This is a genomic window from Prevotella sp. MGM1, assembly GCF_002933775.1.
Classification (GTDB): domain Bacteria; phylum Bacteroidota; class Bacteroidia; order Bacteroidales; family Bacteroidaceae; genus Prevotella.
The window spans coordinates 1-115,343 of the sequence record NZ_BEWV01000206.1; the positions used below are offsets into that span (position 1 = coordinate 1).

Annotated in this window: 79 protein-coding genes and 5 tRNA genes (1 of these 84 running past the window's edge); 33 read left to right on the plus strand and 51 right to left on the minus strand. The window is 38.6% G+C overall.

The features are described 5' to 3' along the window. The first annotated feature begins 463 nt into the window (after positions 1-463). Complete coding sequence (locus MoGM_RS09525) at positions 464-952, plus strand: hypothetical protein (RefSeq protein WP_104369850.1); 489 nt, start codon at positions 464-466, stop codon at positions 950-952. Between the two features lie 83 nt (positions 953-1,035). After that, entirely contained in the window at positions 1,036-1,179 is a 144-nt protein-coding gene (locus MoGM_RS13085; protein ID WP_158249596.1) for a hypothetical protein, read from the plus strand. Between the two features lie 120 nt (positions 1,180-1,299). On the opposite strand, the gene MoGM_RS09530 is transcribed toward MoGM_RS13085, so the two are convergent. Continuing rightward, entirely contained in the window at positions 1,300-2,547 is a 1,248-nt protein-coding gene (locus MoGM_RS09530) for an FtsX-like permease family protein (protein ID WP_104369851.1), read from the minus strand. Beyond that, a complete protein-coding gene (locus MoGM_RS09535) occupies positions 2,544-3,749 on the minus strand; it encodes a pyridoxal phosphate-dependent aminotransferase (protein ID WP_104369852.1) in 1,206 nt (401 codons plus the stop codon). The genes MoGM_RS09530 and MoGM_RS09535 overlap by 4 nt, the downstream gene beginning before the upstream one ends. Before the next feature lie 174 nt (positions 3,750-3,923). Between MoGM_RS09535 and MoGM_RS09540 the strand changes: the two genes are divergently transcribed. The 3 genes from MoGM_RS09540 to MoGM_RS09550 are packed head-to-tail and all read left to right on the plus strand — an operon-like array spanning position 3,924 to position 6,343. Continuing rightward, positions 3,924-5,162: a hypothetical protein gene (locus MoGM_RS09540; RefSeq protein ID WP_104369853.1), complete on the plus strand. Its 1,239-nt coding sequence runs from the start codon at positions 3,924-3,926 to the stop codon at positions 5,160-5,162. 19 nt (positions 5,163-5,181) lie between these two features. Next, positions 5,182-5,661 (plus strand): DUF4494 domain-containing protein, encoded by a 480-nt coding sequence (locus MoGM_RS09545; protein ID WP_104369854.1) that lies wholly within the window; start codon positions 5,182-5,184, stop codon positions 5,659-5,661. A 7-nt stretch (positions 5,662-5,668) separates the two neighbouring features. Continuing rightward, positions 5,669-6,343, plus strand: a complete 675-nt coding sequence (locus tag MoGM_RS09550) for a YggS family pyridoxal phosphate-dependent enzyme (RefSeq protein ID WP_104369945.1) — start codon at positions 5,669-5,671, stop codon at positions 6,341-6,343. Positions 6,344-6,425: 82 nt separating this feature from the next. Here the strand turns inward: MoGM_RS09550 and MoGM_RS09555 are convergent, their stop codons facing one another. The 10 genes from MoGM_RS09555 to MoGM_RS09600 form a co-directional block, all read right to left on the minus strand. Next, positions 6,426-8,411: a M6 family metalloprotease domain-containing protein gene (locus MoGM_RS09555; protein WP_104369855.1), complete on the minus strand. Its 1,986-nt coding sequence runs from the start codon at positions 8,409-8,411 to the stop codon at positions 6,426-6,428. Then, positions 8,318-9,091, minus strand: a complete 774-nt coding sequence (locus MoGM_RS09560) for an EFR1 family ferrodoxin (protein WP_104369856.1) — start codon at positions 9,089-9,091, stop codon at positions 8,318-8,320. Before MoGM_RS09560 ends, MoGM_RS09555 begins: the two co-directional genes overlap by 94 nt. A 76-nt stretch (positions 9,092-9,167) precedes the next feature. Further along, a tRNA-Gly gene (locus MoGM_RS09565) sits at positions 9,168-9,240 on the minus strand. Positions 9,241-9,287: 47 nt separating this feature from the next. Further along, a tRNA-Thr gene (locus MoGM_RS09570) sits at positions 9,288-9,360 on the minus strand. A 66-nt stretch (positions 9,361-9,426) separates the two neighbouring features. Continuing rightward, complete coding sequence (gene uvrA, locus MoGM_RS09575) at positions 9,427-12,246, minus strand: excinuclease ABC subunit UvrA (RefSeq protein ID WP_104369857.1); 2,820 nt, start codon at positions 12,244-12,246, stop codon at positions 9,427-9,429. A gap of 75 nt (positions 12,247-12,321) precedes the next feature. Then, positions 12,322-13,056 carry a TIGR02757 family protein gene (locus MoGM_RS09580; RefSeq protein WP_104369858.1) on the minus strand — a complete coding sequence of 245 codons (735 nt, stop codon included), beginning with the start codon at positions 13,054-13,056 and terminating at the stop codon, positions 12,322-12,324. Between the two features lie 118 nt (positions 13,057-13,174). Then, positions 13,175-14,614 (minus strand): tagaturonate reductase, encoded by a 1,440-nt coding sequence (locus tag MoGM_RS09585; protein ID WP_104369859.1) that lies wholly within the window; start codon positions 14,612-14,614, stop codon positions 13,175-13,177. Positions 14,615-15,324: 710 nt separating this feature from the next. Continuing rightward, positions 15,325-16,137, minus strand: coding sequence for an SDR family oxidoreductase (locus MoGM_RS09590; RefSeq protein ID WP_104369860.1), 813 nt, complete (start codon positions 16,135-16,137; stop codon positions 15,325-15,327). Continuing rightward, positions 16,134-17,333 carry a mannonate dehydratase gene (gene uxuA, locus MoGM_RS09595; protein WP_104369861.1) on the minus strand — a complete coding sequence of 400 codons (1,200 nt, stop codon included), beginning with the start codon at positions 17,331-17,333 and terminating at the stop codon, positions 16,134-16,136. Before uxuA ends, MoGM_RS09590 begins: the two co-directional genes overlap by 4 nt. Positions 17,334-17,446: 113 nt before the next feature. Then, on the minus strand, positions 17,447-18,199 hold the full coding sequence (locus MoGM_RS09600) for an RNA methyltransferase (protein WP_104369862.1): 753 nt from the start codon (positions 18,197-18,199) through the stop codon (positions 17,447-17,449). Positions 18,200-18,285: 86 nt separating this feature from the next. Here MoGM_RS09600 and MoGM_RS09605 point away from each other — a divergent pair, with 86 nt between their 5' ends. After that, a complete protein-coding gene (locus MoGM_RS09605; RefSeq protein ID WP_104369863.1) occupies positions 18,286-20,502 on the plus strand; it encodes a BamA/TamA family outer membrane protein in 2,217 nt (738 codons plus the stop codon). Here the strand turns inward: MoGM_RS09605 and MoGM_RS09610 are convergent. Next, the gene (locus MoGM_RS09610) at positions 20,456-20,875 is read right to left on the minus strand and encodes a hypothetical protein (protein WP_146078716.1); all 420 of its coding nucleotides are present in this window, start codon (positions 20,873-20,875) and stop codon (positions 20,456-20,458) included. The genes MoGM_RS09605 and MoGM_RS09610 overlap by 47 nt on opposite strands. 135 nt (positions 20,876-21,010) lie before the next feature. Between MoGM_RS09610 and MoGM_RS09615 the strand changes: the two genes are divergently transcribed. The 7 genes from MoGM_RS09615 to MoGM_RS09645 all read left to right on the plus strand — a co-directional run bounded on the left by MoGM_RS09615 (position 21,011) and on the right by MoGM_RS09645 (position 27,386). Further along, the gene (locus MoGM_RS09615) at positions 21,011-21,844 is read left to right on the plus strand and encodes an MBL fold metallo-hydrolase (RefSeq protein ID WP_104369865.1); all 834 of its coding nucleotides are present in this window, start codon (positions 21,011-21,013) and stop codon (positions 21,842-21,844) included. Between the two features lie 21 nt (positions 21,845-21,865). After that, positions 21,866-23,185 carry a DEAD/DEAH box helicase gene (locus MoGM_RS09620; protein ID WP_104369866.1) on the plus strand — a complete coding sequence of 440 codons (1,320 nt, stop codon included), beginning with the start codon at positions 21,866-21,868 and terminating at the stop codon, positions 23,183-23,185. 129 nt (positions 23,186-23,314) lie between these two features. Next, the gene (gene serC, locus MoGM_RS09625) at positions 23,315-24,382 is read left to right on the plus strand and encodes a 3-phosphoserine/phosphohydroxythreonine transaminase (protein WP_104369867.1); all 1,068 of its coding nucleotides are present in this window, start codon (positions 23,315-23,317) and stop codon (positions 24,380-24,382) included. A 74-nt stretch (positions 24,383-24,456) separates the two neighbouring features. Continuing rightward, the gene (locus MoGM_RS09630) at positions 24,457-25,374 is read left to right on the plus strand and encodes a 3-phosphoglycerate dehydrogenase (protein ID WP_104369868.1); all 918 of its coding nucleotides are present in this window, start codon (positions 24,457-24,459) and stop codon (positions 25,372-25,374) included. Positions 25,375-25,381: 7 nt separating this feature from the next. Then, positions 25,382-26,632, plus strand: a complete 1,251-nt coding sequence (locus MoGM_RS09635) for a DUF1015 domain-containing protein (RefSeq protein WP_104369869.1) — start codon at positions 25,382-25,384, stop codon at positions 26,630-26,632. Between the two features lie 36 nt (positions 26,633-26,668). Continuing rightward, complete coding sequence (locus MoGM_RS09640) at positions 26,669-27,256, plus strand: YigZ family protein (RefSeq protein ID WP_104369870.1); 588 nt, start codon at positions 26,669-26,671, stop codon at positions 27,254-27,256. Between the two features lie 42 nt (positions 27,257-27,298). Next, a tRNA-Ser gene (locus MoGM_RS09645) sits at positions 27,299-27,386 on the plus strand. Positions 27,387-27,468: 82 nt separating this feature from the next. On the opposite strand, the gene htpG is transcribed toward MoGM_RS09645, so the two are convergent. The 4 genes from htpG to MoGM_RS09665 form a co-directional block, all read right to left on the minus strand. After that, positions 27,469-29,523 (minus strand): molecular chaperone HtpG, encoded by a 2,055-nt coding sequence (gene htpG / locus MoGM_RS09650; protein WP_104369871.1) that lies wholly within the window; start codon positions 29,521-29,523, stop codon positions 27,469-27,471. Between the two features lie 567 nt (positions 29,524-30,090). Continuing rightward, on the minus strand, positions 30,091-30,561 hold the full coding sequence (rlmH, locus tag MoGM_RS09655; protein ID WP_104369872.1) for a 23S rRNA (pseudouridine(1915)-N(3))-methyltransferase RlmH: 471 nt from the start codon (positions 30,559-30,561) through the stop codon (positions 30,091-30,093). Between the two features lie 4 nt (positions 30,562-30,565). After that, a complete protein-coding gene (locus MoGM_RS09660; protein WP_233210245.1) occupies positions 30,566-31,183 on the minus strand; it encodes a LolA-like putative outer membrane lipoprotein chaperone in 618 nt (205 codons plus the stop codon). Further along, positions 31,180-33,621, minus strand: coding sequence for a DNA translocase FtsK (locus tag MoGM_RS09665; protein ID WP_104369873.1), 2,442 nt, complete (start codon positions 33,619-33,621; stop codon positions 31,180-31,182). Before MoGM_RS09665 ends, MoGM_RS09660 begins: the two co-directional genes overlap by 4 nt. A 108-nt stretch (positions 33,622-33,729) precedes the next feature. Between MoGM_RS09665 and MoGM_RS09670 the strand changes: the two genes are divergently transcribed. The 3 genes from MoGM_RS09670 to tilS are packed head-to-tail and all read left to right on the plus strand — an operon-like array spanning position 33,730 to position 36,886. Beyond that, positions 33,730-34,371: a 3'-5' exonuclease gene (locus tag MoGM_RS09670; protein ID WP_104369874.1), complete on the plus strand. Its 642-nt coding sequence runs from the start codon at positions 33,730-33,732 to the stop codon at positions 34,369-34,371. Beyond that, a complete protein-coding gene (locus tag MoGM_RS09675; RefSeq protein ID WP_104369875.1) occupies positions 34,346-35,530 on the plus strand; it encodes a class I SAM-dependent rRNA methyltransferase in 1,185 nt (394 codons plus the stop codon). Before MoGM_RS09670 ends, MoGM_RS09675 begins: the two co-directional genes overlap by 26 nt. Before the next feature lie 3 nt (positions 35,531-35,533). Next, positions 35,534-36,886, plus strand: a complete 1,353-nt coding sequence (gene tilS, locus MoGM_RS09680) for a tRNA lysidine(34) synthetase TilS (RefSeq protein ID WP_104369876.1) — start codon at positions 35,534-35,536, stop codon at positions 36,884-36,886. Between the two features lie 154 nt (positions 36,887-37,040). Here tilS and MoGM_RS09685 read toward each other — a convergent pair whose 3' ends face one another. Further along, positions 37,041-39,584, minus strand: a complete 2,544-nt coding sequence (locus tag MoGM_RS09685; protein ID WP_104369877.1) for an ATP-dependent Clp protease ATP-binding subunit — start codon at positions 39,582-39,584, stop codon at positions 37,041-37,043. 1,202 nt (positions 39,585-40,786) lie between these two features. Between MoGM_RS09685 and gyrA the strand changes: the two genes are divergently transcribed. The 4 genes from gyrA (at position 40,787) to MoGM_RS09705 (ending at position 47,724) form a co-directional block, all read left to right on the plus strand. Next, positions 40,787-43,387 carry a DNA gyrase subunit A gene (gene gyrA / locus MoGM_RS09690; RefSeq protein WP_104369878.1) on the plus strand — a complete coding sequence of 867 codons (2,601 nt, stop codon included), beginning with the start codon at positions 40,787-40,789 and terminating at the stop codon, positions 43,385-43,387. Between the two features lie 38 nt (positions 43,388-43,425). After that, positions 43,426-44,667: a tetratricopeptide repeat protein gene (locus MoGM_RS09695; protein WP_104369879.1), complete on the plus strand. Its 1,242-nt coding sequence runs from the start codon at positions 43,426-43,428 to the stop codon at positions 44,665-44,667. 22 nt (positions 44,668-44,689) lie between these two features. Beyond that, positions 44,690-45,889 (plus strand): hypothetical protein, encoded by a 1,200-nt coding sequence (locus tag MoGM_RS09700; protein WP_104369880.1) that lies wholly within the window; start codon positions 44,690-44,692, stop codon positions 45,887-45,889. A gap of 86 nt (positions 45,890-45,975) precedes the next feature. Further along, a complete protein-coding gene (locus MoGM_RS09705) occupies positions 45,976-47,724 on the plus strand; it encodes a phospho-sugar mutase (RefSeq protein ID WP_104369881.1) in 1,749 nt (582 codons plus the stop codon). 185 nt (positions 47,725-47,909) lie between these two features. On the opposite strand, the gene MoGM_RS09710 is transcribed toward MoGM_RS09705, so the two are convergent. From MoGM_RS09710 to MoGM_RS09730, 4 genes are all read right to left on the minus strand, one after another. Beyond that, a complete protein-coding gene (locus MoGM_RS09710) occupies positions 47,910-48,626 on the minus strand; it encodes a ThiF family adenylyltransferase (RefSeq protein ID WP_104369882.1) in 717 nt (238 codons plus the stop codon). A gap of 61 nt (positions 48,627-48,687) precedes the next feature. Further along, positions 48,688-48,759 (minus strand) — tRNA-Glu (locus tag MoGM_RS09715). A 24-nt stretch (positions 48,760-48,783) separates the two neighbouring features. Then, a tRNA-Ser gene (locus MoGM_RS09720) sits at positions 48,784-48,871 on the minus strand. 547 nt (positions 48,872-49,418) lie between these two features. Continuing rightward, the gene (locus MoGM_RS09730; protein WP_104369884.1) at positions 49,419-50,876 is read right to left on the minus strand and encodes an aminoacyl-histidine dipeptidase; all 1,458 of its coding nucleotides are present in this window, start codon (positions 50,874-50,876) and stop codon (positions 49,419-49,421) included. A 78-nt stretch (positions 50,877-50,954) separates the two neighbouring features. Here MoGM_RS09730 and MoGM_RS13385 point away from each other — a divergent pair, with 78 nt between their 5' ends. Both MoGM_RS13385 and MoGM_RS09740 read left to right on the plus strand, forming a co-directional pair. After that, the gene (locus MoGM_RS13385) at positions 50,955-51,185 is read left to right on the plus strand and encodes a hypothetical protein (protein WP_104369885.1); all 231 of its coding nucleotides are present in this window, start codon (positions 50,955-50,957) and stop codon (positions 51,183-51,185) included. Positions 51,186-51,191: 6 nt separating this feature from the next. Beyond that, positions 51,192-51,800, plus strand: a complete 609-nt coding sequence (locus MoGM_RS09740; RefSeq protein WP_104369886.1) for an OmpH family outer membrane protein — start codon at positions 51,192-51,194, stop codon at positions 51,798-51,800. A gap of 167 nt (positions 51,801-51,967) precedes the next feature. Here MoGM_RS09740 and carB read toward each other — a convergent pair whose 3' ends face one another. From carB to MoGM_RS09810, 14 genes are all read right to left on the minus strand, one after another. Beyond that, positions 51,968-55,189 (minus strand): carbamoyl-phosphate synthase (glutamine-hydrolyzing) large subunit, encoded by a 3,222-nt coding sequence (gene carB / locus MoGM_RS09745; protein ID WP_104369887.1) that lies wholly within the window; start codon positions 55,187-55,189, stop codon positions 51,968-51,970. 1,057 nt (positions 55,190-56,246) lie between these two features. After that, complete coding sequence (locus MoGM_RS09750; protein ID WP_371410526.1) at positions 56,247-58,232, minus strand: fructose-1,6-bisphosphatase; 1,986 nt, start codon at positions 58,230-58,232, stop codon at positions 56,247-56,249. Continuing rightward, complete coding sequence (locus tag MoGM_RS09755; protein ID WP_104369888.1) at positions 58,229-59,323, minus strand: glycosyltransferase; 1,095 nt, start codon at positions 59,321-59,323, stop codon at positions 58,229-58,231. Before MoGM_RS09755 ends, MoGM_RS09750 begins: the two co-directional genes overlap by 4 nt. Before the next feature lie 3 nt (positions 59,324-59,326). Beyond that, positions 59,327-60,469, minus strand: coding sequence for a glycosyltransferase (locus MoGM_RS09760; protein ID WP_104369889.1), 1,143 nt, complete (start codon positions 60,467-60,469; stop codon positions 59,327-59,329). Positions 60,470-60,486: 17 nt separating this feature from the next. Then, positions 60,487-61,647 (minus strand): diaminopimelate decarboxylase, encoded by a 1,161-nt coding sequence (gene lysA, locus MoGM_RS09765; RefSeq protein WP_199181783.1) that lies wholly within the window; start codon positions 61,645-61,647, stop codon positions 60,487-60,489. Positions 61,648-61,669: 22 nt separating this feature from the next. Next, complete coding sequence (locus MoGM_RS09770; RefSeq protein WP_104369949.1) at positions 61,670-62,989, minus strand: aspartate kinase; 1,320 nt, start codon at positions 62,987-62,989, stop codon at positions 61,670-61,672. Positions 62,990-63,018: 29 nt separating this feature from the next. Beyond that, entirely contained in the window at positions 63,019-63,783 is a 765-nt protein-coding gene (locus tag MoGM_RS09775; RefSeq protein WP_104369890.1) for a cell division ATP-binding protein FtsE, read from the minus strand. Between the two features lie 20 nt (positions 63,784-63,803). Continuing rightward, entirely contained in the window at positions 63,804-64,418 is a 615-nt protein-coding gene (hisIE, locus tag MoGM_RS09780; protein ID WP_104369891.1) for a bifunctional phosphoribosyl-AMP cyclohydrolase/phosphoribosyl-ATP diphosphatase HisIE, read from the minus strand. Positions 64,419-64,425: 7 nt separating this feature from the next. Beyond that, complete coding sequence (gene hisF / locus MoGM_RS09785) at positions 64,426-65,184, minus strand: imidazole glycerol phosphate synthase subunit HisF (protein WP_104369892.1); 759 nt, start codon at positions 65,182-65,184, stop codon at positions 64,426-64,428. After that, the gene (gene hisA / locus MoGM_RS09790; protein ID WP_104369893.1) at positions 65,163-65,888 is read right to left on the minus strand and encodes a 1-(5-phosphoribosyl)-5-[(5-phosphoribosylamino)methylideneamino]imidazole-4-carboxamide isomerase; all 726 of its coding nucleotides are present in this window, start codon (positions 65,886-65,888) and stop codon (positions 65,163-65,165) included. Before hisA ends, hisF begins: the two co-directional genes overlap by 22 nt. Next, a complete protein-coding gene (gene hisH, locus MoGM_RS09795; protein WP_104369894.1) occupies positions 65,885-66,475 on the minus strand; it encodes an imidazole glycerol phosphate synthase subunit HisH in 591 nt (196 codons plus the stop codon). Before hisH ends, hisA begins: the two co-directional genes overlap by 4 nt. Next, the gene (purU, locus tag MoGM_RS09800; RefSeq protein ID WP_104369895.1) at positions 66,475-67,338 is read right to left on the minus strand and encodes a formyltetrahydrofolate deformylase; all 864 of its coding nucleotides are present in this window, start codon (positions 67,336-67,338) and stop codon (positions 66,475-66,477) included. Before purU ends, hisH begins: the two co-directional genes overlap by 1 nt. A 175-nt stretch (positions 67,339-67,513) precedes the next feature. Then, entirely contained in the window at positions 67,514-71,071 is a 3,558-nt protein-coding gene (nifJ, locus tag MoGM_RS09805) for a pyruvate:ferredoxin (flavodoxin) oxidoreductase (RefSeq protein WP_104369896.1), read from the minus strand. A 56-nt stretch (positions 71,072-71,127) separates the two neighbouring features. Further along, complete coding sequence (locus MoGM_RS09810) at positions 71,128-72,315, minus strand: ATP-binding protein (RefSeq protein WP_104369897.1); 1,188 nt, start codon at positions 72,313-72,315, stop codon at positions 71,128-71,130. A 130-nt stretch (positions 72,316-72,445) separates the two neighbouring features. Between MoGM_RS09810 and MoGM_RS09815 the strand changes: the two genes are divergently transcribed. Further along, on the plus strand, positions 72,446-73,525 hold the full coding sequence (locus tag MoGM_RS09815; protein WP_104369898.1) for a hypothetical protein: 1,080 nt from the start codon (positions 72,446-72,448) through the stop codon (positions 73,523-73,525). Then, on the plus strand, positions 73,522-75,174 hold the full coding sequence (locus tag MoGM_RS09820) for a glycoside hydrolase 43 family protein (RefSeq protein WP_104369899.1): 1,653 nt from the start codon (positions 73,522-73,524) through the stop codon (positions 75,172-75,174). Before MoGM_RS09815 ends, MoGM_RS09820 begins: the two co-directional genes overlap by 4 nt. A 685-nt stretch (positions 75,175-75,859) precedes the next feature. On the opposite strand, the gene MoGM_RS09825 is transcribed toward MoGM_RS09820, so the two are convergent. The 3 genes from MoGM_RS09825 to MoGM_RS09835 form a co-directional block, all read right to left on the minus strand. Then, positions 75,860-78,478 carry a glycosyl hydrolase gene (locus tag MoGM_RS09825; RefSeq protein WP_104369900.1) on the minus strand — a complete coding sequence of 873 codons (2,619 nt, stop codon included), beginning with the start codon at positions 78,476-78,478 and terminating at the stop codon, positions 75,860-75,862. A gap of 18 nt (positions 78,479-78,496) precedes the next feature. After that, a complete protein-coding gene (locus MoGM_RS09830; protein ID WP_104369901.1) occupies positions 78,497-79,735 on the minus strand; it encodes a rhamnogalacturonan acetylesterase in 1,239 nt (412 codons plus the stop codon). A gap of 94 nt (positions 79,736-79,829) precedes the next feature. Then, the gene (locus MoGM_RS09835; RefSeq protein WP_104369902.1) at positions 79,830-80,462 is read right to left on the minus strand and encodes a hypothetical protein; all 633 of its coding nucleotides are present in this window, start codon (positions 80,460-80,462) and stop codon (positions 79,830-79,832) included. A 246-nt stretch (positions 80,463-80,708) separates the two neighbouring features. Here MoGM_RS09835 and MoGM_RS09840 point away from each other — a divergent pair, with 246 nt between their 5' ends. From MoGM_RS09840 to MoGM_RS09855, 4 genes are read left to right on the plus strand one after another with little or no spacing between them, the layout of a single operon-like run. Beyond that, positions 80,709-81,581, plus strand: coding sequence for an RNA polymerase sigma factor RpoD/SigA (locus tag MoGM_RS09840; protein WP_104369903.1), 873 nt, complete (start codon positions 80,709-80,711; stop codon positions 81,579-81,581). A 50-nt stretch (positions 81,582-81,631) separates the two neighbouring features. Continuing rightward, positions 81,632-83,665: a DUF5686 family protein gene (locus tag MoGM_RS09845; protein WP_104369904.1), complete on the plus strand. Its 2,034-nt coding sequence runs from the start codon at positions 81,632-81,634 to the stop codon at positions 83,663-83,665. After that, positions 83,665-86,868, plus strand: coding sequence for an exodeoxyribonuclease V subunit beta (locus tag MoGM_RS09850; RefSeq protein WP_104369905.1), 3,204 nt, complete (start codon positions 83,665-83,667; stop codon positions 86,866-86,868). The genes MoGM_RS09845 and MoGM_RS09850 overlap by 1 nt, the downstream gene beginning before the upstream one ends. Beyond that, a complete protein-coding gene (locus tag MoGM_RS09855; protein WP_104369906.1) occupies positions 86,865-89,786 on the plus strand; it encodes a PD-(D/E)XK nuclease family protein in 2,922 nt (973 codons plus the stop codon). Before MoGM_RS09850 ends, MoGM_RS09855 begins: the two co-directional genes overlap by 4 nt. A 105-nt stretch (positions 89,787-89,891) precedes the next feature. Here MoGM_RS09855 and glgP read toward each other — a convergent pair whose 3' ends face one another. Both glgP and MoGM_RS09865 read right to left on the minus strand, forming a co-directional pair. After that, on the minus strand, positions 89,892-92,462 hold the full coding sequence (glgP, locus tag MoGM_RS09860) for an alpha-glucan family phosphorylase (RefSeq protein WP_104369907.1): 2,571 nt from the start codon (positions 92,460-92,462) through the stop codon (positions 89,892-89,894). 13 nt (positions 92,463-92,475) lie between these two features. Then, complete coding sequence (locus tag MoGM_RS09865) at positions 92,476-94,143, minus strand: glycogen/starch synthase (protein WP_104369908.1); 1,668 nt, start codon at positions 94,141-94,143, stop codon at positions 92,476-92,478. A gap of 137 nt (positions 94,144-94,280) precedes the next feature. Here MoGM_RS09865 and MoGM_RS09870 point away from each other — a divergent pair, with 137 nt between their 5' ends. Next, positions 94,281-94,706, plus strand: coding sequence for a hypothetical protein (locus tag MoGM_RS09870; RefSeq protein WP_146078717.1), 426 nt, complete (start codon positions 94,281-94,283; stop codon positions 94,704-94,706). Positions 94,707-94,730: 24 nt separating this feature from the next. On the opposite strand, the gene MoGM_RS09875 is transcribed toward MoGM_RS09870, so the two are convergent. Then, positions 94,731-97,049, minus strand: coding sequence for a penicillin-binding protein 1A (locus MoGM_RS09875; RefSeq protein ID WP_104369910.1), 2,319 nt, complete (start codon positions 97,047-97,049; stop codon positions 94,731-94,733). Between the two features lie 165 nt (positions 97,050-97,214). Between MoGM_RS09875 and pyrB the strand changes: the two genes are divergently transcribed. The 3 genes from pyrB to glyA all read left to right on the plus strand — a co-directional run bounded on the left by pyrB (position 97,215) and on the right by glyA (position 99,999). Next, on the plus strand, positions 97,215-98,162 hold the full coding sequence (gene pyrB, locus MoGM_RS09880; RefSeq protein ID WP_104369911.1) for an aspartate carbamoyltransferase: 948 nt from the start codon (positions 97,215-97,217) through the stop codon (positions 98,160-98,162). Positions 98,163-98,165: 3 nt separating this feature from the next. Continuing rightward, a complete protein-coding gene (locus MoGM_RS09885; protein WP_104369912.1) occupies positions 98,166-98,621 on the plus strand; it encodes an aspartate carbamoyltransferase regulatory subunit in 456 nt (151 codons plus the stop codon). Positions 98,622-98,718: 97 nt separating this feature from the next. Continuing rightward, complete coding sequence (glyA, locus tag MoGM_RS09890; protein ID WP_104369913.1) at positions 98,719-99,999, plus strand: serine hydroxymethyltransferase; 1,281 nt, start codon at positions 98,719-98,721, stop codon at positions 99,997-99,999. Positions 100,000-100,621: 622 nt separating this feature from the next. Here glyA and MoGM_RS09895 read toward each other — a convergent pair. Continuing rightward, a complete protein-coding gene (locus MoGM_RS09895) occupies positions 100,622-103,204 on the minus strand; it encodes an alpha-L-arabinofuranosidase C-terminal domain-containing protein (protein ID WP_233210247.1) in 2,583 nt (860 codons plus the stop codon). Between the two features lie 331 nt (positions 103,205-103,535). On the opposite strand from MoGM_RS09895, the gene MoGM_RS09900 reads away from it, so the two are divergent. Further along, on the plus strand, positions 103,536-104,018 hold the full coding sequence (locus MoGM_RS09900) for a YdeI family protein (RefSeq protein WP_233210248.1): 483 nt from the start codon (positions 103,536-103,538) through the stop codon (positions 104,016-104,018). Between the two features lie 53 nt (positions 104,019-104,071). Here the strand turns inward: MoGM_RS09900 and MoGM_RS09905 are convergent, their stop codons facing one another. The 8 genes in view from MoGM_RS09905 to MoGM_RS09940 are tightly spaced (at most 47 nt apart) and all read right to left on the minus strand, a layout consistent with a single transcriptional unit that may run on beyond the window. Next, positions 104,072-106,012, minus strand: coding sequence for an NAD(+) synthase (locus MoGM_RS09905; protein WP_104369914.1), 1,941 nt, complete (start codon positions 106,010-106,012; stop codon positions 104,072-104,074). Positions 106,013-106,021: 9 nt separating this feature from the next. Further along, the gene (locus MoGM_RS09910) at positions 106,022-107,104 is read right to left on the minus strand and encodes a DUF2027 domain-containing protein (protein ID WP_104369915.1); all 1,083 of its coding nucleotides are present in this window, start codon (positions 107,102-107,104) and stop codon (positions 106,022-106,024) included. Positions 107,105-107,117: 13 nt separating this feature from the next. Then, positions 107,118-108,329, minus strand: a complete 1,212-nt coding sequence (locus tag MoGM_RS09915) for an S-adenosylmethionine:tRNA ribosyltransferase-isomerase (RefSeq protein ID WP_104369952.1) — start codon at positions 108,327-108,329, stop codon at positions 107,118-107,120. A 16-nt stretch (positions 108,330-108,345) separates the two neighbouring features. Next, positions 108,346-109,038, minus strand: coding sequence for a phosphatase PAP2 family protein (locus tag MoGM_RS09920; RefSeq protein WP_104369916.1), 693 nt, complete (start codon positions 109,036-109,038; stop codon positions 108,346-108,348). Between the two features lies 1 nt (position 109,039). After that, on the minus strand, positions 109,040-111,595 hold the full coding sequence (locus MoGM_RS09925; protein ID WP_104369917.1) for a BatD family protein: 2,556 nt from the start codon (positions 111,593-111,595) through the stop codon (positions 109,040-109,042). A 1-nt stretch (position 111,596) separates the two neighbouring features. Then, a complete protein-coding gene (locus MoGM_RS09930; RefSeq protein WP_104369918.1) occupies positions 111,597-113,288 on the minus strand; it encodes a VWA domain-containing protein in 1,692 nt (563 codons plus the stop codon). Positions 113,289-113,292: 4 nt separating this feature from the next. Further along, entirely contained in the window at positions 113,293-114,291 is a 999-nt protein-coding gene (locus tag MoGM_RS09935) for a VWA domain-containing protein (RefSeq protein ID WP_104369953.1), read from the minus strand. Positions 114,292-114,338: 47 nt separating this feature from the next. Beyond that, positions 114,339-115,343: the 3' portion of a BatD family protein gene (locus tag MoGM_RS09940; protein ID WP_104369919.1), read on the minus strand. Its footprint extends 69 nt past the window's final position; only the last 1,005 of its 1,074 coding nucleotides appear in the window; its start codon lies off the right edge, out of view; the stop codon is at positions 114,339-114,341.

The following is a 115,343-nucleotide window of genomic DNA, read 5'->3' on the forward strand; positions in this document are numbered from 1 at the left end:
CACTATACTCTTGATACTCTCTCCCGCCCACCGGAAAAATCCGCTGACCCCTAATAACGTTGTGACGTGTCCGACGGTTTAAGGGAATTTAATAAACGTGTTTTATGTATGAACAAAAAAACAGGATGTTTACGGCATCCTGTTTGAAGTCCTGAATATTTCAGGCAAAGGCGAACGGCCTTAACCGTTCATAAAAACCGTTTAAGCAAATGGCATTGAAATTTGTTTTGCGTTTTTGGAGATTTAGAATATTAACCATTACGGTTAAATTCTTCTAATTTCTGAAAATGCAAGGGGCGTGAATTATAGTAGCGCCCTTAAACGGTTTTTGCAAATATAGTTATTTATTCTTTACGGTGCAATGCCCGTTAACAATATTTAGCAAAAAAGGTGTGGAACGGTTTGGCCGTGGTCTTCGATGACATCCACGCCACTACTATTAACGAACAAAAAAGATACAATTATGAAAACGAAAGAATTAAGCCACGCAGCGCAAAATTTGGTGATCTATGTAAGAAACGAGTGTGAAATATACGACCGTTACACGCTGGAAGCGGTTGCCATGGTTGTAAAGGCGAAATGCACGAACGACATAAACGGCGCCCGTCTGGACGATGTAACGGCATGGGATAACCTTTCTTTTTGGATTGGTTGGCAGACCGTAACGAAAAAGGCGATACAAGCCGCCGCAAAGCTGGTGCGCAAATACGACCATATTACACCGACCGCCGCCGATATTGAAGCAGCAACAAAAGTATATGCCGCCAATATTATAGACAAAGCAAAATATCAAATAAGGAGAGATAAACAAGAGAAATTAGGCCGTTTGAAACACGAGCTACAAAACTATATAGATAATGCGAGCTTTGGATTACCGGAAACACGTCGCCGGAACATGATACTATTACATTGGGATATTCGCAAATTTGAAAGAGAGCTGCAAAACGCATAAACTCTCAGCCCGTGCCGTGTGGCATTCCCGGAGCCCCCTCGGACTGGCACAAAATAAATCAATAGCTATAAAACCCAAAAGACATGAAAAAGTTAGAAAGAGTAAACCAGGTAGAAAAAGCGGCGATTCGTCTTTATATGGCAAATCGTGATTTTACGGCGTTTACTCTTTCTAACTTTTTCATGATTTTGCAAAGTGTTAAAAATGCTCGGGATTGTTACACGTAATGAAATATACGAAGTTATAAAAAAGCAGTATTCGGATAAATGTTTTACGAAAAATGAATTTAAGATATTTTGTTTTGGAACAAAGAGTGTTTTTATAATAAAAATCCTCCAAATACCTTACTACTCATATTTCATAGAACGAGCAGGATGTATATGAGATATAAGATAACTGGGAGCAATCAGTACAAATACGCAAATAAGAAGTGTTGCAGCATTTATAATTATTATCAATGGTATATTTATCTCCATCGGTGCCATGTTGACATAGTATGTCGAAGGATCGAGTTTGACAAATCCTGTATGTATTTGTATAAGTACAAGCCCAATACCTATAATGTTGCCAAATATCAGACCGCGTCCAATAATGAAGACTGCAAACCAAAGGAATGTACGCCTTATAGTTGGGTTGGACGCTCCAAGAGCTTTAAGCGTTCCTATCATTTGAGTGCGTTCGAGTATTATTATGAGCAATCCGGATATCATAGTAAAGCCAGCCACACATACCATTAAAGCCAAAATAATCCAAACGTTGACATCAAGAAGTTCGAGCCATGAGAAAATTTGCGGATATGCCTCATATATTGTTTGTGATGTAAGGATGTTGCCGTTACAGTCTGGCTTTTTGTTTATTTGTGAAACAATACCATCCGCCGTCTCTTCAATTTTTGTAAAGTCATCGATTATTAGTTCTGCTCCAGTGCAAAAATCATTTTGCCATCCGTTAAGTTTGTTTATTGTGTATATATCAGCGAAACATATATTACCGTCAAACTGTGTCATATTTGTCTTATATATTCCGCTTATAGTAAAACGTCTTGCTCTTACTTCGTCTTCTGAAACAAAATATGCGAAAACCTTATCACCAACTTTTAATCTCAGTTTATCGGCTATCATCTGAGATATAAGAATCCTGTTACTGCTTTTTAAATCACTGAATACCGGGCATTGGCCACTTGTGAGGTTATTTGCCAGAAAGGATGTTGAGTATTCAGGGCCTATTCCTTTGAATGTAATACCAAGGAAATCGGTATCTGTTTTCAATATTCCTTGTGTCAAAGAATAGCGGCCTACCCGTGCTACCCCCTCTGAATCACCCAATACTTTCATGAGGCTGTCATCTATACAAATCGGATAAGGGTCCGTACTCTGCATAGTCATGAAGTTTGTTACCTGTATATGGCTTCCGAAACCAATGACTTTATCACGTATTGTATGTTTGAAGCCTATGACCACAGATACTGTGATAATCATCACAGCCAAACCGATTGCGACACCAATGGTTGCAATGCGTATAGCAGGACGACTCACTTTCTGCTTGTCGCTCTTGTCACTATATATTTTCTTTGATAAAAAGAGTGGCAGATTCATTCCTCGTATTTTCTTCCAGGATATGCTTCAAGTGCTTTTTTCAAAACAATCAAAGCTCTGTTAAGATCATCTTTATTGAGTACGTAAGCTATACGCACTTGATTGTTTCCCACTCCTGGGGTGGTATAGAAACCTGCCGCAGGAGCCATCATCAGTGTCTCACCCTCATAGTTGAATTCGGCAAGACACCATCTGCAAAATTCTTCCGCATTGTCTACAGGCAGTTTGGCTACGGTGTAGAATGCGCCCATCGGAATCGGCGAATATACTCCCGGAATTCTGTTCAGTCCGTCTATCAGGCATTTACGCCGTTCTACATATTCGTCATATACATCACGATAGTAATCTTCCGGAGCATCAAGCGACGCCTCAGCCACAATCTGACCGATTAGAGGGGGAGATAACCGTGCCTGGCAGAATTTCATTACGGCGTTTCTTACCTGCTCATTCTTTGTAATCAGTGCTCCGATACGTATACCACATTCTGAATATCTTTTTGATACAGAGTCTATCAGAATGACATTCTGTTCTATGTCTTCAAGGTGGCATGCACTTATATATGGCGATCCGGTGTATATGTATTCGCGATATACCTCATCGGAAAATAGATAAAGATCATACTTTTTCACCAAATCACGAATTTGATTCATTTCGCGTCGGGTATAAAGATAGCCTGTCGGGTTATTGGGATTACATATCATGATTGCCCGTGTGCGCTCGTTTATCAGTTCCTCGAACTTCTCTACTTTCGGAAGTGAGAAACCTTCTTCTATCGTTGTGGCTATTGTCCTTATTTTAGCTCCTGCTGATATGGCAAATGCCATATAGTTGGCGTATGCCGGTTCAGGAACGATAATCTCATCACCGGGATTTAGGCACGACATAAAGGCAAATAGGACGGCTTCACTTCCGCCGGCCGTAATTATGATATCATCGGCAGTGACGTTAATATTGAATTTCTTATAATAATGCGTCAGCTTCTCTCGGTAGCTCAGATACCCTTGCGATGGAGAATATTCAAGAATAGCACGGTCTATGTGCTTCAATGCATCAAGACCCACTTGTGGTGTCGGCAAGTCTGGCTGACCAATATTCAGGTGATAGACTTTTATCCCATTTTTCTTTGCTTCTGCTGCCAATGGGGCAAGCTTTCTTATGGGAGATTCTGGCATCTCGTGTCCGCGAATCGATATATCTGGCATTTTATATATTTTTTCATTATTAAGTTCTCTGCAAACTTACATAAAAATATCGGAAAAGGCTTAACGACTGTTAGTGTATAGCGTGGTTCTTAACATAATTTTTAATTCTCTATTCTCAAATTACGATTAAATAGACTAATTTTGCCTGACTAATAAGAATAAAAGGCATTTGCAATGAACTACGAGGAGTTGGTCAGTACCAACGATAATATACAGCATAGGATAGTCAGAATTCCGATAGGCTTGTTCAAAAGAAAGGCGATAGAAGGAAAATACGTGAATATAGTGGATTTGCGTAAAGAACTTACAGATAATATTATTTTTTGCGAATGCCTGAAAAAGGAATGTGATGCAAACATCCGGTTGGTCAATAAGAGACAGCTGCATTTCACGCCATTGGCAGAAAAAGATGTTTTATCCTCACTTGAAGTGGAGCAGGGACATTTCATTTCTTTTGAACACCTTTTGCGTGATAATCCGGCAGTGGTAAGCAGGCCAGGATTTGTCTATGAAACTGTTGTTGCACTGTTGGAAGTCACCTCTTATCTTAATAGTCAAAAAGTATATCACGTATGTTTCTCACCATCAAATGTATTTGTACGTAAGACAGATTATAGCATAGTGTTGCTGTCGCATGGCTCATTTTATATTAACAGGGTGTCTCCTGAATTATTATATGATGGCAGTAGAGATTATATTGCTCCGGAAGTATTAAATGGAGGTTCTGTAGATGAGCGTTGCGATGTATATTCTGTTGGTAAATTTTTTGAATATCTCTTTTCTGTGGCCGAAATGCCTTATGAGTATAAAAAGGTTATACTCAAGGCAACTTCTAAAATGGCAGAGGACAGATATGGTTCGATAGATGAGATGAAAAGAATAATCCGCCAGCGCTCCAATATGTGGAGAACAACCAAGATGCTATTGACTGCGTCGTGCATAGCTCTTGTTTTTGTAGGATTTTTCTTTGGACTAATGCCTGAACCGGTGAATGTGGAATATATAAAACCTTTACCTAAAGAACCGGAGGAAATATTGCTTGACAGTGGTTTCGATCCCAATACGGAATTAGGATTTATTATGCCGGACACAACTGGCAATATGACACCGGAGCAGATAGAGGAGATGAAAGTGTATGAGGCTAAAAGTGAAGAGATTTTCCGTAAAATATATACAAAAGAAGCTGATCGTATTTTATCTAAAATATATAATAAGACTTATATGGGAGCGAATGAAAAGAGTTTCATTACCGGTAGCCAGACAACCACAGATGAGCTATTAAAGGCTCAAATTGAAATAGCTGCAAAGGCTGGAATCAGTGAAGCGAAAAGTCAGAAAATAGCATTTACGATAATAGAAAGAATCACAGAAGAAAAGAAAAAGGGTTTGACAAAATACGGAATACAGAAATAATTATAAATAAAAAGATAATATGAGAAGTAGAACAGCAGAATGGTTTGAGTGCAAAATCCGTTATGAGAAAACAATGGAAGACGGTATGCAGAAGAAAGTAACCGAGGCGTATACGGTAGATGCATTGAGCTTCACCGAAGCAGAACAACGAATAATAGAGGAAATGTCTTCATACATAAGTGGAGAATTTGAGGTCGCAGACATTAAAAAGGCACCTTATAAAGAGATTTTTTTCAGTGAAGAAGATATGGCAGATCGTTGGTATAAGGCTAAGTTGCAATTTATCACCATAGACGAGAAAACAGACAAGGAGAAAAAGTCAAACGTAAACTATCTTGTAAACGCATCCACCCTGAACGGAGCTGTGAAAAACATTGATGAGGTCATGAACGGAACAATGATAGACTATGTCATCGCATCTGTTGTTGAGACACAGCTCATGGATGTTTTTGAGTATAAGAAAAAGGAAAAAGACGACAAACCGGAATATGAGCAATAATGTGCTTATGGATTATGACGTAAGGAAAAATTTGTCAGAAGTATTGTCTGGTATTCCGGATAATGTCAAACTTGTTGCTATAAGTAAGTATCATCCGGATGAATATATAGAGGCGGCTTATTCTGATGGGCAGCGAATATTCGGGGAGAGCCACGAGCAGGAATTAACAAAGAAACATGATTCGCTTCCATCGGATATTCAATGGCATTTTATCGGGCATTTGCAGACCAATAAGGTAAAGTATATAGCACCTTATATTTCAATGATAGAGTCTGTCGATTCATTACGTCTTTTACGTGAGATTAACAGGCAGGCAGGCAAGCATGATAGGGTAATTGATATATTGCTTGAATTACATGTGGCGGAAGAAGCCACCAAATATGGTTTCTCTTTGAATGATTGCAGAAATCTGCTGGAAGATGGTGAATGGCGTGAGATGAGAAATATTCGAATTTGCGGACTCATGACTATGGCCTCATTTGTAGAAGACAAAGAGCAGATCAGGAACGAGTTCACAATGGCAGCTGATTTCTTTGATGAGGTGAAAGCACGTTATTTTGCCAATGATGATGCCTTTTGTGAGCGTTCATGGGGTATGAGTGATGATTATCCAATAGCTATAGAATGCCGCAGTACAATGGTAAGAGTAGGGACTAAAATATTTGGTCCGAGAGTCTACTAATGCCGGTTTAAAGTAATATCTGTTATTTTATGTATAAAATATAATAAGAAGATTTTATACTGAAATTGGAATAATAAAAAGGTCATCGCTTGATGACCTTTTTATTATTAATAATATATATTCCTCTGTTTAATATAGTTATATCGGTACCAAGATATTGCCCGCAGACAGAATATATCATGTTTGATTGTATTTTGTCGTTTATGTTCTCTATGCCATTTGGTTTTCCGCCCATGAATTTAAAACTTACAGTTCCCATATCAGTGTCTTCTGATATATCCGTTATCGGTTTACTCATAAATCCACCTGAATAAACAGAGGCAGACGGTGATGTATCATCGGTGAGTGATGTTACATTATTTATTCCTGGAAAAGGGTCACCTTGCAACTCCTCTTTATATATATCCGTCGTAATATAAGTATAGGAATACTTATTAATGAGAGCCTGGTTGTATATCTTTTCCATATTATTCATGTAATCTTTATTTACAACCGAATAAACGAAATATTCCGGCATGAATATTCCATCGGCCGCAATGACAGACATACGTGGGTGACCGGCCATATTGTTTACTTTACATCCGCCAAGACTGAAATAATAATCATCGTAGTCCACATGGTATATAAGCATGCCATGACCTTGCAAATACCTGTTCCAACCTTTTTTCTGTACATTCTCTACAATGTAGTATTCATTGCCTGTCACATCCTTGTCATTTAGAATACGATATGCTTTACCTCCATCCGATAATGTTTTTAATGTTGCATCACATGGAGATTTGAGTGTGTCTATCGTCATCCAGCCTAACCGTTCACGTTCCCAACTCGTATATTCGGTTGGTCGGTAACCGTTTTGAGTATATTCTCCGGCATCCATCAAGTCCCAATAGTCAAGATTTTGGTTTATACATCGTTCGGCGATGCTTCCAGGAGCTGGATACATATCGGGAAGTCCGAGGCAATGTGAAAACTCATGGCAAAAGAGTCCGATACCGTTTATTAGCAATCCGTTTTTAATTTGGTCGGCCGGAGTGGCGTTAAGTTCATTGTTTACCCCATATCTGCACAATCTTTTTCCGTCTAAATACATATTGTTAGTCAGTATACCTGATTTTGGATGTATGCAATCTGTTGAATTGCCGGCCCAACTTTGTGAATATCCGGCATAAATAATATACACCAAATCAATATTGCCGTCATTATTGGCATCATATCCGGAGAAGTCAACCGTATCGTCAATAGCCGTACATGCGTCTTTGAAAATATCGTTCATGTTTTCTGAAGAAGAATAGCCACCGCCGTAATACTTCAAGGGCTTATCCAATGTTACAGGGCCGTACACATCAAATTCAGGAATAAATTTCCCAAAGCTCATATCCGTAAAGTATCTTTTTACGCTTCCGTAATTCTTTCCCATTTCCGGATCGTTGGTCTGGTTGAATAGCTCTTCTGCATTTAAATATTTATCAAATGTCTTTGCCGGATTATTTACTTTAAATGTACTGTCGCTAAACTCAACCAAAATTACAGGAACTCTTGGGCTTCCAAAGGATTGTAATAGGGTGGTGTTGTTTTCTATTGGCTCTCTGAGTAGTTGTGCTTTATTGGAGTTTGCTGATATTTTATCATAAAAAATGGTTTTGTTTTGCTTCTCAATGATTAGTTTTTCCTCATGGCTCCTCTCTTCTTTATCATGTGCAATATAATTTGTCGGATATAATATACCGTCGTCTTTAATATCGGCAATGTAGAATGCAAATCCTGATTTGTAAAGCAGTACGCCGTCAATTGTGGTATAATACGAGAAATCATGATTTCCCAAAGCCCTAACCGTTATTGTTGTTCCATCAGGCTGCTTTACTTTAACGATACCAGGGTGCATCTTAACGCCATGGCTGTTCAATGAAAGGATAATGCAAAATAGAAGTAGGATATATTTCATTGATTTTAATATGAGTATGTAATTATGAGAAACTATTCTTTGAAAAAGTATTGTCCGCGTTTCTTTGTTATATTGCCATAGTTTATGGCATGTACAGGACAATGGTGGTAGCAAGCCAGACAACATGTACAACTGTCTTCATGTTTCCATTCAGGCAGCAATCCGTGACCGCCTATTATATTGTCAGTTGGACATATTTGGGTACATTTACCGCATTTTATACATGTTTTCTCATCAACCTTGAAAGGTTTGTCTGTTATCATATATTTATTGAAAAAGTTTCCTATCATATATGAATATATTTGAGGGGTTGGACCTTTTTTCAATAAATCGACTCCGTTTTCACGATTTCTGATTACATCTACAATAATATTTAACTTTTCTTTGGCGGCTTCGATCTTTTCTCTTTCACGCTTCTTTGTGTCAGTATACATGAATGGCAGGCACACATAGCTCTCCGGCATGACAAGAGAAAAGAAACTCTTGGCTTCCAATCCTTTTTTCGATAAGTCTTTGTTTAGTATCGTTATTGCGTCTCCAACGGTATCACCGCAAGTACACAGGGCATAGCAATAATGTGATTGGGAATGGGGGAGGCTCAGTTTCTTTATGAAATCTCTCACTATTCGTGGCGGTTGCCAACCATGTATGGGGAAGCAAATACCAATACGTTCATCATCGGACAGTGTGTATTTGCATTCGGTTTTTATTTCATCTGAAATTGAAAGAATACGCTCACCTGTATGTCTGGCAATGAATTCCGCCGCCCACCGTGTGTTTCCTGTTCCGGAAAAATAGAATATCATGTTACAAAGGTAAAGAAAATATCTGATAAAACATGAGGTAAATATGGATTTTGTTTAGAACTGATTATCAGTTGAGAGCGGTAAACGGGACTCGAACCCGCGACCCTCGGCTTGGGAAGCCGATGCTCTACCAACTGAGCTATTACCGCATTACAATAAAATCTTTATGAAATTAAATCCGTATAAAAAGAAAAAGAGCCGATACCCGGACTCGAACCGGGGACCTATTCATTACGAATGAATTGCTCTACCAACTGAGCCATATCGGCTTTTCAATGAACTCTTTTTCTATTGCGGATGCAAAGATAATATATTTTTTCTTTGCCACAAAATTTTTATAAAGAAAGTTTTTCCTTTAAGTATTTTCCTGTTATACTTTTGCGGTTCTTGCATATATCTTCAGGTGTTCCGCAAGCAACAAGCATTCCACCGCAATCTCCTCCGTCCGGTCCCATGTCTATCACATGGTCTGCGCATTTTATGACATCAAGGTTGTGTTCGATAACCACTACGGTATGCCCTCGCTCTATAAGTGCATCAAATGTTTTCAGTAACCTCTTAATGTCATGAAAGTGCAGGCCGGTGGTCGGTTCGTCAAATATAAATAAAGTAGGTTCCTGATTTTCATGCCCGATAAAATACGCAAGTTTTACACGCTGGTTTTCTCCTCCTGACAGTGTAGATGAATTCTGCCCAAGTTTGATATATCCTAAGCCGACATCTTCAAGAGGTTTCAGTCGCTTTACGATCGCCTTTTGATTGTTGTCTGAGAAAAATTGTATGGCTTCACTTATTGTCATGTTGAGCACATCATCGATGTTCTTTCCGTTATAGGTTACATCAAGGATGTCTTTTTTGAAACGGTGCCCGTGGCAACTCTCGCATGGCAATATAAGATCTGCCATGAATTGCATTTCAACTGTTATCACACCTACACCTTTGCACTCGTCGCATCGTCCGCCATCAGTATTGAACGAAAAGTATTGTGATGTAAATCCCATTTGCTGCGATAACGGTTGCTGAGCGAACAAATCTCTTATCGCATCATACGCTTTCACATATGTAGCCGGATTGGAACGCGTGCTTTTTCCAATCGGGTTTTGATCCACAAACTCAATGTGCTTGATAGCTTTTATGTCGCCATCAATACTCGAATGCTCACCGGGAGCATCGCAAACATCTCCCATCAACCGTTTTACGGCAGGGTAGAGTATACCTTTTATAAGGCTTGACTTGCCGGAACCACTTACGCCGGTAACCGTAGTGAATACATTTAACGGGATGCTGACATCAACACCTCGCAGATTGTTCATTCTGGCACCTTTTATGTTAATGCTTCTGTTCCATTTTCTTCTTCCGGCAGGAAGTTCTATTGTCTCCTTGCCGATGAGGTATCTGACAGTATGACTGTCCGGATATTTCTCATATACCTTTACGTCATTCATTAGTGCCGCATTCCCCTCGAACACGATTTTTCCTCCGAGACGCCCTGCGTCAGGTCCGACATCTATCAGATAATCAGCCGCACGCATTATTTCCTCATCATGCTCCACAATGACAACGGTGTTTCCGAGTCCTTGCAATTCCTTTAAAGTATTGATAAGTCTCTCCGTGTCACGGCTGTGTAACCCTATGCTTGGCTCGTCAAGAATGTACAACGAACCGACAAGACTGCTTCCAAGCGATGTTGTCAGATTTATCCTCTGGCTTTCTCCACCGCTGAGAGTGTTTGACATGCGGCTCAGCGTGAGATAGCCCAATCCAACATTAAGTAGAAATTGCAGCCTGTTTTTTATTTCGGTTAGAAGTCTTCTGCCAATATGTTCTTCATGTTCGGTAAGTTGCAGGTTATCAAACCATTCCTTTAGTCTGGTTATAGGCATTTCTACAAGATTGGAAATGCTTTTCCCGCATATCTTTACATACTCGGCCTCTTTTTTTAATCTGGTTCCATGGCATGAAGGACACACAGTTTTTCCTCTATAACGATTCATCATCACAAGATATTGTATCTTGTATTGATTCTCTTTTACCATCATAAAGAAAGCGTCTATACATACCCTGTCTTTGATATTGCTTTTCTTTTCGCTCGGCAAACCGTGCCACAACCAGTCTTTTTGTTTTTGTGTCAGATTATAGTAAGGTTCGAATATAGGAAAATCGTCCTTTGCGGCTTTGCGGCAAAATTCGTTTTTCCATGCACTCATTTTATCTCCGTTCCAGCATACCACACATCCGTCGTACACACTGAGAGACGTGTTTGGAACGACTAGTTTTTCATCTATTCCGACTATGTTTCCAAACCCTTGACACTCCGGGCATGCTCCTGCCGGTGAGTTGAATGAGAACATGTTGTCACTCGGTTCTTCAAACGTAATCCCGTCTGCCTCGAATTTTGTGGAAAAATCATAGCATATCATTGAAGGGAGAAACATGATGCGGCAGGCACCATCGCCTTCATAAAAAGCCGTTTCAGAAGAGTCAACCAATCTTGATATAGAATCTTTGCCGTTGTCCACGGACATTCGGTCAATTACAAGATATATGTCTTCCGCTTTCAAATTATCAACGTCTTCTTTTTCGACAACATCTTCTATCCTCTTGAAGTCTCCGCCATGAAATAAACGTGAGTAACCTTGTTTTATATACATGTGTAACTGCTCTGCGACAGTACGTTCTTCGTTTATATGCAGCGGCGACATTATCGTGAATTTTGTGCCGTCCGAATAGCTTTGCACACAATTTATAATATCCTCTGTGGAATGCTTTTTCACTTCTTGCCCGCTTATTGGAGAATAAGTACGACCGATACGCGTGAAAAGCAGTCTTAGATATTCATATATTTCTGTTGTCGTACCCACTGTTGAGCGTGGATTCCTGCTTATTACCTTTTGCTCTATTGCTATTGCAGGCGGTATACCTTTTATAAAGTCGCATTCCGGTTTGTTCTTTCTACCCAAAAATTGTCTTGCGTAAGAAGATAGACTCTCCACGTAACGTCGTTGTCCTTCGGCATATAAAGTATCGAACGCAAGCGACGATTTGCCTGAGCCACTCACTCCTGCCATTACGATAAACTTATTTCGTGGGATTTTTATGTCTATGTCTTTGAGATTGTTGACCCTCGCTCCCTTTATTTCTATGTATCCGTCCATAATAATCGCTAAACCTTTTGAATTCGCAAAGATAATGCAAATAGGTAAAAAAACAAAGCCGATAAAGATTTATTTTCAGTGATTTACACCGTATCCGAACAGTGCGAAATCTCCGAGTAGCGGATCATCGGGAAATATTTCGCCCATCTTTGCCGTCAGTTTGACAGCTGCTGACATAGATGCGGTGCGGCTGGTTGACAGCCCAAGCCTGCAAGCTTCTTGGATTACATGCGTATCCATAGGCATTATCAGTGTGCGCTTGTCTATTAAATTACTCCACAGTCCGAGATCTACCGGTGAGTTGTCTCTAACCATCCATCTTAGAAACATACAGATACGCTTACATGCCGACTTTGTATCTTTTGGAATAATCCCGTCTATTCCGTAACTTGAAAAATATCCGCATATAGCCGCAACAGCCGAACTTCCGTCACTGGCGTTTTGTCTTACATAGTTTCCAATGGATCCATGTTCTACAATCATATCTTTCAATGCATGCAGAAAAACATTCATTGTGCGCTTGGAGTACAGTCGGTAATAACAGGTGTCTTCGCAAGGAATGTCTTTATCAAACTCTCCGTTTTTAACCCATTTATAGGTGTTGCCGTTCGAGCAGTCAAGAATATACTGTATTTTAGGGAAAAACTGTTTCCTGCTGCCGTAGCTCAGGCATGAAGCGATGAAAGCAAGAGTCTCTTGATTAAGTTGGCCTTCTACCTGATGCATGAACCAACTCGGATCTTCCGGCAGAAAGTCCGCTGTTTCATATATTGAGGCATATCCGATTAATAGCGTTTTTATGTCTTCCATATTTGATAATAAGTTTTACCCGCATATCGTGCAGAACCAAACTTTAATGACAACCACACTGTGTTGTTATTGTTTGTCTGCCCGAAATGCGGGTAGAAACATTAAAAAGAATATTAAATTAGAGTATTGTTTTCACTGCTTCCAACATACCTTTATCCTGAATAAGATCAAGATATTGCTTAACAAGATTATTCAGACCTGCAACGGCATTGAGGTCTTCGCCCCATATTGATGTTGAGCCGAGAACACCGTCTGTAACTTTCTGTGTGTCGCCTGTAGCCCAGAGTTCTTTCAACAGATCCATGATTTCCTGTGAGTCGTTCGGTACTATTTCCGCTCCGTCCTCACGATTGCCGCCTTTATAGTATGTTATTATAGCGGCAAGACCGAATACGAGACCTTTCGGCAGTTCGCCCTTACGTTCAAGATATGTCTTGACACCTGGCAGGTCACGTGCACAGAATTTCGGGAAAGAGTTGAGCATAATGCTGGTCACCTGATGGTCTACATACGGATTATCGAAGCGTTCGAGCACATCTGCCGCAAATTTCTCCAACTCTTCCATTGGCAAGTCAAGTGTCTGCATGAGCTCCTCAAATTGTACCTTATGTATATATTTCCCGATAACCTCGTGGTTACAAGCATCACGTACAATATTTACGCCACTGAGATAGGCCACCGGAGAAAGAACTGTATGCGGGCCGTTGAGAAGAGTAACCTTGCGTTTGTGATACGGTTCTTCAGACGGAACGAATAGCACATGCAGACCGGCTTTGTCTGCCGGGAACTCGTTGGCTATCTCTTTCGGAGCCTCGATGACCCAGAGGTGGAATGTTTCTGCCTGAACCACCAGATTGTCGCGGTAGCTTATTTTTTCCTGTATTTCGGCAATTTCCTTGCGTGGGAAACCGGGAACGATACGGTCTACAAGAGTAGCGTATACACCGCAACTTTCGTCAAACCACTGTTTGAACTCTTTCGGAAGTTTCCACAGCTCGATATATTTGTTTATGCAATCTTTAAGCACATGACCGTTAAGGAATATAAGCTCACATGGGAATATAATAAGACCCTTTGACGGATCACCGTTGAATGTCTGCCAACGGCGATAGAGCAGTTGGACGAGCTTGCCCGGATATGACGAGGCAGGAGCATCTTCCAGTTTGCACTCCGGGTCGAAAGCGATTCCGGCCTCTGTCGTGTTTGAAATAACGAAACGTATCTCCGGCTGATCGGCCAAAGCCATGAAAGCCTGGTTTTGTGTATATGGGTTCAGCGCACGGCTGATGACATCAATACGCTGCAAAGTATTCACAGGCTGACCGTTTTCGCGACCTTGAAGGTTAACATGGTACAAACAGTCCTGGGCGTTGAGCCATTCGACCATTCCTCGTTCAATTGGCTGAACAACGACAACAGAACCGTTGAAATCGGTTTTCTGGTTCATGTTCCAAATAATCCAATCTACAAAGGCACGAAGAAAGTTTCCTTCACCAAACTGGATTACCTTTTCAGGCATTACGCTCTTAGGCGCAAAATTTTTGTTTAATGGTTTCATAATATAATATTGTTTTTTTAGATTTGTTTTTAATTTTATAACCGCAAAGTTACGTCTTTTTTTTCAAAAGACAACAAAAGTTCTGAAAATAAATTAACATCGGTTTCATGAATTTTGATAGTCTCCCGTTTGAATTCACGCCTATGCAAGTGTATTTTGTAAATAATGTATCATAATATACCAATTCGTTATACCGGTGAATTTACGTGTCAATATAGATCGAAATGGTAAAATGAGCTTCGATTTTTGATATAAAGATGATTTGTATACCATGTGTGTCCGGTCTTGGAGAGGTTGTGTCGCATTGGGATATCCGTTACTTTGCATTTAGATACCGAACGGAATCCATTCAGACGCTCGTTACAATGTGATAAGTATCCCGTTGCAACACGATAAAATACTTGTTACTGGCCAAATTTTAATATTTATAGTATGAGAAAGCGAGGTCTTGCACGATTGTGAGACCTCGCTTTTCATAATTGCGGATATATACCGGGCCTATATTTATAGGTAGGATTCTGGCGCTGATGTCAAATTTTACGGTGTGGTAAAATCAACTTAATGTAATCCGGCTTGTTGTTATGTAAATTAAATATCATATTCGTATATATTTCCTGTGTTGTTTCTATCGCAAATTTACAAATAAATATGCCATATTGCAAATCCGGACTCTATACAAATAACGATATAAGGTTTGTTAAAAACAAATATTACATGGCAAAAGCATTGAAGCCGCCATCCACTACTGCGACTGTGCCTGTGACAAACTTAGCCGCATCACTCATCAGATAATGGATGGTACCGCAAAGTTCTTCAGGATCCCCCATACGGCCAAAAGGCGTCTGGCGTATTACGTCTTGTCCGCGCTGGGTATATGTGCCGTCAGGATTTGTAAGCAAGGAGCGGTTTTGCTCGGTAATGAAAAATCCTGGAGCGATGGCGTTCACGCGTATGCCCTCACCGAATTTTTTGGCGCATTCCGTGGCCATGAATGCGGTGAAATTACTTATTCCGGCTTTTGCCGCGGCATAACCGCAAACACGTGTCATAGGTCTGAAAGATGCCATGGACGAGAAGTTGATGATGCTGCCCTTGCCCTGAGACGTCATCGGTTCGAGAAATACCTGTGTGGGTATTACCGTACCGGTAAGATTGAGAGACAATACTCTTTGGAACTGCTCCGGATCAAGGTCAAAAAAGTTTTGGTCAGGACCGATTGTCGCTCCTGCCATGTTGCCTCCGGCTGCATTGAGCAGGGTGTCTATTCTGCCGTATTTGGCCATAATATCGTCACGGTTTTTCCTTACTGTATCGATATTCATCACATCGGTCTTCATGAACTCGCACGAACCGCCGTAAGCGACAATGTCTGCCGCAGCCGATTGTCCCACCTCCTCGTTGCGGCCGAGTATTATTACTTTTGCACCGTTAAGTGCCAAATATTTTGCTATTGCACGACCAAGCACTCCCGTTCCGCCTGTGATTACTACCACGTAATCATTGATGTTGAATAAATTTTTCATTGAAAAAATCCCGGTTGTTTATAATTTATACCTAATTCTTTGTCTACTGTAGCCAGTATTCCCTGCACTTGTCCCATTGCGAACATGCGTCCGAGGAACGAATAGCCGGCGTTATATCCTCTGTTTTCGTCGCCAAGCATTGTCATACCATGGTCTACGCGCATGGGCAGGCTCGGATTAATGCTCTCGAAAATTCTTGCGAGTTCAATGATATCGGCTCGTCCGCCAAGATGAGAGGCTTCTGTGAAATCGCCATTGGGGAATATATGGCATGAGCGGAGGTGTACAAACCATGTACGTGCCGCATATTTCTTTGCTAAGGCCACAACATCGTTGTGCATGCCGGCCGAAAGGGAACCGGCACAGAATGTTAATCCGTTATGGGGATTATCAACGGCATCGAGGAACCACTGTATATCTTCATCGCATGTGACTATGCGCGGAAGTCCGAGAATAGGGAATGGGGGATCGTCGGGGTGCACACACATATACATATCGTACTCTTCGCATGTAGGCATGATGGCATTGAGGAAATAGCGCATGTTCTCACGCAGTTTGGCCTTATCTATATCTTTGTATAAAGCGAGCAGTTGCCGGAACAGCTCTACTGGATGTTCGTCATCTTCCTTTATATTCCCGCTGACAAATCCTTGAGTTTTTACGATAATGTTTTCCACAAGCCGATGTTCATCTTGTGGAGTCATTTTCTTTCTCAACTCCTCTACCTCTTCCAATACTTCTTTTGTCCAGTCGCTCTTCGCTCCGTCGCGTTTCAAGATGTAAATATCGAAATAAGCAAACTGAGCATGTGAGAAATAAAGATTTGTCGTGCCATTAGGATTGGGATGGGAAAGATCTGTGCGTGCCCAGTCTAATACGGGCATAAAATTGTAGCAAATGGTATGAATGCCCTCAAGGGACAGGTTTTTCAGACTTTCCTTGTAATTCTCAATTAACAGATCACGGTCTTCACCTCCATACTTAATGCTTTCGCAAACAGGCAGACTCTCGACAACAGACCAGCGCATGCCGTAGCTTTCGATGTATTCACGCAATTCACGTATCTTCTCACGAGTCCAAATCTCGCCGTTCGGTACATCGTGTAAGGCCGTGACAATACCTTCCACACCGATTTCACGTAGCATGGCAAGGGTTATTTTGTCATTCCTGCCAAACCATCTCCATGTTCTTTCCATAAGATATATTTCTTCTGTTTAAAAATTAACATATAACAATCTGGTTACAAATATAATAAATAAGAAGCAAATGCCTTATATGCCAATGTTTTTTTCTATGCAAACGATTGCAATCAGCGTCTTCTGAACTCAGAGCAGGTTATGGCGGTTGCAATAGCCACATTGAGGCTTTCGGCTGTGTTGCCGCTGTTAAAACAAGGTATCAATATCTCATGATCAATCAATCTGCGTATAGTAGGTGAAATGCCTTTGCCTTCGTTGCCGAAAACTATAACTCCGTTTGAGGACAATTCTTCTTTATATATATCCTTTCCTTCCAGCAAAGTACCGTATATAGACATTTTACAGCTGAGCCGGCTTAAAGTATCCGCAAGATCTGTATAAAGCAAATGCACTCCGGCAATGCTTCCCATTGTTGCCTGGACAACTTTCGGATTGTAAGCATCCGCTGTGTCATGACTGCAAAGTATGGTGTCTATGCCAAACCAATCGGCTATCCGTATTATTGTGCCAAGATTGCCGGGATCTTGCACTCCGTCAAGGGCGATATAAAGTTTGTCAGCAGGCATTTCAGACACAGGTGCAGGTAAGTTTTTATCCGGAATGGGAAATAATGCCAAAACTTGTTGGGGGTGCCGTAAAAAACTGACCTTCCGCAGTTCTTCTTCATTCACTTCGATGATATTTCCACAATTCGGATTATTACCGTTTATCCATTCGGCAGTGGCTATGATTGTAACAGGGATGTTGCGACGCATCAGATCTCCTACTACTTTCGGTCCCTCGGCCACGAACAGTCCTTCGGTCTTACGATTTTTTTTTTGCTCCAATGAATGAACGTACTTTATGATATTCTTACTAATCATAATCCAATTTTGATTTTGCAAAAAGTCTTTAAATATTCAGCAAAATTACGAATAAAGTTTTAACTTTGCAACTTTAAAAGATATTAATGCGATACTATCTATATATTTGTACGTTTTTGTGTGTCATTGGTTTGGCTTCCTGTTCAAGCACAAAATATGTGCCTGATGGTAGTTTTTTACTTAATGATATTAATATAAAGAATGGGGAGGCGGGAAACAAGACAAATGTAAATCATTTGAAGAATTATGTCCGCCAAAAGAGCAATTCAAGTTGGTTCTCAACTTTAAAGATACCGTTGGCTACATATTCCGTTTCAGGACGTGATAGTAGCAAGTGGATAAACAGGATATTGAAATCAATGGGTGAAGCCCCCATTCTTTATGATTCTTTAAAAGCGATTCAATCTTGCAACGACTTGCGGGCAAAAATGCGCAATGACGGATATCTTGATGCCGATATTGCCGTTTCGACAAGGAAGAAAGGGAAAAAGATCGATATCACTTATCTGGTTTTTCCTGGTGAACCATACGTGATAAAAGATATAAAATATGATATAAGAGATACTGTAATTGCCGGTTTGCTGAAAGCTGACAAAAATTTTGTTCGCGGACTACGACCGGGAACGGTGTTCAATGTGAATAGCCTTGACCAGGAACGTAAAAGAATAGTAGACAAATTGATAAATAACGGATATTATAGGTTTAATAAAGATTTTATAACTTATAATGCCGATACTGTGAGTGGTTCGAAAGATATCAATCTCACGCTTTTGCTGCATAAATACCAAGACCAAAATCAGAAAGATGATACATTACACAGACGTTATACCATACGAAATGTTGTATTCCAAAGCGGTGACCCTGAAGACAGCGTAATACATCTTCGTAAAAAAGTGCTTATAAACAATACTTTTATTGAGTCGGGGCAACCTTATTCCGCTAAGGAATTGCAAAAGACATACAATCATTTCGGGCGCTTGCAGGCTGTCAAATATACAAATATCGGTTTTAGAGAAATTCCCGACAGTTCGCTTTTGGATTGTAGAATTCAGATAAGCACCAATAAGCCGAGTACAATAAGCTTTCAGCCGGAAGGAACAAATACGGCAGGAGATTTGGGAGCGGCTTTAAGTCTTACGTATCAAACAAAAAACCTGTTTCGCGGTTCGGAGTTGCTCAGTCTGGAATTTCGCGGGGCATACGAGGCGATAAAGGGTTTGGAAGGATATGCCAATGAGAATTTTGAAGAATATGGAGCGGAAGCCCGTTTGCTTTTTCCCCGTTTTATAGCTCCTTTTCTTTCAAGAAAATTCAGGCGTAGGGTAACTGCCACATCAGAAGTTTCAATATCATATAATCTGCAAAACCGTCCGGAATATCACAGGCGAGTCTTGTCTGCCGCATGGAGATATAAATGGAATGATGCAAACCATCATGATAAATATCAAATTGATCTGCTTGATTTGAATTATGTATCCATGCCATGGATATCCGAAAGATTCAGAACAGACTATTTAGAGAATGCTACAAGTCGCAATGCTATATTGAGATATAATTATGAAAACTTGTTCATAATGAAATTCGGACTTGGATATTCTTATAATAATGGTAGATATGCAATAAAGGCTTACGCTGAGACTGCCGGAAATTTACTAAATCTCAGCTCACATGTTTTAGGGGCGTCCCGAAATGATTTGGGGGTATATCAACTTTTCAATATCGCTTTTGCACAATACGCGAAGGCTGATTTTGAATATACTAAAAACTGGAAGATCGATTATAACAACACTCTTGTTTTTCATTTTGGTATTGGAGTGGCTTATCCCTATGGAAATAGCACAATACTTCCTTTTGAGAAACGTTATTTCTCAGGAGGCGCAAACAGTGTAAGAGGTTGGAACGTCAGAGGGCTGGGCCCAGGAAGGTATGTCGAACGTGATGGAAATATAAATTTCATCAACCAGACAGGTGACATGAAAATAGATTTGAATATAGAGTATAGGACTCACTTGTTCTGGAAGTTTAATGGGGCGTTGTTTGTGGACGCAGGCAATATTTGGACATTAAGAGAGTACCCAGAGCAACAAGGAGGAATGTTTAGATTTGATCATTTTGTCAAAGATATGGCGGTTAGCTATGGTATGGGATTGCGTTTTAACTTTGATTATTTCATATTGCGATTTGATTTCGGCATGAAAGCGGTAAATCCTGTCTACACAACAAAAAAAGAACATTATCCGATAATAAATCCAAAACTCAGTCGGGATTTGACTTTTCATTTTGCGGTAGGTCTTCCTTTCTGAAATCAACCAGCCATTTTCCATTCCGCTTGACGAGTTTTAAAGTAAGAGTTCTTCTGTTAATAAATTTTCCGGGGTTGTCGATTGAATAAATAGAAAGCCAATTATCAATCTCTATTGTGGTAATACAAGAAGTGTCTCCACTACTCATTTGTATGTTTTTTATCTCTATTTGAGCTTCTTCAGGATTGGATTTCAAAATACTCAAATCATCTTCTGTTATGATAGAAGACAAGTATGCTATATGCTTTTTGCTTTCCGGAGTACATAATCCTAACGTTTCTTTCATATTATAGTTGAAAAACGCTTTTCCAAAGGACATTATACAATCCTTTATTTTCGTTTCTTCCGATTCTTGACAGCCTATTATACTCATTATGCATAGAGTGGATATAAACAGTTTTAATTTCATAATATGAACATTGACTTTATAAATTAAGCCTCGCAAAGTTACCAAAATCATTTGGTTATCATTCAGTTTTTTGTTACTTTTGCACAAAATAATAACAAAATGCTGAATTTTATATCCTTTGGCAGTGGTAGCAGTGGTAATTGTTATTACTTGTATACTGCGACGGATGGATTACTGATAGATGCCGGAGTCGGCATAAGAACACTGAAAAAACACTTTAAAGATTACGGTCTGAGTATATCTAAAGTTCGAAATATACTTATAACACATGATCATGCCGACCATGTTAAATCTGTCGGATGCATAAGCCATGAGAATAATATCCATGTTTACACAACAAGAGAGGTGCATCAAGGGATTAGGCGTAATTATTGTGTGCACCACAAAATAAATACCGAGCATGTCCATTACTTACAGAAGAGTGAAGAACTTGAAATTGGGGAATTCAGAATTACCCCTTTTGAAGTTCCGCATGACAGTGCGGATAATGTGGGGTATTGTATTGAGCATGGAAATGTTGTATTCTGTTTGATAACAGATGCAGGGTTGGTTACAGATGAAATGAAGGCTTATATACGAAAAGCAAATTATCTTGTTATAGAGGCAAACCATGATGAGGAGATGGTTCTTAACGGGGCATATCCGCAATATTTGAAGTCAAGGATATTAAGTGGGAAAGGACATTTGAGTAATTCCGCATGTGCCCATGCTCTTGTAGAGAACGCAACGGAAAATCTAAAGAAAGTATGGTTGTGTCATTTGAGTGAAGAGAACAATCATCCGGAACTTGCCAGAAAGACCATAGAGAATATCCTTCGTGCGTCAGGAATAGTTGTTGGTAAGGATTTTGATATGGAGATATTGAAAAGAAAGACTCCTACCGGTATTTATGAATTGAATAATGGTCATATAAATGAACTTCATATTATATGATTTAAAAAAAATAAGAAAGAAATGAAAATAAATGATATATTAGGGAAATTAGGAATATCCGAACTTAGTGGAATGCAAAAAGAATCTTATGATGCCATTATGAATACGGATAAAGATGTGGTCGTTCTATCACCTACTGGTACAGGTAAAACTTTGGCATATATGTTGGCCTTGATAGAAAAACTTGACCGTGATAATAGCAGCGTACAAGCGCTCGTTGTTGTTCCAGGTAGGGAACTTGCCCATCAATCAGATAAAGTATTAAAGAGTTTAAAAACAAATATTTCTTCCGCAAGTTGTTATGGCGGACGCCCGGCCATGGATGAACACCGTGCCATGAAGCAGTCCTGCCCACAAATAGTATTTGGTACCCCCGGACGATTAAACGATCATATTAATAAAGGTAATATATCTCCTTACGCAATACGGTATATTGTGATAGATGAGTTTGACAAATGCCTTGAAATGGGATTTCATAATGAGATGTCTAAGTTGTTAAAGAGCCTCCCCGGGATAAACCGTAGGATTTTACTTTCGGCTACTGATGCAAAGGAAATACCTGAATTCATCAAAATATCAAATGCAATAAGACTAAATTACATAAATGAAGATAACGGCATATCACAACGTGTAAATTTTCATAAGGTAAATAGTCCGATAAAAGATAAATTAGAGACATTGAATAATTTGATTTGTTCATTTGGCGCACAAAACTCTATCGTATTTTTAAATCATAGGGAGAGCGTTGAGCGTGTGGCCAAATATCTGGGAACTCAAGGGTTTGTGGTAAGTCTTTTTCATGGCGGATTAGAGCAAAAGCAGCGAGAAGATGCTTTGTATAAATTTAGTAATGGCTCTGCAAATATACTTGTGGCTACAGATTTGGCTTCTCGCGGAATAGACATTAAAGATATAAATAATATAATTCACTATCAGTTACCATACGGTAAGGAAGAGTACATACATCGTATCGGACGTACAGCACGATGGAAATCTGAAGGAAACGTATTCTTTATATTAGGACCGGATGAGATATTGCCGGATTATGTAGATGACAAATGTGCTTCTTATTCAATAAAAGAGGCTGTGCCAAAGCCTTCATTGCCTAAAATGGCAACTCTTTATATCGGTAAAGGTAAGAAGGATAAGATAAGTAAGGGGGATATTGTCGGATTTCTGTGCAAGAAAGGTGGAATAGCCGCAAATGATATTGGGCAGATTGATGTAAAGGACAGATATACTTATGTTGCAATATCCAGAAATAAGGTAGATGATGTGTTATATGCGGTTAACGGTGAGAAGATAAAAGGAATCAAAACAATAGTAGAATTTATCAAATAATTCAAAAAGTAAGGAATAGATATATTTCTGTTAAATTATTTTGTAATTTGAAATAAAAACTATAACTTCGCAGACAGATTTTAATAGATATAAAGAATATATTTACATAATACTTTAATCAACATTAATATGAAGAAGTACAACTTTAATGCAGGTCCATCAATGCTCCCACGTGAAGTGATTGAAAATACCGCTAAGCAGTGTTTAGACTTCAACGGTTCCGGTCTTTCCCTGATGGAGATCAGTCATCGGGCAAAGGATTTTCAGCCTGTAATAGATGAAGCGGAGGCGCTCATCAAGGAATTATTGCAAATACCGGATGGATATTCGGTTGTATTTTTAGGCGGTGGAGCTTCTCTTGAATTCTGCATGATACCATATAACTTCCTTATTAATAAAGCCGCATACTTGAATACGGGTACATGGGCGAAGAAAGCAATGAAAGAAGCCAAACTTTTCGGTGAGGTAATAGAAGTAGCTTCTTCCGCTGATGCCAACTACACATTTATTCCTAAGGATTGGACTTGTCCGGAAGATGTGGATTATCTTCATATAACCACAAACAATACCATCTACGGCACTGAGATACGTAAGGATATTGACGTGAATGTTCCTTTGATTGCAGATATGTCATCAGATATATTCAGCCGTCCGGTTGATGTCAAGAAATATGACTGTATCTATGCGGGAGCACAGAAAAATCTGGCAATGGCAGGTGTCACTTTGGTTATTGTAAAGAATGAGAAATTGGGCAAGGCACCTAGACAGATACCTACGATGCTTAATTATCTGACACACGTGGAAAAAGGTTCGATGTTCAATACTCCTCCCGTCGTTCCGATTTATTCGGCTCTTGAAACTTTGCGTTGGATAAAAGCTAATGGAGGTGTAGAGGCTATGGATAAGTTGGCATTGCAACGTGCGGATATACTTTATGGAGAAATAGAACGTAATAAGTTATTCCGTGGAACCGTGAAAGAGGAAGACCGTTCGGTTATGAATATCTGCTTTGTGATGAATGAAGAATATGCGGAATTGGAAAAACCGTTCTTTGAATATGCAACATCCAAAGGCATGGTCGGCATAAAAGGCCATAGGAGCGTGGGTGGTTTCAGGGCAAGTTGCTATAACGCACAGACAATAGAAGGCGTTAATGCTCTTGTACAGTGTATGAAAGAATTTGAAGCTCAACATTAATTGTTTTGTATCATTGTCAGGGCGGAGTGTTCCGCCCTGACTTTTTATTTATATAAAGTAAAGAAAGAATAAATATGAAGGTATTGATTGCAACTGAGAAACCGTTTGCGGCGGCTGCCGTAGACGGCATAAAGGCTGAACTTGAATCTGCAGGACATGACGTTATTTTGTTGGAGAAGTATACGGATAAAGCGCAATTGTTAGATGCGGTTAAGGATGCTGATGCAATGATTGTGCGTTCCGATAAAATATCAGCAGACGTATTGGACGTGGCAAACAACATGAAGATCATAGTAAGGGCGGGTGCCGGATATGATTCCATTGATACAGAATTTGCCAAGCAAAAGAATATTGTGGTGGAAAATACTCCAGGTCAGAATGCCAATGCCGTTGCCGAACTAGTATTCGGTATGCTTGTATTTGCTGTTCGTAGTTTTTATAATGGTAAATCTGGAACGGAATTAAAAGGTAAAAAACTTGGAATACTTGCTTTCGGCAATGTCGGACGGAATGTAGCCCGTATCGCTACCGGTTTTGGCATGGATGTTTATGCTTACGATGCCTATTGCTCCAAGGAGGCAATAGAGAACGGCGGTGCAAAAGCCGTTGACAGTTCGGATGACTTGTTTAAACTTTGTGATGTGGTTTCCCTCCATATTCCTGCAACAGCCGAAACAAAAGGGAGCATCAATTATGATGTTGTCAGTATGATGAAGAAAGGTGCAGTTCTTGTCAATACAGCCCGTAAAGAGATTGTCGATGAAGACGGTCTTTTGAAGTTGATGTCAGAGCGTGAGGATATTAAGTATGTCAGCGATATCAAGCCTGATAAGGATGCGGAGTTTGCTAAGTTTGAGGGGCGTTATTTCTCTACACCGAAGAAAATGGGAGCACAGACGGCGGAAGCGAATACGAATGCCGGTATTGCCGCCGCAAGGCAGATTAATGCTTTCTTTGCTACAGGTGATACAAAGTTTCAGGTGAACAAATAATATTTATATGGCAAGAATAAAACCGTTTAAAGGTATACGTCCACCAAAGGAACTTGTGGAGAGGGTGGAGTCACGTCCTTACGATGTACTCAATTCCGATGAGGCACGAATCGAGGCCGGAGACAATGAAATGAGTTTATATCATATCATCAAGCCTGAAATTGATTTTGAGCCTAATACGAGCGAATATGATTCACGTGTTTACGAGAAAGCCGTAGAGAACTTCAAGAAATTCCAAGACAACGGATGGTTAAGGCAGGACGACAAAGAGTTGTATTATATTTATGCACAAACCATGAATGGCAAAACTCAATATGGTCTTGTCGTTGGAGCCTATGTGGACGATTATATGACAGGTATAATCAAGAAACATGAACTTACACGTAGGGATAAGGAAGAGGATCGTATGAGGCATGTTCGAATAAACAATGCCAATATAGAACCTGTCTTTTTCGCATATCCAGATAATGAGGCCATGGATAAATTGATAATGCGGTACGCTTCCACACAGCCGGAATATGATTTTATCGCTCCTATTGATGGTTTCCGTCACCAATTATGGATTATCGATAATTCGGATGATATTGAAACAATCACTACCGAATTTGCCAAAATGCCGAGTTTGTATATAGCCGATGGACATCATCGTTCTGCTGCAGCTGCTCTTGTAGGTGCGGAGAAGGCAAAACAAAATCCCAATCATACCGGGGATGAAGAGTATAATTATTTCATGGCTGTGTGTTTTCAGGCATCTCAACTGACAATTCTTGATTATAACCGTGTTGTGACAGACTTAAACGGCATGACAAAGAGCGAGTTCCTCTCAGCGTTAGGCAAGAATTTTGTTGTTGAAGATAAGGGCACGGAAGTATATAAGCCGGCTAAATTGCATGAATTCTCACTCTATATGGAAGAGCATTGGTATCGCCTTGAAGCCAAGGAGGGTACATATAATGAGGCTGATCCAATCGGAGTTCTTGACGTAGACATTTCAAGCAGACTTATTTTGGACGAACTTCTCGGTATAAAAGACCTGCGTAGTGACAAGCGCATAGACTTTGTCGGTGGATTGAGGGGACTGGAAGAACTTAAACGTCGGGTCGACAGCGGTGAGATGAAGATGGCTTTGGCTCTTTATCCTGTCTCAATGCAACAGATAATGGATATTGCCGACAGTGGAAAGATAATGCCCCCGAAGGCCACATGGTTTGAGCCAAAGTTGCGTTCGGGATTGATTATTCATAAATTATCCGATTAGTCAAACTGAAATAATCCATTCTGTATCAACATTTTAATGACAGATACATATAAAACCATAACGGATAAAACAGGCGAGGGATATTACACCGAGAAACGGAGTAAGTTCCTCGCTTTTTGTCATCACGTCACTTCGCTTGAAGAGATAAAGTCATTATTGACAATGTACCGCAAAAAGTATTACGATGCGCGTCATGTGTGTTATGCGTACATGCTTGGTGCGGAACGCAATGACTATCGTGCCAATGATGACGGTGAGCCAAGCAGCACGGCCGGAAAACCAATACTTGGACAGATAAACAGTTCCGAACTGACAGATATACTCGTCGTTGTCGTGCGATACTATGGCGGAGTAAATCTCGGTACAAGCGGATTAATAGTCGCTTACCGTGCCGCGGCAGCCAATGCAATAGCTAATTCTGAAGTAGAGATCCGTCTTGTGGAGGAAGAAGTGACATATAATTTTCCTTATGTCATGATGAATGATGTCATGAAGATAATAAAAGACATGTCTCCGCGAATAGTGGCTCAGACATACGATAATACTTGCGAGATAAAATTAAGCATCCGAAAGTCGGAAGCCGAGCAACTGCGTGCAAGGTTGAACAAATTATCTTTTGAATAATTTTGTGATTAAGGAAATAAATATTACCTTTGCACACGGAAAGGAAAGTTGGCAGAGTGACCGAATGCGCTGGACTCGAAATCCGGTATACCCATTGCGGGTATCGGGGGTTTGAATCCCTCACTTTCCGCTTTTATTATTATTTTTTTAGACGATAAAAAGCCGCTTATGTTATCATAAGCGGCTTTTTGTATTTTCAATCTTTGTCATTGTCATTTGATTAGACTGACAGAACGTTTCAGGAATGCATCAAGTGAAGCACCTTTCAGCATGCCGTTCTGTAACAAGGCCAAGTCTATAAGTTGGCGGACAATGTCATTGCTCTTTGCATAACCGGCCAAAATATCCTTTTTCTTCTCTTTCTCTGTCTCGATTGCTTTTTCGGTATTGTGCAGGTCGTCTTTTTCCTCTTGAGTGATTTCTTCTTGTTTCTTCTTATCCTGACTCTGGTGTATGGCTGCGAGACGTGCTTGCAAACCTTTGAGTTCGCTCAATACGGGTGACAGTGCTTCCTTGTTCTTTGTCTCGCTATCGTCCAAGACTCTCTTTATCAGCGGATGATCGCTGTTTAAGACCAGATTGTAGCTGTCAGGCATCTGTGCATAGAAACTCATGCCAGCCTGATAACGGCTCATCTCTTTCATTCGGCGCATATACTCATTTTGGGTAATCATCACCGGAGCGCCTGATTCTCCAAGACTTTGCGTCTCTACATAAAATTCCACTTTATCTATGTTGGGAATCTGAGAGCGGAATACCGTAGAAAGATTATCACGTTCATCATCGCTAAGCTCGCTCTTCTTCAATTCTTCTTTGACAATCAGTCTTTCCACTATATCGCTATCGACACGTGTGAACCGGCTCTTCTCAAATTTCTGTTCAAGCATTGAAACGACAGGCACATCGAGTTGACCGTCGAGGAGGAGCACACTATATCCCTTTGCTTTTGCTGTTTCTATATAACTGTATTGCTCTTCCCTGTCAGTTGAGTACAGATATACCAATTGTCCGTCTTTGTCTGTCTGGTTATCTTTTATCAGTGTCTTGTACTCCTCAAAAGTGAAATATTTGTTGTCACAGTCTTTCAAAAGTGCGAAATCTTTGGCCTTGTCATAGAAGCTTTCCTCACTGAGCATACCATAGTTGATAAAAAGTTTCAAGTCATTCCATTTATCCTCATATCCTTTTCTGTCTTCTTTGAATATACTTTGCAAGCGGTCGCTAACTTTTTTAGTGATATAAGTCGAAATCTTCTTCACATCGCGATCACTTTGAAGGTATGAGCGGCTGACATTCAAAGGAATGTCAGGAGAGTCAATAACACCGTGAAGCAAGGTAAGAAACTCTGGCACTATGCCTTCTACCTGATCTGTGACAAATACCTGATTGCAATACAACTGAATTTTGTTTCGCTGTAAATCAATATTAGACTTCACTCTAGGGAAGTATAATATACCTGTAAGATTGAACGGATAGTCAACATTCAGATGTATCCAAAACATCGGCTCGTCCTGCATGGGATAGAGTGTCCTGTAAAAAGACTTATAGTCTTCGTCTTTCAGTGTGCTTGGAGTCTTGGTCCATAGCGGTTCCACATTGTTGATGATATTGTCTTCATCTGTTTCTACACTCTTTCCGTCTTTCCACTCCGTTTTCTTTCCGCAAGCCACTGGTACTGGCATGAATTTACAATATTTATTCAAAAGGCTTTCAATCCTGCCTTTCTCTAAAAATTCCTTGCAGTCATCATCTATATAAAGAATAATGTCTGAGCCGCGGTTTTCTTTTTCAGTGTTGTCAATCTCGTATGCCGGACTTCCGTCACAACTCCATTTTACGGCTTTGGCTCCGTCTTTATAACTTCTCGTTATTATCTCCACTTTCTTGCTCACCATAAATGACGAGTAGAAACCAAGACCGAAATGGCCTATTATATTATTGGCGTTGTCCTTGTATTTTTCAAGAAAATCGTTTACGCCGGAAAATGCTATTTGATTTATATATTTCTCAATCTCTTCATCTGTCATACCAATGCCATGGTCACTGATAGTTATCGTACCAGCTGTTTCATCGACATTTACTTTTACAGTGAGGTCACCCAGTTCGCCCTTAAACTCGCCTTTATCAGCAAGTGTCTTTATTTTCTGCGTAGCATCCACGGCATTTGAAACCATCTCACGAAGAAAAATCTCATGATCTGAGTATAAGAACTTTTTGATAACGGGGAATATGTTCTCGGTTGTAACCCCGATATTACCTTTTTGCATATTATAGTTTTATTTAAATGTTTTCATTTTATTGCAATGCAAACACCATGCCAAAAGATTCATGTCATACAGTTTTCTTATCCATCGGAAGACTTGTGGTGTGTGGCAAAATATCGTACAAAAACCATTCTGAGAATCAGTTGTTTTGAAATAAAAAACCGTTGTATGAAAATACAGCCTTATTTTATGTGCAAACACAATCATTTGATAATAAGTGTAATAAGTTGGTCTATTCTTGTTTTGTGCAATTTTTCTGGCATATTTTATCTCTTTTCAAATCTAATTTGGTATATGTTTAGTTCCAATTGGATACTTATTGCCCCACATTTAGCGGCTCATTACATTGTAACGGACTGCTAAATGCAACGCAATTACCTGCTAAATTAACTCTAACGAGTATCCCAATGCAAAAACTTGTACTTTAGAATAAAGAATTGCAGGGTAGGGACTGGTCACGGAAAACCTGGTTCACAAAAAAATAAGGACCTTTTTTCGTGATTTTATTATTACTAATTTGATGGTGGAAGGCGAATATGAGGATATACAAGTTATTCATAATTATATTCATTATTCGTGATGATATGGCTCACCCTTTATAATTGTACATGCCCGATATAACTGTTCTGTGAATATGAGCCTTACCATTTGATGGGAAAATGTCATCCGTGACAATGAAATCTTCTCATTGGCTCTTTTATATACGGCATCCGAAAAACCATAAGCTCCTCCTATCACAAATACAAGTCTGCGGGCTGAGTTACGTTTCTGTTCTATCCACTTGGCAAACTCTACACTCCGATACTCATATCCTTTCTCATCCATGAGAACCATGGTGTCAGTCGGCTGTATTTGCTTTAATATAAGCTCACCTTCAGCCTGTTTTTGCTGTTCTTCCGTGATGTTCTTTGTGTTTTTGATGTCAGGTATTATTTTGATTTCAAAAGGCATGTAATGCCCAATGCGCTCGGTGTAATCATCTATTCCGGCACAGAAATGCTTGTTTACAGTCCGCCCAATGAGTATAAGAATAGTTTTCATATGCCTATCTCAAATCTATTATTTCTGCCTGTGGGTAGTCTTTGGTATTAAAGGTGAATACAGCGTCGTTGATATTCGCTTTCTTGAAGTTCTTTATAGTAATGTCAGTCCAGCCCTTGGGTTGTTTAATTCTCAACTGTGAAATAATATAAGTTTTACCATTGACTGTTACAATCATCTCCGAGATTGATTGTTTATTGTTCGTGGCAGTGAGATGTACTTGATAATTATTACCGTTTTTCTTTAACGAACAGGCATACCCTTTGCGGTACATATTAATGAAATTATATGGATTTATGGCCTGTATCTCTTTTGCGGTAGGTGTGGTCACATTCACTTCTTGATTTTTCTTTATATATGTCCACATGGTCTTTCCATTGAACCACACAATGGCTTGAGGACTCTTTACCTGTATTTTGGGACCTTTCATGGCTATCGAACCACTAAGATTACCATATTGCTTACCGGTCATTTTGAAGTCTGCCGATATTCCCCCCTTGTTGCTTATTACTGCAACGGCCTTATCCAGTACATTTTTTGCAGATTGAGCTGTGACAACTCCACATATTAATGTGAGCATGAAAACCATGCCTATTTTTTTCGTAAATAATATTGTTTTCATTTTCTTATCGAACTTAAAAGATTATTCAGACTTACTTCATCTTGTATCAGCACCTCACGTGGCTTGCTCCCCATGGCTGCTCCCACGACACCAGCTTTCTCTAGCTGATCCATCAGACGGCCCGCTCTGTTATATCCAATAGAGAACTTGCGTTGTATAAGGCTTGTACTTCCAGACTGGTTCAGCACAATCAGCCGAGCAGCATCTTCAAACATCGGGTCGAGATGTTGCATGTCCACATCCGACGCTCCGCCAATGGCTTCGCCCGATTCGACATCCGGTTCAGGCAACTCGAATGGAGTTACATATCCCTGCTGGCCGGCTATAAAAAGATTGACCCGTTCCACTTCAGGAGTATCCACAAATGCACATTGCACACGTACAGGCTCGTTGCCATTGAGGAACAATAAGTCGCCACGGCCTATTAGCTGATTGGCTCCGGGTCGGTCAAGGATCGTCTTTGAGTCTATCATGGCACTTACCTTGAAAGCCACACGTCCGGGGAAGTTCGCTTTTATATTACCGGTAATAATAGTCGTCGTAGGTCGCTGGGTCGCTATGACCATGTGTATTCCGACTGCACGAGCCAGCTGGGCAATACGTGCTATTGGAAGTTCTATTTCCTTACCGGCTGTCATTATCAAGTCACCAAACTCATCTATTATCACGACAATATATGGCATGAAACGGTGCCCGTTCTGAGGATTTAGCTGGCGTGAAATGAATTTCTTGTTATATTCCTTTATATTCCTTGCGCCGGCAGCTTTAAGCAGGTCATATCTAGTGTCCATCTCTTTACAGAGACTATTCAGAGTACGGACTACTTTCGTTACGTCTGTTATGATAGGTTCGGCGTCGTCATCAGGTACTTTTGCAAGGAAATGATTGGCAATAGGTTCGTATATGCTGAATTCCACTTTTTTCGGGTCAATGAGCACAATTTTCAACTCAGCTGGATGTTTCTTGTATAATAATGATGTTATTATTGCGTTTAGTCCTACTGATTTTCCTTGACCTGTGGCTCCGGCTACAAGCAAATGTGGAATTTTTGCAAGGTCGAACATGAACACTTCATTTGTAATTGTCTTGCCTATCGCGCAAGGCAATTCCATCGTCGTCTCCTGGAATTTTTTTGAATTGAGTATGCTTTCCATCGAGACAATATTCGGTTTTGCGTTCGGAACTTCAATACCGATTGTTCCTTTACCTGGAATTGGAGCTATGATGCGGATACCCAAAGCCGACAAGCTCAATGCGATGTCATCTTCAAGATTTCTTATTTTAGAAATACGGACACCTTGTGCCGGTGTTATCTCATATAGCGTGATTGTGGGACCGACAGTAGCCTTAATGCTGCTAATCTCCACCCCAAAATTACGTAAAACCTCCACAATACGGTTCTTGTTTGCCGTTTGTTCAACCATATCGATATAAGGCTTACCATCATTATCATATTTTTTCAGCAAATCAAGTGTAGGATAATGATAGTTCTCAAGGTCGCGCTTGGGGTCATATGGAGTGATTAGGTCGTGATCTGTGTCTACAAGCAGTTTGCCGTCAGCTTTTTCCTCATTCTTGGCGGCCTCAATTTTTATATCTATACTATCATTTTCTTTTTCAACAGGTAAATCGAAAGGTACTTCTTTAGCCACATTAGTTTCAGCCGTAATACTTTCTTCGGTGTCAAACTCAACGGTTTGAGGTGCCGGATTGTCAAAAACCTCCGGATCTTCTAATATATCGAGGGGTATTTCCGTTTTATTCTCTGCAGTACATTCATTATTGCTTACTGTGAATTTTACCCTGTCAGTAAAGAATTTCACGGGATTAAGTATCTTTCTTACTACATAAATCGTCTCGGCACTTATGTATGTAAGGAAAATAATTGCAGTCAATCCCAATAAAGCGGTTAGGCCCGGGGAGCCTATAAGATTTTCAATCCAAATACATATATATGCTCCATGATCGCCTCCAGGATTGAAACAACTGTCTATAAACAACGGAGTTATGAATTTGGCCAACACTACTGAAGCCCATATCATAATACTCATCATACACATAAACCACTTCAAAAGAACCACATTATACACTCTCATGAGTTTCATTGCAACGAGAATGAAAAACACAGGAATGAAAAATGCCGGTAGTCCGAAACTTCTTTTTATAAAAAAGTATGAGAGATACGAGCCGAAAGAGCCACAACTGTTTTGAAACTCTCTCTCAGCATTCATAATCTCTCCGGCACGGGGAGTTTCTATCAGGCTCTGATCGGCGGCACCAGTGGAGAAAAATGAGATAAATGACATTATTAGAAAAATGGCGAACACAAATGCCGCCAGACCTGTAATGAAGTTTATTTTCTCGTTATTGAATATATTGTTGATGCCTAATACATTACCGAATGAATATGTTTTACTCTTTTTCTTTCTCGCTACCATTTTCTATTTCGATGAATAAATTTATTCTGCAAAATTAGCAGAAAAAAGTCATATTTGATTATAAACTCATTGCTTTTTTGTAATTTTGCAAGTCGAAAAGACTTGAAAATGAAGAAAACATTATACAGTAAATATGACAAAACGCAGATAAATACGTTGCCACGTGTTGCATTTGAGGGACGTATTGTTGTCGTTTTGACTCCTACGGAAGCCGAAAGGGCAGTGGAATACTTGCTGTCTCAGCCTATCTTAGGAGTGGATACAGAGACGCGCCCGTCGTTTAAACGGGGTGTCGTACACAATGTTTCTCTACTTCAAATAGCTTCTCACGACATTTGTTTTTTATTCCGTTTAAAGCATACGGGTATGTCTCCTTCAATAATACGGTTGCTTGAAGATACTACCGTACCGAAGATCGGCCTGTCGCTTAACGATGATATATCTATGCTTCATAAAGTAGCTAGGTTCACTCCGGGATATTTTATTGATTTGCAGAAGCATGTAAAGGAAATCGGGGTGGAGGATTTGAGTCTTCAAAAGCTATATGCCAATTTTTTCGGGCAAAAGATAAGCAAGGCCCAAAGACTGACTAATTGGGATGCAGACATACTTAGCGACAAGCAGAAGCAATATGCGGCTATTGACGCTTGGAGTTGTATAAATTTATATGAAGAACTTATTAGGTTGGAAAAAACCGGAGATTATGAACTTATAAAAGTGCAAGATGAAGTACAGGCAAATATATCTTAAAAAGGGTAAGGAAGACAGTCTCAAACGCTTTCACCCATGGGTTTTCTCCGGTGCGATAAAGCATGCTGAACCGGGTATTGAGGAAGGAGATATAGTAAAAGTGTTGACAGATAGCGGAGAGTTTATCGCTTTGGGACATTACCAAATAGGCTCTATTGCTGTCAGGGTATTGTCTTTTCAGGAATGTGATATTAATTCTTTATTTTGGCAATCCAAATTACAGTCGGCATTGGAGGTAAGGGTATGCATTGGAGTGGCTGACTCATCCGATAATAATACTTATCGCTTGGTGCATGGCGAAGGAGACAACTTGCCGGGATTGGTTATAGACATATATGGGAAAACCGCCGTAATGCAGGCACATAGCGTGGGTATGCATGTTTGTCGCAATGAGATAGCCAACAGTTTGGTCACTGTGATGGGAAACCGTATTGACAACATATATTACAAAAGCGAAACGACTTTACCTTATAAAGCGGAACTTGGCCAAGAGAACGGTTTTGTATATGGAAATTCCGAGGATAATATTGCGATAGAGAACGGATTGAAATTCCATGTCGATTGGCTAAAAGGACAAAAAACAGGTTTTTTTGTAGATCAGCGTGAGAATAGAGCTTTATTGGAAAGCTATGCCCGTGGCCGTAAGGTGCTTAATATGTTTTGTTATACCGGTGGATTTTCTTTTTACGCTATGCGTGGAGGAGCGGAATTGGTGCATTCTGTAGACAGCAGCGCAAAAGCGATAGAGCTTACAGAACGTAATGTCGAGTTGAATTATCCCGGTGATAATCGTCATGCGGCTTATTGTGCAGATGCTTTTAAGTATCTTGAAGAATCCGGAAACAATTACGATTTGATAATATTGGATCCTCCGGCATTTGCGAAGCATCGTGCGGCATTGCACAACGCTCTTAAAGGTTATACACGACTTAATGTCAAGGCATTTGAAAAAATCAAGCCGGGTGGCATATTATTTACTTTCTCTTGCAGTCAGGTTGTGACTAAAGATAATTTCCGCAATGCGGTATTTACCGCAGCTGCAATGGCTAAACGTAATGTGAGAATAATGCATCAGCTTCATCAGCCGGCAGATCATCCCGTTAATATATATCATCCTGAGGGAGAATATCTCAAAGGACTGGTGCTTTATGTGGAATAGAATTTGGATTTAGCAAGTATTGTTTCTGCATATATCGAGCGACTTGATTTGCTTGATAAAGACCGCGTTCATATTGTGGCGGTGAGCGGTGGCGCTGATAGTGTGGCCTTATTATTGGTATTATCCGAATTGGGCTTTTGCGTGGAGGCGGCCCATTGCAATTTCCATCTGCGTGGAAAAGAATCTGACAGGGATGAGGATTTTGTTCGTGAGCTATGCAATAAGAATAATATACCATTCCACTTAACTCACTTTGATACAACCGGATATGCTTGTCTGCATAAAGTAAGCATCGAGCTTGCGGCCAGAAAATTGCGTTATTCTTATTTTGAGCAATTACGAAAGAATATTGATGCAGTTGACATTTGTGTGGCACACCATAGTGATGACACTGTTGAGACCGTGTTGATGAATCTGGTCCGCGGTACGGGGATACACGGATTGTCGGGTATCAAAGCCGTAAATGGAAATATCAAGCGTCCTTTTTTATGCGTAAACCGTGGTGATATAGAAAATTATTTGAAGCACAAAAAACAGATTTATGTCACCGATAGCACAAACCTAACTGATGAAGCCACGCGAAATAAGTTCCGTCTTAATGTGATACCGATGCTCAAATGCATCAATCCAAAGGCATCGGAAAATATAAGACGTACAGCGGAATACATGGCTGAAGCGGTCAAGATTTTTGACGATGCTATATCCAAGGGCATTAAACGTGTCGTCAATAGGGTAGCCGAGGATGATTGTTTATATATAAATATAAAGAGTCTGCTTAAAGAACCGTCACCGGAATATTTGTTGCACCAGATACTGAAGGATTATCATTTTACGGCAATGCAAGTAGAACAAATATATCACAGTGTTGGTTCGCAACCGGGAAAGCTATTTGCTTCTGGTGATTTTGAATTATTGATAGATCGTTGTCATATAATTGTCTCACCTCATGCCGAGGTCTTTAAATCATTGAAAATTCCACAATGTGGTACTTATATTTTGTCTGATTTAGGCAGAATATCAATCACACAAACAATGGTTGATGAAAATTTCGTTATATCCCGCGATAAAAATAAAGTATGTCTTGATGCTTCCGAAATAGAATTTCCGCTTGTTTTGCGTATAATTTCCCCCGGAGACAGGTTTATTCCGTTTGGCATGAGAGGCTCAAAGCTTGTCAGCGATTATCTTACCGACAAGAAAAAAACACTGTTTCAAAAGAAAAAACAACTCGTTCTTACTGATGCTTCAGGTGCCATCGTGTGGCTGGTAAACGAAAGACCTGATGCCCGTCACTGTATATCCGATAAAACGAAGAACGCTCTTGTCGTATCATTTGAATGTATGAAATATAAATAAAGTCTGCCCCAACATTTATAAAAATGCTTTGAGGCAGACTTATTTGTCGTTTTACCCAGGATATAAATCCCCCTTTTTCTGTTATTTATAGTGAGTATTCGCTTTTTCGATAGTACGAATATTGTCTCTTATCCAATACATTCCACTCTGTATGTCAGATAGTGAATGCAAGTTCTTCCTTACCTTCCTGCTTGGTTATCGTGATTTTATCTCCGGCTTTCAATTCGCCGTTGATTATCATTTCGCCCAATCCATCTTCTATATATGTCTGGATGGCACGTTTCAAAGGACGTGCACCAAACTGGACATCATATCCTTTTGACGCTACGAACTCCTTGGCCTCGGCACTGATATCAAGTTGATACCCCATGGCCTCTACTCGTCCAAACAATCCCCTAAGCTCAATGTCGATTATCTTTTTAATCGCATCCATATCCAACTGATCGAAAGTGATAATCTCATCGAGCCTGTTGAGAAATTCCGGTGAAAACTGACGGCTCAGTGACTTTTGGATAATACTGCGAGCATATTCCTTATCTTTGTCGTTAAGAGCAAGTCCACCATCAGACGCATTAAAACCTACTCCACGCGAAAACTCTTTCAATCGCTTGGTTCCGGCATTGCTCGTCATGATAATCACCGTATTACGAAAGTCTACGAAGCGGCCGTTTCCATCTGTCAGCCGTCCCTCGTCAAGCACTTGCAACAACAGGTTATATATGTTGCCATGAGCTTTTTCAATCTCGTCCAGCAATATGATAGAGTAGGGGTGGCGCCTCACTTTCTCCGTGAGTTGTCCTCCCTCCTCATAACCGACATATCCCGGAGGTGCGCCGATAAGTCTGGATACGTTAAAGCTCTCGGTGTACTCACTCATATCTATTCTTATAAGAGCCTCTGATGAACCAAACATAAACTCTGCAAGTTTCTTTGCAAGATATGTCTTGCCCACACCTGTAGGCCCGAGGAACATGAAAGCGCCAATCGGATGATTGGGGTCTTTCAGTCCGACTCTGTTTCTCTGTATAGCCTTTACAATCTTGTCAATAGCCGGTTCCTGAGCGATAACGACTCCTTTAAGTTCTTCTGACATTCCTTTAAGTCGTATACCCTCTGCCTCTGCCATGCGCTGTACTGGAACACCGGTCATCATCGACACAACATCGGCCACGTCACTGCCGGTTACAGTCTGCCTGTCACTACTTTCACCATTGGTCCACTTTTCGTTAAGCTCTTTCAGCTCTGCTTCCAACTCCGTCTGTCGGTCCCTATAACCAGCGGCAAGTTCAAAGTTCTGGTTTCTTACCGCAGCTTGTTTTTTATCCTTTATTATGTCTATTTCTTTTTCTTTCTCGGTTATTTCCGGTGGAATCGTCATAGAGCCGAGACGAACTCTCGAACCGACCTCGTCAAGAGCGTCTATCGCTTTGTCTGGGAATTGCCTGTCTGTAATATATCTTTCTGTCAGCTTGACACAAGCATGCAGTGCCTCGTCTGTGTATTCCACATGGTGGTGATGCTCATATCTACCCTTTATATTTTTCAATATAGCATAAGTCTCATCACTTGTTGTCGGTTCGACAAGAACTTTCTGAAATCTTCTTTCAAGTGCGCCGTCTTTTTCGATGCTATTGCGATACTCATCAAGTGTTGTCGCTCCTATACATTGTATTGTGCCTCTTGCCAACGCCGGTTTTAATATATTTGCGGCATCCATGCTTCCAGGAGTGGATCCCGCTCCCACAAGGGTATGAATCTCATCTATGAATATAATTATATCGGGATTTGTCTCTATTTCCTTTATCAATGCCTTTATACGTTCCTCAAACTGTCCTCTGTATTTTGTTCCTGCCACAATGCCGGTCATATCAAGGCTGACCACCCGCTTGTTGAACAGCATCGGAGATACGTGGCGAGCAGCTATAAGCTGTGCCAATCCCTCAACAATAGCGCTTTTGCCAACACCTGGCTCACCTATTAGTATGGGATTGTTTTTCTTCCTTCTACAAAGAATTTCTATCACGCGGGCAATTTCACGCTCACGCCCGACAACCGGGTCAAGCTTGCCGTCAAGAGCTGCTTTTGTCATGTCAACCCCGAAATTGTCTATGACAGGTGTTTTACCTTGGGACTTACGGTTTTGAGTGGCAGTCTGAGAATTCTTTGCGTTCATGTCTCCCCGGCTTCCACCACCATGTGGGTCAGCCTGCTCAAATTCACTTTCCTCCTCATCAGGTAATCCTATGCCGTCTTGTATATGTCCTTTGGATTGAAGCATTGTCATGGCATCTTCGTAATTCATGTTGTTTATTTCCAGTATTTCTTTAGCTCCATTATCTACATTATCATGAAGTATGGCAAGTAGCAGATGTTGCTCGTCAACACGTTGTGTACGCTGTATACGTGCTTCAAGAACGGCAAGTTTCAGTATGTTGCTTGCTTTTTCATTCAATACCAGTTCCGATGTGTTGATTGGTACACCAATCTCATCTTCACGCACTTTGTTTTCAAGGCCAGCCTTTACAGACTGTATATTAATGTCCAACCTGTTGAATACATCTATTACCGGACTCTCTTTTATTCTCAACAATCCGAGAAGAAGATGCTCCGGACCGACAGAGCGACTTGCCAAGCGCGCGGCTTCTTCCCTGCTATAAGCAAGAATCTCTGATACTTTGGGCGAAAATTGACTTGTCATTATTTATCCTCTCTCTTTAAATTAAACAATCTATTAATTAATAAGCGTAAGAAAGCAAAAGCCATGCCAAAGTACACAAACGGAATGTTATGTCTATTAAATATTTGTTATATTGCGTTCGTTGCCTTATTCATTAAGGAATATTCTTGTGTCATTTACTGATATTTATTTAATAAGTCAATACGGCTTCTGCGACCGGTATATACAAGAATATTGGCTGTGGTATCGTAATATGTATCGCAAACATATTTGCTTTATATGTTATTTCGTATTATATTTGCATACTGTTAAACGACAAACGCCCCTATGACTGCATGATAAATATTGACAAAATAGCGTGTCTTAAAAACGCTGCAACTCTAATGTTCCAGACTTTAAAATTTGATTTAACTGATGTCGGTTTGCTTTCAGTAACTGTTCAGACCTATCATGTATTTATTGTTTACTGCATATAGTATATAATTCACCACCATACTGATTTACAGGCGAGACTCCACCATAACGTGTAGTCTCGCCTTTTACTTTAATAAAGTATATTATTTTATTACAAATCAGTCACAAAGTGTTCTTCATCTAAGTATTTATTGCATTCCGTTCGGATACCGGTTGCTCTGCATTTAGCGTCTAAACGCAATGCAACGGGTATCCAAACGGAATACAACCACTATCTAAATACAACTGAAACTATTTTTGCCTGAAATCACTACAGTAAGTTGTCAAAAATTATAGTGTAATCCGTCGGTTTACATCTTTTTCTATAATAAGTTATGTCTAAACGGAATTATAATGTATTTGACATTATTTTTACATACCTCTAAAATATTTGCACCAACCGCCATTATACTTTTTCTTGGCTGAAGATTATTATTCGAGCATGTCAAGCCATGATAACGAATATGCTGGGGCTAACGTGGCATAGTTGCCAAATGTAACGTGCATATTTGTTTTTATTCCTAAAAATCCATTATCACAGTACAACTGCAACACCATTTTCGAGGCCGTAAAGGTCTGTATGGCAGTACACGTGTACTTATAAAATTGTTTAAATGTTTCTTTATGTCTGAAAAAAGTAGTAATTTTGAAGGCTTTAAAGATGTAAAAACGCGTCAGAACGGCTTAAAAGTGCCTTAAACGGCATTTCAGCGGTAAACCGCCGGCCTTGTGGCAGCTAAGCAGATAACAATAAAAACAAATAACAATCAATGGATCAAACATTAGACCAAGACAGAATCATAAAAATTAATATTGAGGAAGAAATGAAATCCTCATATATTGATTATTCGATGTCTGTAATCGTAGCCCGTGCTCTTCCGGATGTTCGCGACGGATTTAAACCTGTTCATCGCCGTATCCTATATGGAATGATGGGTATCGGTAACGGCAGCGATAAGCCGTATAAGAAATGCGCACGTGTTGTCGGTGAGGTGTTAGGAAAATATCACCCGCACGGAGATATTTCCGTATATGGCGCTCTTGTCAGAATGGCACAGGAGTGGAGCATGAGATATACATTGGTAGACGGTCAAGGCAACTTCGGTTCTGTGGATGGAGACTCAGCGGCAGCAATGCGTTATACCGAATGCCGACTATCTAAAATGGGAGAGCATGTCATGGATGATTTGGAAAAAGACACCGTAGACATGACGAACAACTTTGACGACTCGTTGCAGGAGCCGACCGTAATGCCGACAAAAATACCTAATTTGCTGGTAAATGGCGGAAATGGTATAGCCGTGGGTATGGCGACCAATATTCCGACACACAATCTGGCGGAAGTAATAGACGGCTGTTGCGCTTACATAGACAATCCGGATATAGACACAGACGGGCTTATGGAGTATATCAAAGCTCCCGACTTCCCGACCGGTGCATATATATATGGTATACAAGGAGTGAAAGACGCGTACGATACAGGTCGCGGACGGATTGTGATGAGAGCCAAAGCCGAAATCGAGACAGGAGACACTCATGATAAAATCGTGGTGACGGAAATTCCTTATGGCGTAAACAAGGCTGATCTCGTGAAATATATAGCAGATTTGGCAAATGAAAAAAGAATAGAAGGCATCAGCTATGTAAACGACGAGTCGGGACGTCAGGGTATGCGTATCGTCGTTGACGTAAAGCGAGAGGCAAACGCCAATGTCATTCTTAATAAACTTTTTAAGATGACAGCACTGCAAAGTTCTTTCTCGGTGAACTGTATCGCCCTTGTGAAAGGCAGGCCGAGACTTCTTTCCTTGAAAGATTGCGTGAGGTATTTTGTGGAGCATCGTCATGACGTGACGATCCGCAGGACAAGGTTTGATTTGAAGAAAGCGCAAGACCGTGCCCACATTCTGGAAGCGCTCATAGTTGCCTGCGATAATATCGATGAGGTGGTACATCTTATCCGTACGTCCAAGACTCCGCAAGATGCTATCGAAAACCTCAAGAAACGTTTCGACTTTGACGATGTTCAGGCAAAGGCAATTGTTGACATGCGTCTAAGCCAGTTGACCGGCCTTCGCATGGATCAGTTGCATCAAGAGTACGAGGAACTTGAAAAACTCATAGCCCACTTACAGGAGATACTTGACAATCCTGAATTGTGTAAGCAGGTGATGAAAGCCGAGTTGCTGGAAGTAAAAGAGAAATATGGTGACGAGCGTCGTACTGAAATAAAGTATTCGAGCGAAGAGTTTAATGCGGAGGATTTCTATCCGGATGATCCAGTCGTGATTACAATCAGCCACTTGGGATATATCAAGCGCACGGCTCTTTCTGAATTTAAGGAACAGAGCCGCGGTGGAGTAGGAAGCAAGGGTGCCCAGACGCGTGACGCTGATTTCACGGAATACATATATCCCGCTACAATGCATAACACATTGCTTTTCTTCACTCAGAAAGGACGTTGTTATTGGCTTAAATGTTATGAAATTCCGGAGGGGGCAAAGAACTCGAAAGGCAGAGCTATACAGAACTTGCTCAATATTGAATCCGACGATGCCATCAATGCAGTTTTGAGAATAAAGAAGTTTAATGACGAAGAGTTCCTCAAAAGTCATTACGTAGTATTTGCGACAAAGCACGGTATAATAAAGAAAACATGCCTTGAAGCATATAGCCGCCCGCGCACAAACGGCGTAATAGCCATAAATATCATGGAAGGCGATCAAGTCGTGGCAGTCAGGTTGACAAACGGTAATAACGAACTGATCATAGCCAACCGTAACGGCCGTGCGATACGATTTAATGAAAAAGACGTACGTGTGATGGGACGTGTGTCTACCGGAGTGCGCAGTATGCGCCTTGATGATGGTGACGACGAGGTGATAGGCATGGTGTGTGTCAACGACCCGCAAACAGAGACCATAATGGTTGTAAGCGAAAACGGATATGGAAAGCGTAGCGAGATTGAGGACTATCGGAAAACGGCCCGTGGAGCAAAGGGTGTGAAAACATTGAGCGTCACGGAAAAGACTGGCCGACTGGTTGCGATTAAGGTTGTGACCGATGAAAATGACCTCATGATTATCAACAAGAGCGGAATATTGATACGCTTGAAAGTTGCCGATGTACGTGTAATGGGGCGTGCGACACAAGGTGTCAGACTGATAAACCTCACAAAGAAAAACGATATTATTGCAAGTGTTTGCAAGGTGATGAGTGCAGGTGACGCTGAGATAATGGAGCAAGATGGACAGACCGCATCGGAAGCAAGTGCATCACAAGCAAATAATAATAATATGTCTGATTCTGATGACGCGTCGGAAATTCATCCTGACGAAACGGCTCCAATCGTAGAATTCGGTGAAGAATAAAATGGTACAGACAAATGTTTAATTAAAACTATAAAACGATGAAAAAACTGATTATGATGGCAGTCACTGTTGCAGCGTCCGCCACAGCCTTTGCCCAAGACAATGTGGTAAAGGAAGCACAAAAGCTTTGTGACAAGGGAGAATTTGAAGAAGCACTGAAAATCATTACTCCCGCATTGACATCTGATGCCACAACCGATAAGGCTGCGGCATGGAATACACTTAACAATATTCATTATCAGAAGTTTGCGGGCATTCAGCAGAAGAAAGCTGAAAGCGAGATAAAGAAAGATAACACTCCATACGATACTCTTGGCATGCATAGAAGTATTATCGCTGCAATGGAGGCCGCTTTGAAATGTGATGAGTTTGACAGGCAACCAAACGAGAAGGGAAAAGTAAAAATACGTTTCAGAAAAGCCAATCAGGACAGATACCAAATGGGACGTCTGAATCTTATACAGGCAGGACTATTTGAGTATAACCACAAAAATCTTGACAATGCTCAAAAGGCATGGACTTTGTATATTGATAGTGCGGAGGATCCTATGTTTACGGATATTGATCTGACAAAAGATGAATATCGTGCAGAGATTGCATATTTTGCCGGTTTGGTATCTTATCAAAAGAAAGACTATGCAAGTGCAGTTAAATATGCCAAAATTGCGGCTCAGGACTCGGCGAAAGCAGCCGACGCCAATGAAATACTTTTATTCTCACAAAAAGAGAATTGCAAAACAAAGGAAGACTCTTTGGCTTATGTGGGAATATTGAAAGATCTTCATAAACAAAAGCCTAACGAAGATAAGTATTTCAATCTTTTGATGGAATATTATTCAGCTCCTGGACGTCAGGCTGAGCGCATGAAATGGCTGGAAGAAGAGATTACTGCCGATCCGAATAATAAAATGGCTTGGGCTTTGAAAGGTGAGGCCGAGATGAACAGTCAAAAATGGAATGAGGCCGTAGAATCATATAAGAAAGCCCTTGAGATAGACCCAAACTTCATCCAAGTGATATTCAACATCGGAGTATGTCTCAACTCTAAAGCCATAGAACTGAAAGATCAGTTAGCTGATAAGAAGACCGGTGGTCTTACGACAGCAAACCTGAATAAAGTGAAGGAGGTTCTGAATCAGGCGTTGACGTATATGGAAAAAGCCAAAGAACAGGATCCTTCACGTGAAAAAGTAAACTGGGCATATCCTTTGTACCAAATTTATTATTCATTGGGTAACAAGGAGAAATCAGCAGAAATGGAGAAACTGCTTGGCAACTAAAAAATAAACATATAACCATTAAATGAAGAAGCTGATATTATTAACGCTTCTCTTACTATTGATAACACCGTGCTTGAGAGCTCAACGAAAAGAGATGTCTCAAGCACGGTCTTATATAAAGAGTGGCAAGGAACTGGAAAAAGCGGAAAAAATGATGACCGAGCTTTTGGCCAAAGATTCTGTTTGTAGGACTAATCCTAAAATATATTTGCTTTTATATCAAGCACTGCAAAAGCAATACGAAGTCGGTAATGAAAAGCTTTATCTAAAACAGAAATATGATACGGCTGCCATATTCAATCTGACAAAGCGTATGTTCACAGTACTTGAAACGCTTGATTCCATCGATGCCATTCCTGATAAAAAAGGACGTGTAGTTTTGGAATATCGCCGTAAACACGCTTCGGAGTTAAACACATTGCGACCTAATCTTTTTTACGGCGGGACATATTATATAAGAAAAACAGATTATAAAACTGCTTTTGATTTCTTTTCCACATACATAGAATGTGACCGAAAACCATTGTTTTCAGGTTATGACTATCAGGATAACGATAAGCGTATGACAGATGCGGCATATTGGGCCACATATTGCGGATTTAAAATGAATAATCCCGAAAAAACACTTATGTACGCAGATACGGCATTACATAATATATCCAAGAAAAAATATACCTTACGGTTTATTGCCGAAGCATATAAAGCTGAAAAAAAAGACGCACAGTATGTGCAAGTATTACGGACCGGATTTAAGGAATATCCAGAATACCCGTATTTCTTGTCACGATTGATGGATTATTACACAAATGCGGATAGTCTGAATGAGGCTTTACTCCTGGCGGACAAGGCTCTGGCTGTTGATAGTGACAACGAATTGTTTATGCTGGCAAAGTCTACTGTATTACTTAATATTGGTAAATATGACGATTGCATATCGTTAAGTGATTCGCTAATACAAAAAAATGACACACTTCCTGAGCCGTATTTTAATGCCGGTACGGCTTATCTGAATAAAATATTGATTTTAGAAAGGGATAAACAAACTTCAAAGAACAAGAAACAAATTAAGAATTTATACAAAAAGGCAAGACCATATTTAGAGAAATATCGTGAATATGCGCCTGACAATAAAGACAAGTGGGGACATGCGTTATATCGTATTTATTTAAATCTCAATATGGGAAAGCAATTCGATGAAATAGATAAAATACTAAAAAATTAAAAAATAAGCCTCATTGGCAATTCTACTTTAAAGTAAAAACGTTATCTTTGTAAAATGATAATATTTGATTTTTAACTTATAAAATTATGGAAAATAACACACAACTTATTTCACAATGTACGGAAAAAGCACAGCAATGGCTAACCCCGGCTTTTGACCAAGAGACACAAGCTTCTGTTCGTAGGATGCTGGAGAATGAGGATAAAACCGATTTGATAGAATGTTTCTATAAAGAGTTAGAGTTTGGAACTGGAGGATTACGCGGCATTATGGGAGCCGGCAGTAATCGCATGAATATATATACTGTCGGTATGGCAACACAAGGTTTTGCCAATTATCTGAAGAAAAACTTTGCGGATCGTTCGGATATATCTGTCGTTGTATGTCATGACTGCCGCAATAATAGTCGCCAGTTTGCAGAAACAGTCGCAGATATATTCTCGGCAAATGGAATAAAAGTTTATCTTTTCGATGATATGCGTCCGACACCGGAATGTTCATTTGCCATAAGACACCTAAAATGCCAAGCTGGAGTTAATGTTACCGCAAGTCATAATCCACGCGAGTATAATGGATATAAAGCGTATTGGGAAGATGGGGCGCAGGTATTGGCACCACATGATACCGGCATCATAGATGAAGTCAATAAAGTTACCATTGATGATGTTAAGTTTTCCGGAAATAAAGAGTTGATTCAGATTATCGGTGAGGATATTGACAAGATATATTTGGAGCGCATAAAGGAGATTTGCATCGATCCTGAAGTTATAAAACGCCAAAAGGATCTCAAAATAGTCTATACTCCATTACATGGTACTGGAATGACAATGATACCTCGTTCGTTAAAGTTATGGGGATTTGAAAATATTCATTGCGTGGAAGAGCAGATGGTGAAAAGTGGTGACTTCCCCACTGTTGTATCTCCAAATCCAGAGAATGGTGAAGCTCTTACATTTGCATTGCGCGATGCCAAGGCAATGGATGCAGACGTTGTTATGGCAAGTGATCCGGATGCAGACCGTGTTGGTATGGCATGCAAGAATGATAAGGGAGAGTGGATTCTAATAAATGGAAACCAAACATGTTTACTGTTCCTTTATTATATAATCACCAATAGAAAGGCTACCGGTAAGATGAGAGATGGTGATTTCATCGTAAAAACAATTGTTACCACAGAGGTTATCCGCGAGATTGCTGAAAAACAAAATATAGAAATGCGTGATTGCTATACTGGTTTTAAATGGATAGCCCGTGAAATCGCCATATCTGAGGGTAAACAGCAATACATTGGCGGTGGAGAAGAAAGTTATGGTTTCCTGGCACAAGACTTTGTCCGTGATAAAGATGCAGTTTCAGCATGTTCATTACTTGCCGAGATTTGCGCTTACGCTAAAGATAAAGGTAAGACTTTGTATGATATCTTGATGGATATATATGCCGAATATGGTTTCTCCAAAGAGTTTACAATTAATGTAGTGAAACCTGGTAAGAGCGGAGCTGATGAGATTAAACAAATGATGACTGACTTCCGCAATGAACCTCCAAAGGAGATAGGTGGCAGTAAGGTCATTGTATGTAAAGACTACCAGACTTTAGAACAGACAAATGCAAATGGCACAAAGACAAAACTTGATATGCCAACAACAAGTAATGTGCTTCAATGGTTCTGTGAAGACGGCACAAAAATAAGTGTGCGCCCTTCAGGAACAGAGCCGAAGATAAAGTTCTATATAGAGATAAAAGATAATAGTATGAAGTGTTCTGGATGTTACGACAGATGCTGTAGTGCAGCAGAAAATAAAATCAATGCGATAAAGAGTTCATTAAAACTCTGATTGTTTTATTACCATAAATAAAATAGCATGACAAACAAAGCTTGTCATGCTATTTTTAATTTGCTTGAGGATGCTCATTTTTAATATAAATGCAATTATCCATATATAAGTTCATCGCATTTATTTGATGTTTAATGGCTCTATATGATTATGTCCTGCAATAAAAATGCAATTTAAATATCTACTCATAATAAATTAGTGCAATGTATTATATCTTTAATGACCTCACCTCCAATTATAAGACCTGCAACACCTGGCACAAAAGAATTACTTGCCGGCATTAGTTCTGTGGATTGACACGATGTCATGTTTGGGACTTCTTCGCTATACACGACTTTTAGATGTTCCACACCTAATTTACGAAGTCTCTTTCTGACTGCTTTTGCAAGCGGATCTATTTTAGTCTTACTTATGTCTGACACTTTGAATGCCGTAGCGTCAAGTTTATTTCCAGCCCCCATACTGCTTATTATAGGAATATTCTGTTTATTACAGCGTACGACCAATTCAACCTTGGCAACAACTGTATCTATACAATCCACCACATAATCATACTTGGATAAATCTATTTGATCTGCATTGGACGGCAAATAGAATACCTTGTATGTCTTCACAATACAATCCGGATTTATATCCTCAATCCTTTTCTTCGCCACATCCACTTTGTACTGTCCGATAGTACTTGTCAGGGCATATATCTGTCTGTTTATGTTAGTGGCAGAAACACTATCACTATCAAATATATCAATATATCCTATACCGCTTCGTGCTATCACTTCCGCTGCATATCCGCCAACTCCGCCAACTCCGAATATGGCTACTTTGCTATTATATAATCTCTCCATTGCTTGTTTACCAAGAAGAGCTTCTGTTCTATTAAACCGTTCCTTGACACTATCCATGTTTCCTATTCAATTGTAAAAAGTAAAAAGAGTCTCAAGAATACCTTGAAACTCTTTTTTGTAGTGGATAGGGGAATCGAACCCCTATGCCAAGATTGAGAATCTTGTATCCTAACCATTAGATGAATCCACCATTAAATTTACAGTCTATTCTCCGCGGAAGCTGGGGGATTCGAACCCCCGGTACGATGAACTCGTACGGCAGTTTAGCAAACTGCTGGTTTCAGCCACTCACCCAAACTTCCTTTCCGGATTTAATTACCGTAGCATTTTCTCTCAAATGCGGTGCAAAGGTAGGCATTTTATTTGATACATGCAAATTTTAAATGAACATTTTTCCGGAAACCATGTATTTTTCATTATTTTGCATAATGATATCAATTCAGTTAGATTATTTCTTTGAGATTTTCTTTATAGCACTCAATTACATTTGAGTGAAACAACGCCTGTAATTTTATTATCCAAATAGTAACTGTCTGAATATTTTTGCCCGTCTAATTTATATTCAACGCGGATAATTTTCAGATAACCGTCCATATTGGTCGATGAATATGTAATATCATGACTGTATCTATCAGATTGTTTCAGTACATTCCGCATTATATACACCAATGAGTCTGTAATATATGTGGTTGAATCAATATCATGAAACACAATATTGGAAGGTTTCTTACCGTCCAACATGTTTCTCTCCATAAAACCTTTCACTACCGATTCTGCTTTATGTTGTTGTCCGCATGATAAAACGGACAACAACATAACAACAATAAACATGTGATACAATAATCTCATTTACTTCAAAGGAATGCTTTTAAGTATTTCTATCAGATGATTCCACACTTTCTGTACCGATGGTATGTAAAGCCTTTCCTCCGGTGTGTGCACATAGCGCAGGGTAGGACCGAATGAAACCATATCAAGATGTGGATACCTTTCAGAGAAAAGTCCGCACTCCAATCCGGCATGAATGCCTTTTACTATTGGCTCATTACCAAATAAATTCTTATATGTATCTACAGCAATTTTCGTTAGTTCGCTGTTTGGATTCATCTTCCATGCCGGATACCCGTCATTTTGCACTACTTTTGCTCCCGCTAATTCAAATATTGCTTTTACTGTATTGCATTGATTTTCAAGATTACTCATAACATTGCTTCGCTGTGATGAAACGACAGTCATTTTGCTATCCTCTGTCACAACACTTGCGACATTACTTGATGTCTCGACCATATAGGACAATGCTTCATCCTGGCACATTGCAAAAACCCCATTATCCACACCTTGCAATGCACGTATAATGTTATCCGAAATAATCTTGGGGAGAATCTTTTGGGCTTCGACGCTCTCCATATTGAAGATCATCTCTGTATCGGATACATGAAACTCATCTTCAACATCGCTTGTAAATATATTCCAATCCACACGCACTTTCTCTTTTACATCACTGGGGATAGCTATTATAAACTTACCATCTCTTGGAATTGCATTGTGCATTTTTCCCGAATTAAACTCAGCCAGACGAATATCATACTTTTCCAGCTCATTATATAAGAAACGGCCGAGAACCTTTATCGCATTAGCTCTTTTTTTATCTATATCATCACCTGAATGTCCTCCTGTAAGCCCCTTTATAGAACCTTGTATGAAAAAGTAATTGTCAGGCGCATTTTCTTTTGTAAATTCAAATGTGGCTGTTGTGCTTCTTCCACCAGCGCATGAAACAAAAAACTGTCCTTCATCCTCACTGTCAAGGTTTATAAGCATGTCGCCATTCATGAAACCAGCCTGCATTCCGCTTGCACCGGTAAGTTGTGTTTCTTCATCACGGGTAAAAACACATTCTATCGGGCCATGTTCTATATCATCGGCATCCAATACCGCAAGTTCGATGGCTACTCCAATACCGTCATCGGCACCAAGAGTCGTACCTTCAGCCTTAAGCCAATCACCGTCAATGTATGTCTTTATGGGGTCCTTGTCAAAATCAAATTCTACATCCACAAGCTTGTCACATACCATATCCATGTGGCTTTGAAGAATAACAGTCTTACGATTTTCATATCCGGGAGTTGCGGATTTCTTTATAATCACATTACCAGTTGCATCCACTTTCGTTTCCAAGTCACGGCTTTCTCCCCAGTTTTTAAGATATTCAATCATCTTTTCCTCGCGCTTTGATGGGCGCGGAATATTGTTTATATGGGCAAATTGCTCAAAAACACCAATCGGCTTTAAGTCACTTTTATTCATTATTTTTTCTTTTTTATTACTGTTTTAATTAATAATTGATTAATTTACATTATCTTTGTAACCGCAAAGTTACGGATTATGATTGAGATTATACTATTGAGCACGTTAATTATTGCTATATCAATGGCATTTTTGTGTGTGAAATTATTTTTCCGTAGAGATGGTAAATTCTCATCGCAGCATATCCATGATAATCCCGGGATGAAAGAGCGAGGAATCCATTGTGTAATGGATCAGGACCGTGAGGCACGCACCATATCATCCCGATCTATCAAGGTAAAGAAGAATAGAGAACGATTAAAAAATTAAGATAAGATGAACAAGAAAAACATTTTCCATGCATTATCAGTGGTGGCAGTAGCCGGTTTGACACTCACCGCATGCGACAAGTCTGCTCCCAAGATGGATGAACAGCCCGCCAAAACTTCAACATCAGTCACGGGTGAAATGAAAATCGCATACGTTGAGGTTGATTCTTTGATGTCTCAGTACAAGTTCTGCAAAGATTTTACAGCCATTTTGCAGAAGAAGAGTAATAACGCTCGCAATACTTTAAACCAAAAAGGCCAAAAATTGCAAGCTGCAGCAGCAAACTTCCAGCAGAAATTAAATAATAACGGTTTTACCAGCCGCGAACAGGCTGCGAGTGTTCAGGCTGCATTACAGCGTCAGCAAGAAGATTTGCAAGAACTGCAAAACCGTCTTGGTTCGGAATTAGACTCAGAGACCGCAAAGTACAATGCCGCATTACGTGACTCGTTGCAAAATTTCCTGAAAGTTTATAACAAAACCAAGAAATATGATTTGATTTTGTCAAAAGCCGGTGACAACATATTGCTTGCAGACAAGAAGCTTGATATCACGGCAGATGTTATTAACGGATTGAACAAGAGATACAAACCTGCAAAAACAGATAAAAAATGAATTTGTATGGCAATAAATATTATTAACTCTTGAATTAATAAGCAATATAATAATTAAATGCGGTGATTTCAAATTTTGAAATCACCGCATTTAATTATTACACGCAAAAAACTAAAATAAGTAGCCGCATTTGGAAATAAATGCGGCTACTTACATATCAATACATATTACATATTATACTCCTGCCAACTCTTAATCTTTATATCCTGTTGCTTTATTGCGCAGAATGCCTCAATAAAGGCTTTGGCCAGTCTCACATTCGTCATCAACGGAATATTATGATCAATTGCACCACGGCGAATGCGGTATCCGTTTGTTAACTCACGTCTTGTCTGATTCTTGGGAACATTTATTATCAGGTCAAACTTATGCTCGGCAATCATGTCCATCACATTATTTTCGCTATTCTCATCTGGCCATCCGACTGTTATCACTGGCACTTCGTTTTCTTTCAAGAATTTGGCTGTCCCGGCTGTGGCGTAGACCTCAAATCCTTTCTTTGCCAACTGGCGTGCCGGTTCAAGCAATGCTACTTTACCCTTTACTCCTCCAGAAGACATGAGAATACGTTTTTCAGGAATACGGTATCCTGTGGCTATCAAAGCATTGAGAAGTGCCTCATTCATATCGTCCCCGATACATCCCACCTCTCCGGTTGAAGACATATCCACACCAAGCACCGGATCGGCGTTTTGTAAACGAGCAAAAGAGAATTGTGAAGCTTTCACACCTATTCTGTCAATGTCAAACTCACTCTTGTCAGGTTTGTTATATGGAGTGTCTAACATTATCTTTGTTGCCGTCTCTATAAAATTACGCTTCAGTATCTTGCTGACGAACGGGAAGGAACGGGAGGCACGTAGATTACACTCAATAACCTTTATTTCGCGGTTCTTTGCAAGAAACTGAATGTTGAACGGTCCGCTGATATTAAGTTCTTCCGCTATCTTACAGGCTGTTTTCTTAATTTGCCTGATAGTCGAGAAATAGATATTCTGGGCCGGGAATACCATTGTAGCGTCACCAGAGTGAACACCAGCATACTCAACATGCTCAGAAATGGCATATTCAACGATTTGACCTTTGTCGGCAACGGCATCAAACTCAATCTCTTTCGTATCCTGCATGAACTGAGATACGACAACCGGATACTCCTTATTAACCTCTGTTGCCATCTTTAAGAAACGCTCAAGTTCTTCCGAACTGTGGCATACGTTCATTGCTGCGCCTGACAATACATAAGAAGGACGTACCAAAACCGGGAAACCGACTTTGTCCACAAATTCCTTAATATCATCAAATGAAGTAAGTGCACGCCATGCGGGCTGGTCTATTCCGAGTTTGTCGAGCATTGCCGAAAACTTATCACGATTTTCCGCCCTGTCTATGTCGATTGGTGAAGTACCGAGCACCGGCACACCGCGGCGGTGTAATTTCATAGCCAGATTATTGGGGATCTGTCCTCCAACACTTACAATTACACCTTTCGGCTCTTCGAGATCTATCACGTCCAGCACGCGTTCGAGTGACAACTCATCGAAATACAACCTGTCGCACATGTCATAATCGGTAGACACGGTTTCTGGGTTATAATTTATCATGATAGATTTGTAGCCGAGTTTGCGTGCGGTCTCAATCGCATTCACCGAGCACCAATCAAACTCAACGGAAGATCCAATCCGATAAGCACCGGAACCAAGTACTACCACCGACTTCTCATTCTTGTAATAATCAATGTCATGACCATCGGTGGCGTATGTGAAATAGAGATAGTTGGTCAGTTCTGGGTGCTCGCTGGCAACGGTATTTATGCGTTTGACGGCAGGTAGGATTCCCTTTTGCTTACGATGACGACGTACTTCGAGATTTTCTTTTTCCATGCTGCCTGTAGTCGATTTCAATACAAAACGCGCAATCTGAAAATCGGAGAATCCGGCAACTTTCACATCCTTAAGCAAAGCATCTGGCAACTCATCCAACGAGTTGTATTCCTGTAATTTATGCTTAAGGTCAACAATGTTTTTTAAACGGATAAGGAACCAAGAGTCTATTTTTGTGAGTTCTTCTATGCGCTCTATGCTGTAACCCTCTTCCAAAGCCTGAGCGATGGCGAATATACGCAAATCTGTGGGATTAGCCAATTCTTCATCAAGGTTTTCAAATCTCGTGTGGTCGTTACCCACAAAGCCGTGCATACCTTGACCAATCATTCTTAAGCCCTTTTGTATCATCTCTTCAAACGAGCGTCCGATAGACATTATTTCTCCGACAGACTTCATCGACGAACCTATAAGGCGGCTTACACCGGCAAACTTAGTCAAATCCCACCTCGGAATCTTGCAAATCATATAGTCAAGCTGTGGGGCGGTATAGGCAGAATTGGGTGTACCCATCTCTCCAATTTGATCAAGCGTATAACCAAGAGCTATCTTGGCGGCTACAAAAGCCAGCGGATAACCGGTAGCTTTCGATGCCAATGCCGATGAACGGCTAAGACGTGCATTAACCTCTATTATTCTATAATCGTTTGTCTCAGCATTGAAAGCAAACTGTATATTGCACTCTCCTACGATACCAAGGTGACGCACGCAGCGAATGGAAATGTCTTGAAGCATTTTCACCTGTTCGTCTGTAAGGGAACAAGTGGGAGCCACGACGATCGATTCGCCTGTATGTATTCCAAGCGGATCGAAATTCTCCATTGACGCAACCGTGAAACAGTGGTCATTGGCATCGCGTATAACCTCAAACTCTATTTCTTTCCAGCCTTTAAGCGACTCTTCTACCAAAACCTGTGGGGCGAAAGTAAATGCGCTTCCTGCCAGTTCTTTGAATACATCCTCGTCTTTGCATATTCCCGAACCGAGTCCGCCAAGCGCATAAGCGGAGCGGATCATAACCGGATAGCCAATTTTACGTGCTGCGGCAAGAGCGTCGTCCATGTTTTCAACAGCCTCGCTTATCGGGGTTTTCAATTCTATCTCATCAAGTTTTTTTACGAACAAATCCCTGTCTTCCGTATACATAATGGCATCTACGGATGTCCCCAAAACCTCTACGCCATATTCTTTAAGAATGCCGTTTGTATATAATTCAGTTCCACAGTTTAGGGCGGTCTGTCCTCCGAATGCAAGAAGAATACCGTCCGGACGCTCTTTCTTTATAATCTCCGTGACAAAATAAGGAGTCACAGGTTGAAAATAAACCTTGTCCGCAATACCCTCCGATGTCTGTATTGTGGCGATATTAGGATTGACAAGCACAGACGAAATCCCCTCTTCACGCAATGCTTTCAATGCCTGCGAACCTGAATAATCGAATTCGCCTGCTTGTCCGATTTTTAAGGCACCTGAACCGAGCACAAGCACCTTCTCTAATTTTTTCTTCATATCTTTGGTTGTTTCAATAAATTGTCAGCTAATTAATATCCATGCCCTGCCGCTTGATACAGGAAGATGTCCCAAATCCATATTATTATTTCTATTTAACATCATGATTCCATTCTGCCATATCCATTAATAACATAAATTCAATACCTATTTTCATAAAATATTTCGTGATGCAAAGATACGAATTTTATTTTTTTTCTTTCATAAATGGTTATGCTTTTTAAATACTTATGTATGCGATTGCTTAAAATTCATATCACCAAGTTTTGTAATCGATAGGATATGAGATTGCATTTTATCACTTTGCAATACATGTGTTTTGTTTTGCTTTTTAACAGTACTTTTGTAAATATAATATCATCGATTATACTTCTGTCAATTTATGGATACCAACTATAAAAAGAATAATTATCAATGGTTTTTACTATAAAAAAATGGCAGAAGTATATTGTAATATACAGATTTTCCAATTATATCTTATAACAGAAACCGTTATCCTGCATTGGGATACTCGTTGTCATTCATTCGGTATCTAATTGGCGTCCGTTTAGATACTAAACGCACTGCAATAAGTATCCCAATACAACGCAACGAGGCTCCCAATGCAGAGCAAAGAGAGCCTCGTTTTTTTGATAATTATAAAATATAGTTACATACCTATGGGTACCGTGTTATATATAGAATTCATGACATAGTTAGAGCATTCATGTTCGGACACCATCAGATATAAAGAGCATTGACAATGCTTTTTCTGCAATATCATTTTTTATGGCTGAAAATATGATTTTATCATCACTATATCTGCATGTCGTTTTGTAAATATTTATCATATTTTTCTTTATTTAAATGTGTATTCCTAAAATCAAAGTTACTACAAAATTTATATAAATGCAAGTTTTATTACGATACACTTTGATATACAATCAATGAATTGGAGTACCTTTTACTTTAATATCTTGTTTTTGTTTATATAATTATCGTTGAGAGCATTTCCACAAATAAATAAAAGCGAGCCTAAATGATTTATCGTCTATAAAATATCATTTAGGCTCGTGTATTATCTCTTTTCTTTGATTATTCCGTGCCTGTAGGCATATAACAACTTTTTTAGATCGGAAATCTGTGCCCGCAGCTCGGCTCCTTTATCCGTATCGGCCACCAGCATGCGGTGTGCTGACATTTCGACAATCTGTGTCGTACTCTTTATATCCGTACCTCGTTTTATAGAATCTGCGGCAGATGTAAAAGGCTCGTGCTGTACTAATTGAAAGCCACGGCTGTGATATACCAATGTATATCCGGCTATGCCGGTCTCTTTATGATATGCTTCACTAAATCCTCCATCAATGACCATGAGCTTTCCATTTGCCTTGATCGGATTTTCGCCTTTCGAGGCATGTACCGGAACATGTCCGTTGATTATATGACGGTTAGGCCCTTCCACTCCGAATGCATCAAGGATACGGTCGCACACTGTTTCATCATCACGCAACTTAAAATAATTGCCTTTTTCCTCATGGTATGTCTCTTTATCTTTGAGGAAATAACGCTCGAATGTTGCCATCTTGGACTTATCGAATAGCGGACTGTCTTTACCACACCATAAATACAGGAAATAATCTATCGCATACTTCCGCACATTTCCATCGGTGTCATTTTCAAAGGCGGCACGTATCATCATTCCTATTTTCTGCATTAGCTCAAGACCGCTGTATTTCTTACCTGTATACAGTTCAACTTCCCTTAATGTTCCGTCATCATTTAAAGGTACCGAAGCATGAAACAAAAGATTACTGTTATATATGGCATACATACATCCGTGCCCTAACAATATACGTATGTGTTTCCGAAGTTTCTCACTTACGACAAACGAATGACAAAGACGCTGCATAAGCAAAACTTCTTCCTGTGTCAGTTCATTGGGATTTTCCGGGTTGATTGTTGGAAAATGATTGTTGCACATCTCATATTCCTTCCCGTCTATTTTGCATATACCTCTCTCATAATCGACATGTTCAAACAGGCATCTGTCTTGCATGTTCCATTCCGGTCTGCGCTTGAATATGCCGGCCTCCTCCTTAAACTGAATCACACTTATGGCTTTATGCATCTTCGCTGTTAGCCTCATTGTCTTTTCATCCATATTACGACCCTTCAACAATTTGGGCATAAACTCGTCACAAGGATCATCACCATAAACATCCATGGCAAACGTGGCAAGAGGAACGAGATTTATTCCATACCCCTCCTCAAGGGTAGACAAATTGGCATACCGCAGGGATAAACGGAGCACGTTGCATATACACGCCGGATTTCCCGCACAAGCACCCATCCACAGAATATCGTGATTTCCCCACTGTATATCCCAACTGTGATAATGACGCATGGTATCCATTATTATATGAGCACCCGGACCACGGTCGTAAATATCTCCAAGAATATGTAATTGGTCTATTGCAAGACGTTGTATGACTCCGCATAATGCAATTATGAAATCATCGGCTCTGCCTGTTGTAACGATTGTATCAACAATGACATTCACATAGGCTGCCTTGTCTGTGTCTCCTGTACTTTCATGAAGCAATTCCTCGATTATATAACTGAAATCTTCCGGTAGCGATTTTCTTACTTTCGAGCGTGTATATTTACTGCTCACATCAAGGCATATCTTGACAAGGTTATGTATCGTTATGTGATACCAATCGTCTATATCCGGCTCTGATGATTTTATCAATTCCAGTTTTTCCTCCGGATAATATATCAAAGTACACAAGTCTTTCTTCTCTATTTCCCGCATATTACCGGCAAACAACTCATTTACTTTACGTTTTATGTTGCCGGAAGCGTTTTTAAGCACATGTTGAAAGGCTTCATTCTCTCCATGAATATCCGCAAGGAAATGTTCAGTTCCTTTTGGAAGATTAGATATAGCTTCAAGATTTATTATTTCTGTACTGGCATCTGCTATTGTTGGAAATGATTGCGACAGCAGACTTAGATAGCGCATATCGGTGTCCATATCATTATGATTGATTGATGTCATATTTCCAAATGTTTTGTTATAATTCTCTTTATTTTTCTTGTTGCTCGGTCGTTTATACTTGTCACTGGCATAAAACCGACATCAAGACAAGTAAAGTCGGCTGCGACCTGCATCAGCCGACCGGCAAACTCTGACAATTCTTCTTCCCTAAGATACCTTTCTATTTTATCATCTTGTACTATTGCTGTCCGAAGAAAGGACGATAGTTCCAATACATTGCTTAGTGTCAGTTTTTTATGTGATATTCTCTCGTGTGCAGCTTTAATAACTGTCACGAATTCCATATTGGCATCAGAGTTTCTTTTACTTGATAACGGCCTTGATTTATGGTGCTTCTCTGGGAGATAGAATGATACTGATGAAAAATCAATATCAGGTATTATGAACTGCAAAATAGTGGCACCTTTCATTACTGTACTGAGTATTTCTTCCTGATATGAATATAAAAGTAATCTGAACCAATCATTTTGACCGATTCCTTTTACTATATTGTATTCTTTATCACTTATCCATTTCTCGTCCAATGCTTGCCCGGCTTTAATCAATACGGAAAGAGCTGTTATTGTTTTGTCATCCATAAGTTTTAAAACATCACTATTCAGAACCTTATTATATACAGCAAATACCTGACAACCGGCATCTACAGTCGTTATGGTTTCGGTGATAAGCGGGTTGCGCACAGTCTCTATACGATTATTCCATCCGTAATTCTTAATGCAATTAGCTTCCATACTCCCCATTGCAATTATGGAATAAGCTTTTTTCAAAATCTTTCTCTGATAAAGAAACAGTTTTGGATATTTTTCACGCCAATAGTTTTGACGCATTATCCATGGCTCTAACTGTCCATGAGGAGTAAATACATATCGTATGTTTCGTGCGTCGGCATGTATCAATGCCATGAATGTAGTGAATTCCCAGCACCCATGCAGGTGTATTATATCCGGCTTCCATTGCTTGATACTCTTCTTGAGTTCCGACAGGTCGGTACTTTTCCTGCTATCCACATATTCGGCCATGACGTTTAATAACATGTCTACATATCTAGCAATCATGTCATCTTTGCCAGGATAAAAATGCAATATTCTCATTAATTATTTGCGTATAAAATCATTTTTATCGGAAGTTGCATATTTTATCATGAGTTTCATATTACTCCATAATAAACCTATTTCCATGACAACAATTTTTGCAGCGGATATACTTTCACCCAAAAAAGCACATGCTCTCTTGGCTATAATGAAGCGCATACAGACTGTTATAAAAAAACAGCAGATGGCGGCTATCATAAAAACAATGTCTTCAACAAACACAGAGTAGGCAAGAACTGATATTTGACCAATATAGTTCAAATGCAACACCAGCATATCAATGTTAAAACGGGCACGATAGGAGTGGCTTCTATTGAGATGTTTTCTCGTTTCCATATAACAAAGGCGTGTGTTTGTCCATGTCTTCTTAGACGGAGTATCTTGCAGCATGAAAGAATCTTCTGAAGTGACAACAGCGGTCCGATCCGATTGTGCATATTCATTCACGATGAAGTCATATTCACCACGTAAATATTTCAAGTTCTTCAAAAAACCGTTTTTCTTCATAAAATCACTCTTGCGTATAGCCAGATTTGCTCCGCAATGCCTGTAAGCCATGCCATTCAATGCCTTGCGGAATGTGTACCATGAAGAAATCATTCGTTCGAAACGATAAAAAGACTTGGTGTTTTCATCAAACTGAGTATATCCCATGACGATGTTATTCTCATTATTACAAAAATGCGAGAATGCTTTCAGCCATTTGTCGCTATACGGACGACAGTCTGCATCAGAAAATATAATCCATTCATTATGTGCGGCTTTAACACCAACAGTCAAAGCTAATTTCCTGCGACTTAAATACTTACTTGATGTGGGTATGAATGTTGTATATAGATTTTTATATTCCTTTTTCAATAATTTTAAAACATTATTTGTATCATCAGTCGATGATTCGTCAACCACAATAACCTCATATCCGGGTTCATAAACCTGGGAAAGGAAATATGGCAGATTTTTTTGTAAATCTGACGCACTATCATGCGCTGAAATTACAATAGAGAATTTAGGCAATGCCATATCATCATCATTATCAGAAAATATTGAATGCGGCAACCTGCGAAAAAAAACATTACATAATGAAGATATAATAGCCATCAATAACAGACCGCTACAGATAGCTATTTGAAGAATATCAATCTCCATGACAATATATATTTTAATTAAAAATCACAACTTAAATAGCCTTTTGGAATACTACGGCAATTATACTGTGAGGCCATTATTTCTCCATAAGCCCCAGCAGACTTTATCGCAATTAAATCATTACGCATAGTTTTATTCAATAATATATCTTTTCCAAAAACATCACTAGACTCACAAATAGGACCGACAACATCATAAAGTTCTTTTGAACCGCCCCCAGATATATTCTCGATTTTATGGTATGCATGATATAGCGCCGGCCGAATTAAGTCCGTCATGCCAGCATCAACTATTAAAAATTGCTTGTTCGTACCTTTCTTTATATACAATGTTTTTGTTATCAATGTTCCACATTGCCCAACAACAGCACGTCCCAATTCAAAATGCACCCTCTTATTTGAACCTATATTCAAATAAGTTGAATATGTATCAAAATATGCTTTAAAATCTGGTATGCAATTTTCTTCCGGGTTATCATAATCAATGCCAAGACCTCCTCCGACGTTTATGTCAGAAATTATAATTCCGGCTTTTTCAAAACAACTTATTATTTCATTTATGCGTTCACATAGTGATTTAAAAACAGACATATCCTGTATCTGAGATCCTATATGAAAATGTAATCCAATAAATTCAATACAATCCATTTTCATTGCGGATTTCACCACATCATTCATGTCAGTCAAAGATATACCGAATTTATTTTCTGCAAGTCCCGTGGTTATGTTTGCATGTGTATGGGCATCAACATCGGGATTTATTCTTAAAGCCACGCGAGCCACAGTGTTTTTTTTATTGGCAAGCATGTTTATCACTTCTAATTCAGCCATACTCTCAACATTAAAGCAATAAATACCTTTGTCTAATGCCAAGTTGATTTCCCAATCGCTTTTACCAACTCCGGCAAAAACTATTTTAGACGGCTCAAATCCTGTCTGACAAGCAATGCTTATTTCCCCTCCACTTACACAGTCTGCCCCCAATCCAGCATTACTGATTATTCTCAGCAATGCTGGATTAGCATTGGCTTTTATTGCATAGTGAACAATGAAATTATTATGTTTATTTATTTCATCGTTAATAATCCCCAATGTATTTTTCAATAAGTCAACATCATAATAATATAATGGTGTTTGTAAAGATTGAAACCTATCAATAGGATATGTTTTTCTCATCATCAATATATTTGTATGTTATTCCTTATTTGCCGAACAATGTCTTACTAAGACTTTGTAATGCTCGTTTTTTGTCTTCTTCCCTTATTAAAAACGAAATATTGTAATTCGAGCCACCATAAGAAATCATTCTTACCGGAATATTCTTCATTGCTTCTGCCGCTATGGTCTCAAATCCGACATTGCTCCAATCTAAATCACCAACAACACAGATAATGCACATATTGGTATCGACAGTGACGGTTCCGTATTTTTTAAGTTCATCAACAATTTCTGTTAGATGAGAAGAATTATCTATACTCATGGACACTCCGACCTCAGATGTACAAACCATGTCTATCGGGGTCTGATAACTCTCAAATATTTCAAATACCTTACGAAGGAAACCTGTTGCCAATAACATTCTACTGCTTTTTACTTTTATAGCAGTGATATTATCTTTTGCCGCAACAGCTTTAATCTTACCATATTCAGTCATATTACTTATTGTCGTACCTTCGGCTTCGGGAGCCATGGTATTAAGCAATCGTACAGGTATTCCCGCATATTTTGCTGGCTGGATACATGTTGGATGCAATATTTTGGCACCAAAATAGGCCAATTCCGCCGCTTCTTCAAAATGGAGTTGGTGAACAGGCTCTGTTCCTTCTACAATTCGCGGATCATTATTATGCATTCCGTCTATATCTGTCCATATCTGAATTTCATCAGCACAAATGGCTGCTCCGATTAAAGATGCTGTATAATCACTGCCACCTCGTTGTAGGTTGTCGATCTCATCATAAGCATTACGGCAAATAAAACCCTGTGTAATATATACCTGCCCATCACATTCTTTTTCCAGAATAATACTTAAGTTCTTCTTTATATAAGCGAGATCTGGTTCTCCATTTTTATCTGTGCGCATGAAGTCCAATGCAGAAATCAATTTTACATTAAAGCCTTTTTCTTTCATGTAGTTAGCGACCATATTGGTGCTGATAATCTCTCCTTGGGCAACAATGACCTTTTCTTCAAAACTGGTGAACAATTCTTTTGTAAATGTTCGGATGAAGTTGAATTCTTCTTTAAGGAAACTTCTGGTTATATCCTGCCATTCTTTTGTTTCATAAAGCTCATTTATATGAGCCATGTATTTATTTTCAAGTTTGTTTATTACCTCATTAGCTCCTTCCGGATTTTTCTTATATAAATAATCAGATATCTCAACAAGTGAATTTGTTGTGCCTGACATTGCTGATAAAACGACAAAAACGGGTTCATTATAAGAAACCACAAGGTTTGTTACTTCCTTCATTCTGCTTGGGCTTCCAACCGATGTTCCCCCAAATTTCATTACTTTCATATCTCTTTTATATTCGTTATTAATCATTATTATATAGATAAATCCTCACGAGTTCCATAATCTCCGATTAAGGAACAAGGGTCGCTCGTATCGTTTTCTTCTATTGCGGATATTTTATTATAATCATTAGTTACTTCTTCCAAAATGCCATCAATACATCGATATACAACCCCAGGATATTTATCCAATAAAGGCATATTATGAGTGCTCATAATAACAGATGTCCCTGTTTGGGATATTTGCCGAAGTAACGCTATTATATTTTCTGCTGTGACAGGATCCAAATTGCCGGTTGGCTCATCTGCTATTATCAACTTTGGCTTATTCAATATCGCACGCGCAATAGCTATTCGCTGTTGTTCTCCTCCGGAAAGCTCATGTGGAAGTTTATCTGCTTTACCCTGCATTTCCACATCAATCAAAACATCCTCTATGCGCTTATTTATTTCTTCTTTATTTTTCCATCCTGTCGCCTTTAATACAAATCTAAGATTTTGATATATGGTCCGATCATACAGCAATTGGAAATCTTGGAATATTACTCCCATTTGACGACGCAAGGCTGGTATGTATTTTTGTTTTAACTTACATAAATCATGATTTAAGACTATTGCATTTTCAGCTTCATCTATGTTTAACTCAAAATACAAGGATTTTAACAATGAGCTTTTACCGGAACCTACACGTCCTATTATATATATAAATTCACCTTCATCAACATGAAAGCAAATATTTTTAAGCACAGGAGTTTCCGATTGCTGATATATATTTACATTCTTATAATCTATCAACATATTGTATCACATTATGTTATTTAATGTTTATGCCAATTAGGATCGTGTCGAGTCTGAAGTTCCTTAGCTAAATCCTCGATGCGTAATCCTTTACTAGTTAATAAAACAATTAAATGATATAACATATCCGAACCCTCATAGATAAGTCTATCATCTGTTCCATTCACAGCCTCAATGACCATTTCCAGTGCTTCTTCACCCACTTTTTGAGCCATCCTGTTCAGTCCTTCCTTAAAGAGTGAAGTCGTATAACTTCCTTCTGGCATTTCTTTATACCGCTTTTCTATAAAATCCTGAATAAAAGATAGAAACATAATTGGCTGGTATTCATTACTCTCGCTCCAGCAAGTATCAGTTCCTTTATGGCAAACGGGACCTTGTGGATGAACTTTTATAAGTAATGCGTCATTATCACAATCAATATTGATACTGACAAGCTTTAGATAATTACCGGATGTTTCTCCTTTCACCCATAGTTTCTGCCTGCTGCGACTAAAAAAAGTGACAAAACCGGTATCAATGGTTTGATTATAAGCATCTTCATTCATATAACCAAGCATTAACACCTTGCTTGTTACGGCATCTTGTATTATTGCAGGGATTAGTCCCGACATCTTTTCAAAATCAATTTTCATTTTTAAATTATATACGTATATTTATACCTTCATGAATTAAATACTCTTTCAAATCTCTTATCTTAATCTCTCCAAGATGAAAAACACTTGCAGCCAAAGCAGCATCCGCATGTCCGTCTATGAATACATCCTTAAAATCCTTTTTACATCCGGCACCTCCACTTGCTATTATGGGGATAGATAGTTTATTTGCAAGTTTATTTATTGCTTCATTCGCATAGCCTTTTTTAACACCATCATGATCCATGCTGGTAAACAATATTTCTCCCGCACCTCTTTCTTGTGCTTCATATGCCCACTCAAACAAATCACGTTCTGTTCGTTCACGACCTCCTTTTAAATAACAGAACCATCCATCCGAATCAAGTCGCGCATCAATTGCACAAACACAGACTTGACTCCCTTTGCTTTTTGCTATGTCATCTATTAAGTCTGGATTGCGAAGCGCCGCACTATTTATACTAACCTTATCCGCTCCTGCATCTAGTAGCCTTTCAACATCTGCCAATTCATTTATGCCTCCTCCTACTGTAAAAGGGATATTCAGTTCTTTTGCAACACGGGATACCAATTCAGTAAAGGTTTTACGCCCTTCGTAGCTGGCTGTAATATCCAAATAGACCAATTCATCCGCACCTGCTTTACAATAAGCCTTGCCCAACTCTGTCGGATCACCGATATCACGTAATCCTACAAAATTTACGCCTTTTACAGTTATGCCATTTTTGACATCCAAGCAAGGTATTATTCTTTTTGCAAGTCCCATAATTCACTTAATTTAATTTTTCCTTCATAAAAGGATTTACCAAAAACCACAGCCGGAATATTCTCTTTTTCCAAATCCAGTATATCATCAATACAGGACACACCACCACTGGCAATTAAATTCAAATCAGGAAATTTACTCATAATGTCTTTATACAGTGATATTGCAGGACCTGTCAATGTTCCGTCTTTGGATATATCCGTACACAGAACATTTTTGACACCAAGATTTATATAATGCTCAAGAAAGGCCAATAGATCTATATCGGAATCCTTCTCCCAACCGTTTATTGCAATTTTTCCATTCCGAACATCGGCTCCTAAAATTATTCTATTTGCTCCATATTTAGACAACCAATCTTCAAATATACTATTATTGGTAACAGCAATTGAACCAACCGTTACCATTGATGCGCCATTATCAAAAGCATTCTTGATATCATCGTCAGTCTTGATTCCACCACCAAAATCAATTATAAGGTTGGTGTTGTCTGTTATATCTTTTAATACTTTAATATTTACAATGTGTCTGGCTTTGGCTCCATCCAAGTCAACAATATGTAGTCTTTTACATCCACAATCCTCAAAACATTTTGCCATATAAACAGGGTCATCACAGTAAACGGTTTTAGTACTATAATTACCTTTTGTCAATCTGACACATTTCCCATCTATTATATCTATTGCAGGAATGAGTTGTATCATAATTTCAAAAAATTTTGTAGAATAACGTCACCTATATCACCACTTTTTTCCGGATGGAACTGGGTCGCATAAAAATTTCCTTTCTGTAATGCCGCACTGAAAGGTTGAATATAATTCGCTTCAGCTATTGTCGCATCACAAATCGGTACATAATAACTATGTACAAAATATACATATTCATTATTCTCTACTCCATCAAATAGCTTCCCTTTCAAATCATATATTGAATTCCAACCAATAGCCGGTACTTTTTCTGCATGTCGCATTGGTAAAAAACGCTTTACGTCTGCGTCTATAATCCCCAAACACTCTGTATCATTCTCTTCTGAATGACGACACATCAACTGTTGTCCAATACATATGCCCAAGACCGGTTGTTTAAGTCCGGATACCACATTGTCTAAATTATATTTTCGTAAATATTCCATTGCGGTCTTAGCTTCTCCCTGTCCCGGTAATATAACCTTATCCGCACAGCATATTCTTTCCACATCATCTGTCACATATGGAGTAATTCCCAATCGCATTAACGCATTGACAACAGAATATATATTACCGGCATTATATTTTACAACGACAACATCCATTAGTTGAATATTATGGTTTTATTATGATATGTGAGTATTTTTCTCTCTATATGTTTTGTTACTGCACGCGATAAAACTATTTTTTCAAGATCCCGTCCTTTCAATACAAGAGTCTCTGGGGTATCTTTATGACTGATGCGTACCACATCTTGTTCTATTATAGGCCCGGCATCCAATTCATCTGTAACATAATGACTGGTTGCACCTATTATTTTTACACCGCGCTCCCATGCCTGATGATATGGTTTCGCTCCAATAAATGCAGGTAAAAAAGAATGATGTATGTTTATGATATGATTCGGGTAAGCCTTTATCATTTCATTACTTATTATTTGCATATAGCGGGCCAATACTATAAAGCTCACTTTTTCTTTTTTCAACAGTTCCATTTCTTCCTTTTCCACCTCTGCTTTATTGGAATGGTCCTTATTTATAGACCAAACATAATAAGGAATTTCAAACTGCTCTGCAATATATCTTAAATCCTCATGATTACTTATTATACAAGGTATATCGACATTCCATTCACCTGCCTTATATCTTGCAAGCAAATCATAAAGGCAATGGCTCATTTTACTGACAAAAATAGCCATACGAGGACGGACATCATTAAAATACAAACTGCATTCCATCTGATATCTTTGCGCATAGAGTGTATCTATGTATTCCTTGATTTTTTCTCTTGGAATAATAAATCTATTCAATTCCCATTCTATACGCATGAAGAAGAAGCCATCCTGTCTGTCTACATACTGATCCAAATACACAATATTACCTTGATTATCTGTTATGAATTTTGTTATCTCAGATATAATTCCCGATTGATCCGGACAATGTAAAAGTAATATTGCAGTTGGTTTCATCCTTTTTGCTTTAATTTATTATTTATTTAATTGACAAAATTACAAAAAAGCAATGGAATAAACGAATAAAAGAGAAAGAATTAAATTGTACAGATAAATATGTGGATTTTATGTAATAAAAGAGGGAGATCCTGATATCAGGATCTCCCTCTTTATAAGTATAAGTGCTATTTAATTAAGCGTTGTCACTCCAATCCATTTTAGTCATGCGCACATAGCTCTGATAACGTTTCTTTGCCATGTCTTCACAAGCCTTGAACAAGTCTGCGGCTTCATTCGGGAATTGCTTCATTACAGAAAGGAAACGAACCTCACCCTTCAGATAATCCTGGAAGTTTTCCCATGCGGGTTCTTTTGAGTCGAGAGAGAACGGATTCTTTCCTTCCTCTTCAAGAGCGGGATTATAACGCCACAAGTGCCAATATCCGCAAGCTACAGCTGCTGCCTCCTCGGCCTGAGCCTTGCCCATACCTTTCTTCAAGCCATGGTTGATACAAGGTGCATAAGCTATAATGATTGACGGTCCGGGATATGCCTCTGCCTCACGTATTGCCTTCAAACACTGGCTCTGGTCTGCGCCCATTGCTATTTGCGCAACATATACATAACCGTAGGTCGTAGCAATCATACCGAGATCCTTTTTACGAACACGTTTACCAGAAGCAGCAAATTTAGCAATGGCACCAAGCGGTGTCGCTTTTGAAGACTGGCCACCAGTATTTGAATAAACCTCTGTATCAAGAACCAATATATTAACATCTTCACCCGATGCTATCACATGGTCAAGACCTCCATAACCGATATCGTAAGAAGCTCCATCACCACCAATTATCCATTGTGAACGCTTAACAAGATAGTGGGAAAGTTCTTTCAACTTAATACATGTTTCACAACCTTGTGATGCACCTTCCTCTATCATCGGATTGAGTTTTGCGGCGGCAGCCTTACTTGCATCAGCGTCTTCCTTGCCGTCAAGCCATTCCTGAGCGGCAGCCTTAAATTCGGCAGGAACTTTATCATCTGAAATAGCGCCGTTAAGAAGTTCTACAATGCGTGCACGCATCTTCTTGTTAGCCAATGTCATACCGAGGCCGAACTCGCAGAAATCTTCAAACAGTGAGTTCGCCCAAGCCGGTCCCTGTCCTTTGTCATTTGTTGTATACGGAGTTGAAGGTATGGAACCGGAATAGATTGAAGAGCAACCTGTAGCATTAGCTACAATCTCACGGTCGCCAAACAACTGTGAAATCAGTTTAACATAAGGTGTTTCACCACAACCGGAGCATGCACCGGAGAACTCAAACAGAGGTGTTGCAAACTGAGAGTTCTTGGGACTCTGTTTGATATCAACCAAATTCTGCTTACTCTTAACATTCTTAACACAATACTCCCAATTTGCGGCCTGGCCAAGTTCGCCTTCCAACGGAACCATATTAAGTGCCTTGCCTCCTGCTTTTGGATTACCGGGACATACATCAACACAGTTTCCGCAACCCAGACAATCCATTACACCTACTTGCATACGGAACTTCATTCCTTTCAGAGCAGCCGGAGCCTTGACATCAAGTGTTGTAGCATCGAAACCGGCAACCTCGTTCTCATCCATAACAAACGGACGGATACAAGCGTGAGGACATACATAAGCACACTTATTACACTGGATACAGTTTTCGGGAATCCATGTTGGAACAAATGCGGCCACACCACGCTTCTCATAAGCTGATGTACCTTGAGGCCATGTTCCATCTTCAATGCCTTTAAATGCAGATACAGGCAGCAAATCGCCATTTTGTGCATTGATAGGACGCACAACTTCATTTATGAATGCCGGATCAGCATTCTCCTTAGCTGCATCAGCAGGAAGATTTGACCATGCAGAATCGACAACCAACTCTTTATATTCACCTCCACTGTCAACAGCGGCGTAGTTCTTGTCCACAACATCCTGCCCCTTCTTGCCATAAGACTTAACGATGAACTTCTTCATCTGCTCAACAGCCAAATCTACCGGAATAACTCCGGTAATGCGGAAAAACGCACTTTGAAGAATTGTATTAGTACGGTTGCCCAAACCAATTTCCTGCGCAATCTTTGTGGCGTTGATATAATATACCTTTATATTATTGTCCGCAAAATATTTCTTTACCTTATTAGGCAAATTAGCGGCCAATGTGTCACCTTCCCAAATCGTATTAAGCAGGAATGTTCCGTTCTTCTGCAATCCACGGGTCACATCATACATGTTTAGATATGCCTGGACATGGCAAGCAACGAAATTGGGGGTATTAACCAAATATGTTGAACGGATAGGATTGTCACCAAAGCGCAAATGGGAACAAGTGAAACCACCGGATTTCTTAGAGTCATAAGAGAAATAAGCCTGACAATGCTTATCCGTATTATCACCGATAATCTTAACAGAGTTCTTGTTTGCTCCAACAGTACCGTCTGCACCGAGACCATAGAATTTTGCCTCAAACATACCCTCACCGCCCAGTGCTATTTCGTCTTTCTTGGGCAAAGAAGTGAATGTCACATCATCTACGATACCGATTGTGAAATGATTCTTCGGCTCACTAAGCGCAAGATTTTCATAAACGGATAGTATCTGTGCCGGAGTTGTATCATTAGAACCAAGACCATAACGTCCTCCAACGATAACAGGAGCATTCTCGACACCATAGAACGCTTCCTTGACATCCAGATACAATGGTTCGCCATTGGCACCAGGTTCTTTAGTCCTGTCAAGAACAGCAATTCTTTTTGCTGTCTTTGGCACGGCTGCTAACAGGTGCTTAACAGAGAACGGACGGTAGAGGTGAACAGAAACCATTCCGACTTTCTCTCCTTGTGCGGTGAGATGATCTATGGCTTCACGCGCTGCTTCAGTTGCCGAACCCATAAGTATGATTACGCGCTCGGCGTCTTCAGCACCATAGTAATTGAACAAACCGTATTTACGTCCTGTAATCTCAGAGATTTTGTCCATGTATTCTTCAACGATAGCAGGAACTGAATCATAGTAAGAATTACATGACTCACGGTGTGCAAAGAATGTATCAGGATTCTCTGCCATACCACGAGCAACAGGACGCTCGGGGGTCAATGCGCGGTGACGGAATTCCGACAAGGCATCTTGGTCTACCAGAGGAGCCAGATCTTCATTTTCCAACATCTCAATTTTCTGAATTTCATGAGATGTACGGAAACCGTCAAAGAAGTTCAAGAACGGTACACGGCTCTTGATCGTTGCCAAATGAGCGACACCGGCCAAGTCCATAACTTCCTGTACAGAACCTTCCGCCAACATGGCAAATCCTGTCTGACGGCAAGACATCACATCCTGATGGTCGCCGAAAATACAAAGAGAATGTGAGGCCAAAGTACGTGCAGACACATGGAAAACACAAGGAAGGAACTCACCTGCAATCTTATACATATTCGGAATCATAAGCAGGAGGCCCTGTGATGCCGTATATGTAGAAGTCAGAGCACCGGCTTGCAAAGAACCATGAACAGCACCGGCAGCACCACCTTCCGACTGCATCTCCTGTACGAGAACTGTTTCTCCAAAAATATTCTTACGACCTTGTGCGGCCCATTCATCCACATACTCAGCCATTGTTGAAGACGGAGTAATGGGGTAGATGGCAGCCACTTCTGAAAACATATACGAGATATGCGCAGCGGCTTGATTACCATCACATGTGATAAACTTTTTTTGTTTTGCCATTTTAATAGATAAAATATTTAAATGAATAATTTATTTAATTGATACTTGTTTTATTTCTAATATAAAAATCCCAACAACCATAGCGGTATTTGATTTCCTTTTCCTATTTCCGTATTATATCTTGCGTAAATAACATCCGGGCTGTATCTGATTCTTGCCTGTGAAGTTGCGTCACAAATCCTGAATTTCAGATTTCCATCCACTGTGTAATGACAATCCCTGATGCCTTGATTTATTATGTGGTCTTTCCACATCGAATTTACGAAAAACGTCTCCATCGTATCCTGTGTCTCCACTTTTATCGGATATATGGCATACATAAGGTTGGAATTGTGCATCATCACCTTTGAAGGCTTTTGCGGATAGTCATGTCCCACTGGATATATAATATTAATCAGTCGTGCCTCAGCCAAATTCTTTATATAGTTCATTACCGTGGCTCTGCTCGTCTCTATATCATTTGCCAACAAACTTATATTGGGTGCTTTCGGACCGTCTATAGCCAAGTGATAAAACAGTTTTTTTATTTTCGTAAGATATTTCAGTTCAATCTTCTTCACAAGCAATATGTCAACCTCTGTCATCATATTCATTGTCTTCAACAAATTTTCAGAATAGTTGCGATGCTCCTGAAAAAACGGGTAAAAACCATGATGGATATAATCATTGAAGTATTTTCCTGGAGAAACTTTCGGCAAAATCTTCTTTACTATTTGTTCATGGCTATCCAATATCTCGTCAAGCGTATATGGCTCAAAATTATTTCCTGTCTGCAAATTTATGAATTCCCGAAAAGAGAAACCACGTAGATTATAACTTTCCACAATACCGTTAAGCTCCGGATTTTCCTCTTTAAGACGCATTACGCTCGAACCGGTAAACACGATTCTCAGGTTTGGATAATTATCATAGCATTTACGCAATTCTTTGCTCCAATCAGGCTGTTTGAATACTTGATCGATTAACAGTACGCGCCCACCGTTTTTATAGAACTTTCCTGCAAAATCGGCAAATCCACGCCCTTGAAAATAGAAATTATTCATATTGACATAAAGACACTGCCGATCTGTCAAGTCGAAGTTCTCTTTGGCATATTGTAACAGGAAAGTAGTCTTTCCGACTCCTCTCGTACCTTTTATGCCAATCATACGAGCCGACCAATCAATCTCATCCATCAATGTACGACGAACAGGCGCATTCGTATGCTCAACCAAATACTTGTGAGTTCTAAAAAAAACTTCCATTCCTATTTGCTTATGTTAATTAGCTGCAAAGATAATGATTTAATTCGTAAATTGCAAACTCAATATTACAAATTATCAAAAAAAATTATTAAATTTGTCGGCAAATATTACAAAATTACAAACTACTTGCATGACACTGCATGTCTTCAATCCGGAGCATGATATTGCTTTGGCACAAAACACAATCAATTTTACCGCACCGCAAGCCGCAAAATGCTTGCGGAAAGATATCGGCTTCATTGCCGCCTTATGGGCTAATGATGGAGATTACGTATTGGTGGAAGATACCGATCGTGCAAAAAAGGCTTTTTATCAATTTACTTGCGAGCTTGCCGAAACCGGTATAGACCGTACATTCCATGGAGTGGAATTTATTTCCAATGATATGCTTCACTCTTTACAGATTGACAATATCACTACATGGGGATGGGATTTTGCCATAAGAAATGAACTAATGAGAAACGGAATCGATAGCAGACTATTACCGGAACCAACTGAAGTTAACATTATCAGGCAGTTATCTCATCGTTCGACAGCCGCATCGGTACTCAAATCTATAAACTTGCCAGACACTGTCGGTATAGCATATACATGTATGACTGAGGGTGAGGCTTTCGGTCACGTCTCAGATTTCGGGGCGGCAGTCCTTAAAGCTCCATGGAGTTGTAGTGGGCGCGGGCTGCGATTTGTATCTCCCGCGGATATTACGCCGCATATTGTAGGATGGGTTAGAAACATAATAAAGAACCAGGGTTGCATTATCATTGAACCTCATTACGATAGAATATGCGACTTCGGCATGGAATTCCGGTGCGCCGAAGATGGTAAAATCGTTTATGATGGACTGTCCGTTTTCAATACCGAGCACGGCTCTTATACAGGAAACATCATTGCGACGGAATACTTTAAGGAAAGCATGCTAACACATTATGTTTCAAAGCAATTACTTGATAACATTAAAGAAATGATACAATTTAAATGCGGCGAGATATACAGTGGTAAATATTGTGGGCCGTTTGGTGTTGATATGATGATAGTACGGGAAAATAATACAGGAAAATGCAAAGTTCATCCGTGTGTGGAAATAAATCTCAGACGGACAATGGGACACGTCGCACTGTCTTTATCACAATATGCCGACAACAAGACAAAACCACTTTTTTGTATTGAGAAAGACAAGAATTACCAATTAAAACTTAATTTTATATGAAAAAATTACCATTATTACTAATCTTTTCGGCACTTACCCTAAGTTCTCAGGCGCAGTACCGTTCTGAAGTATGGTGTCCGGATCAAGGCGACGGAACCTACATTAACCCGATTATCAATGCGGATTACAGTGACCCTGACGTTTGTGTCGGTGCTTCAGGAACAGATTTTTACCTTACGGCCAGTTCGTTCAACTGTATTCCCGGTCTTCCCATTCTACACTCGAAAGATTTGGTCAACTGGGAAATTATCGGCCATGCGCTTACAGAGCTGACACCTAAGGAAGTCTTTGACAAAACCGCTCACGGCATGGGCGTATGGGCACCAAGTATCAGGTATCATAACGGAGAGTATTATATCTATTGGGGAGATCCCGACTATGGTGTATATATGGTAAAGACAAAAGATCCGGCAGGGAAATGGGATGATCCAGTTCTGGTGATTGCCGGCGAAGGAATGATAGATACGACTCCGCTGTGGGACGATGACGGCCGTTGTTATCTTGTAAACGGATGGGCCGGAAGCCGCGCCGGATTCAAGAGTATTCTCTCGGTACGTGAGTTGTCTCCCGACGGAACCAAAGCCATCAGCGACCCCGTTATTGTTTTTGACGGAAACAATGAACATCGGACAGTAGAAGGACCTAAGTTTTATAAACATGACGGGTGGTACTGGATCATGGCTCCTGCAGGCGGTGTTCCTACCGGTTGGCAATTGGCTATGCGTTCGAAAAGCCCTTACGGTCCTTATGAGCATAAGATAGTCTTGGCTCAAGGCAAAACGAATATTAACGGCCCGCACCAAGGAGGATGGGTACATACCGCACAAGGAGAAGATTGGTTTTTACATTTCCAGGACAAGGGAGCATACGGACGTGTTGTTCATCTTCAACCGGTAAACTGGGTCAAAGGATGGCCGGTAATGGGTAAAGCCAAGAATGGAGAATTATGCGGAGAACCAGTGACAAGATATAAAAAACCGAATGTAGGGAAAACATATCCTATTCAGAATCCTGTTGAAAGCGATGAGTTCAACAGTGTGACATTAGGCAAACAATGGCAGTGGCATTCCAATTATGATCAAAGATACGGTCAACCGACTCCATACGGCTTTTTCCGTATGTATACACATAAGCTGAGTGACAAGTTCGTAAACCTTTGGGAAGCCCCCAATCTATTGCTCCAAAAAACACCAGCGGACTCTTTCACGGCCACGGCAAAAATAAAATTCGCCGCTAAAAAGGAAAATCAATATGGCGGCATTATCATGATGGGACTCGATTACAGTGCACTTGTGGTAAAAAGAGTGGGGGACAAGTTTCAACTTCAACAGATCACATGCCAGAAAGCAGACAAGAACAAGCCGGAGACAGTCAAAGTCATTGCCGAGTTAAATCCTACTGACAAGGATAAAATCAACTACGAACCGGCTATATATGAGGAAATATATCTGCGTCTCACTGTAAAAGAAGGTGGCATACTTACGTTCGCATACAGCAGGGACGGCAAAAAGTTCAAAGCGGCAGGCGATGAGTTCAAGATGCGTGAAGGCAAATGGATTGGTTCTAAATTTGGCTTCCTTGCCGAAGAACCGGCTGGAAAAGGTGTGACAGGATTCATGGATATTGACTGGATTCGTGTGACAAAATAATAAAATTAAAATTCATACAAACCGGAACGAAATAAAATCCCGCTTGTCTTGCATATCGCTTTACTGAGGCGATGCTAATTCAAGCGGGATTTTATCTATATGTAAACATAATGTCAAAGAAAACGATTAGTTATAAGTATGTGTTTACGCAAAAAATATTTAAAACGCATCCTTTTATACATTAAAATTTGATTTAAACCAGAGTAACATATGCGCCATGGATAGATTTTATGCGTTTGGCATCCCGTCATACTCTATTTAGCAACTAATCACAACGCAACGAGTATCCCAATACATTGCAAGGAGTATCCCGTTGCAATGCATTTAGATGCTTATTATAACTACAAAAGCCCCAATAAAGCCGGCTATACATACCCGATTGGAATGTATAGCCGGCTTTATTGGGGCTTTATCCACAAAAGTATTAAAACCATTATATTATATATCCATATAGTATATAGGATCGTTTTTATCAAAATTCAAGGTTGCGAACAAACTGTTTAAGTTGCCACGTCTTTTTGTTTTGTAAATAAATATCATTATCTTCATACATTTGTCTTTTTGTTTAGTCCTGCAAATATACATCATAATATACTATAATACAAATTTTATCACGATACAATTTAATATATAGAAAAGAGAGCCGCAAGCAATAATGACTCACGGCTCTCTTTTAATTGTGGGATTATTTATATTGATATAAAACGACATTTGAATTGAGTCCGCTTTCAACCGGTGCCCAATTTTCATATCCGGATTTCTTGTATTTTATACCTACCACATTTATATCTTTAAACTTGCGCCATTTCACTCCCTTGCGGTCAAGATCTGAAATTCTGTTGGCCGGAAGATTCGTAACTTCGATACGTACAACATTGTCACCTTTCTTAAAAACATTTCCACAATTCAAAGTGAAAGGCACAGACCATGCGCATCCGATAAATTTACCGTTAATATACACTCTCGCACTTTCTCTCACATCACCCAAATCAATCATCCAGTCGGCTTTTGCCTCCTGAGCCGTCATATATACATGTGTTGTATATGCTCCAGTTCCCATTGTGACCTTTACAGAATCATCGTCGAGAGTCTCCCATGTCTGTAATTTATCCAGTTTGAAACTCTTGGATACAGCGGGAGCGCTGTTGCAAAATTCCAAATCCCATTTACCGTTAAGGATTTTTCCCATTCCTGCAATTTCTGTTTTATGCTCAACTGTAGCTCCATTTTGTTTGGCATTATATGTTTGCAAAATCATGGATTCACCACTTTTTAGATTGATAAATATACCGTTGTCATCTGTATCCGTAGCATATATTTCACCATTTAGAGGATTAAACCATCTGGCATCGACATAACTTACGGTCAGTGGAATGCGGGTTTTTATGTCATTGGGAGATAAGTTGGCTATGAAATAATGATGTCCGGTGTCGTTCTTGCGGCGTATCATACGCAATCCGTACTTGCTCTTCATTGTCTCAGCCTTGGCTGCCTTGGCCATATCTGCCGCAGAAGTCCCGTATATAATCACTGCTCCTTGGGATTTTAGCATATCAATATGCTCACGAACCTTTTGGGGCATACGTCCGCTACCGGGTATTATGAGTGCATGATAGCGAGTTCCGGCCGCTGTTTCAAGCATACCGTTTTTATAAGACGTGCCCATCAGGTATTTCTCACTAATGTAATCACAGTCATATCCGGCCTTGTCTATTTCAATGATACTCTTTATAAATTCAGGCGCTTTCTTTGCCATCGAGTGTATGTCAAACTGCATTAACAACGAGCCCGGGCCTTTCCCTTTACGCTCTGCCCACATATCCCGTATCGGGAGATAAACGAGGAAATCGTTGTCTGGCTGTCCCATTTGCAAAAAACTCTGGCAACGCTCTATATACTTCATGAAATAAGGAGCATCATGCCAAATGCTGTTGGTCGGACTCATATCTATCGATGCATAAAATTTCCATCCAGGCCAGACATCATTTTTGGGTGAATAGCATGTACCATGAAAATACATATTATTTACGCCGCATGTAAACATCAGGTCGATATCAGGTTTGCATTGTGATAAAGAAGTGCGGAAATGTTCTGTAAGCCATGTGAATGTCTCGCTGCTCACCAAGGTCTTTCCATTGATATGGGCAGCAGAGGAAGCATATTTCAACATTGAGACATCGCTGTCGTTCTTTTTTGTGAAACCGGTATCCCGGCGCAAGCCTTTTATACCAAATTCCGAAAGGCCGAAACCTTCAATTTCCGGAATATCAACAGCCGAATAAACATCAATCAGGTTTGCCGGAGACCCATGAGCCTGATTACGTGTTTTCGCTCCATGCTTATGTGCCCAAGCTGTCCACTGATTAGTAAAATTCTCCAGCAACAGGTCACTTAGGGTCTCTCTATAATCTACAAGCACTTTATTGTCTTTATCTTCTACTTCGCCAAGCAACTCCAACAGATGCTCTTCCAATTTATAACCACGGCGAGCCTCAAACTCTTCAAACAGACGTGGAGTCCAGTTCGCCTTATAAACTTCATAGGAATCGTTAAAGAAAGAGTTGGGGTAGGGCACCTTATTGCTCTCGAATGCCTTATCGAACATTTGAAGATAATTAGCCACGGCATTTTTATCAAAATGGTCCATGACATATCCCTCACCACCAGGAGCGGCACGTTTTACTTGCTGACGTGTACGTGAACAATATGCAGATATAATTCTAAAACTCTGTTTTTTCGGAGCTTTCTTCCATGTTACAATACCGTTCGCATCTGTCATTGAGGTAAGGTCAACAACCGTTCCATTGCCATATGCCATGACTCTGCTTAATTTTGCGAACGGCTTCTCTTTTGCATCTGTCACACTAATGTTCACTCCGCCGCGGAGTTCTTTGCCGGTAACAGTAATATCCGTATGGACTAATTTTGCGGCAGCCTCATTTATTGGAACATTCGGACCGCCAAACGGCCAGCCCGTGCCATTGTTCATGTCAATAAGAAGACCGTTTTTGTTTCCTTCTGATTTAACAAACCTGAATGCTTCCATCCAGGGTGAGGACAGGAAACGCAACTCATTCTTCTCATTACCTTGAACGCCATATAAAGGAGTAACTTCCAATGCTCCGATACCGACTTTGGAATACTCTTTCATGTTCCATTCTAAATCATTCTCATTCACAGCCGATCCAAGCCACCACCAACGTGCACCGGGTTTTGCCTCAATCGCAGTAACAGGCCATGATTGGGCGGCCGCATTTCCAGCGACAAACATCAAGGCCATAATTGTCATAAATCTATTTTTCATTATCTTTATTTGTATTATTTAATTTCCATCAGGTTTCTTCAAATCCTCTGTCTTAGACGGACTCCATTTAAATGTTTTCCAATCATCCGGATGACTTGGATCAAAATCCTTGAAATCATTTCTAAGATATTTCAACAGTGGAAGATTAAGTCTCTTCATTCCCATAACAACCATTTTTGCTACTTCGTATGCACCATACGGATTGAAGTGGGTATTGTCAGCAAGCTCCTTTTCCTGTCCTGAAAATGTATTCGCAGGATAATGTACTAACGAGCGCTTACTATCCTCGTATCCAAGAGCTTCAAAGAATTCACGTGTCATTTGATTTAAGTCTATTACAGGAACATCCTCCCTTTCTGCAACAGCTTTCATAGCCGCAGGAAAATCACCATGAGTATCTATAATATGCTTCTTGGTTTCATCAAAACGACGGCGTTGGGTAGGGGTACAAAAAATAATCGTAGCTCCCTTAGAGCGCACGTTATCGATAAAAATCTTTAAGTTCCTGGAATAATGATACCATGCTCCGGAACCAGGCCCCTTCTCTTTCTCATCATTATGCCCGAACTCACACACTACATAATCACCAGGTTTCAATGTTGACATAATCTTTATCAAACGATTTTGTGCGATAAAAGAACCTGCCGTCAATCCACTTTCTGCATGATTGGCTATAGCGATATTACCATCAAACCATCTCGGAAACATTTGTCCCCAACTGGCCCACGGCTCATTATTTTGATCTACAACAGTCGAATTACCGCATAAATATACGGTGGGACAACTATCATCTCGTTCTATATGGATGCTTCTGACAGCCGGAGCGTCACCATTGAATTCCAATGTCAACTTATCGTCCCAGTTCAGATAATCTTTTTCACGTTCTTTAATCCGTACTTTAGATTTATCATTGATTTGAGGAGAGCGTTTATTTATCACAAATTCATAAACAGCTGTTTTTCCTTTGGCTGTGGCAACATTCTCAACTAACAACCGACGGCTCTCCGCACGAATGGTTGTCATGGCTTTCTTTTTCTTTGAGCCAATCTCAACTTTTACTTTATAATTACCATCCGGAACTTTTACTGAAAAATAAAAAGGAGACTTACTTGTTGTATTGGGAGCTGGTAATATATCATATCCGTATCCAATTGAATCCGAATAGACATTTTGATTTTGCGTCATGTCAAAATCAAATGTTTGTGCCAATGCCATTAATGGGACATAAGCGATTAAAGTTAATAGTTTTCTTTTCATTTGTTTTTATTGATTTAAATAATTTGTTTATGCAATGTTTTGATATTACTATTTATCATAATGCCCATTATCTAAAAAAAATAACGACATGATTTCATGTCATTATTTTTAATACTCTCATCAACCATTTTATATCATCCCAACTAAAATCAGGTGCTTGCATCAACGTATTGAGCTGCGTTCGTTTATTCTTTGAGATTTTCTTTGTAATAGTCCGCTCATGAACTTTTATTATCTCACCATTTAGCTCGTAATAATAATAATTGACAAGAGGATATTCATTTATATCAGATAAATCCATTGTTGATACATTAACATAAGAACCCAATTCCAAATTTGTTATTTGCTTATTATTCAAGATCTCTGATTTATATGCTTCCAAATCTATCAATGTCGCACATAAAAGTTTATTATCTTTCAGTGTGTCAACAATATACGCCAATATCGTATCAACTTTGAGGTATGTGCGGTCTGCGAAATCAACTTTTTTCACATTCTTCATCTCTGCCTGCATGGTTGTTTTCCCATGTTTATATAACAAAGCACCATTTGCCATAAAAACATTAACAGCCTCCTTCTCTATAACTTTACCAGTTTCTAAAGTTATTATTGCAGGTTTAAATTGGGGATAAGCAGTAGTTAAACGACTTGAATCAGTAGCTTTCTGCGCCAACAATGATATTGAAAAAAATACAACTACAATAATCAATAAAGATATTTTTTTCATGTATTTTTAATGTAATTAGTAGCTTAATTATATATAATTTTGGATTGCAAATATACGTTATATATTTCTAAAATAATAGGATAGACACAACAGCTTACCATTTTTTGTGTGTTTTTAACTTAAATATTTATATATGGATATACACTGTATTCGGTTTTTTTGTAATTTTGCAACGTTTTTTGAATATAATTATTACACACATTTTATCATCAAAAATTTAATTTTAAATTACATATAAATTAAGCAATGAGACAATTAAAGATCCAAAAGAGCATTACCAATCGTTCCAGTGAGGCATTGGACAAGTACCTTGTTGAAATAGGACGGGCTCCTCTAATATCTATTGATGAGGAAATTGAGCTTGCCCAAAAAATTCGAAAAGGAGGTCCGGAAGGTGAGCGCGCTAAGGATAAATTAGTTACGGCAAACCTTCGGTTTGTTGTGTCTGTTGCTAAGCAATATCAGCATCAAGGTCTCAGTCTGACGGATCTTATTGATGAAGGAAATATCGGACTTATCAAAGCTGCGCAAAAATTTGATGAAACAAGAGGATTTAAATTTATTTCTTATGCGGTATGGTGGATTCGTCAAAGCATATTGCAAGCCATAGCTGAGCAAAGTCGTATTGTTCGTTTGCCATTAAATCAAGTTGGCTCATTGAATAAAATAAATCATGAAATCAACAAATTTGAACAAGAAAATCAACGTCATCCATCTGTGGCAGAATTGAGTGAGGCTACAAATCTAGATGAAGAGAAAATCGGGCAAAGTCTAATGGCTGACGGGCATCATGTATCTATCGACGCTCCTTTTCAAGATGGAGAGGACAACTGCATGTTGGATGTGATGGCAAGCGGAGATGACAGCCGTACAGACCGCCATGTTGATCACGAATCAATGGCACAAGAACTTAACAGTGTGCTTAATAAAGTACTGAAAGAAAGAGAAATAACAATTATTCGTGAATGTTTTGGAATCGGATGTCACGAAAAAGGTTTAGAAGAGATTGGAGACCAATTGGGATTGACTAGAGAAAGAGTACGTCAAATACGTGAAAAAAGTATTGCCAAACTTCGAGATAGTGGAAATGCGAAGATTCTTATGAAATATTTAGGATAAAGCTTCTGAATATTTTTGCAAGATCAATTTTTTATTATTATTTTTGGACTATGAAAGAAAGATGGTCCATAATATTAATAGTACTGGGTATATATTTTTTTATACCCAGTATTATTTTATGTAAACCAATCAATGATTCTCTTATTTTCAATAAAGTTTTTTCATATAAGCGCAATTATACAGAACCGATAAAGGGTGAGGAGTATGGTATATATTTGAAATATAGTTTTAAAACCCAAAGGCGCAACCCTACCCTATTTTTAATTCCAACAATGTATACAATAGCTAAAGGAGAACGACATTATATTGGAGAGACCTATGGCAAAATAGTATTCAATAATATTGTTAATTATGAAATAAAACCACAGGTAGCAATAGGCAACATTTCTCATTATCGTAAAATAATGCCTGTAATATTCAAATATACAATCCCACAATTATATGAAATGTCATTATTTAATGATAAAGTTCTGTCCCCTTTTAATTATAATAACAGGAAATTTTATAAGTATATAATAGACAGCATAAGTAGTCAAAACACTAAAATACTATTTGAGCCACGAGTAAACAGTACTCAACTCATAAAAGGTTTTTGTCATGTTAATAATTCTACTGGAAGAATTGAATATACAAGTTTTACCGGAGAATATGATATGATCAGGTTTATGACAAATATAGATATGAGAACAAATAATTCATACAATTTGATATTACCACAATATAGTAATACAAAGATTTATTTTAAGTTTTTAGGAAACGATATTGAGGCTTCTTTTGATATATTTTATGATCCGCAAACCAATATTTTTCATTCTGATTCAATAAAGAACACATCAAATTATATTTTGATGAATAAGGTGCGTCCTATACCTCTTACAAATACAGAAGATAGTATATATAATGAATATTTCAATAAAAAAAGTAATAATGATACTATCGATTACGATAAAAAACAAACTCAGGCATCTAAAATAAAAGAAGTAGCCTGGGATATAATCGGTGATCATATTTTAAACTCAATGAAAGCAGAGACAGATAATGCCTATTTGCGTCTTTCGCCTATATTTAACCCTCTTTACCTAAGTTATGGTCATAGTCGTGGATTATCATATAAAATGAGGATTAACGGTCATTATAACTTTTCATACAACAAACAAATTTCATTTAATCCATATTTTGGATATAACTTTAAAATAAAAAAAATATACCTTACCGCTCCTTTACGATATACATTTAATAGAAAAAAAAATAGATGGATTGAGTTTGTTTTCGCTACAGGAAATCGGATAACTGATTCAAGAGTTTTAGATATCATTAAAAATGAAAATCGTGACACTATAGATTTTTCAACTCTGAAATTAGATTATTTCAATGATAACATTCTAAAATTATCAACAAATACCAATATAAATAAACATATATCAGTATTATTTGGATGCATTTATCATTATAGAAATGCAGTAAATAAAAATAATATGGCTGATTTGAACAAACCTACTTCATATCGTAGTTTTGCTCCAAATATATCTATACAATTGAATCTAAATTCAAAAGGACCAATTATTACTGCAAACTACGAACGTTGCATATCAAAATTCTTAATGTCAAATATGGAGTACGAAAAATGGGAATTTGATTTATCTTTCAAAAAAAAATGGCAGAATCTAAAACGATATACAGTCCGAACTGGTTGCGGGTTCTATACAAATCGTTCTACATCATTCTTTGTTGACTTTTCTAATTTTCATGAAAACTATCTTCCAAATGAAGATAACGATTGGACTGGGCAATTTCAATTATTAAACAGTCAATGGTACAATGCTTCAAAGTATTACATTCGTACCAATATGTCCTATGAATCCCCTTTGTTATTTCTAACTTGGCTCCCCTGGTGCGGTAAGTATATTGAAAACGAAAGCATTTATATTAGTGCATTACAAATAGAGCATACACGCCCTTATTTTGAAGTTGGATATGGAATTACAAACAGATACTTTTCACTAGGAATATTTGGAAGTCTTCTAAATGGAGGATTTTATGAAATCGGATATAAATTTACATTTGAATTATTTAGGAATTGGTAATGAACAATATTATTGATAAGCTTTTACCGCTAACTATATATAAGGCCAGTGCCGGAAGTGGCAAAACATTTACATTGGCAACAGAGTATATAAAATTATTAATCAAAAATCCTCTTGATTACAAACACATTCTTGCTGTTACTTTTACAAATAAGGCAACAGAAGAAATGAAAATGAGAATTTTAAGCCAATTATATGGTATTTGGAAAGAACTTCCCGACTCTAATGTATATGCAGAAACTATATGTAAAGATTTAGGTATATCACACAGTAAAGTAATATCGCAAGCCAGAATCGCATTAAACTTTCTGATGCATAATTACAGTTATTTCAAAGTTGAGACTATCGATTCTTTTTTTCAAAGAATCTTTCGTAATATATCCAGAGAATTGGATATTAATATAAATATGCGTTTAGAGCTAAATGATAGTCAAATAGAAGAAAAAGCTGTAGATGAGATTATTGAAGAATTGGATGAAAATAACAATATCCTACAATGGATAATCTCTTACATTAATGAAAAAATTTCTGATGATAAAAGTTGGAATGTTATTCATCATATAAAGAATTTTGGGAAAACAATATTTAATGATTACTACAAACAAGAAAGTCAGTCATTAGCTCTAATTATTGATAACGGTAATTTCTTTGAGAAATACATCACAGTTCTTAGGAAAGACAAGGAAACCGCACAAAACTACATGCAAAGAATTGCACAAACTTTTTTCAGCACACTCGAAGAAGCCAACCTGTCCATAGATGATTTATCTAACAAGTCAAGTGGGGTTGCAGGTTTTTTCTTGCATATTAATAATGGAATTTTCGATGAATCCATAGAGAAAAAACGTGTCATAGAATGTCTTAACTCTGCAGAAAAATGGTCTACAAAGACCCATCCTCAAAAAAACTATATACATAAAGTCGCAACAGATAAATTAATGCCCATTTTAAAAAAGGCATTCGAAGAACGTCCTATCCAATGGAATAAATATAAATCTTCAGATCTTACTCTCCGTCATCTATACCAACTTAGATTATTAGATATAATTGAAAAAAAAGTTAGAGAAATAAATGAAAGAAATAACTGTTTTTTATTAAGTGATACACAAAATCTATTAAAATCTTTAATTGGTGACGACGATTCCCCTTTCATTTTTGAAAAAATAGGCAGTTATTTGAAGCATATAATGATAGATGAGTTTCAAGATACAAGCTATATACAGTGGGAGAATTTTAAGATCTTATTAAAAGAGTGCATGAGTCATAAAGATACAAAAAATCTAATTGTCGGCGATGTCAAACAAAGTATATATAGATGGCGTTCAGGTGATTGGGAATTATTAAATAGCATAGAGTCACAATTTGAACGCCCTAATCAACAATTAAAAATAGAAACATTACAAACAAATTACAGATCACAAAAGAATATTATTCTTTTTAATAATACTTTCTTTTCAAAAGCAATTGAAATAGAATGTGATAAAATATATGACTCAAACTATTCTACTCTACTCAAACAAGCTTATGCAGATGTTTGCCAAACGATACCGGATAAACGTCAGGATAAGGGATATATAAATATAAAACTGTTGCCAAAAGAAAACTACCAGTATTGTGTTTTAGAAGAGATCAGAAATTCATTGCATAAACTAATTGACAATGGTATTTCATCAAATAATATTACCATATTGGTTCGTAATAATAAATATATTCCTATTATTGCGGAATACTTTACAAAAAATGAGCCGGAGTTTAATATTGTATCAGACGAGGCATTCCGACTTAGTGCATCACTTTCTATAAACATACTCATATTGTCACTTCGTTTATTAATAAAACCTAATGATCGAATTACCAAATTGGCATTAATGAAAGCATACATCAGTTCACAGAACGATGATTATGATGAATGTTATTTTATACATGAGGATTCAGAGAATATTTTGCCATATGAGTTTACAAATGAAATAGCAAATCTTCAAGAAATGCCTTTGTATGAGCTGGTAGAACGATTACTTGATATATTTAAGCTTAAAGAGATTAAAGGACAAAGTGCATATATATGTGCGTTCTATGATTATTTAGATACATTCATATCCAATAACGTTCCATGTATTGCTAATTTCTTGGAAGAATGGGATTCCAACACATGTAACAAAACTATACAAAGCGATAGTTTTGAAGGCATTAGAATAATTTCCATACATAAAAGTAAAGGGTTGGAATATAATAACGTTATCATTCCATTTTGTGACTGGCAAATAACACAAAGAGAGATATTATGGTGTAAACCTAATATCTCTCCTTACAACAAATTGCCTATCGCTCCAATCGACTATAGCAAAAGTATGATTGGCACTATATATGAAAGAGATTATCATCATGAGTATTTACAGAATACAGTTGATAATCTAAACCTTTTATATGTTGCATTTACACGGGCATGTGACAATTTATTTGTTATTGGCAAAAGAGATACCACAAATTCAAGATCTAATCTTATCCAATTATGCTTACCACACATAGCCAAAGAACTGCAAACAAACTTCATTAAAGAGGAGAATAAATCTATTCCCATTGAATTTGAATATGGGAGTATTTGTGAAGAAAAAAGCAATAAGGAAAAAAAATCATCAAATGTATTCCTGAAAAAACCAGAAATTATTAAAATCCAGTTGAAGACATTCAAAGAAAAGATTGAGTTTAGGCAAAGCAATAAAAGTCGTACATTCATTGGAAATGATGACATAGATAGTGCAAGAATGAAATATATCAATGCAGGTAATGTTCTGCATCATATTTTTTCAAAAATACACACAACAGAAGATATTGAAATAGCATTAGAGAATTTGGAAATAGATGGGATACTTAATTCATTTACCAAAAGTGATATTAGAAAAATGTTAAATGAAAGACTTGAAAATAAAAAAATAGCTGATTGGTTCTCTGGGAAATGGGATATACATAACGAATGCGCCATATTATATAAAGACAAGACAAACGGCTCTGTCCAAATACGCAGACCTGATAGAGTTATGACTGACGGCAACAAAATGATCATAGTTGATTTTAAATTCGGTATTCCTCGTGAAGAATACAAACAACAATTGCAGGAATATATGAATTTAGCTGCAAACATGGGATATAAGAGAATAGAAGGATATTTATGGTTTGTATATAGTAACAAAATAGAAAAGTTATGAAAGATTTTTTAGAATATGTAGCCCAAGATATAGTAGATAAGTATGGTTCTGATCTATCCAGGATAGCTATTGTTTTTCCTAATAAGCGAGCTTCTCTCTTTTTTAATGAATATCTTGCCCAAATTACAGAAAAGCCTATATGGTGTCCTAATTATATAACAATTAGTGAGCTTTTCCGCTCACACTCGTCATTTACAATCGCTGATCCGATAAAGTTGATATGTGAATTGCATAAATGCTTTCTTGAATGTACTAAAAGTTCCGAAACCCTTGATCATTTTTATAATTGGGGGCAAATGCTTCTTTCTGATTTTGATGATATAGACAAAAACATGGCTGACGCAAGGAAAGTTTTTATGAATGTGAGAGACATCCATGAATTGGATGATATATCATATTTAAATGAAGAACAGATAAAAGTATTAAAAAAATTCTTCAGCAATTTCAATGAGGAGCATAATTCTGAATTGAAAAAACGCTTTTTAAATCTTTGGAACAGGATATATGATATTTATAAATTGTTCAATAGCAAATTAAGAATTGAGAGACAGACTTATGAAGGAGCTTTATACAAACAAGTTGCCAATGACAATTATGTTGAGTTCAAATACGAACAATACATATTTGTTGGATTTAATGTTCTTCAGGAAGTTGAAAAAAAACTTTTTAAGCGCTTAAAAAAAGAAGGGAAAGCTGTTTTTTATTGGGACTTTGATCTGTATTATATGAAAAACCATAATATGAATGGTCATGAGGCCGGACATTATATTTCTTCATATTTAAGTGATTTCCCCAATGAATTAGACACTAATAATGATGATATATATAATAATTTCAATAAACCTAAAAACATTACATGTATTTCTGCTTCAACTGAAAATGTACAGGCCCGATATGTAAGTACATGGTTGAAAGAAAAAGATAGAATATCTGCCGGAGCACGTACTGCAATCATATTGTGCAATGAAAATCTATTATTACCAGTCATATATAGCATTCCAGATGATGTAAATTCCATAAATATAACGACTGGGTATCCTTTATCACAAACCTCAATAGCATCTTTTTTGTCGTTATTGATTTCATTGCAAATCAATGGTTTTATCCCTTCTTCCGGGAAATATAGACTGAAAGATGTTAATTATATTTTACAACACCCATATATAAAGTATATTTCAAAAAACTATAATATGCTTTATAATGCTCTAAATCAAGAAAAAAAAGAATATTATCCTACTCCTGAATTATTGTGTATAGACAAAGGTTGTACTTTACTCTTTCAGAATATAAATAATGGTGGAGGGGTATCATTGATTGAATCTATAACAAAATGGATTATTGATATAATAAAAGAAATAGCTTCAAATGTAAAAGAGATCAAGCATCCGTTACTGCACGAATCATTATTTCGCACATATACATTGATAAATAGATTCTATAGTCTAATACTATCTGGTGATTTGAATGTTGATGTTATTACTTATCAACGGTTAATTAATCAAGTCGTTAATACAACATCAATACCATTTCACGGAGAGCCTATTGAAGGCATACAAATCATGGGAGTATTGGAAACAAGAAATATTGATTTCACCAATCTATTGATTTTATCTGTCAATGAAGGTAATATGCCCAAAGATATAAATGACAACTCTTTTATTCCTTATAATATTCGTAAAGCACACAATCTCACTACAATAGACAACAAAATAGCCATATATGCCTATTATTTTTATAGATTGCTGCAACGGGCAAAAGATATTACAGTTTTATATAATAGTTCCACGGAAAGTCAAACGAGAGGCGAATTAAGTCGTTTCATGCTACAAATAATGGTGGAAAGCAACCATAATGTAATCAATAAAACATTGCATGCAGACTCTAAACCAATGATATTTGAAGCAAAAGAAATCGATAAGAATAAAACAATCGCTGATTTGCTTATAAATAGATTTGATAAAAACAGTGAAAGAAACAAAGAAAGAGTAAATTCACCTTTACTCACTCCCACTGCGATTAATCAATATATGAGATGCCCCAAACAGTTTTATTATAATTATGTATGTGGAATAAAAGATAAAGAAGAGGACATCATAGATAAGATTGACAATCGGGTTTTCGGAAATATATTTCATTCGGCATCTCAGAAAATATATCAAAATCTGCAAACAATCAATAATGGCATCATTACACATGAATGTTTAAAAGAATGTTTAGACAACCGCAAGCAAATAGAAGACATTGTTGATGAAGCTTTTATGGAAGAATTGTTTAAATCAGAAAAAGAATCACGCCCCAATTATACCGGATTGCATTTAATAAACCGTCAAGTCATAATTACATATATTCGAAAATTGCTTAAGATAGATATGCAATTTACTCCATTTCAAATCATAAGTCTGGAAGAAGACGTTATCGCAGACTGGAATATTAGTATTAATGCCACATCTTTTACAACTACAATAGGAGGTCGTGTTGATAGATTAGACTGTATTACAGATAAATTCGGTAAGCGAATAAGAGTCATTGATTATAAAACAGGCAATAAAAATATTGAATCTTTAAACAATATAGATGATATTTTTGATACTTCAAATATTTCCAAGCATATTGATTATTATTTTCAATCATTTTTATACAGTCTTATTATTCGATCGTCTGCAAATACTGACATTTCACATCTACCAGTAAGCCCAGCATTATTGTTTATACAACATGCTTCAACAAAAGACAGCTATGATCCTACTCTATGCTTATCTAAAGAACCTGTAATAGACATATTTGATGTAAAAAAAGAATTTGAAGAATTGCTGTCTCACACAATTAATGAGATATTCAATATGTCTATACCATTTACACCAACATCAAACAATGAGACATGTACCTATTGTCCCTACTCACTAATTTGCAGATTATGAAACTGTAAATTAGGTTTAAGTTTTACCATAAAGATTAGTCCTAAAAGCATTTGCTTTTAGGACTAATTAAAATAATATCACTTATACTTAATCTATGTAATCATTCTATGCATTCGGAAGTTCTATCCATTTAACATAACAGAAGTCTTGGCGATGAGGTAGCTTATCGCACTTTGGATACATTCGAACTGCCGTCTTGAATATTCCGGCATTATTAGATTCTAATTTTCCTTCAAAAGTATAACAATTACCATCATGCGCAACTACATTAAATGGAATTATATTTGAAATCCGCTCTTCACCGTTCTTGTCCTGTGTAATAGAAACAAGTTCCAGACCAACAGCATCATCCAGCCCCTGCTCGTCTATAACATATTTCAAAGAGTAGTTTTTACCCATTTCTATGCCCGTTGACGGTATATCCCACTCAGAAGAAACAACCTTTATTGAGTCCCAACGTTCTGCCACGGCCTCTTTCCATTGAGCAATATCTTTGGCCAAACGATAATTATCAGCAGCAAGAGTCTTAAAGCGTATGGCCTCTTTTTCATAGAACTTATCATAATAATCATCAAGTTGCCGCTTCATTGTATAATGAGGTGCTATTTGGGCAATAGAATTCTTTATCACCTTTATCCAACCCTCGCTAAATCCTTTTTCGTTTTTATTATAATATAGCGGGATTATCTCACGTTCAAGAAGACTATAAATTGTTGCCGCATCAAGTTTGTCTTGATAACCTTGGTTCTGATAAGTGCGTTTTTCTGTCAAAGCCCATCCTGCGCCTTCACGATATCCTTCAAGCCACCAACCGTCAAGAACAGACAGATTAACGACACCATTCATTTCGGCTTTTTCTCCTGAAGTACCAGATGCTTCAAGCGGACGTGTAGGAGTATTCATCCAAATATCGACACCTGAAACCAACCGACGAGCTAATTGGAAATCATAATTTTCAAGGAATATGATTTTTCCTAAAAACTCGGGGCGTTGGCTGATCTCATAAATTTTCTTGATTAAACCTTGACCTGCTCCATCTGCCGGATGCGCTTTACCTGAAAACAAGAACTGTACAGGATGTTCCGGATTATTTACAATCTTAGCTAAACGGTCAAGATCTGTAAACAACAGATGCGCACGCTTATAAGTTGCAAATCTACGACAGAAACCTATCATCAATGCATTCGGATTAATTTTTTCAAGCAATGACACTACACGCGATGGATCTCCTTGGTTTTTAAGCCATGCCTCACGGAATTGCAAGCGGATATAATCAACCAATTTCTGTTTAAGAGCCATACGTGTATTCCAAATCTCCTCGTTTGGTACATTATATATGGCCTCCCAAATACTTTGGTTGCTTTGATCACCCATAAATGACTTATCAAAGTACTTAGAGTACAACTGACGCCATTCTGTAGCAGTCCAAGTAGGGAAGTGCACACCATTGGTCACATATCCGACATGGTTCTCTTCCGGATAATAACCTTTCCATATCGGTGAAAACATTTTCTGACTCACCCAACCGTGGAGTTTACTTACGCCATTAACTTCTTGGCATGTATTACATGCGAAGACAGACATACAGAATTTTTCTCCATGATCATCAGGATTATTACGTCCCATTCCAATAAACTCATCCCAAGTAATGCCCAACTTTGCCGGATATGCTCCCATATACTTACCAAACAATCCCTCATCGAAATAGTCATGACCCGCCGGAACAGGAGTGTGAACTGTATATAATGAAGAAGCTCTTACAAGCTCCATAGCTTGGTTAAATGTCAAACCGCCATCTATATAATCGCATAAACGTTGCAAATTACATAAAGCGGCATGTCCCTCATTGCAATGATAAATATCTTTGGTAATACCAAGTTTTTTGAGAGCAAGCACACCTCCGATACCAAGAAGTATTTCCTGCTTCAACCGATTCTCCCAATCACCACCATAAAGAGAGTGAGTGATCGGCTTGTCAAATTCTGAATTCATTTCATTATCGGTATCCAAAAGGTACAATTTTATTCTACCTACATTCACACACCAAACATAGGCATGAACCTGATAATTTGTATAAGGGACATCTACCACCAACGGATTTCCGTCCTTATCAAGTTGACGAACAATCGGTAATGAATTGAAATTTTGTGACTCATACTTAGCTATCTGCTGGCCATCCATGCTAAGTGACTGTGTGAAATATCCGAATCGATATAAAAATCCTACGGCACACATATCAACATTGCTGTCAGAGGCCTCTTTCAGGTAATCTCCAGCCAGCATTCCCAATCCGCCGGAATAAATTTTCAGGACATGATTTAAACCATATTCCATAGAAAAGTATGCTACGGACGGACGGTTTGCATCCGGTTTCACATCCATGTATTCACGGAACATTGCATACACTTTATTTATTCTCGCCATGAGAGTTTTATCATTTACAATCTCTTCCTTACGCTCATAGCTAAGTCTTTCCAATAGGAGAACAGGATTGTGGTTTATTTCATGATAAAGCTCCGGATCCAAGTCACGGAAAAGATCTCTTGCCTCGTAATTCCATGCCCACCAGACATTATGTGCAATCTCATCCAGACATTTTAATTCTTCCGGAAGGATTGATTTGACAGTAATCTCCTGCCATTGAGGAGAATTTGCATAATCTGCTTTAATTTTCATAATTATTATATTATTAAATTCTATTTTCTTTACGCTGTTCAGCCCTATTCAAAGCTATATTATACGCTTCCATATAGTATTTTATAAATCCACTCCACAGTGCCTTTTTAGATAATTCTTCCGCTCTCTTTCTTACCTTGTCTACATCTTGCTTTGTAAATTTTGAAAACTCTGTTACGGTATCTTTGATGGCATCGGCTACTTCTGAATAATTGTAATCTGTACGATGAACCACCTTTACTCCGTCTTCAATATCACTATATCCTCCTTTCACTGAATTTACCCATAAGCCAAATCCTGCCAAATCGGTAGTAATGCAAGGAACTTTAAATGCAATAGACTCCAATGGAGTATATCCCCATGGTTCATAATATGATGGATAAATGCACAAATCATTACCTAATACAATATCATAATATGACATATTGAGAACACCGTCATTTCCATCCAAATAACATGGCAGAAATATAACCTTGACTTTATCATTCTTATGATTATGCATATCAAAATACTTCATCATCCCCAAAGTATTATCATGGCTCATTTCATGCAGCCAATGGGTTATCTGGGGAACTTCAAGTGGTGTATCAAAACTTTTTCCACTTTTAATACGCTCAATCAAATCTTGTCGCGGCTCACCTACCCAACCTGGTACCTCTATAAAAGCCAGAACATTACGATTTAAATCCTTGCAGCGTAACAGTCTGTTCATCGATTCTATATATACATCGATACCTTTATTTCTAAATTCATAACGCCCGCTTGTAGATATAATCATTGTTTCATCATCAAGATTATCTCCTAGCAGAGCATTTGCCAAATCAAGCAGTTTCTTTCTTGCAGCCTTACGTTTTTTGGCAAATACAGTCGGTTGGGGAACGAAGCTATTATCAAATCCATTCGGAAGAACCACATCAACCTCTTTGTCCAATAATTCCCTACATTCATTTGCCGTAATCTCGCTGACAGTTGTAAAACAGTCCACATTAAATGCAGTCTGTTTTTCTATGGAATGCTTACTCTGCATATTCAACTCACCGGCCATCTGATCTCCGTTATATGCAAACAGATAATCATAAAGAGGCTTCATATTTCCGGCTATACTTCGTCCGATACTTGTGGCATGTGTGGTAAATACAGTCCCTATCTGAGGCAACTTATTATTTATATACAATAACCCCAAGCCTGTCATCCATTCATTTCCATGATATATGACCCGTTTGTCAGGAGCTATATTGTCATTATAGAAACTCTCTACAACCAAAGCTGCCGCATACGAAAACATCGAGGCTTCATCATAATCACCATAGGAGTGTAAACTATCTACTTGATATTTGTCCCACAACCAAGTATAAATCGTATTTTTCTTTTCAAAAAAAGGTTTAAAATCAACAAGTATTGCAATTGGCTCACCAGGGATTGTCCAACGCCCTATCCTAACATTTAACCCTTCTGCCTCAGCCTTCTTTTTCCATGAGCAGAACAATTCTTTATCTTCTTTAAAATAAGGGCTTTCATTTTCCTGCCAAAAATCAGGACCTATAAATATTATCCTGTCATGCAACATGTCCTGTAATGTCTTTGCGCGTGTGGAAAGAACTGTATAGATACCACCGACCTTATTACATACCTCCCAACTTGATTCAAAGATATAGTCCGGATTTGATATATTTTTTACCATATTAAATCTAATATATGGCAGCAAAGTTACACATTATTTTACATAATTCCGATAAATGAACATATAAATTTCAAAAAAACACCAATTTAATGATTTATATTTAGTAATTTTGTTTTCTAATCAATATAGAAGCAGTTATGAAAAGATGTATTTGGCTTGTATCATTGTTAATCGCCTCAAACATTGGGATTTGCGCTCAAAACAAAACAAGCAACTTCGAAGGATATTTTTTTAATGATGAGTATAATGTATACATACGAATGAATCTTCATTCAAACAATATAATTGTACCCGGACATGAAATGTTCGGACGTTTACCAGGATATTTGGGAAAGAAAAACAACAACTTCTTTTGGCTTATAACATCCGGAAAAATAATCGAATGTGATAAATCGGAATTTGATCTTGTCAACGATTACGGGAGTGAGGATTTAAAAGTATCTTTCATCAAAAAAAATGACAGTATATATATTCTGAGGCAGGAAAGCGGCAACTCTCTTAAAGTGCCTAATAATAGAAAATGGCAGAAACTGCCAAAAGAAATGGAGTTTAAAAAGAAGTGACGGTTTGGAAAAACCGTCACTTTCTCATTCATAAATTTCTTCTATATCATTATCGTCGATAAGACTTTCATCCACAAATGATTCGCAAGGATTATAGCCTTCAGGCATATCAAATCTGTCCCGTTCACTATATTCCAAATTCGGATTTGCCAAAACACGTTTCATATAATAGGCGAATATTGGTAGGGCCATTGTCGCTCCCTGCCCCATCCGCATTGAATCAAAATGGATATCCCTATCGTCTCCTCCAACCCAGACACCACTTACAAGCGTAGGCGTGAAGCCTATAAACCAAGCATCACTATTGTTGTTCGTCGTACCGGTTTTTCCGGCAAGCTCACCTTTAAGATTATATTTAAACCTAAGGCGTCCAGCCGTACCTCCATCAACAACACCTTTAAGCATATATACCATCATACGTGCGCTTTCCGTACTTATAACCTCACTCATACGAGGCTGAAACGTCGCAATGACATTACCATTATTGTCCTCGATCTTTGTTACAAAAAGCGGTTCACAGCGTATTCCGTTGTTCGCAAATGCCGTATATGCACTAACCATCTCTGCCACAGATACATCACACGGGCCGAGACACAACGACATAGACGGATGGATATCAGGATTTTTAATACCATATTCATGCAACAACGCTACAAAAGCCTGAGGGTTCAACTTACTCATCAGATATGCCGATATCCAGTTGTTCGATTGTGCCAATCCCCATTTCAACGGAACCATTTGGCCATATCTGCTATGACTTGAATTGCGTGGAGTCCACGGCCTGCCTGCCACGATATACGTCTGTTGCACATTGGGAGCCATATCACATGGTGACATTCCGTTTTCCATTGCAAGAGAGTAAAGAAACGGTTTAATAGTTGAACCGACCTGACGACGTCCGTCTGTGCACATATCATAATTAAAATGCATGAAATCCAAGCCTCCGACATAAGCTTTCACCGCACCGTTCTGCGGACTCATACTCATGAAGCCGCAACGCAGGAATGACTTGTAATACTTTATCGAGTCAAGAGGCGTCATGGTTGTATCCACTTCACCATGATATGTAAATATCGGCATTTCGGTCGGAGTATTGAATGCTTTTATTATCTCATCTTCCGACGCTCCGGACGACTTCATTTCATGGTATCTATCACTCTGTCTGACAGAACGCATCAATATTTGCCGCACCTGTTTGCTTGTCAGTTTACCGGAAAAAGGAGCGTTGGATTTTCCTTTGTTCTCACGGTTGAAAGCCGGTTGCAAGAATTTAACCACATGATCTCTTGTCGCTTGTTCTGCATATTGCTGCATACGCGAGTCTATCGTTGTATAAACCTTCAACCCGTCTGCATATACATTGTACGGTTCACCGTTCTTTTTAAAGTTCTTATTGCACCAACCATACAAAGGATCGTTCTCCCAATTAATGGAATCCTGATAATACTTTATCTTGTTCCATTCAGTATAATTATTCCGCTCCGGTTTTTTGGCCATCATGTATCTACGCAAAAAATCACGGAAATACGCGGCTATACCATCTTTATGATCAGCAACATGGAAATTCAGTTTCAATGGTTCCGCTGAATACTTATCATATAACTCCCGGCTCAAATACCCGGCTTTCACCATTTGCATCAACACAACATTACGTCTTTCACGACATCTTTCCGGATTACGTACCGGATTAAAATAAGACGGATTCTTGCAAAGTCCTATGAGCATTGCCGATTCCGGAATATTAAGTTTCGACGGTTCCTTGTTAAAATATGTATTTGCGGCAGTTTTAATTCCAACTGCATTATGCAAAAAATCAAAGTAATTAAGATATAAAGCGATTATCTCATCTTTGGTGTAATTACGCTCCAACTGTACTGCAATAACCCATTCTATCGGTTTCTGCATTAATCTCTCCATCACGGTATGAGCCTTTGCCGAGTACAGTTGCTTGGCCAGCTGTTGGGTTATGGTAGAACCGCCACCGGCACTCTTCTGCCCCATCACTCCCCGTTTGACCACTGCACGCACAAGTGCATAAAAATCAATTCCCGAATGTTCATAGAATCTTATATCCTCAGTTGCCACAAGTGCCTCCACAAGCGAGGACGGCAACTGGGAATAATCTATACATATCCTATTCTCCTTATTATAATTCCATGTTCCCATTATTTTGCCATCCGCCGAATACACCTGCGTGGCAAATCTGTTTATGGGATTCTGCAAATCTTCTATAGGCGGCATATAGCCAATCATCCCCTTTGATATTGCCCAGAAAGCCAATGCTCCCACCAGTAATGTGACAATCAGTAATATCCAAAGGAAACGAACAAAAACTTTTCTCATATCAAGAATTATTCATCCGACAATGTCTGTTGTATCAGATGCAAAAATACTTATTTTCGTTTAGAATAAAAAAAATATAGTCGATTTTCTCTCCAATCGCTATTAATAAATCGGAAATAATATGTAACTTAGCACTCAAAATCAGAAAACAAATAACAAAAATGGATGGAAATGCATAATTTTGTGACAATCGCAGACATCACGAAAGAGAAGATTCTCTATATGATAGAGATGGCTCAGGAGTTTGAGAAACACCCAAACAGAGAGATTTTAAAAGGTAAGGTCATTGCCACGTTGTTTTTTGAGCCGTCAACGCGTACCCGTCTTAGTTTCGAGACTGCCGCAAACAGGCTCGGCGCACGTGTAATAGGTTTTGCTGACCCTAAAATAACAAGCGGTACAAAAGGGGAAACACTTAAGGACACTATATTGATGGTATCCAATTATGCGGATACCATCGTCATGCGACATTATATAGAAGGCGCGGCACAGTATGCAAGCGAAGTTTCTCCAGTTCCAATCGTAAACGCTGGAGACGGAGCACATCAACATCCTTCACAATGTATGCTCGACCTTTATTCCATATATAAGACACAAGGGACATTGGAAAACCTGAACATATATCTGGTCGGCGACTTGAAATATGGCCGTACTGTGCATTCTTTGATTATGGCTATGCGCCATTTTAATCCCACATTCCATTTTGTGGCTCCCAAAGAATTATCCATGCCCAATGAATATAAGATTTATTGTAAGGAGCATGGCATAAAATACCAGGAGCATACTGCATTTAATGAGAATGTTATTGCCGATGCCGACATATTGTATATGACACGTGTACAAAAGGAGCGGTTCTCAGACCTCATGGAGTATGAACGTGTGAAGAACATATATATATTGAAAAATGACATGTTGGCAAACGCAAAACCCAATATGAAGATATTGCATCCTCTGCCCCGTGTCAATGAGATTGCTTATGATGTGGACGATAATCCCCATGCTTATTATATACAGCAGGCCGGCAATGGTCTTTTCGCCCGTGAGGCAATATTCTGTGATGTACTTGGAATTACTTTGGACGAAGTGAAAAACGATAAAACCATAATCAGATAGATCATGAACAAAAATGAAATGTTGGTTGCCGCAATAAAGAACGGCACCGTAATCGATCATATCCCGACGGAGAAGACATATCAAGTCGTAAACCTGCTCGGACTTGAAAATCTGTCGACACCGGTTACCATCGGATATAATTACAGGTCTAAAAAACTCAAACGAAAAGGCATAATAAAAGCCGAAGACAAGTTTTTCACAGATGAGGAAATTTCACGCTTATCCGTTGTAGCGCCTAACATTGTTCTCAATATAATAAAAGATTATGAGGTGGTGGCGAAGAAACCGGTTGTCACTCCGAACGATTTATCGGGAATAGTGAAATGTAACAATCCAAAATGCATAACAAATAATGAGCCTATGCGGACACTTTTCCATGTGACAGATAAGGAAAACGGAATATTGAAATGCCATTATTGTGAGAAAGAACAGAATATAGATAAGGTGGAATTAGTATAAATTCCACCTTATTTATTACGTAAATTAAGAAATAATAAGTACTTTTGCAATGCCTAAGTATCAGGGCTCAAACATTTAAACATAATATTTTGTAACAATGAAAAGAGATCAAGAGATTTTTGACCTTATCGAGAAAGAACACCAGCGACAGCTTAAAGGCATGGAGCTTATTGCGTCGGAGAATTTCGTTAGTGACGAGGTAATGGAAGCCATGGGCTCTTACCTTACCAACAAGTATGCCGAAGGTTACCCCGGAAAACGCTATTACGGCGGATGCGGTGTGGTTGATCAAGTTGAACAACTGGCTATTGACAGGGTTAAAGAACTCTTTGGAGCTGAATATGCCAACGTACAGCCACACTCAGGCGCGCAAGCTAACGCAGCCGTACTGCTCGCTGTACTTAATCCAGGAGACACGTTCATGGGCTTGAATCTGGCACATGGCGGACACTTGTCTCATGGTTCATTGGTGAACACTTCAGGTATTCTATATAAGGCTATCGGTTACGACCTCGATCAACAGACTGGGCGTGTAGACTATGATCAGATGGAGAAACTGGCATTGGAGCATAAGCCCAAACTGATTATTGGCGGTGGTTCGGCTTACAGCCGTGAATGGGACTATAAACGCATGCGTGAAATTGCCGACAAGACCGGAGCATTGTTAATGATTGACATGGCCCACCCTGCCGGACTTATTGCCGCCGGAATGCTTGACAACCCTGTTAAATACGCGCATATAGTTACGTCTACAACACACAAGACACTGCGAGGACCTCGTGGAGGTATCATTCTCATGGGTAAGGACTTCGAAAATCCATGGGGACTAACCACCCCTAAAGGTGCGGTAAAGATGATGAGCCAATTGCTCAATTCTGCAGTTTTCCCGGGACAGCAAGGAGGTCCGTTGGAGCATGTCATCGCAGCAAAAGCAGTTGCATTTGGTGAAGCTCTGCAACCGGAATTCAAGGAATGGGCGAAGCAGGTTCAGAAGAATGCCAAAGTATTGGCAGACGAGTTGATTAAACGCGGATTTACAATTGTAAGCGGTGGTACAGACAATCATTCTATGCTTGTCGACTTACGCTCCAAATATCCGGAACTCACAGGTAAAGTTGCCGAGAACGCACTTGTTGCGGCCGACATAACTGTAAACAAGAACATGGTTCCATTCGACAGCCGCAGTGCTTTCCTGACAAGCGGTATACGTCTCGGAACTCCTGCTATTACAACCCGCGGGGCAAAAGAAGATATGATGGTTCTGATTGCCGGCTTGATCGAAGAAGTACTCAACGATCCTGAAAACGAAGAGGTTATCGCAAGAGTTAGAAGCAAGGTAAACGAAACAATGAAAAACTATCCTTTGTTTGCATACTAAAACTTTTTATCATATTTATAATGGCGGGGTGTCAGGAAATTTATTTTTTCCGGCTTCCCGCTTTTTATTTATTATAAAATGATGAAAAACCTAATATGATTTTATCAAATAATCTGACAAAATGCGTATAACAATTCGATTATCTGAAAATTAAAACCTCTTGGACGAAAATAACGGCTGTATTTATGTGCATTTTTATCTTTGTGATATTCAATCTATTACCATAATACAGTCCCGTTTTGTGCATAAAACAACAACGATTATGAAGCCGTTATTTTGTGATTGGCATCTAATTACAGTCCATTCGGTACCTTATTGCAGTGCAACAGGATACTTGTTGGAACGCAACGAGTATCTAAACAGACGACAATTAGCTGCCAAACGCATCACAACAAGTATCCTATTACAAAATAAAGCAAAGAAAAAGTAATTTTAAAACGCAAAAAACAATTTTTGAAATCCTATTTCACAAAAAAACAGAGGCATTTTTTTATGATATTATCATTACATTAATGGCTTTTCCCAAATAAAATAACACATGCCTCAGAAATAGGTTTGAACCTGTTAGAGGCATGCGCTATTTTCTCTTTAAATATACCTTTTTACTTCTTTCGCATTTTCATCAAAGCATAAAAACCCTAAAAGAATACGGAGGTAGCGTAACGGTCATCTTACCATCTGCCTTTACGCTATATGTACCACGTTCTGGAATTACTGTGGATTGCCCGGGCTTTCCACTTATACCCTCATACCTTACAACATCGGCAACAGGAATACTTTCTGCATTTAACGTCACATTCAATTCCACAGGAAGAACATTGGCAATCTTCAAGAAAGCCTGTCCCGTATTGTTATCACGCACAATGCTCGCCGCCACACGATGTCTGGCAATGCTGTCAATACTCAACGATGATTTAACGTATCTGTTTCCTGAATATGTGGAAAACAGACGTTGTGTCTCATAACTCGGTGTCCGCTGTATTTTTTCATTATCGAAATACAGCATATCAGGACTCCAATTACTATGACCGTTTTTAGATAGCAGAGGAGCATAAGATGTCATTGTGACTATATCGGCATTTCTCTCTATATTACACAGATGCACGGCCTCAGCCAAAGCGCAGTCTATATTGCCTTTCCCTTGGCGGGCGGCGTATTCTCCAAGATACACTTTAGGGCCTTTGCGGTCGTAGTTGTCGTAATAATGCTGATTATTCAAGAACCACCCCACGCTCTCATAATAATGCTCATCAACCATGTCTATCACTTCAGCATGTTCCCTGGCAAACTTCCATCCCTCGACATAATCGGACGAAGGTGCATGGAAAGGGCCAACAGTGCCGCATACGATAATATTCGGATAGCGTTCCTTTATCGCTTTACATATCATGAGACATCGTTCCTCAAATGCAGTCGAAATAATATCCTCATTACCAATACCGATATATTTCAGGTTGAAAGGTGCCGGATGACCGGCATCGGCTCTCATCTTTGCCCATTTACTCGTAGCCGGATCGCCATTGGCCCAATCTATCATGTCAAGCAGTTCCTGTATATATGCCGGCATATCTTTCATTGGGATTCCTCCCTGTTGCCCTCCGTAACCGTCTTTGTCCGGAGCAGAATTCTGACATGGTACACCCGCAGCCAATACAGGAAGAGGCTCAGCTCCAATGTCTTCGCAATACTGGAAATATTCAAAGAAGCCGAGCCCCCTTGTCTGGTGATAACGCCATATATTTTTATCGGGTATACGGTCTTGAAGCGGACCTATTGTATGCCACCAATGATATATATTGTCCAATCCGTCTCCATGGCTCATACACCCTCCCGGGAAGCGGACAAACTTTGGATGCAAGTCAGCTATTGCTTGCGCAAGGTCTTTTCGTAGCCCGTTTTTCCTGCCGTTAAACGTATCTTTTGGGAAAAGACTTATCATATCCACGGCAACCTCATTATCTTTCTCGGGAATTATGGCCAATTCAGCCTTTGATACGCTTTCGTTAGCAGCCAAAACCGTCTCGTACTTATTCCATGTACCATGTATGCCCTTGGTTGATATACGTGCGGAAGCGACAATATTGCCATCTGAAATAAGTGCTACAGTAAACCGTTTGGCCTTACTTTCTATGTTGTTCACAAAGAAAGAGAATTCATATTGGGCACCTTTCTTGACCGGAATTCCATCCCATCCAGTATTAATTAATGTATCGGAAGTGAGTATGGCGTAGTTAGGATTGTTTTTGCTCAAAGGCATTGATGAAGAAATTCTTAATTCACTGCCGGATGTGCGCCATGCCGTAGACGGTCCCCAACCGTTACGGTCTTTTGGCGAATATTCAAAATCACGGTTTTGAACCAGTTCCGCATACAGTCCCCCGTCGGCGGCATGACTTATATCTTCGAAAAACACACCGATCAGTTTGTCGCTGATTGCTTTTTGTTTCTTTCCATCCATGTGAAGAATGGCATTCACCGGCTTGCCTCCAAGTTTGTCAAATAGTTTACCGTCATCGGCCAACTTCTCACCATTCAGGCTGTTACGACTATTCCACAAATCAAAATAGGTCTTCACGTCATTTTTAAGTTTCCCGTCCACGTCCCACTTATAACCGACATGTCGCTTTCCCGCAATATCAATAGTGTCTTTCTTTGTCTGTCTGACCACGGCCTCATATTCACCTACCGGTATGGCGACATCTTGTGTGAAATGACGAAAAGCGGCATCCGTGACGGTTTTTCTCGCTTCACCATCCTTTGTTTTAAACAATATAGAATACTTATTTTCGCCATCTTTACGTATCACGGGAGCAATACACCCTTTCACAGACATCCTCGGATAGTCTTGTGGTCTCCATGTTGTCAAATCGTCTGAATATGCCACGGCAAAACAAGGAGAGTAGTCATTAACCTGGAATACGGCAGCATATCCTTTACCATCAAGCCGTGTAATGAAAGGAGAATACATACGTTTCTCTGATCCCCACTGAGAATAATCGGAAGAAAAGAGCTGCCCCAGATGTTCATTCTTGCCGTTTTCGGCTACATGAGCAACATGAAAACCATGTCGTTCATTCGGACAATAAAAAAACAAGGCATGGGTCTCGACCTTTGGGGAAGCTTGTTTCTGCTCCCGTTTGATTTTTGCCTCAATGCCACATGTCATCAGGACTGTAACAGCCAATAACTGAGATCTAATGTTCATAATTAATAAATTGTATTTATAGTTTCCCCAAATAGATAATATGCAAGGCGACGAATGAAAAACCATCTATGCCCATCCGATTTACTTCACAACTTGCGCCACGGCATAACCTATACTGTACAAAGATAGAAATAAATAATTTAATAGACAAAAAAAATAAACATAACACGACCTGTTTCCGAATTTTGGATTAACTTTGCATAGTTAAATGACAAATACACACCAACTTGTAATGAGCCTGTCTGAACCGCAAAATATATTAACAGTACAAAATAGAAAGGAGTTTCGCCTATGGTTGGAAGCCTATCACACTACTGAAAAGGAATGCTGGTTGAAAGTAAAAAGGGGACGGCCGTACGGAGACATGCACTTCTGGTATATTGACGCTGTGGAAGAGGCTTTGTGCTTTGGTTGGATAGACAGTACGATAAAACGTATTGACGGTGTAGTGCAACAACGTTTTACACCACGGACAAAGAAAAGCACATGGACAGAATTAAATAAAGAACGCTGCCGGAGAATGGAACGGCTTGGAAGAATGACCGATGCGGGAAGGGCCGTGCTTCCGAATATGTCTGAGAATGGTTTCCGCATTGACAAAGACATACTTGAGATATTACAGAACGATGATACTGTATGGAACAATTTCTGTCATTTTCCACCATTGTATATGCGTGTACGTATCAACACGATACAGATAGCCAAACGGGAACAGACACTATTTGAGCGCAGACTGAGTAAGTTTATAGATTATACCCGCAAGAATATTATGTATGGGGAATGGAACGATAACGGAAGATTACTTGAAGAATAAAAACATAAAGGTGTCGACAAATGATTTGTTGACACCTTTATAATAATATATGCTTACAATTTGTCGCATTCTTGTATCCAAAGTGCCCCGGATATATCACTTGACATGCGCCAATCACCGCGTGGACTTAAACTTACACTCCCCACTTTAGGGCCGTCTGGCATACATGAACGCTTGAATTGCTGGCTGAAAAAGCGCCGGAAAAATGTTTTTAACCAATGCTTTATAGTATCGCCGTCATACTTAATGGTGGCTGTTAGGGGTGAGTTAAAAGCGTTCAAAGCCAGCATATATATTTTTGCGGGACTGAAACCAAAACGCAAGAAATGATACAAGAAGAAATCGTGCAACTCATAGGGACCTACCAAATCCTCAGTTTTCTGCTTTATCTCTCCGTCCTCTTCTGCCGGAATTAGTTCCGGGCTTATTGGGGTGTCTATTATATCCCAAAGCGTTGCTTTCGATTTGACATCCATCTCATTATCCGCAATGTAGCCCACAAGATAGCGTATCAGTGTCTTGGGTACCCCTGAATTTACCCCATACATGGACATGTGGTCTCCATTATATGTCGCCCATCCCAATGAGAGCTCACTTAAATCACCTGTTCCGATAACCAATCCTCCCACTTCGTTTGACAAATCCATGAGTATCTGTGTCCTTTCACGTGCCTGACTGTTCTCGTAAGTCACATCATGCACGTTTACATCATGATCAATATCTTTAAAATGTAGTAATACACTCTCGGAGATATTTATCTCTTTAACGGTGATTCCCAAAGAACACATCAAAGAAACCGCATTGTCATGAGTGCGATCCGTTGTTCCAAATCCTGGCATTGTGACACCGACAATTCCCTTGCGGTCAAGTTTGAGACGGTCGAATGCACGCACACAAACTAATAAGGCCAATGTGGAATCAAGTCCTCCACTGATACCAATAACAGCTTTTTTACTGTTTGTATGTGAAAGACGTTTTACCAATCCCATTGTCTGGATGTTAAGTATCTCTTCGCATGCCGATGATATTTTATCGCATTGCGGTATAAACGGATTGGGATTGACCGGGCGAATAAGTCTGAATTCCTTTTCTGTAATTGGCTTACAATTAACTGTACGAATACTATCAGTACGCTCCCTTTCCATAAACGTGCTGTTGGCACGGCGCTCATGACGAAGTTTTTCTATGTCAATCTGTGTTATCATCAATTGACTATCTAATGAAAAACGCTCACTTTCGCAAAGCAACTGCCCATTTTCATATATAAGAGCATTTCCACCATATACAACATCCTGAGTGCTTTCACCATATCCACAACTTGAATATACATAACCACTGATAAGTCGTGCGCTTTGGGTCGAAAGTAAAGATTTCAGATAATCGTGTTTACCTATAAGTTCATCACTTGCCGAAAGATTAAAGATTATATCGGCACCACCTAATGCCAAACAACAACTTGGGGGTATCGGCGCCCATAAATCCTCACATATTTCAATCCCAAACTTAGCTCCCGAACTTGTCGTAAAAATGGTTGGCCCGGATGTCAACATGATTTGTCGGCCGGCAATTACGATAGTCTCTAAGCGCAAATCCGAAGCGGATGCAAACCAGCGCTTCTCATAAAACTCTCCATAATTGGGCAGGTTTACTTTAGGTACAACTCCAAGAATATCACCTCCCTGTATGACCATGGCACAATTAAGCAACATTCCGTTTACAGGAACAGGCAGACCAAGGATTATAATGATATTCAATTCTTTTGTAAAATCAAGCAAACAAGATACCGATTCATTTGTTTTTTTTAACAACAAATCATCATTAAACATATCTTGACAAGAATAACCGGTAATCCCCAATTCTGGGAAACATAATATTTCCACGCCTTGCTCCTCCGCTTGAGATATAAGCGTCGTCATTTCATGAACATTATAATCAACGTCAGCAACAGTGACATTCGGAACCGCAGATGCTACTGTAATAAATCCGTATTTCATTGCTTTGCATTACTTGATTGTGACCTGGGTTGCTCCATAACCGTATTCACGAAATGAAGCATCCTGATATGGATAATTCTTAAACCTGTACCGTAATTCATTTATTATGGCATGTCGTAAAACACCTTCGCCTTTACCATGAATGAATACAATCTTTCTACCTTTCTGTTTGGCATATTCGGCCAATGTCTTACGAAATGTATCAAGTTGATAATTCAGTATATCAACAGCCGACATACCTTTTGTTGTATCAAGCAGTTCATTGGCATGTAAGTCTATGACAACCGGGGAGTTTTTTTCTTCCAACTTGTCTTTTTTATTTCCTGATACGATTTTAACTGAATCTGTCACGACTTTGCTCATCAACTCTTTCTTGAATTTATCCGGATCCAAAACCAGAGTTCTTTCTTGTTTATCATTTTCAATGAGGGTATATATTAGAGCCGATTGCTCAAAAAAATCATTCTCTTGAAATGTATGTAGCTTATAAAACTTAACCGTATCTACACGTAACTGTAAATCCACAACTGGTTTGAGCATAAAACTCTTATTTCGCTTGTAAGAATTAATCTGTATACAAATTCTTTCCAAATCATTTAATTGCTCACGGCCGAACTCCTCCATGAACAACTTCGTATTAGGCTCTACCTCACCTGCTGACCTCAGGCACCAATTAGCACCATCAACAGTAAAAAGATGATAACGCATATAATAGTTACTGTCATTCACAAAATATGCCTCAAAGCGAGTTGACATGAGCGAAGTTATATCGACAGGCACAAATGCTATATACGCACTGAGCATATCACCACCTCTGCGTTCCTCGACAGGTGTTTTAAATGTCACCGGCCTATCAGCTGGGTCATAATCCTCTTCCTCATCTATTTGTATCGTTTTTTTTCTCTTGTCGCTATCAACCATATTGGCTGTATCATAATTCTCATCGCCACCAACAACTACAACATCTGTCATCGCCGTTGGTATTTGAAAACCATCCTCATCTTCCACTAAAACAATATTGCCGGACTGAATCCCTGCTATTATTCCACCACCGACATCGTTCAAAAAACGAACCTTATCTCCTATCTTCATTTTATTCTATTCTTTAAGGTATTAATAAAGAGCTATCTCCATAACTTAAAAATCTAAAATCATGTGATAACGCATAGTCATATATCTTTCTCCAATTTCCATTTACAAACGCACTGACCAAAAGTAAAAGAGTACTCTGCGGTTGATGAAAATTGGTTATAAGCATTTTTACTATTTTATATTCGTATCCAGGAACGATTATTATCTGTGTACTTGAATGCAAAACTTCTATTTTTTTACTCTCCATATATGCCAGCAAACACTCTATCGCTTCCAATGGGGTAATATTTGCTGTCGTTTCATAAGGTTCCCATTGGTCAATATGTAATTCTTCACCTGACGAATTGGCATTTTTAAATAAACGTAATCCCATATAATAGAGACTTTCAAGGGTTCTTACACTTGTGGTCCCTACAGCAATGGCCTGACCGTTATACTCTTTTAATCGTTCCAATGTACTTTTATGAACACTGATATACTCCGTGTGCATTTCATGTCCTTCGATCGTTTCACTCTTAACAGGCTTAAAAGTACCGGCTCCAACATGCAATGTTATCTCATCACGCTCAATACCTCTCATGTCTATATCCGAAAGAACACGTTGCGTAAAATGAAGTCCAGCAGTCGGAGCCGCCACACTTCCTTTTATTTTGGAATATACTGTCTGATAAGTATTCTTGTCGCTCTCTTGTGTTTCCCTATTTAAATATGGAGGAATCGGTAACTCCCCTGCTGCGTCCAAAATATCAGCAAATGTAACTTCTTCATTCCACTCAAAGTCTATGCGATGACATGTATGATATAAATCACCTCTCTTCGCTGTCAAAACAATATGCTTCCCATTAACATCAAATTCAGACGTTAAAACTCCTTCTTTCCATTTTTTCAAATTACCCACAAGACATAGCCAAGAACATTCATGAGTGGTTTGAAAAACTCGCTCATAATCGGATGGAGAATACGGTTCCAACAAAAAAACCTCAATCAAGGCTCCTGTCAACTTCTTAAAATGAAGACGTGCTTGAATAACCTTTGTATTATTAAACACCATCAATGAATTAGATGGTAAATAATCCGTAAGATTATAAAATCTGTCCGTTATGATTTCTCCATGATTATATATCAACAAACTAGAATTATCTCGCTCCTCCTTGGGATATTTAGCAATACGCTCATCTGGTAGATTATAATTATAATCACTTATATTTATATTCTTTATATCCATAAACATCTTCTTCTAATTAAAAACACGCACGAAACAATGCATAAATAAATGTATAAACTAATACTGATATGATAACATCCAAGTCCGTATTGAGATATCCTTGCGATGTATATTGTGACGAAATAAACCGCATTCCACTTGATATATAACGGTTTATACGGAAGTAAACAATATAATATACAAATAATCCAACACAACCACCCCAGATTAATCCGCATATTATATCTCCCGGATAATGCACGCCCAAATACATCCTTGTCCAACAATTCAATAAAGACCAGAAAATAAGCATTACCGAGAATATCTTGCTACGAACAAGCATACTGAAAAAAATCGCTATACTAAATGTATTTGCCGCATGAGCTGAAAAAAAACCATATTTCCCTCCCCTATATCCATCGACAACATCAACAAGCATCGCTATTTGCGAATCATGGGAAGGACGAAGCCGTGCAATATTGGGCTTCACAAACATATCATCAACTGTACCGGATAATAGAACGCACAATGCAGCACAACAAATAATCAAAAGTATTTGCTTCATACTTTCATTATTACGCACCACTATATAAAATAGTGATATATATAATGGGACCCAAGTGACTGCTGATGTCAAAACCATGGCCAAATTGTCCACAAAAAGAGAAGTACTTCCATTCACGGACAATAATAATTCTTTGTCTAACTGTATTAATGCGTCTAAATCCATATCATATTCTTTCTATGTTTGATGTTTCTATCCAGCCCTTTCTTCCATCCAAAAGACGTATCTCTTTCCACTCCATCAGTTCACCATCCAAGATTTGGACCTTTGTTCCCTCATGCAACATAAAAAGATCTGAACCTCCACTTGAAGGACTTTTCTTTATCAAAACAAACGGTGTCAAAATAATAGCTTCATTACGCTCTATCAATTTCTGATTCTGTTCATAAGCAAATATTGTAGCTGTAACAAATATCACAACAAAAATACTTCCTCCAAAAAATCCTATCTTTCTTAGAACAATACGACGAGAAAAGAAATAAAGCAAGAAAAAGATTATTACCATACCTAATGCAACAAATCCTAAATCGACCCACCCATCAACATTCATAAGATTCATTGCTGAATTGTACCACTCTATGAAAAATATTTTCGGACGAGGAACAATCTTGTCTATTATCCTATTATTCGCAATCCGCAAATTCGTCTTAATATCGTCATCACTAGGATCTAATAACAACGCACGCTCATAATTTATAATAGCTCTCGTTATATTACCTGATTTATAATAAGCATTACCCAAATTATAATATAAATCAGAACTTACTCCCTTACTAAGTACCAATTCATAATCCTTTACTGCCAACTTGTATTGTTTCATCAAATACAAACTATCTGCCTCATCCTTTGTTATAGCAAATAATGAAAGGGGAGCTAAAACAAGTATTATAACAAAATACAATCTCAGTCCAATAATTCTTTTGCCAAAGGATTTTTTCCCCTTCATTCCATCTTCTATTTGCATAATAGCATCCATTACAGTATTAAATGTTTTGTTCATATTTCCTTTTGCATCACCAGGTGCATAACGTTCAAATTCACATTCATCAAGTGCTTCTATAAAACGTTTTATTATTTCATTATCAATTCCAAAGTCAAATAACTTCTGACTTATATTATCACGAGATAGTTGTTCTACTGGAATTCGAAGTTTATATCCTATATATCCCCATAAAGCCCTTAACACTTCATCATAAAATCCAGCTTGGTTGTCCTCCGACATCAACTTCTTGGCTGTCCTCAATCGTTTGGCAGCAACCTTATTAGCCCTATTCTCTTTTTGCTTATACCAATCTGTTCCATTTTTCTTATATTTAAAAATAAAAAACATGCCTATAAACAATAAGAAAAAGAGCGTTAACACCAACTTATATCTAAAAGAACCAAAGAAAATATCGTCAGAAATGACAGATGGCCCAATCTTAATATCTCTTATATCATTGTCACTTAATGCTTGCGACTTTGCCACCTCAATATCATCCTCGGGATTCTTAGAAACGTTTAAAACCAATTTAGAAGACTTTAAGGTCTTATAGCTATTCGATTCTAAATCATAGTATATGAATTCAACAGGGGGAATTTCAAATTTTCCTTGATTTCGAGGCACGGCCAAATAATCATATACCATGCTTCCCTCAACCCCACGACTTGTCAATTCCGTTTTGTCTGTAGTTTGAACATCGTACCTGTCAAAATCCTTTGGATAATTTACACTAGGGGCTTTTATTAACTTCAGATTTCCTGTTCCATTAACAGTCACGCTTACTTTTATCGGCTCATTTGTTTTAACTTCATTCTTATTCAAACCAACAGATAATGTGAATTTACCTACTCCGCCAGAAAAACCAGCAGGTCTGTTTGGCAATGGAACGACTTGAAGTGTCAATCCTGGAGCTTTTATACTATGCTTGACTTCTGTATACCCGGAACCACCATTGAAAAAAGCCTCAAATGGATCCACATTAAGATTCTTAAGCGCAACAATACCATTAAATGTTATACTCGGTATATCCAATTTTCCCACAACCTGTGGAAACATGACATATTGACTCCATGTTACAGTACGATATGGACGTCCGTTAAACATCTCTACTTTAAAATTCTTTTGCTGGGGCAATTCCAGTTCTTGTGTATGAAAACCCTTTAAATCCGGCATTTTCCCAATCAATTGTGTCAAATCAACCAATGTATAAACCTTATATGTCAATAAAACCGGTTCTTGCTCATAAACACTACGTTTATTGGCACTGACCTTTACAAATAAATCGGAACCGGATATCTTTGTACCGGAACCATGAGCAATTGGTTTACCCTGACTTCCTTTATTGGTATTCGATGATTGTGGATTTGAACCAACATATACTTTTACCGAATTAGATTCTATTCTTTTATTACCTACGATTATTTGGGCGGAAGGGATGACAAACGTTCCTTTCTTACTTGCAAACAAAACATAGGTATATGTAAGTGTTTGGGAAGAACTGGCTTTACCATTTACTAATTGATAACTCGATTGATATGATGTTTTAGGTCCAATCAAGACTTCCAATTCTTCCGGTATTTTTCCTATCCTAAACTCTTTTACATCCTGGCTGTTCACCGTGTATGTCAAATGAAACTGTTCACCAACAACGATATTTGGTGATACTTCCGCAATAATTTTTTGCCCAAAAACCGATATTGCAAATACAAAACTTAAAAAAGAAACTATAAATATCCTCATTTTACCAATTCTTTTGATTTCTTCTTGAGCGAGGTTGCTGCATTGCTTTCTTCATTTTCTGCTGGGCATCTTTTTCTTGCTGAATAACAGCATTAAGCAACTGCTCTGCATTTTCCTTACTCATTCCACCTTTTGGCTTGTCCTGTTCCTGATTATCTTTTGGCTGCTGTTTCTGACGTTTATCTTCTTTTTGATTGTCCTCTTTATTATTTTGCTTCATTTTTTGATTATCTTTCTTTTCTTGCTCCTTCTGCTGTTTCAACTGTCGTTTGCATAACTCCAAATTATATCTGGTTTCATCATCATTCGGGTTAAGACGAAGAGAATTCTTATATGATTCTATTGCCTCCGAGTACATTTTATGATTTTGACAGATGACTCCTATATTATGAAATGATCTTGCTTTACGAAATACATTTGTTTCTATACGTGCTGCTTCTTCATATTGACGAATGGCAACAGAATCCTTTTTCTGCATTAATAGAGCATTGCCCAAATTATATATGGCTTGGGGATTTTTTTTGTTTTTTTCTTGAGCTTTTCTATAATAGACCTCTGCTTCGGAGTAATTAGCTTTCTTATAATCTTTATTACCTGAACGAATATAAAATCTATCTACTTGCCCATACATTGGTACTGAAAATAATGCCATCATAATAATGAGCAAGAGTGTTTTTCTGTTATCAAAAAGCCTTATATTACGGAATATCGGATTTTTACGCTCAAATATACAAATCTCAATAATGATAACCAATAAAGCTATCAAACAAAATACTTGAAATTGTTCACCATGCTCTGTATACATATTATTAGAAATCTCATTCTTAGATAATTTTGCCAATTCTATATCCAACAGCCTCTGTGCATCACTATTATTATTCACATGTATATAGGCACCTCCACCTGCTTTTGCAATTTCTTCACACATGGCCTCATTCAATGCAGACATAACGATATTACCATTAATATCTTTTATTTCTCTTCCATCAACTATAATTGGTGAGCCCTGTGTTGTTCCTATACCTAAAACAAAAACAGCCATACCGTTTTCTTTCGCTCTCAAGGCTGCCTCATTTGCTCCTCCTTCATGGTTCTCACCATCCGTTATAAGAATTATAGCCTTTCCTATTCCCCTTTGCTTAGTAAAACTATTTGAAGCCATATCTATAGCACCGGCAATATCTGTTCCTTGTGCATCAATTAACGATGGCTCAATCGTATTCAAAAACATTTTTGCTGAAACAAAATCACTTGTAATAGGTAATTGAACAAAAGACTCACCTGCAAAAACTATTAAACCAACCTTGTCATTAGTAAACTTATCTATAAGATTCTCTACTAACATTTTGCTTCTAACCAAACGATTAGGCTCTACATCCTCCGCCAACATTGAATTACTAATATCCAAAGCTATTATAGTTTCAATACCGACACGTTTATCATTAATAACACTTGTCCCAATTTGAGGACGAGCTATTGCAATAACCAATACCGCTATCCCTAACTCCAATAACCAAAATTTTATTCTTGGGCGCCAAACCGAAACATCCGGCATCAAATCTTTTACTAAATTTAAATCACCGAATATACGTAATTTTTGTTTTTGACGATGTATAACATAAAACCGAACTAATGCTAAAATAGGAATTAGCACTAATAAATATAAATACTCCGGATTTCCAAATCTAAACATATTATTATGGTATCTTTCTAAAAACCGTTATTCTCAAAAGTATTTCTAATAACAGAGATATTATTGCAACAATAGCAAATGGCTGATATGCCTCATATTTCTTACTATACTTCTTTAAACTTAATTTAGTCTTTTCTAATTTATCAATCTCTTTATATATATATTGTAACTCACGAGTATTTGTTGCACGATAAAAACTACCTTGTGTCTCTCTTGCTATATCGTCCAATACTTTTGTATCTATTTCAACAGGAAGATATACATATTGTATTTGACCGGCAACCTCTTTCGGATAAGGAGCCAACTTATCCGTACCTACCCCAATCGTATATATCCTAATACCAAAACTTCTGGCTATTTCCGCCGCAGTCATAGGAGACAAATCACCCATATTATTACTTCCATCAGTGAGAAGTATAACTACTTTACTTTTAGCTTTTGAATCTTTCAAACGACTTATTGCATTAGCCAATCCCATACCGATAGCCGTTCCATCTTGTATTAACCCTCTCGCTGCAATATCAGTTCTAACATTCTTCAATAAATTAAGTAAAGATGCATGATCAATTGTCATGGGACATTGAGTAAATGCCTCACCCGCAAATATCGTTAACCCAATATTGTCATTGGGCCGATCCACGATAAACTCTGATGCAACTTGTTTTGATGCCTCCAGCCTATTGGGTTTCAAATCCTCTGCCAACATACTTGTGGAAACATCCATAACCATCATTATATCAATTCCCTCCACAAACTCATTATTCCAAGAGTTATTTGTTTGGGGACGAGCCATGGCAAATACTATAAAAACAAAAGCAATTATACGAAGAAGTATCTGTACTGGCATTAATCTTATCCTCCAACTTTTAGGAAAATATTGGTATGCCGACGAATCACTGACCCGAATTGTTGATTCTGTTTTGTTCTTATACATTATATGCCATATCAAATATGGTATTATTAGTAATAATAAAAACAGATATTCTTTATTCGCAAATTCTATCACATTCATTGTTATCAAACAATTCTATATTCATTGATGCTTAAACTTTATAAAATTAGTATTTGACTAATTCCATATACAATATAACACAATAATGTCAAACACGAGATTGCTATTCCAATTATTATTATTCTCAAAAAATTACGGGTTTTAATAGATTGGACCTCTTTATTGGTTAATTGCGGATAATGGTCTTTTTCATCTATAACCTTTTCTATTTTTGTAGAATTAATAAATGCAATAGCATTTACAAGGTTTTTATCATCTTCATTTATAAGCGTTGAGTACTTCGCAAATTTAACTAAATCTGCCACTTGAAACAAAGAACCAAGCTCATATATATCTTTTGGCTCCTGTATATTTTTCAATCTTTCAATAATTTCATTACTAGTCATTTCCATCGCATTAAATCCAAATCGCTCCTGAATATATTTACGCAGGGCATCCGTCAGTTTGGTATAGTACTCTTTTGGATTGTCCGATGCGGGATATTTTTCGGCTTTAATTTGTTCTATGGCCTTAATTGCTTTTTGATGTGGTAAAAGACGTTTTACAAATTTTACTTTCTTTATAATTGGTTTATTATCACGTAAACGCAAATAAAAATAATAATCCAAAGACAACAATATTAGCATTAATATACTCAGTCCAAACAACCAACTCCAATCACTCCATTTAAACGGATTTGTCTGAATATCTTTTGGACCATAATACTTAAATACATCAGTTGTGTCCACATTTACAGACAGTACTTTCAATGCCAAACTTTCACTTTTATATACTTTTTTGTCTACATTTATTTCAAATGGTGGTAAATAATATAAACCCGCATCAAACGAAGTTAAAGTATATACACGTGAATACAACACTCCATTTTCTATTGCATCTATTTTTGTTTCACTTGTATTTAAAACCTCAACTCCGGGAATTATCTGTTGCTGGGGGGTAAATACCGGAAAAAAAACATTCGCAGATTTATCTGTTGTTACTGATAACGTAATTTGCACTTGTTGGCCTATGAATATTTCAACAGAGTCCAACCGTGCATCAAC

Bases quoted from the DNA above. Each gene is read 5' to 3' on its own strand.
- MoGM_RS09525 (WP_104369850.1), top strand. From the start codon at position 464: ATGAAAACGAAAGAATTAAGCCACGCAGCGCAAAATTTGGTGATCTAT.
- MoGM_RS13085 (WP_158249596.1), top strand. From the start codon at position 1,036: ATGAAAAAGTTAGAAAGAGTAAACCAGGTAGAAAAAGCGGCGATTCGT.
- MoGM_RS09530 (WP_104369851.1), bottom strand. From the start codon at position 2,547: ATGAATCTGCCACTCTTTTTATCAAAGAAAATATATAGTGACAAGAGC.
- MoGM_RS09535 (WP_104369852.1), bottom strand. From the start codon at position 3,749: ATGCCAGATATATCGATTCGCGGACACGAGATGCCAGAATCTCCCATA.
- MoGM_RS09540 (WP_104369853.1), top strand. From the start codon at position 3,924: ATGAACTACGAGGAGTTGGTCAGTACCAACGATAATATACAGCATAGG.
- MoGM_RS09545 (WP_104369854.1), top strand. From the start codon at position 5,182: ATGAGAAGTAGAACAGCAGAATGGTTTGAGTGCAAAATCCGTTATGAG.
- MoGM_RS09550 (WP_104369945.1), top strand. From the start codon at position 5,669: ATGGATTATGACGTAAGGAAAAATTTGTCAGAAGTATTGTCTGGTATT.
- MoGM_RS09555 (WP_104369855.1), bottom strand. From the start codon at position 8,411: ATGTTGTCTGGCTTGCTACCACCATTGTCCTGTACATGCCATAAACTA.
- MoGM_RS09560 (WP_104369856.1), bottom strand. From the start codon at position 9,091: ATGATATTCTATTTTTCCGGAACAGGAAACACACGGTGGGCGGCGGAA.
- uvrA (WP_104369857.1), bottom strand. From the start codon at position 12,246: ATGGACGGATACATAGAAATAAAGGGAGCGAGGGTCAACAATCTCAAA.
- MoGM_RS09580 (WP_104369858.1), bottom strand. From the start codon at position 13,056: ATGGAAGACATAAAAACGCTATTAATCGGATATGCCTCAATATATGAA.
- MoGM_RS09585 (WP_104369859.1), bottom strand. From the start codon at position 14,614: ATGAAACCATTAAACAAAAATTTTGCGCCTAAGAGCGTAATGCCTGAA.
- MoGM_RS09590 (WP_104369860.1), bottom strand. From the start codon at position 16,137: ATGAAAAATTTATTCAACATCAATGATTACGTGGTAGTAATCACAGGC.
- uxuA (WP_104369861.1), bottom strand. From the start codon at position 17,333: ATGGAAAGAACATGGAGATGGTTTGGCAGGAATGACAAAATAACCCTT.
- MoGM_RS09600 (WP_104369862.1), bottom strand. From the start codon at position 18,199: ATGATTAGTAAGAATATCATAAAGTACGTTCATTCATTGGAGCAAAAA.
- MoGM_RS09605 (WP_104369863.1), top strand. From the start codon at position 18,286: ATGCGATACTATCTATATATTTGTACGTTTTTGTGTGTCATTGGTTTG.
- MoGM_RS09610 (WP_146078716.1), bottom strand. From the start codon at position 20,875: ATGAGTATAATAGGCTGTCAAGAATCGGAAGAAACGAAAATAAAGGAT.
- MoGM_RS09615 (WP_104369865.1), top strand. From the start codon at position 21,011: ATGCTGAATTTTATATCCTTTGGCAGTGGTAGCAGTGGTAATTGTTAT.
- MoGM_RS09620 (WP_104369866.1), top strand. From the start codon at position 21,866: ATGAAAATAAATGATATATTAGGGAAATTAGGAATATCCGAACTTAGT.
- serC (WP_104369867.1), top strand. From the start codon at position 23,315: ATGAAGAAGTACAACTTTAATGCAGGTCCATCAATGCTCCCACGTGAA.
- MoGM_RS09630 (WP_104369868.1), top strand. From the start codon at position 24,457: ATGAAGGTATTGATTGCAACTGAGAAACCGTTTGCGGCGGCTGCCGTA.
- MoGM_RS09635 (WP_104369869.1), top strand. From the start codon at position 25,382: ATGGCAAGAATAAAACCGTTTAAAGGTATACGTCCACCAAAGGAACTT.
- MoGM_RS09640 (WP_104369870.1), top strand. From the start codon at position 26,669: ATGACAGATACATATAAAACCATAACGGATAAAACAGGCGAGGGATAT.
- htpG (WP_104369871.1), bottom strand. From the start codon at position 29,523: ATGCAAAAAGGTAATATCGGGGTTACAACCGAGAACATATTCCCCGTT.
- rlmH (WP_104369872.1), bottom strand. From the start codon at position 30,561: ATGAAAACTATTCTTATACTCATTGGGCGGACTGTAAACAAGCATTTC.
- MoGM_RS09660 (WP_233210245.1), bottom strand. From the start codon at position 31,183: ATGAAAACAATATTATTTACGAAAAAAATAGGCATGGTTTTCATGCTC.
- MoGM_RS09665 (WP_104369873.1), bottom strand. From the start codon at position 33,621: ATGGTAGCGAGAAAGAAAAAGAGTAAAACATATTCATTCGGTAATGTA.
- MoGM_RS09670 (WP_104369874.1), top strand. From the start codon at position 33,730: ATGAAGAAAACATTATACAGTAAATATGACAAAACGCAGATAAATACG.
- MoGM_RS09675 (WP_104369875.1), top strand. From the start codon at position 34,346: ATGAAGTACAGGCAAATATATCTTAAAAAGGGTAAGGAAGACAGTCTC.
- MoGM_RS09685 (WP_104369877.1), bottom strand. From the start codon at position 39,584: ATGACAAGTCAATTTTCGCCCAAAGTATCAGAGATTCTTGCTTATAGC.
- gyrA (WP_104369878.1), top strand. From the start codon at position 40,787: ATGGATCAAACATTAGACCAAGACAGAATCATAAAAATTAATATTGAG.
- MoGM_RS09695 (WP_104369879.1), top strand. From the start codon at position 43,426: ATGAAAAAACTGATTATGATGGCAGTCACTGTTGCAGCGTCCGCCACA.
- MoGM_RS09700 (WP_104369880.1), top strand. From the start codon at position 44,690: ATGAAGAAGCTGATATTATTAACGCTTCTCTTACTATTGATAACACCG.
- MoGM_RS09705 (WP_104369881.1), top strand. From the start codon at position 45,976: ATGGAAAATAACACACAACTTATTTCACAATGTACGGAAAAAGCACAG.
- MoGM_RS09710 (WP_104369882.1), bottom strand. From the start codon at position 48,626: ATGGATAGTGTCAAGGAACGGTTTAATAGAACAGAAGCTCTTCTTGGT.
- MoGM_RS09730 (WP_104369884.1), bottom strand. From the start codon at position 50,876: ATGAATAAAAGTGACTTAAAGCCGATTGGTGTTTTTGAGCAATTTGCC.
- MoGM_RS13385 (WP_104369885.1), top strand. From the start codon at position 50,955: ATGATTGAGATTATACTATTGAGCACGTTAATTATTGCTATATCAATG.
- MoGM_RS09740 (WP_104369886.1), top strand. From the start codon at position 51,192: ATGAACAAGAAAAACATTTTCCATGCATTATCAGTGGTGGCAGTAGCC.
- carB (WP_104369887.1), bottom strand. From the start codon at position 55,189: ATGAAGAAAAAATTAGAGAAGGTGCTTGTGCTCGGTTCAGGTGCCTTA.
- MoGM_RS09750 (WP_371410526.1), bottom strand. From the start codon at position 58,232: ATGACATCAATCAATCATAATGATATGGACACCGATATGCGCTATCTA.
- MoGM_RS09755 (WP_104369888.1), bottom strand. From the start codon at position 59,323: ATGAGAATATTGCATTTTTATCCTGGCAAAGATGACATGATTGCTAGA.
- MoGM_RS09760 (WP_104369889.1), bottom strand. From the start codon at position 60,469: ATGGAGATTGATATTCTTCAAATAGCTATCTGTAGCGGTCTGTTATTG.
- lysA (WP_199181783.1), bottom strand. From the start codon at position 61,647: ATGATGAGAAAAACATATCCTATTGATAGGTTTCAATCTTTACAAACA.
- MoGM_RS09770 (WP_104369949.1), bottom strand. From the start codon at position 62,989: ATGAAAGTAATGAAATTTGGGGGAACATCGGTTGGAAGCCCAAGCAGA.
- MoGM_RS09775 (WP_104369890.1), bottom strand. From the start codon at position 63,783: ATGTTGATAGATTATAAGAATGTAAATATATATCAGCAATCGGAAACT.
- hisIE (WP_104369891.1), bottom strand. From the start codon at position 64,418: ATGAAAATTGATTTTGAAAAGATGTCGGGACTAATCCCTGCAATAATA.
- hisF (WP_104369892.1), bottom strand. From the start codon at position 65,184: ATGGGACTTGCAAAAAGAATAATACCTTGCTTGGATGTCAAAAATGGC.
- hisA (WP_104369893.1), bottom strand. From the start codon at position 65,888: ATGATACAACTCATTCCTGCAATAGATATAATAGATGGGAAATGTGTC.
- hisH (WP_104369894.1), bottom strand. From the start codon at position 66,475: ATGGATGTTGTCGTTGTAAAATATAATGCCGGTAATATATATTCTGTT.
- purU (WP_104369895.1), bottom strand. From the start codon at position 67,338: ATGAAACCAACTGCAATATTACTTTTACATTGTCCGGATCAATCGGGA.
- nifJ (WP_104369896.1), bottom strand. From the start codon at position 71,071: ATGGCAAAACAAAAAAAGTTTATCACATGTGATGGTAATCAAGCCGCT.
- MoGM_RS09810 (WP_104369897.1), bottom strand. From the start codon at position 72,315: ATGGAAGTTTTTTTTAGAACTCACAAGTATTTGGTTGAGCATACGAAT.
- MoGM_RS09815 (WP_104369898.1), top strand. From the start codon at position 72,446: ATGACACTGCATGTCTTCAATCCGGAGCATGATATTGCTTTGGCACAA.
- MoGM_RS09820 (WP_104369899.1), top strand. From the start codon at position 73,522: ATGAAAAAATTACCATTATTACTAATCTTTTCGGCACTTACCCTAAGT.
- MoGM_RS09825 (WP_104369900.1), bottom strand. From the start codon at position 78,478: ATGAAAAATAGATTTATGACAATTATGGCCTTGATGTTTGTCGCTGGA.
- MoGM_RS09830 (WP_104369901.1), bottom strand. From the start codon at position 79,735: ATGAAAAGAAAACTATTAACTTTAATCGCTTATGTCCCATTAATGGCA.
- MoGM_RS09835 (WP_104369902.1), bottom strand. From the start codon at position 80,462: ATGAAAAAAATATCTTTATTGATTATTGTAGTTGTATTTTTTTCAATA.
- MoGM_RS09840 (WP_104369903.1), top strand. From the start codon at position 80,709: ATGAGACAATTAAAGATCCAAAAGAGCATTACCAATCGTTCCAGTGAG.
- MoGM_RS09845 (WP_104369904.1), top strand. From the start codon at position 81,632: ATGAAAGAAAGATGGTCCATAATATTAATAGTACTGGGTATATATTTT.
- MoGM_RS09850 (WP_104369905.1), top strand. From the start codon at position 83,665: ATGAACAATATTATTGATAAGCTTTTACCGCTAACTATATATAAGGCC.
- MoGM_RS09855 (WP_104369906.1), top strand. From the start codon at position 86,865: ATGAAAGATTTTTTAGAATATGTAGCCCAAGATATAGTAGATAAGTAT.
- glgP (WP_104369907.1), bottom strand. From the start codon at position 92,462: ATGAAAATTAAAGCAGATTATGCAAATTCTCCTCAATGGCAGGAGATT.
- MoGM_RS09865 (WP_104369908.1), bottom strand. From the start codon at position 94,143: ATGGTAAAAAATATATCAAATCCGGACTATATCTTTGAATCAAGTTGG.
- MoGM_RS09870 (WP_146078717.1), top strand. From the start codon at position 94,281: ATGAAAAGATGTATTTGGCTTGTATCATTGTTAATCGCCTCAAACATT.
- MoGM_RS09875 (WP_104369910.1), bottom strand. From the start codon at position 97,049: ATGAGAAAAGTTTTTGTTCGTTTCCTTTGGATATTACTGATTGTCACA.
- pyrB (WP_104369911.1), top strand. From the start codon at position 97,215: ATGGAAATGCATAATTTTGTGACAATCGCAGACATCACGAAAGAGAAG.
- MoGM_RS09885 (WP_104369912.1), top strand. From the start codon at position 98,166: ATGAACAAAAATGAAATGTTGGTTGCCGCAATAAAGAACGGCACCGTA.
- glyA (WP_104369913.1), top strand. From the start codon at position 98,719: ATGAAAAGAGATCAAGAGATTTTTGACCTTATCGAGAAAGAACACCAG.
- MoGM_RS09895 (WP_233210247.1), bottom strand. From the start codon at position 103,204: ATGAACATTAGATCTCAGTTATTGGCTGTTACAGTCCTGATGACATGT.
- MoGM_RS09905 (WP_104369914.1), bottom strand. From the start codon at position 106,012: ATGAAATACGGATTTATTACAGTAGCATCTGCGGTTCCGAATGTCACT.
- MoGM_RS09910 (WP_104369915.1), bottom strand. From the start codon at position 107,104: ATGAAGATAGGAGATAAGGTTCGTTTTTTGAACGATGTCGGTGGTGGA.
- MoGM_RS09915 (WP_104369952.1), bottom strand. From the start codon at position 108,329: ATGGATATAAAGAATATAAATATAAGTGATTATAATTATAATCTACCA.
- MoGM_RS09920 (WP_104369916.1), bottom strand. From the start codon at position 109,038: ATGGATTTAGACGCATTAATACAGTTAGACAAAGAATTATTATTGTCC.
- MoGM_RS09925 (WP_104369917.1), bottom strand. From the start codon at position 111,595: ATGAGGATATTTATAGTTTCTTTTTTAAGTTTTGTATTTGCAATATCG.
- MoGM_RS09930 (WP_104369918.1), bottom strand. From the start codon at position 113,288: ATGTTTAGATTTGGAAATCCGGAGTATTTATATTTATTAGTGCTAATT.